99 protein-coding genes and 2 pseudogenes are annotated in these 98,921 nt (G+C 65.5%); 42 read left to right on the forward strand and 59 right to left on the reverse strand.

The features are described from left to right. Nucleotides 1-52 precede the first annotated feature (52 nt). The 12 genes from A9513_RS36580 to A9513_RS22490 all read right to left on the reverse strand — a co-directional run bounded on the left by A9513_RS36580 (nt 53) and on the right by A9513_RS22490 (nt 9,243). Entirely contained in the window at nt 53-181 is a 129-nt protein-coding gene (locus tag A9513_RS36580; protein ID WP_255302882.1) for a hypothetical protein, read from the reverse strand. Then, entirely contained in the window at nt 169-681 is a 513-nt protein-coding gene (locus A9513_RS35150; protein ID WP_083196196.1) for a DUF3304 domain-containing protein, read from the reverse strand. The genes A9513_RS36580 and A9513_RS35150 overlap by 13 nt, the downstream gene beginning before the upstream one ends. Nucleotides 682-853: 172 nt before the next feature. Next, nucleotides 854-1,381 (reverse strand): DUF3304 domain-containing protein, encoded by a 528-nt coding sequence (locus A9513_RS35155; RefSeq protein WP_083196190.1) that lies wholly within the window; start codon nt 1,379-1,381, stop codon nt 854-856. Next, the gene (locus A9513_RS35700) at nt 1,378-1,590 is read right to left on the reverse strand and encodes a hypothetical protein (RefSeq protein WP_141678486.1); all 213 of its coding nucleotides are present in this window, start codon (nt 1,588-1,590) and stop codon (nt 1,378-1,380) included. Before A9513_RS35700 ends, A9513_RS35155 begins: the two co-directional genes overlap by 4 nt. Nucleotides 1,591-1,760: 170 nt before the next feature. Then, entirely contained in the window at nt 1,761-2,357 is a 597-nt protein-coding gene (locus tag A9513_RS22460) for a helix-turn-helix domain-containing protein (RefSeq protein WP_089285735.1), read from the reverse strand. 35 nt (nt 2,358-2,392) lie between these two features. Then, entirely contained in the window at nt 2,393-2,554 is a 162-nt protein-coding gene (locus A9513_RS36185; protein WP_089285704.1) for a hypothetical protein, read from the reverse strand. A gap of 105 nt (nt 2,555-2,659) precedes the next feature. After that, nucleotides 2,660-3,406, reverse strand: coding sequence for a UTRA domain-containing protein (locus A9513_RS22465; protein WP_065085623.1), 747 nt, complete (start codon nt 3,404-3,406; stop codon nt 2,660-2,662). 8 nt (nt 3,407-3,414) lie between these two features. Beyond that, on the reverse strand, nt 3,415-4,008 hold the full coding sequence (gene pnuC, locus A9513_RS22470) for a nicotinamide riboside transporter PnuC (RefSeq protein WP_065085624.1): 594 nt from the start codon (nt 4,006-4,008) through the stop codon (nt 3,415-3,417). 11 nt (nt 4,009-4,019) lie between these two features. Next, nucleotides 4,020-6,191, reverse strand: a complete 2,172-nt coding sequence (locus A9513_RS22475) for a TonB-dependent siderophore receptor (RefSeq protein ID WP_065085625.1) — start codon at nt 6,189-6,191, stop codon at nt 4,020-4,022. 112 nt (nt 6,192-6,303) lie between these two features. Continuing rightward, nucleotides 6,304-7,179, reverse strand: a complete 876-nt coding sequence (locus A9513_RS22480) for a sulfurtransferase (protein ID WP_065085626.1) — start codon at nt 7,177-7,179, stop codon at nt 6,304-6,306. A gap of 1 nt (nt 7,180) precedes the next feature. After that, the gene (locus A9513_RS22485) at nt 7,181-8,326 is read right to left on the reverse strand and encodes a phosphotransferase enzyme family protein (RefSeq protein WP_065085627.1); all 1,146 of its coding nucleotides are present in this window, start codon (nt 8,324-8,326) and stop codon (nt 7,181-7,183) included. Then, on the reverse strand, nt 8,323-9,243 hold the full coding sequence (locus tag A9513_RS22490) for an ABC transporter substrate-binding protein (RefSeq protein ID WP_037010902.1): 921 nt from the start codon (nt 9,241-9,243) through the stop codon (nt 8,323-8,325). Before A9513_RS22490 ends, A9513_RS22485 begins: the two co-directional genes overlap by 4 nt. Nucleotides 9,244-9,531: 288 nt before the next feature. Between A9513_RS22490 and A9513_RS22495 the strand changes: the two genes are divergently transcribed. Then, a complete protein-coding gene (locus A9513_RS22495; protein ID WP_037010904.1) occupies nt 9,532-10,158 on the forward strand; it encodes a methylthioribulose 1-phosphate dehydratase in 627 nt (208 codons plus the stop codon). Here the strand turns inward: A9513_RS22495 and A9513_RS22500 are convergent. Together A9513_RS22500 and A9513_RS22505 are read right to left on the reverse strand one after the other, a co-directional pair. Continuing rightward, nucleotides 10,155-11,624 carry a sensor domain-containing diguanylate cyclase gene (locus tag A9513_RS22500; protein ID WP_037010906.1) on the reverse strand — a complete coding sequence of 490 codons (1,470 nt, stop codon included), beginning with the start codon at nt 11,622-11,624 and terminating at the stop codon, nt 10,155-10,157. The genes A9513_RS22495 and A9513_RS22500 overlap by 4 nt on opposite strands. 199 nt (nt 11,625-11,823) lie before the next feature. Further along, the gene (locus A9513_RS22505) at nt 11,824-13,746 is read right to left on the reverse strand and encodes an alkyl/aryl-sulfatase (protein ID WP_065085673.1); all 1,923 of its coding nucleotides are present in this window, start codon (nt 13,744-13,746) and stop codon (nt 11,824-11,826) included. A 798-nt stretch (nt 13,747-14,544) separates the two neighbouring features. On the opposite strand from A9513_RS22505, the gene A9513_RS22515 reads away from it, so the two are divergent. Continuing rightward, the gene (locus tag A9513_RS22515) at nt 14,545-15,432 is read left to right on the forward strand and encodes a LysR substrate-binding domain-containing protein (protein WP_024763748.1); all 888 of its coding nucleotides are present in this window, start codon (nt 14,545-14,547) and stop codon (nt 15,430-15,432) included. Between the two features lie 218 nt (nt 15,433-15,650). Then, nucleotides 15,651-16,766, forward strand: a complete 1,116-nt coding sequence (aguA, locus tag A9513_RS22520; protein ID WP_065085630.1) for an agmatine deiminase — start codon at nt 15,651-15,653, stop codon at nt 16,764-16,766. A gap of 67 nt (nt 16,767-16,833) precedes the next feature. Here aguA and A9513_RS22525 read toward each other — a convergent pair whose 3' ends face one another. After that, complete coding sequence (locus tag A9513_RS22525; RefSeq protein ID WP_065085631.1) at nt 16,834-18,015, reverse strand: GGDEF domain-containing protein; 1,182 nt, start codon at nt 18,013-18,015, stop codon at nt 16,834-16,836. Nucleotides 18,016-18,231: 216 nt separating this feature from the next. On the opposite strand from A9513_RS22525, the gene A9513_RS22530 reads away from it, so the two are divergent. Both A9513_RS22530 and hemN read left to right on the forward strand, forming a co-directional pair. Further along, on the forward strand, nt 18,232-18,495 hold the full coding sequence (locus A9513_RS22530) for a hypothetical protein (protein WP_065085632.1): 264 nt from the start codon (nt 18,232-18,234) through the stop codon (nt 18,493-18,495). Between the two features lie 155 nt (nt 18,496-18,650). Further along, a complete protein-coding gene (gene hemN, locus A9513_RS22535; RefSeq protein ID WP_065085633.1) occupies nt 18,651-20,048 on the forward strand; it encodes an oxygen-independent coproporphyrinogen III oxidase in 1,398 nt (465 codons plus the stop codon). Between the two features lie 62 nt (nt 20,049-20,110). Here the strand turns inward: hemN and A9513_RS22540 are convergent, their stop codons facing one another. Continuing rightward, entirely contained in the window at nt 20,111-21,628 is a 1,518-nt protein-coding gene (locus A9513_RS22540) for a hypothetical protein (protein ID WP_065085634.1), read from the reverse strand. 235 nt (nt 21,629-21,863) lie between these two features. Next, the gene (locus A9513_RS22545; RefSeq protein WP_065085635.1) at nt 21,864-22,640 is read right to left on the reverse strand and encodes a helix-turn-helix domain-containing protein; all 777 of its coding nucleotides are present in this window, start codon (nt 22,638-22,640) and stop codon (nt 21,864-21,866) included. A gap of 143 nt (nt 22,641-22,783) precedes the next feature. Here A9513_RS22545 and A9513_RS22550 point away from each other — a divergent pair, with 143 nt between their 5' ends. Then, nucleotides 22,784-23,137: a VOC family protein gene (locus A9513_RS22550; RefSeq protein ID WP_065085636.1), complete on the forward strand. Its 354-nt coding sequence runs from the start codon at nt 22,784-22,786 to the stop codon at nt 23,135-23,137. Here the strand turns inward: A9513_RS22550 and A9513_RS22555 are convergent. Beyond that, on the reverse strand, nt 23,107-23,997 hold the full coding sequence (locus tag A9513_RS22555) for a LysR family transcriptional regulator (protein ID WP_065085637.1): 891 nt from the start codon (nt 23,995-23,997) through the stop codon (nt 23,107-23,109). The two genes, A9513_RS22550 and A9513_RS22555, sit on opposite strands and share 31 nt — an antisense overlap. A 140-nt stretch (nt 23,998-24,137) precedes the next feature. On the opposite strand from A9513_RS22555, the gene A9513_RS22560 reads away from it, so the two are divergent. Both A9513_RS22560 and A9513_RS22565 read left to right on the forward strand, forming a co-directional pair. Continuing rightward, nucleotides 24,138-25,670: an MFS transporter gene (locus A9513_RS22560; protein ID WP_038803647.1), complete on the forward strand. Its 1,533-nt coding sequence runs from the start codon at nt 24,138-24,140 to the stop codon at nt 25,668-25,670. A 153-nt stretch (nt 25,671-25,823) separates the two neighbouring features. After that, on the forward strand, nt 25,824-26,078 hold the full coding sequence (locus A9513_RS22565) for a hypothetical protein (protein WP_024763757.1): 255 nt from the start codon (nt 25,824-25,826) through the stop codon (nt 26,076-26,078). A gap of 29 nt (nt 26,079-26,107) precedes the next feature. Here A9513_RS22565 and A9513_RS22570 read toward each other — a convergent pair whose 3' ends face one another. Then, a complete protein-coding gene (locus tag A9513_RS22570) occupies nt 26,108-26,689 on the reverse strand; it encodes a sugar O-acetyltransferase (protein WP_065085638.1) in 582 nt (193 codons plus the stop codon). A 199-nt stretch (nt 26,690-26,888) separates the two neighbouring features. Between A9513_RS22570 and A9513_RS22575 the strand changes: the two genes are divergently transcribed. The 7 genes from A9513_RS22575 to A9513_RS22605 all read left to right on the forward strand — a co-directional run bounded on the left by A9513_RS22575 (nt 26,889) and on the right by A9513_RS22605 (nt 34,084). Continuing rightward, nucleotides 26,889-27,746: a MurR/RpiR family transcriptional regulator gene (locus A9513_RS22575; RefSeq protein ID WP_024763759.1), complete on the forward strand. Its 858-nt coding sequence runs from the start codon at nt 26,889-26,891 to the stop codon at nt 27,744-27,746. A 2-nt stretch (nt 27,747-27,748) separates the two neighbouring features. Then, nucleotides 27,749-28,390 (forward strand): isochorismatase family cysteine hydrolase, encoded by a 642-nt coding sequence (locus A9513_RS22580; RefSeq protein WP_065085639.1) that lies wholly within the window; start codon nt 27,749-27,751, stop codon nt 28,388-28,390. Between the two features lie 15 nt (nt 28,391-28,405). Then, entirely contained in the window at nt 28,406-29,746 is a 1,341-nt protein-coding gene (locus A9513_RS22585; protein WP_065085640.1) for a glutamine synthetase family protein, read from the forward strand. Next, a complete protein-coding gene (locus A9513_RS22590) occupies nt 29,730-30,473 on the forward strand; it encodes an N-formylglutamate amidohydrolase (protein WP_065085641.1) in 744 nt (247 codons plus the stop codon). Before A9513_RS22585 ends, A9513_RS22590 begins: the two co-directional genes overlap by 17 nt. 256 nt (nt 30,474-30,729) lie before the next feature. Then, nucleotides 30,730-32,073, forward strand: coding sequence for an APC family permease (locus tag A9513_RS22595; RefSeq protein ID WP_054908579.1), 1,344 nt, complete (start codon nt 30,730-30,732; stop codon nt 32,071-32,073). A 156-nt stretch (nt 32,074-32,229) separates the two neighbouring features. Next, nucleotides 32,230-32,712 carry an Lrp/AsnC family transcriptional regulator gene (locus tag A9513_RS22600; protein WP_024763763.1) on the forward strand — a complete coding sequence of 161 codons (483 nt, stop codon included), beginning with the start codon at nt 32,230-32,232 and terminating at the stop codon, nt 32,710-32,712. A gap of 310 nt (nt 32,713-33,022) precedes the next feature. Beyond that, on the forward strand, nt 33,023-34,084 hold the full coding sequence (locus A9513_RS22605) for an ornithine cyclodeaminase (RefSeq protein WP_065085642.1): 1,062 nt from the start codon (nt 33,023-33,025) through the stop codon (nt 34,082-34,084). 3 nt (nt 34,085-34,087) lie between these two features. Here the strand turns inward: A9513_RS22605 and A9513_RS22610 are convergent, their stop codons facing one another. Then, entirely contained in the window at nt 34,088-35,026 is a 939-nt protein-coding gene (locus A9513_RS22610) for a LysR substrate-binding domain-containing protein (protein WP_037011581.1), read from the reverse strand. Nucleotides 35,027-35,156: 130 nt separating this feature from the next. Here A9513_RS22610 and A9513_RS22615 point away from each other — a divergent pair, with 130 nt between their 5' ends. Continuing rightward, nucleotides 35,157-36,740 carry a peptidase M20 gene (locus A9513_RS22615; RefSeq protein WP_065085643.1) on the forward strand — a complete coding sequence of 528 codons (1,584 nt, stop codon included), beginning with the start codon at nt 35,157-35,159 and terminating at the stop codon, nt 36,738-36,740. Between the two features lie 168 nt (nt 36,741-36,908). Here the strand turns inward: A9513_RS22615 and A9513_RS22620 are convergent, their stop codons facing one another. The 5 genes from A9513_RS22620 to A9513_RS22640 form a co-directional block, all read right to left on the reverse strand. After that, nucleotides 36,909-37,124 carry a hypothetical protein gene (locus A9513_RS22620; protein WP_024763766.1) on the reverse strand — a complete coding sequence of 72 codons (216 nt, stop codon included), beginning with the start codon at nt 37,122-37,124 and terminating at the stop codon, nt 36,909-36,911. Between the two features lie 14 nt (nt 37,125-37,138). Continuing rightward, nucleotides 37,139-39,175, reverse strand: a complete 2,037-nt coding sequence (locus A9513_RS22625) for a pyridoxamine 5'-phosphate oxidase family protein (protein ID WP_065085644.1) — start codon at nt 39,173-39,175, stop codon at nt 37,139-37,141. Between the two features lie 52 nt (nt 39,176-39,227). After that, entirely contained in the window at nt 39,228-39,851 is a 624-nt protein-coding gene (locus A9513_RS22630; protein WP_037011579.1) for a glutathione S-transferase family protein, read from the reverse strand. Nucleotides 39,852-40,153: 302 nt separating this feature from the next. Further along, nucleotides 40,154-41,056 carry a LysR family transcriptional regulator gene (locus tag A9513_RS22635; RefSeq protein WP_065085645.1) on the reverse strand — a complete coding sequence of 301 codons (903 nt, stop codon included), beginning with the start codon at nt 41,054-41,056 and terminating at the stop codon, nt 40,154-40,156. After that, nucleotides 41,053-41,964 carry a LysR family transcriptional regulator gene (locus A9513_RS22640; RefSeq protein WP_024763770.1) on the reverse strand — a complete coding sequence of 304 codons (912 nt, stop codon included), beginning with the start codon at nt 41,962-41,964 and terminating at the stop codon, nt 41,053-41,055. The genes A9513_RS22635 and A9513_RS22640 overlap by 4 nt, the downstream gene beginning before the upstream one ends. A 190-nt stretch (nt 41,965-42,154) precedes the next feature. On the opposite strand from A9513_RS22640, the gene A9513_RS22645 reads away from it, so the two are divergent. Beyond that, on the forward strand, nt 42,155-43,039 hold the full coding sequence (locus A9513_RS22645) for a DMT family transporter (protein ID WP_024763771.1): 885 nt from the start codon (nt 42,155-42,157) through the stop codon (nt 43,037-43,039). 90 nt (nt 43,040-43,129) lie between these two features. On the opposite strand, the gene A9513_RS36190 is transcribed toward A9513_RS22645, so the two are convergent. After that, nucleotides 43,130-43,300, reverse strand: coding sequence for a hypothetical protein (locus A9513_RS36190; RefSeq protein ID WP_164488274.1), 171 nt, complete (start codon nt 43,298-43,300; stop codon nt 43,130-43,132). A 282-nt stretch (nt 43,301-43,582) separates the two neighbouring features. Here A9513_RS36190 and A9513_RS22650 point away from each other — a divergent pair, with 282 nt between their 5' ends. After that, nucleotides 43,583-43,792, forward strand: a complete 210-nt coding sequence (locus tag A9513_RS22650) for a cold-shock protein (protein WP_024763772.1) — start codon at nt 43,583-43,585, stop codon at nt 43,790-43,792. Between the two features lie 82 nt (nt 43,793-43,874). Here the strand turns inward: A9513_RS22650 and A9513_RS22655 are convergent, their stop codons facing one another. Next, entirely contained in the window at nt 43,875-44,264 is a 390-nt protein-coding gene (locus A9513_RS22655; protein WP_065085646.1) for a response regulator, read from the reverse strand. A gap of 306 nt (nt 44,265-44,570) precedes the next feature. Between A9513_RS22655 and A9513_RS22660 the strand changes: the two genes are divergently transcribed. Both A9513_RS22660 and A9513_RS22665 read left to right on the forward strand, forming a co-directional pair. Next, nucleotides 44,571-45,188: a LysE family transporter gene (locus A9513_RS22660; RefSeq protein ID WP_065085647.1), complete on the forward strand. Its 618-nt coding sequence runs from the start codon at nt 44,571-44,573 to the stop codon at nt 45,186-45,188. Nucleotides 45,189-45,320: 132 nt separating this feature from the next. Next, a complete protein-coding gene (locus tag A9513_RS22665; RefSeq protein WP_205345871.1) occupies nt 45,321-46,274 on the forward strand; it encodes a Dyp-type peroxidase in 954 nt (317 codons plus the stop codon). A gap of 4 nt (nt 46,275-46,278) precedes the next feature. Here A9513_RS22665 and A9513_RS22670 read toward each other — a convergent pair whose 3' ends face one another. Further along, complete coding sequence (locus A9513_RS22670) at nt 46,279-47,184, reverse strand: LysR family transcriptional regulator (protein WP_065085648.1); 906 nt, start codon at nt 47,182-47,184, stop codon at nt 46,279-46,281. 175 nt (nt 47,185-47,359) lie between these two features. On the opposite strand from A9513_RS22670, the gene A9513_RS22675 reads away from it, so the two are divergent. Both A9513_RS22675 and A9513_RS22680 read left to right on the forward strand, forming a co-directional pair. Next, nucleotides 47,360-48,109 carry an SDR family NAD(P)-dependent oxidoreductase gene (locus A9513_RS22675; protein WP_054908885.1) on the forward strand — a complete coding sequence of 250 codons (750 nt, stop codon included), beginning with the start codon at nt 47,360-47,362 and terminating at the stop codon, nt 48,107-48,109. A 118-nt stretch (nt 48,110-48,227) separates the two neighbouring features. Further along, a complete protein-coding gene (locus tag A9513_RS22680; protein WP_024763777.1) occupies nt 48,228-48,986 on the forward strand; it encodes a class I SAM-dependent methyltransferase in 759 nt (252 codons plus the stop codon). A 28-nt stretch (nt 48,987-49,014) separates the two neighbouring features. On the opposite strand, the gene A9513_RS22685 is transcribed toward A9513_RS22680, so the two are convergent. Continuing rightward, complete coding sequence (locus A9513_RS22685) at nt 49,015-49,986, reverse strand: DMT family transporter (protein ID WP_065085649.1); 972 nt, start codon at nt 49,984-49,986, stop codon at nt 49,015-49,017. A 105-nt stretch (nt 49,987-50,091) separates the two neighbouring features. Here A9513_RS22685 and A9513_RS22690 point away from each other — a divergent pair, with 105 nt between their 5' ends. Together A9513_RS22690 and A9513_RS22695 are read left to right on the forward strand one after the other, a co-directional pair. After that, nucleotides 50,092-50,991: a LysR family transcriptional regulator gene (locus tag A9513_RS22690; RefSeq protein ID WP_024763789.1), complete on the forward strand. Its 900-nt coding sequence runs from the start codon at nt 50,092-50,094 to the stop codon at nt 50,989-50,991. A gap of 206 nt (nt 50,992-51,197) precedes the next feature. Then, nucleotides 51,198-52,124, forward strand: a complete 927-nt coding sequence (locus tag A9513_RS22695) for a cation diffusion facilitator family transporter (RefSeq protein WP_024763790.1) — start codon at nt 51,198-51,200, stop codon at nt 52,122-52,124. 46 nt (nt 52,125-52,170) lie between these two features. On the opposite strand, the gene A9513_RS22700 is transcribed toward A9513_RS22695, so the two are convergent. From A9513_RS22700 to A9513_RS22735, 8 genes are all read right to left on the reverse strand, one after another. Further along, on the reverse strand, nt 52,171-52,647 hold the full coding sequence (locus A9513_RS22700; RefSeq protein WP_024763791.1) for a hypothetical protein: 477 nt from the start codon (nt 52,645-52,647) through the stop codon (nt 52,171-52,173). Nucleotides 52,648-52,759: 112 nt separating this feature from the next. After that, the gene (locus tag A9513_RS22705) at nt 52,760-53,278 is read right to left on the reverse strand and encodes a hypothetical protein (protein ID WP_024763792.1); all 519 of its coding nucleotides are present in this window, start codon (nt 53,276-53,278) and stop codon (nt 52,760-52,762) included. A 94-nt stretch (nt 53,279-53,372) separates the two neighbouring features. Further along, complete coding sequence (locus A9513_RS22710; protein ID WP_024763793.1) at nt 53,373-53,672, reverse strand: hypothetical protein; 300 nt, start codon at nt 53,670-53,672, stop codon at nt 53,373-53,375. Between the two features lie 34 nt (nt 53,673-53,706). Continuing rightward, nucleotides 53,707-54,102, reverse strand: a complete 396-nt coding sequence (locus tag A9513_RS22715; RefSeq protein WP_024763794.1) for a hypothetical protein — start codon at nt 54,100-54,102, stop codon at nt 53,707-53,709. After that, entirely contained in the window at nt 54,099-54,686 is a 588-nt protein-coding gene (locus tag A9513_RS22720; RefSeq protein WP_037008977.1) for a hypothetical protein, read from the reverse strand. Before A9513_RS22720 ends, A9513_RS22715 begins: the two co-directional genes overlap by 4 nt. A gap of 225 nt (nt 54,687-54,911) precedes the next feature. Beyond that, nucleotides 54,912-55,820, reverse strand: a complete 909-nt coding sequence (locus A9513_RS22725; protein ID WP_024763796.1) for an alpha/beta fold hydrolase — start codon at nt 55,818-55,820, stop codon at nt 54,912-54,914. Nucleotides 55,821-56,192: 372 nt separating this feature from the next. Further along, nucleotides 56,193-57,035, reverse strand: coding sequence for a diheme cytochrome c (locus tag A9513_RS22730; RefSeq protein ID WP_065085650.1), 843 nt, complete (start codon nt 57,033-57,035; stop codon nt 56,193-56,195). A gap of 14 nt (nt 57,036-57,049) precedes the next feature. After that, complete coding sequence (locus A9513_RS22735) at nt 57,050-57,463, reverse strand: DUF1924 domain-containing protein (RefSeq protein ID WP_037008981.1); 414 nt, start codon at nt 57,461-57,463, stop codon at nt 57,050-57,052. A gap of 137 nt (nt 57,464-57,600) precedes the next feature. On the opposite strand from A9513_RS22735, the gene A9513_RS22740 reads away from it, so the two are divergent. The 4 genes and pseudogenes from A9513_RS22740 to A9513_RS36585 all read left to right on the forward strand — a co-directional run bounded on the left by A9513_RS22740 (nt 57,601) and on the right by A9513_RS36585 (nt 61,306). Continuing rightward, nucleotides 57,601-59,112: a 2Fe-2S iron-sulfur cluster-binding protein gene (locus tag A9513_RS22740; RefSeq protein ID WP_065085651.1), complete on the forward strand. Its 1,512-nt coding sequence runs from the start codon at nt 57,601-57,603 to the stop codon at nt 59,110-59,112. A gap of 143 nt (nt 59,113-59,255) precedes the next feature. Beyond that, nucleotides 59,256-60,037 (forward strand): annotated as a pseudogene (locus A9513_RS22745) (GlxA family transcriptional regulator); the annotation flags it as partial. Nucleotides 60,038-60,156: 119 nt separating this feature from the next. Next, entirely contained in the window at nt 60,157-61,080 is a 924-nt protein-coding gene (locus A9513_RS22750; protein WP_065085652.1) for a glyoxylate/hydroxypyruvate reductase A, read from the forward strand. A gap of 100 nt (nt 61,081-61,180) precedes the next feature. After that, complete coding sequence (locus A9513_RS36585; RefSeq protein ID WP_255302883.1) at nt 61,181-61,306, forward strand: hypothetical protein; 126 nt, start codon at nt 61,181-61,183, stop codon at nt 61,304-61,306. 3 nt (nt 61,307-61,309) lie between these two features. On the opposite strand, the gene A9513_RS22755 is transcribed toward A9513_RS36585, so the two are convergent. Next, nucleotides 61,310-62,152 (reverse strand): LysR family transcriptional regulator, encoded by an 843-nt coding sequence (locus tag A9513_RS22755; protein WP_065085653.1) that lies wholly within the window; start codon nt 62,150-62,152, stop codon nt 61,310-61,312. 106 nt (nt 62,153-62,258) lie between these two features. Between A9513_RS22755 and A9513_RS22760 the strand changes: the two genes are divergently transcribed. Then, complete coding sequence (locus tag A9513_RS22760) at nt 62,259-62,750, forward strand: DinB family protein (protein WP_065085654.1); 492 nt, start codon at nt 62,259-62,261, stop codon at nt 62,748-62,750. A 36-nt stretch (nt 62,751-62,786) separates the two neighbouring features. Here the strand turns inward: A9513_RS22760 and A9513_RS22765 are convergent, their stop codons facing one another. Further along, nucleotides 62,787-63,998 (reverse strand): MFS transporter, encoded by a 1,212-nt coding sequence (locus tag A9513_RS22765; protein ID WP_065085655.1) that lies wholly within the window; start codon nt 63,996-63,998, stop codon nt 62,787-62,789. A gap of 277 nt (nt 63,999-64,275) precedes the next feature. Between A9513_RS22765 and A9513_RS22770 the strand changes: the two genes are divergently transcribed. Then, entirely contained in the window at nt 64,276-64,668 is a 393-nt protein-coding gene (locus A9513_RS22770; RefSeq protein ID WP_024763804.1) for a GFA family protein, read from the forward strand. A gap of 138 nt (nt 64,669-64,806) precedes the next feature. Then, nucleotides 64,807-66,729, forward strand: a complete 1,923-nt coding sequence (locus tag A9513_RS22775) for a tyrosine-protein phosphatase (protein WP_065085656.1) — start codon at nt 64,807-64,809, stop codon at nt 66,727-66,729. Nucleotides 66,730-66,859: 130 nt separating this feature from the next. On the opposite strand, the gene A9513_RS22780 is transcribed toward A9513_RS22775, so the two are convergent. After that, nucleotides 66,860-67,849 (reverse strand): AraC family transcriptional regulator, encoded by a 990-nt coding sequence (locus tag A9513_RS22780; protein ID WP_065085657.1) that lies wholly within the window; start codon nt 67,847-67,849, stop codon nt 66,860-66,862. Between the two features lie 104 nt (nt 67,850-67,953). Then, nucleotides 67,954-69,462: a winged helix-turn-helix domain-containing tetratricopeptide repeat protein gene (locus tag A9513_RS22785; protein ID WP_038803650.1), complete on the reverse strand. Its 1,509-nt coding sequence runs from the start codon at nt 69,460-69,462 to the stop codon at nt 67,954-67,956. A 105-nt stretch (nt 69,463-69,567) separates the two neighbouring features. Here A9513_RS22785 and A9513_RS22790 point away from each other — a divergent pair, with 105 nt between their 5' ends. Continuing rightward, nucleotides 69,568-69,783, forward strand: a complete 216-nt coding sequence (locus tag A9513_RS22790; protein WP_024763807.1) for a DUF1127 domain-containing protein — start codon at nt 69,568-69,570, stop codon at nt 69,781-69,783. Nucleotides 69,784-69,786: 3 nt separating this feature from the next. Here the strand turns inward: A9513_RS22790 and A9513_RS22795 are convergent, their stop codons facing one another. Beyond that, nucleotides 69,787-70,272: a GFA family protein gene (locus A9513_RS22795; RefSeq protein WP_024763808.1), complete on the reverse strand. Its 486-nt coding sequence runs from the start codon at nt 70,270-70,272 to the stop codon at nt 69,787-69,789. A gap of 130 nt (nt 70,273-70,402) precedes the next feature. Here A9513_RS22795 and A9513_RS22800 point away from each other — a divergent pair, with 130 nt between their 5' ends. Next, entirely contained in the window at nt 70,403-71,302 is a 900-nt protein-coding gene (locus tag A9513_RS22800) for a LysR family transcriptional regulator (RefSeq protein ID WP_037008992.1), read from the forward strand. A 3-nt stretch (nt 71,303-71,305) separates the two neighbouring features. On the opposite strand, the gene A9513_RS22805 is transcribed toward A9513_RS22800, so the two are convergent. The 3 genes from A9513_RS22805 to A9513_RS22815 form a co-directional block, all read right to left on the reverse strand. After that, on the reverse strand, nt 71,306-72,487 hold the full coding sequence (locus A9513_RS22805; protein WP_065085658.1) for an iron-containing alcohol dehydrogenase: 1,182 nt from the start codon (nt 72,485-72,487) through the stop codon (nt 71,306-71,308). 117 nt (nt 72,488-72,604) lie between these two features. Continuing rightward, nucleotides 72,605-74,110 carry an APC family permease gene (locus A9513_RS22810; protein ID WP_065085659.1) on the reverse strand — a complete coding sequence of 502 codons (1,506 nt, stop codon included), beginning with the start codon at nt 74,108-74,110 and terminating at the stop codon, nt 72,605-72,607. Between the two features lie 390 nt (nt 74,111-74,500). Then, complete coding sequence (locus tag A9513_RS22815; RefSeq protein WP_024763811.1) at nt 74,501-74,716, reverse strand: hypothetical protein; 216 nt, start codon at nt 74,714-74,716, stop codon at nt 74,501-74,503. Nucleotides 74,717-74,797: 81 nt separating this feature from the next. Between A9513_RS22815 and A9513_RS36195 the strand changes: the two genes are divergently transcribed. Then, nucleotides 74,798-74,962 (forward strand): hypothetical protein, encoded by a 165-nt coding sequence (locus tag A9513_RS36195; protein WP_159457336.1) that lies wholly within the window; start codon nt 74,798-74,800, stop codon nt 74,960-74,962. A gap of 465 nt (nt 74,963-75,427) precedes the next feature. Here A9513_RS36195 and A9513_RS22820 read toward each other — a convergent pair whose 3' ends face one another. Beyond that, nucleotides 75,428-75,763, reverse strand: coding sequence for a hypothetical protein (locus tag A9513_RS22820; protein WP_037008997.1), 336 nt, complete (start codon nt 75,761-75,763; stop codon nt 75,428-75,430). 116 nt (nt 75,764-75,879) lie between these two features. Here A9513_RS22820 and A9513_RS22825 point away from each other — a divergent pair, with 116 nt between their 5' ends. Beyond that, entirely contained in the window at nt 75,880-76,524 is a 645-nt protein-coding gene (locus tag A9513_RS22825) for a TetR/AcrR family transcriptional regulator (protein ID WP_243779852.1), read from the forward strand. Between the two features lie 13 nt (nt 76,525-76,537). Here A9513_RS22825 and A9513_RS22830 read toward each other — a convergent pair whose 3' ends face one another. The 7 genes from A9513_RS22830 to A9513_RS22860 form a co-directional block, all read right to left on the reverse strand. Beyond that, nucleotides 76,538-76,852, reverse strand: coding sequence for an AzlD domain-containing protein (locus A9513_RS22830; protein ID WP_024763816.1), 315 nt, complete (start codon nt 76,850-76,852; stop codon nt 76,538-76,540). Then, the gene (locus tag A9513_RS22835) at nt 76,849-77,547 is read right to left on the reverse strand and encodes an AzlC family ABC transporter permease (RefSeq protein WP_065085661.1); all 699 of its coding nucleotides are present in this window, start codon (nt 77,545-77,547) and stop codon (nt 76,849-76,851) included. Before A9513_RS22835 ends, A9513_RS22830 begins: the two co-directional genes overlap by 4 nt. An 81-nt stretch (nt 77,548-77,628) precedes the next feature. Then, nucleotides 77,629-80,013: a response regulator gene (locus tag A9513_RS22840; RefSeq protein ID WP_065085662.1), complete on the reverse strand. Its 2,385-nt coding sequence runs from the start codon at nt 80,011-80,013 to the stop codon at nt 77,629-77,631. A gap of 10 nt (nt 80,014-80,023) precedes the next feature. Further along, nucleotides 80,024-80,485, reverse strand: coding sequence for a response regulator (locus A9513_RS22845; RefSeq protein ID WP_024763819.1), 462 nt, complete (start codon nt 80,483-80,485; stop codon nt 80,024-80,026). Nucleotides 80,486-80,503: 18 nt separating this feature from the next. Beyond that, the gene (locus A9513_RS22850) at nt 80,504-82,723 is read right to left on the reverse strand and encodes an ATP-binding protein (protein WP_037006885.1); all 2,220 of its coding nucleotides are present in this window, start codon (nt 82,721-82,723) and stop codon (nt 80,504-80,506) included. A 211-nt stretch (nt 82,724-82,934) separates the two neighbouring features. Beyond that, nucleotides 82,935-83,951: a DNA topoisomerase IB gene (locus A9513_RS22855; protein ID WP_083196194.1), complete on the reverse strand. Its 1,017-nt coding sequence runs from the start codon at nt 83,949-83,951 to the stop codon at nt 82,935-82,937. Nucleotides 83,952-84,039: 88 nt separating this feature from the next. After that, nucleotides 84,040-85,272, reverse strand: coding sequence for an oxygenase MpaB family protein (locus tag A9513_RS22860; RefSeq protein ID WP_065085664.1), 1,233 nt, complete (start codon nt 85,270-85,272; stop codon nt 84,040-84,042). A 114-nt stretch (nt 85,273-85,386) separates the two neighbouring features. Between A9513_RS22860 and A9513_RS22865 the strand changes: the two genes are divergently transcribed. Beyond that, a complete protein-coding gene (locus A9513_RS22865; RefSeq protein ID WP_024763822.1) occupies nt 85,387-85,995 on the forward strand; it encodes a TetR/AcrR family transcriptional regulator in 609 nt (202 codons plus the stop codon). A 106-nt stretch (nt 85,996-86,101) separates the two neighbouring features. On the opposite strand, the gene A9513_RS22870 is transcribed toward A9513_RS22865, so the two are convergent. Beyond that, on the reverse strand, nt 86,102-87,304 hold the full coding sequence (locus A9513_RS22870; RefSeq protein ID WP_065085665.1) for an NAD(P)/FAD-dependent oxidoreductase: 1,203 nt from the start codon (nt 87,302-87,304) through the stop codon (nt 86,102-86,104). Nucleotides 87,305-87,625: 321 nt separating this feature from the next. Here A9513_RS22870 and A9513_RS22875 point away from each other — a divergent pair, with 321 nt between their 5' ends. Beyond that, the gene (locus tag A9513_RS22875; RefSeq protein ID WP_024763824.1) at nt 87,626-88,147 is read left to right on the forward strand and encodes an Rrf2 family transcriptional regulator; all 522 of its coding nucleotides are present in this window, start codon (nt 87,626-87,628) and stop codon (nt 88,145-88,147) included. On the opposite strand, the gene A9513_RS22880 is transcribed toward A9513_RS22875, so the two are convergent. Continuing rightward, nucleotides 88,144-88,770, reverse strand: coding sequence for a cell wall hydrolase (locus A9513_RS22880; RefSeq protein WP_065085666.1), 627 nt, complete (start codon nt 88,768-88,770; stop codon nt 88,144-88,146). The genes A9513_RS22875 and A9513_RS22880 overlap by 4 nt on opposite strands. Nucleotides 88,771-88,942: 172 nt before the next feature. Next, nucleotides 88,943-89,764, reverse strand: a complete 822-nt coding sequence (locus A9513_RS22885; RefSeq protein ID WP_065085667.1) for an alpha/beta fold hydrolase — start codon at nt 89,762-89,764, stop codon at nt 88,943-88,945. A 422-nt stretch (nt 89,765-90,186) separates the two neighbouring features. Between A9513_RS22885 and A9513_RS22890 the strand changes: the two genes are divergently transcribed. Beyond that, the gene (locus tag A9513_RS22890) at nt 90,187-90,891 is read left to right on the forward strand and encodes an MgtC/SapB family protein (RefSeq protein WP_065085668.1); all 705 of its coding nucleotides are present in this window, start codon (nt 90,187-90,189) and stop codon (nt 90,889-90,891) included. A gap of 117 nt (nt 90,892-91,008) precedes the next feature. On the opposite strand, the gene A9513_RS22895 is transcribed toward A9513_RS22890, so the two are convergent. From A9513_RS22895 to A9513_RS22905, 3 genes are all read right to left on the reverse strand, one after another. Next, nucleotides 91,009-92,094: an MBL fold metallo-hydrolase gene (locus tag A9513_RS22895; RefSeq protein WP_065085669.1), complete on the reverse strand. Its 1,086-nt coding sequence runs from the start codon at nt 92,092-92,094 to the stop codon at nt 91,009-91,011. A 217-nt stretch (nt 92,095-92,311) separates the two neighbouring features. Further along, nucleotides 92,312-93,454 (reverse strand): class C beta-lactamase, encoded by a 1,143-nt coding sequence (ampC, locus tag A9513_RS22900; RefSeq protein WP_065085670.1) that lies wholly within the window; start codon nt 93,452-93,454, stop codon nt 92,312-92,314. Between the two features lie 96 nt (nt 93,455-93,550). Next, nucleotides 93,551-93,991, reverse strand: a complete 441-nt coding sequence (locus A9513_RS22905; RefSeq protein WP_024763830.1) for a hypothetical protein — start codon at nt 93,989-93,991, stop codon at nt 93,551-93,553. Nucleotides 93,992-94,197: 206 nt separating this feature from the next. Here A9513_RS22905 and A9513_RS22910 point away from each other — a divergent pair, with 206 nt between their 5' ends. From A9513_RS22910 to A9513_RS22920, 4 genes and pseudogenes are all read left to right on the forward strand, one after another. Beyond that, complete coding sequence (locus A9513_RS22910) at nt 94,198-95,214, forward strand: RNA methyltransferase (RefSeq protein WP_065085671.1); 1,017 nt, start codon at nt 94,198-94,200, stop codon at nt 95,212-95,214. A gap of 375 nt (nt 95,215-95,589) precedes the next feature. Then, the gene (locus tag A9513_RS22915; RefSeq protein WP_065085672.1) at nt 95,590-96,477 is read left to right on the forward strand and encodes a hypothetical protein; all 888 of its coding nucleotides are present in this window, start codon (nt 95,590-95,592) and stop codon (nt 96,475-96,477) included. 530 nt (nt 96,478-97,007) lie between these two features. Next, nucleotides 97,008-97,121 (forward strand): annotated as a pseudogene (locus A9513_RS36785) (ESPR domain-containing protein); the annotation flags it as partial. Nucleotides 97,122-97,127: 6 nt separating this feature from the next. Next, on the forward strand, nt 97,128-98,921 hold a 1,794-nt coding region (locus A9513_RS22920), incomplete at its 3' end, for a hypothetical protein (protein ID WP_255302884.1).

A 98,921-nucleotide genomic window follows, 5' to 3' on the forward strand; every position in this document is an offset into this window, starting at 1 on the left:
CCCGATTGAGGTCATGACAGAGGTAGTGGCGTTGCAGCATGATGCACCTGCTTCAATCCAGTAACCGTGTTGCACTCAGCTTCTGCAACCGCCCCACCAATTTTTCGGTAGGCAAACGCCCCGCCATGGGAAATACTGGCGGAACCCACACCTTGTCTTTCACTTTTTTTACTTCGGACATACGGCAGGCTCCTTCATTTGATCTGGCTCCTGTATTGGGTAATTAGGGCTCCACGTCACCCAGCAGGAAGTTGTCACCTTGACCTGATTGCAAACTAGGAAGTGCACCTTGAGGTCACAGGACTCTGTACCGGGCCATTCTGGAATATCAACGGTTTCGTTGTAGTGCCTATAGTTTTTTTTATGCTCAGCCATAAAAGCCCTAAACTCATCGGAACCAAGTGGCGGAGCATCTGCATATGGATCAGGATCAACCTCCCACTCGATATGTGCTTTCAATCCAGGCCGCCATTTGACCGGCATCACGATGCAACAAGAGCGCCCGCCCCCACCATCTGCCCCATAGCCATTCACCTTCAGCCAGTTGATGCCATGGGTGGTATGGTTGATGGCCTGTATATTTCCAGCGGCCGTTTCATTGTCATTATCGGCCGAAGAGCAGGCCGCCAGGGCTAGACTTGTCAAGCCCAACCACAAGCGCATCACTAGCGTTATTCTCATATCCTTCACCGCAAGCTCCTTGGTTTAACCGGGGATAGCAGACAGAAACCACCTTCACACCGAAGTGACTTTTCTCTGTTATCCGAAATCAGCCGTGGATCGGTAGGCAAACGCCCAGCCACGGGAAATACCGGCGGCACCCAGACCTTGTCCACTTACTTCTTTTCTTTTTTTACTTCGGACATACGGCTGGCTCCTTCATTTGATCTGGCTCCTGTATTGGGTAATTAGGGCTCCACGTCACCCAGCAGGAAGTTGTCACCTTGACCTGATTGCAAACYAGGAAGTGCACCTTGAGATCACAGGACTCTGTGCCTGGCCATTCAGGGATATCAACGGTTTCGCTGTAGCGCTTGTAATTAGCCCTATGTTTTTCCATCGCCGCTCGATAGCCTTCAGTATCTGTAGGCCACTTGGAATAACCATACGGTTCAGGATCAACCTCCCACTCGATATGCGCTTTCAAACCCGGCCGCCATTTGACCGGCATGACGATGCAACAAGAACGCCCGCCACCACCATCAGCCCCATAGCCATTGACTTTTAGCCAGTTGATGCCATGGGTGGTGTGGTTGATGGCCTGTATATTTCCAGCGGCCGTTTCATTCTTGCTATCCGCCGCAGAGCAGCCGATTAATGCAATGGTCAGTAGAAACCATAACCATGGTCTTAGCAGGTTCCTTTTGAAACCCTTCTTCATGGCAGATTCCTTAGTTTGTTAAATTGCCGAAAAGGAAGATGCTTTCTGTTTTTATTTGCCAGGTAAGCTGTTTCTGCCGAGATAGGCTTGTTTTCTTTTTTCGCTTTTATGGAGTAAGCAAACGCCAAGCCCATAAATAGATGATTGGCGTTAATAGGACCAAGGTCGGGGCGGGAGTCGTTGAGAACACGACGGGATTGGTTGGGCATTTGAGGGAGTCCGTTCCGCGTGAGCGCACATCCCAGCAGCATTTCCCCAGGCTTGTCATTCAGATCAGTCTGGATTAGTTGTCTGATCGGGCGTCAGAAAGACTTGCACGGATTGGTCAAGCAAAGAAAAAGGGGCGCCTGAGGCGCCCCTTTTTTGGTCTGCGTTGGCGTCAGTCCAACCGCTCCGCATAGGTCGTCACCAGATACGCCACTGCCTCGCTATCCGCCGGATTCCGGTAGCTGTGCGGCTGGTCGGCGTAGAACAGGATGGAGTCGCCGGTGCCGAGGAGGAAGCGTTCTTCGTTGACGCTGATTTCCAGCACGCCCTGGGCGACTACCAGGTTTTCCTGGGTGCCCGGCGCATGGCCGGTGGAGTGTTCGATGGCCAGGCCCTTGAGGCGCAGTTCGTAGAATTCCACCTGGCGCGAGACGTCGAAGGGGAACAGTGCGCGGCTGACGAAGGCGCCGTCGCCGCTGACCAGGCGTTTGCTGTCGCGCGCGGGCAGCACGGCCACGCCGTCGAAGGCGCGGTCGTCGAGGAAGGCGGCAACCGAGACTTTCAGGCCCTGGGCGATCTTGCACAGTACCTTGATCGACGGGACGCTGCGGCCGGACTCGATCTGCGCGAGCATGGTGCGGCTCACGCCGCAAAGGCGGGCCAGACCATCGAGGGAGAGGTTGCGCTTGGCGCGCAGGCGCAGCAGGTTGCTGGCGACCCGCTCGCCGATGGGGTCTTCGGTGGTGCCGGGCGTGGCGTCGAACTCCACGGCCGGCAGCTCCGTGGAAAGCGACAGGCCCACGATCAGGCCTCGCGGCGGCCGCTGTCGCGGCTCTGCTGGACGATCTGCAAGGCGTCGTAGCCGGCCCGTTGGGCATACAGCATCCACATCAGCTCGGCCTGGCGGCGTGCCTGACGGCGCGTGCGGTGGCGGGCGAGGTCGATGATGTTGTCGGTGCGGTCCATGGCGGCTCCAGAAGGCTTTGGGACAAGCCGTTAGTGGTGAGTTGGAGCTAGCCTAGCGTTGATCCTGTTAGAACCAGAAATACTGAATTAGCATTTGTTAATTACTTATTCGGCTATAAGCGGTCGTGACGGAAAATCCGCCTGGACCGCCACGGACACCGCATCCGGCCGCCAGAATTCCTGGTCGAATTCCACCAGCAGGCCGTCCTCGGCGTAGTTCAGGCGTTCCAGCACCAGGTTGCTGGCGCCGGAGGCCAGTTGCAGCAGTTCGGCGTGATCGTCGTTGACCGTGCCCAGGCGCAGGTTCAGCGTGCAGCGCGTCTGCACCTTGCCGAAGCGCTCGCGCAGCAAGGTGGTCAGCGAGCGGTCCAGGCGCGTGTCGAGCAGGTCGGGACACCAGCTGGCGAGCAGGGTGTTGATCTCCACCAGCACCGGGCGGCCGTCGATCAGCCGGCGGCGGTGCAGGCGGAAGACGGGCTCGTCCGGCGAGGGGAGGTTCATCCGCGCGGCCAGCCAGGCGCCGGCGCGGCGGCGTTCGGCGCTCAGGCATTCGGTCATCGGCTCACGGCCTTGCAGGCGCACGTAGTCCATGAAGCTGACCAGCCGCGTCGGGTCGTAGTCGATGCGTGGCGGGCTGAGGTACCAGCCACGGCGGTTCTCGCGGTAGATCAGACCCTCGGTTTCCAGCTGTTGCAGGGCCTGGCGCAGGGTCACGCGGGTGCATTCGAAGCGCTCGGCGAGGTCGCGCTCGGGCGGCAGCTTCTGCCCGGCGAGGAAGCGCCCCTGGGCGATGTCCGCGGCCAACTGGTCGCGGATACGCGCGTAGTGCGGCGGGATGGCCTGGTAGAGCATGGCGGTCCTCAGGAGTTGCCGGCCAGTGCCGGAGCGCTGGGCGGTTCGTCATGCAGCTCGCGTTGCCAGGCCAGCAGGCCGTAGATCGCCAGCACCACGAAGCCGGCGTAGAGCCCGGCGGTGAGGTACAGCGCCTTGTACAGGAAGACCCCGGTGTAGAGCACGTCGAGGATGATCCACAGCCACCAGCTGGCGACGTATTTGCGCGCCGCCCAGAAGCTCGCCACCAGGCTGAAGGCGGTCAGCGCGGCGTCCATCCAGGGCAGGGCGGCGTCGGTGTGGGTGTGCATCGCCCAGCCCAGGGCGAAGGCGCCCACGGCACCGGCCAGGCAGCTGGTGATAGCGGTGGAGGGGGGCAGGCGTTCGACGCGCACCTTGCCGTGGTCGCTGCCACCCTTGCTCCACTGCCACCAGCCGTAGAACTGCAGGACCACGAAGACCAGTTGCAGGAGCATGTCGGAGTAGAGCTTCACGCTGAAGAAGATCCAGGCGTAGAGCAGCACCGCCACCACGTTCACCGGCCAGCACCAGCGGATGCGCCTTGCGGTGAGCCAGACCCCGAGCACGTTGACGATCACCGCGACGATTTCCAGAGTAGACATTCGCGCTTACCTCAGAAGTTGACGCTCGCCGTCAGGCGAGCCGTGCGCGGCGCACCCTGGAACAGGTAGCCGTCGCCGAAATATTCACCGACATCGCGCCAGTAGCGCTTGTCGAACAGGTTGTCGACGCTCAGCCGCAGCACGGTCGGGTAGTCGCCGATGCGGGTGCTGAAGCGTGCGCCGGCGTCATACACGGTGTAGCCGCCGACTTCTACTGCGCCATCGCGGTCAGCATATTTGGCGCCGCTGTAGCGCGCCGCGCCCAGCAGCGAAAGCCCCGGCACTTCGGCCAGCGCGTAGTCCGCCTGCAGGCTCGCGCGCAGGCGCGGGACATTGATCGCCTGGTGGCCTTCGTAATCGTCCGTGCCGCTGTTCACCACCCGCGAACGGATCGCCGCGAGGCTGCCGCTCAATTGCAGCGCGGAGGTTACCCGGCCACTGGCGGACAACTCCAGCCCGCTGTTCTTCTGCTGGCCTTGCTGCACGTAGGTGAAGCTGCCGTCGCCGTTGGGCCGGGCGAACTGGTAGGCCTGGTGGATCTGGAACAGCGCGGCGCTCCAGTCGAAGCCGGCCAGCTCCTGCTTGATGCCCAATTCCACCTGGCGCGAGGAGGTGGGCGCCAGGGTGTCGCCGGCGTTGCTGGCAAACCAGGGTGCCTCGCCGCCCAGGGACAGGCCCTTGCTGTAGCTGCCGTAGATGGAGATGTCCGCACGCGGCTTGAAGATCACCGCGCCGTTGGGCAGGAACTCCGCGCGGCGGGTATGCCGGGTGGTGTCGCCCTCGCTGTCGAAGGTGCGCTCGTCCAGGCGCACTTGGCGCCCGCCCAGCACGACCTGCCATTGGTCATTGAAGGAGAGGCGGTCGCTGGCGAACAGGCCGTACTGGCGGCTGTCGAGGTGGCGGTAGCTGTGGCCGGGCTCGCCGTCGAAAGGCTCCACGGCGCCGATGCCGGTATAGATGTTGCCGGTGCCGACCCACTCGTTGAGCTCCGGGCGGCTGTCCAGCACACGGCGGAAGGCCGAGGTGCCGACAGTCAGCTCGTGGCGCAGCCAGCCGGTGGCAAACTGGCCGTGCAGGGCGGCTTCCAGTTCGTCGTTGCGGCGGGTGTCGTCGGGGCTGCGGAAGTCGTAGAGGTCGTAGTCGCCTTCGGGGCTGAAGTAGTTCGGCACGGCGGAATCGGCGCAGCTGGCCGCGCCGTAGCAGCCCCAGGGGAAGGCGCTGTAGTCGTCGATCACCACCTTGCTGCGCGAGGCGCTGAGGGTGCCGGTCCAGGCGTCGTCGAAGCGGTACTCGAAGCGCGTATTGAGGTTCAGCGATTCGATGCGCACCGGGTCGGCCCAGCTCTGGTAGCCGATGCGGTCGTGCGGGTCGATGTCGTGGGGCAGCTGCGCACCGCCGAGCAACTGGTAGCCGGGTGCCGAGGGCTGGCGACGGTTCTGGTATTCGGCGTCGAATTGCCAGAGGGCGTTGGGCGAGAGGTTCCAGTCCAGTGCCAGGGAGGCGAAGTCGCGCTGGCCGTCGGTGTGATCGATATAGGAGCGCAGGTCGTCGTGGGCGAGGTTGACCCGCACGCCGACGGTCTGCTCGCTATCCAGCCAGGCGCCGACGTCGGTGGCGACGTAGCGGCCACCCTCATCGTCGGTGCCCAGCGTCACCGAGCGCACGTCCTGCGGGCGCTTGGTGACGTAGTTGATCACCCCGCCGGGCTCGGACACGCCGCTCTGAAGGCCGGACAAGCCCTTGAGCACTTCGACCTGCTCCTTGTTCTCCAGCGCCACGTTCTGCTCGCCGGTGATGGTGCGGCCGTTGATCTTGTAGCTGCTGGCGGCGTTGAGCGAGTAGCCGCGGATCTCGAAGTTCTCGTAGTAGCCCACCGGTGCGTAGGCCTCGCCGGTGGAGGCGTCGTTCTTCAGCACATCGCTGAGCAGGCGTGCCTGCTGGTCCTTGAGCAGCGCCTGGTTGAACACCGAGATGGAGGCGGGCGTATCGAGCAACGGTGCCTCGCCGAAGCCGCCGACCGACGCGCGGCCGCTGGCGTAGCTCTCGGTGTCGTGGCCGATCACCGTCACGGTGTCCAGGGTCGTGGCGTCTTCGGCGTGGCCGGGGCCGCTGGCCAGCAGCACGGCCAGGGTCAGCAGGCTGAGGGGAAATCGCGTGCGCGCTGGGCGCGGCAGGTACTGCATGGAACGCTCCTGAAAATCGCCGGGGCGTGCGCCGGGAATGCACGGGGCCGAGCCCCTCCCGTGCGAAACGGATGGCCTTGGATATGAAACGTGAGTGCCCGCGAACGGGCGGTCAGGCCGGAGCTGCTCCGGTGGTCAATGGCAGCGAGGGCTCTGCGGCCCACTCCTGCAGCGAGCCGTCGTAGATCGCGACCCGTGTTTCCCCGGCGAGCGTCAGCGCCAGGGCGAGGGCGGCGGCGGAGATGCCCCCGCCGCAGTACAGCAGCAAGGGTGGTTCGACCTGGTGCAGCCCGGCGAGCGCTTCCCTCAGCGCCGCGCCGCGCCGGTAGCGGCCGTCGTCGTCGAACAGGCTGCGCGCGGGCAGGTTGCTGCTGCCGGGGATGTGCCCACGGCGCGCGTAACGGGTGACGGCGCTGCCGTCGAAGAGGGCGGCGGACAGGGCGCAGACCAGTGTGCCAGGAGACTCTCCCGCGACGACTTTCTCGACGTCGTGGCGGTCGATCCAGAAGCCGTCCCGGTACTGCGCCGGGGCCGACAGCGTCCCGTTTCCCGTCTGGGAAGATTCGCCTTGCTCCAGCGAATATCCGGCGGCGATCCAGGCGCGTAGTCCCCCATCCAGCACGGCTGCATCAATGCCCAGGCTGCGCAACATCCACCACAGGCGCGCAGCCCAGAAACCGTCGCTGCGGTCATAGATCACCACCAGCGAGTCGTCGCCGACCCCGAGTGCCTGCAGGGCGTCCTGCGCCACTTGTGGATCGGGCAGGGCGAAGCTGCAGGAGGCTTGCGGATCGGCCAGCTCGTCCAGCAGGTCGGCATGGCGTGCGCCGCGGATGTGCCCGGCGAGCCAGCCGTCGTGGCCGCTCTTTACGCGGTAGTCGCCATCGAATTCGGGGGCCGCCAGTTCCACGCTGGCGTCCAGCAGGCACAGGCGAGGGTTGTCCAGCGCGGCGGCCAGCCAGTGCGCGGTGACCAGCGGTTCGCTCATCTCATTTCACCTTCGCGGCCAGTTGGCGGATATGGTTCTGCAAGCGCTGGCCTTCGGCGTCGAGGAACCAGCGGGTATGGCCGATCAGGTAGTTGTCGTAGGCCAGCGAAGCGCTCTCGGCCGAGCCGAGGATGCCGTGGAAGTAGATGACCTCGGACAGCGCGAAATCCGCGTGCACCAGCGGCAGCAGCGCGGCAAGGGCGAGCAGGTCATCGCGACCGAGCGGGCGCACGCTGGCGTAGCCCTGCAGCAGGGCGTCCAGTGCATCGAGGTCGGCGACGGCGGCGCGGCCCTGGTCCAGCTCCAGCCAGGGCACCAGATTGCGCTCGATGGCGGTGGCCAGGTCGAACAGCGCGAAGCTGCGGTCGCTCAGGCCGAAATCCAGCACCGAGACCACCTGCGCCTGCGGGCTATCCTCGCTCCACAACAGGTTGGAGGCATGCCAGTCGTTATGCGTCCAGAGTGCCGGCTGGCGTTGCAGGTAGGGCAGTAGTTCCCGTTGCCGCGGAAGGTGCAGTTCGCTGAACGTTTCCCTCCAGGGGCGTGCTTGCAGGTACTCGGCGAGGGCGGGTGCCTGGGCGAAGGTCGCTTCGATGGCGGCCAACGGGTCCGGCGCGCCGAACAGGTTGAGGTTGCTGACCAGTACGCTGGCGCTGCGCGAAGGCGCATTGAAACCTTCCGCAGCGCGGTGCAGTTTCGCCAGTGCGGCGCCGGCCGCAAAGGCGTGGGCATTGTGCTGGAACGGCGTCCAGGACAATGCGTCGCGGTACAGGTCGAGGCCTTCCGCCTTCTGGTGGACTTCATAGGTCCAGCCGTCCCGTTCGATGGCGCTGCGGCCGTGGCTATCCCGCAATACCTGCGCGACCGGCGCGCCGTGGCGGGCCAGGTGATCGAGGAGCGCGTGCTCCTCCTCAAGCCAGTCAGCCGTGCGCACGCTCGGGTGATGGCGCTTGACGAACAGCGGGCCGTTGGCGGTTTCCACCAATGCGGCGGCGGAGAACGGCCGCGGGCTGTGCCAGGTCAGGCGGACTTCGCCACCGGCCTGCGGGAAGTCTTGCAGCAGGGCGGCGACCTCCGCTTCGGTCAGCGCCGGCCAGTCGGCTTCCACCGGTTCCAGGCCCATGCCGTGGCTCAGGCGTTTCGTCATGCTGGGGTCTCCACTTGCCAGGCATTGCTGGTGGCGCCGCGCCAGACTTCCGGGTCGCGCAGCACGCCGTATTCATGCAGCCACTGGGCGTAGGGCTGCAGCAGTTCTTCGCGCTGTTCGCCCCAGTGGCCCTGATGCAGCCAGCTGGGCGCGATGCGCCGCAGGGATTCTGCCAGCATTGCGTGGGGAAAGTAGGGAATGGTGCGTTCGTAGACTGGTAATGCGGCCTCTGGCTCCGCTGCTGCGGCGAGAAAACCGCGTGCGGTGACAGCGAGGAAACGCCGCGCGATGTCGGGGTTGGCATCGAGCCAGTCCTCGCGCGCGCCCAGCAGATAGCTGTGGTAGGGCGGGGCGCCGATCTCGTCCACCGGCAGCACCACGCGGCGCTCATCGGCGATGGGGCTTGGCAGCAGCGCTTCCCAGGCCCAGTAGCCGCCGAAGCTGGCATCGGCCAGGCCGGCGTCCAGATCTTCGGGGCGCAGCTCGCGAAAGCCGGCGTCCACCAGTTCCACCGCATCGGGGTCGCCGCCGTCCTGGCTCACCAGGTGGCGCACCATGGCCAGGCCGCGCGGCGTCGGGTTGAGCGCCAGGCGCTTGCCCTGCAGGTCACGGGGGCGACGGATGCCGCTGTCGGTGAGGGTCTGTATCGATTCCAGGCCGCGATGGTTGATCGCCGCCACGCCGATCAGTGGCTGGCCGAGTTCACGGCGCACCAGCAGGCGATTGCTGGGGAACACGCCGAACGCGGCGGCGCCGCGCATCAGGTGGTCGAGGGTGTCGCCGTGGTAGGGGTCGTGCACCACCAGTTCCACGTCCAGCCCCGCCTCGAGGTACCAGCCGCGTTCGCGGGCGAGGTAGAAGCCGGCCGAATTGGGCCAGGGGTGGAAGTATTCGAGCATGACCCTCAGGGCGAACATGAAGCCTTTCTCCAAAACGGCCAGCGGCCGATGACTGCGATGGGGCGTATTGCAAGGCAGAACAATTGGTATATACCAATATGAATTTCACAGGTTTTTATAACCTTAGCGAATAATAACTCCCTGGCAGCGGGCGGCGAGCAGATAGCTGTGCGCCAAGTGCCGTCGCGGCGATGGATCGCTCTGGCGCGGGCGTGCGCGAGTTATGACCTCATGCGATTAAGGTATTTCTAGCTGCAGGTGAGCATGGCTAGAGTGGCGGCCTCTTCCAACAGCACCGGCGTTCGCATGACCCACACCCGCCAGCAACTCACCCGGCAGATCATCGACGCCGGCCGCTTCCTCTACGGTCGTGGCTGGTCGCCGGCCACCAGCAGCAATTACTCGGCGCGCCTGGCCGCCGACCGTGCGCTGCTGACCGTTTCGGGCAAGCACAAGGGCCAGCTCGGCGAGGACGATGTGCTGGAGACCGATCTGGACGGCAACAGTCTCGAACCGGGCAAGAAGCCCTCGGCGGAAACCCTGCTGCACACGCAGCTCTATGCCTGGCGCCCGGAGATCGGCGCGGTGCTGCACACCCACTCGGTGAACGCCACCGTGCTGTCGCGCCTGACCGCGGGCGACCGCCTGGAGCTGGAAGACTACGAATTGCAGAAGGCCTTTTCCGGGGTTACCACCCACGAAGGCCGAGTCATCGTGCCCATCTTCGACAACGACCAGGACATCGCCCGCCTGGCGGCCAAGGTGCAACCCTGGCTGGATGCGCACCCGGATTGCCCCGGCTACCTGATTCGCGGGCATGGCCTGTACACCTGGGGCGCACGCATGAGCGATGCGCTGCGCCAGGTGGAGGCGTTCGAGTTCCTGTTCGAGTGCGAGCTGAAGGTGCTGAGCCTGCGTGGCGCCCGCAGCTAGGAGGATTCGACCTCGACTGGGCGGAAGCCCACCACACGGTTGCGCCCGCCATTCTTTGCCTGGTACAGCGCGCTGTCGGCAGATTGCAGCAGTTCGGCCCAGTTGACCGGGCTGAAGCGCGAGGTGCTGGCGACGCCGATGCTCAGGGTGAGTACTCCCAGCGGGCCGTGCTCGTGCAAAACGGCGAGCTCCTGCAGGCTGGCGCGGATGTGTTCGGCCAGCGCCAACGCGTCGGCTTCGTCGCTGTCGCCCAGCAATATGACGAACTCCTCACCACCGAAGCGCGCCGCGCAATCGCTCGGGCGCCGGGTCCACTCGGCGATCACCTGGGCCACGGTCCTGAGCGCCGCATCGCCGGCGGGGTGGCCGTAGTGGTCGTTGTAGGCCTTGAACTTGTCGATATCCATGAGCATTACCGACAGTGCCGCACCGCTGCGCTGGTAACGCGACCACTCGTGGCCGGCGCGCAGGTCGAAGGCGCGGCGGTTGTTCAGCCCGGTCAGCGGATCGGTGCTGGCCGCCATCTGCAACTCGGCTTCCTTGCGGTCGCGCTGGCGCATCTGGCGCAGGGCGATCAGTGCCAGGCCGATCACCGTGCCATCCAGCGCGAGACCCAGCAGGGCGATCAATCCGCCGCGCCAGTACCAGTCCTCGTAGATTTCCGCCGACGGCAGGGCGACGCTGAACACCAGTGGGTAGCCTTCCACCGGGCGGAAGTCATGCCAGCGTGTTTCGCCGTCGCTACCGACATCGAAGAAGGTTTCCTCGCCGCTGGCCAGGTAGCGTTCGAAGGCTCCGGCCAGTGTTCCGGCAGGCGGCGAATCGGGCCAGCGCGCCAGCAGGGTGCCGTCGCGCATGTGCAGGCTGACGGTGCCGCCTTCGCCCAGGTTCAGCCCGCTGAACAGTTCGCGGAAGTAGTTCAGCTCCAGGTTGGCGCCGACCACTCCGGCGAAGCTGCCGTCCTCGCGCTCCAGTCGGCGGCTCAGTGCGATGCTGCTGCGGGCGTTGCTGGAGTAGGGAATGTAAGGGTGGCCGATGTACAGCTGGTTGCCTTTGGCCTCGCGCTGCGCCTGGAAGTATTCGCGCCCGGAGAGATCGATGCGCTCCGGAATCTCCTTGCCGAAATTGAAGGTGGCCACGCCCTGGGCGTTGGTGATGAATACCGAGCCCATGCCATGGGTCGGTGCGGTGTAGTCCTTGAGCAGCGACTCGCGCACTTCGCCGGAGAGCGCACGCACTTCGGGCTGGGCATGGGCGTGGACCACTGCCATCAAAGTCATGTCGTAGAGGTCGAGGTTGCGCTGGATGTCGCGCTGCACCAGCAGGGCGATGTTATGGCCATTGGCACTGGCGACTTCCAGCGCATCGTGGCGCATCTCCAGGATGGCCCAGAGCGACAGGGCGCTGATGGCGGCCGTCAGGCCCAGGCTACTGGCCAGGAGGGTGCTGGAGCGGTGGATCGGCATGCCGGTATCCATACGAAGGCGCAAGAAGAGGGGCCGCGCCGCAGCGCGTGCCTCAAGGCATATAGCAGCTAACGGGCGGATTGTCCGGCGGTAGCGGATCGGTTTGTGTCGCCGGATCAGCGCGATGGCCCAGTCCTGCAGGTTTGGCCATGGAAGAAAGGCCAGCGGGGTTGCCGCTGGCCTGTGGGTTACCGCCAGGTCACGGCGTGACGATGTTGAACCAGAAGTCGAAGCTGTCCATGTAGCCCATCAGCTCGTCCAGCTTGCCCTGGTCGCCCTGCACCTTGAGCTCGCCCGAGCCTTCCGCGTCCTTCAGCGTGGTCTGCTTGAGCATCAGCTTGTTCAGGGTGTCGCGGGTCAGGGTGATGGTGGCGTCGGCATCTTTCGCCTGCGCGCCTTCGGTGTGATTGAGCACGCCGTTGACCATTTCCAGGGTGTACTTCTGCTTCAGGTCGGTAAAGTCGAAGTTGAGGGTGATGTGCTTGTCCGCGACTTCAGGCCCCTTCAGGCGCATGGCCAGGTAGTCGAAGAACAGGTCCAGATCCATCGCCTTGACGGTATCGGGGCTGGCGGTGTCCGGGGTCGGCAGCTTCTGTACGCCGTTGCGCAACTCCTGCGCGCCGGTCAGGTAGAAGTTGCGCCATGGGCCGCTCTCGGCCTGGTAGCCGAGCTGTTCCAGTGCATCGGCCTGCAGGTTCTTCGCCGCCTGGTTGTTCGGGTCGGCGAAGACCACGTGGTTGACCACCTCGGCCACCCAGCGGAAGTCACCCTTGTCGTAGTAGTCCTTGGCCTTCTTCAGCACGGCGTCGGCGCCGCCCATCATGTCGACGTAGCGCTTGGCTTCCTCTTCGGGCGGCAGTTCCCAAAGGGTGGCGGGGTTGCCGATGAACCAGCCCAGGTAGAGCACGTAGGTGGCCTTGACGTTGTGGTTCAGCGAGCCGTAGTAGCCGCGGTTGGAGAAGCGATCGGCGATGCCCTTGGGCAGTTTCACCTGCTCGGCGATCTCGGTCATGGTCAGGCCCTTGTTGGCCAGGCGCAGGGTCTCGTCGTTGATGTAGCGGTACATGTCGCGCTGCGAGGAAAGCTGATCGCGCACTTCCTTGTTGCCCCAGATCGGCCAGTGGTGCATGGCGTACATCACCTGGACGTCGTCGCCCCACATCTTCAGCGCCTCGTTGAGGTACTTGGACCAGGGCAGCGGCTCACGGATCTTCGCGCCGCGCAGTGAGTAGGTGTTGTGCAGGGTGTGGGTGGAGTCCTCGGCGGTGTTGAGGGCCTTCTTCTCCTTGATGTAGTACATCATCTCGGCCGGCGCCTCGCTGCCCGGCGCGTAGAGGAACTCGTAGGTGAGGCCGTCGATGACGCGCTTCTCGCCGGTCTTGGAGATGATGTCGGTCGGCGGGATCAGGGTCACGGTGCCGGCCGAGGTGGTGGTGCCCAGGCCGGCGCCGAGCTGGCCGGTTTCGCTGGGCGGCAGCAGGTTGCCGTACATGTAGCTGGCGCGGCGGCTCATCGCGGTGCCGGCCATGACGTTCTCCGCCACGGCGTGTTCGAGGAAGCCCAGCGGCGCGTAGATCTTCACCTTGCCGGCCTTCACATCCTTCTCGTCGACCACGCCGCGCACGCCGCCGTAGTGGTCGACGTGGCTGTGGGTGTAGATCACCGCGACCACTGGTTTTTTCGGCCGGTGCGCGTAGTAGAGGTCGAGCGCTGCCTTGGCGGTCTCGCTGGAGATCAGCGGGTCGAAGATGGTGATGCCGCTCTTGCCTTCGACGATGGTCATGTTCGACAGGTCGTAGTTGCGCACCTGGTAGATGCCGTCGGTGACTTCGAACAGGCCGGAGATGTTGATCAGCTGCGATTGCCGCCACAGGCTGGGGTTGGTGGTGGCCGGCGCGGCTTCGCCTTCCTTGATGAAGTTGTACTTGGCCGGGTCCCAGATCATGTTGCCCTTTTCGCCTTTGATCGGCTCGGTGGGCAGGGGCGCGATGAATCCCTTGTGAGCCAGTTCGAACGAGGTCTTGTCGTTGAACGGCAGCTCCTGGAGCAACGCGTCATTGGCGGCTTTGGTGGCATCGGTAGCCGGTTTCGGCTGTTCGGCGGCCCAGGCCTGGGTGGTCATGGAAATGGCCGCCGCCAACAAGAACGATGAGCTGAATTTCCACAGCCTGGCAGCTCCCTGGCCATCCATTGCATTCGAAGATTGCGCGATCAGTTTCATTTCAAGCTCCTTCTTGCTTGATGCGCTGTACCCTTCGAGGTAACTGCCAGCGAGTTTTGGGTGTTCACTGCATCGGGTTTCGGGGCCTCATGTGCGCTGCATAGGGGGGCCAGGTCGCTCATCAGCATGCCGGGGCGTTGGCAAGGCACGCGCCTTCACGCCTGGCCTGGTCCATCCAGATGCCGGTCGCGGCGACCGTGCCGGAAATAGGATACAAAGTGATGTCGCAATACTGGCGCGGTCGATCCTCTTTGCGCCTGGTACGCATGCTGTCATCGAGCATCCCCTGCCGGTCCCTGACGGGCATTCACCGCCTGCGGGCAGTTGAATGGCATTCGTTGCGAATCCGGCCTGGAGACAGCTGGCCCTAGTCCCGTGCAGGATCCGTGGGTGCAGATGAGCCTAGATTGCGATACGGGATATGCAACCGGGTTTTTGCTGCGAGACGCGATCAATGTGCCCTGCACGACACAACAGCGGGCACGAAGCGTATCCAATCTGCATGTTGCAACGGGCTGCGGTCGCGGCGTTGACGCCGTTTCGCGGAATGCAGTGAGCTTTCACAGAGTGGCGGCCGTCATGAATTGAATCACTCCTGCCGCGGGTGGCGTTTCGCGAGGTGTCGGCAGGATCTGCCTTGCATCTGGCCCGGCGTGTCGGTCAGCATGCCGGCCGCCTTTTCGAAAAGATGCTCCGCCCATGCGCCGCCTGCCTTCGCTTACCGCCCTGCGTACCTTCGAGTCCGCTGCCCGCCACGCGCACTTCGGCCGCGCCGCCGCCGAACTGTGTGTCACCGACAGTGCGGTCAGCCACCAGATTCGCCAGCTGGAAGAGCAACTGGGGGCGACGCTGTTCGAGCGCCGGGGTCGCCAGGTGCAGCCCACTCCCCAGGCGCGACGCCTGCTGCACAGCCTGCAACAGGCCTTCGAGCTGATCGGCACGGCGTGCGACGAGCTGCGCGATCCCGGGTCCCAGGCCCAGCTGCATGTGGCGGTGACGGTCGAGCTGGCGCAGAAGTGGCTGGTGGGCAGGCTGGCGGATTTCGCCGAACGCTACCCGGAGATCGTCCTGCACCTGCACGAACAGCCGCTGGAGGCAGCGGGGCCAGCCGCGGAGATCGACCTGGCGATCACCTACGGTACCGGCCCGGCAGACGCGAGCAGCTATTTCGTGCGGCCGTTGCCGACCCTGCAGTTCTTCCCGGTGTGCAGCCCCAGCCTGTTCAACCAGTCGCCGCTTAAGCATCCGCGTGACCTGGCGCGGCATTGCCTGCTGCACGACGATCAGGACGGCAAATCCTGGACTGCCTGGCTGACCACCCATGCCAGCGACATCCGCCCCAGCCGGCACGTCTACCTCGGCCACGCCGGGCTGACCATGGAGGCGGCGGTGCGCGGGCAGGGCGTGGCCATCGGCGACAACCTCACCAGCGCCGAGGACCTGGCCAGCGGCCGGCTGGTCCGGCCCTTCGCCGCGCAGATCACCTCCCTGGGGCAGTACGCCCTGGTCTGCGAGCGTTTGCGTCTGGAAAAGCCGGCGGTGGCGGACTTCATCGAGTGGTTTACCGATCAACTGGTTGATAGCTGATGCGGGTGGGGATCGCGTAGGGGCGGACGCTGTCTGCGATTCGGCGTGAAGCGTGGCCGTTCGCGGACGGAGTCCACTCCCACGTCGCATGGAAATTCATCGTTTGTGGAGATGAATGATGAATCCAGTTCAGGTATTCCGCGAAATTCATCAATGGTGTCCGCCGTTCCGGGCCGGCAACCTTGGGCCATTCCCCTCCCTGACTCCGGAGCGTCACGATGTCCCGTACCCACTCGACAATGCCCAAGGCAGACGGCTTCCGCCTGCCCGGTGAATTCGAACCCAAGGCCCGCTGCTGGCTGGGCTGGCCGGAGCGGCCGGACGTCTGGCGCAACGGCGGCAAGCCGGCGCAGAAGATCTGGGTCGAGGTGGTGACGGCCATCGCCAGCAGCGAGCCGGTCACCGTCTGCGCTTCCGCCGCGCAATACGCCAACGCCCGGCGCATGCTGCCCGAGCAGGTGCGGGTGGTGGAAATGACCTGCAACGACACCTGGTTCCGCGACAGCGGTCCGGCCTTCCTGGTGAATGACGAAACCGGCGAGATGCGTGGCGTGGACTTCCAGTTCAACGCCTACGGTGGTCTCGACGGCGGCCTCTACTACCCCTGGGACAAGGACGACCAGATCGCGCAGAAGATCCTCGAGATCGAAGGCTTCGACCGTTATCGCGCGTCGATCATCGCCGAGATGGGCAGCATCCGCAGTGACGGTCAGGGCACCCTGCTGACCACCGAGCAGTGCTTGCTCAACCGCAACCGCAATGCCCACCTGGGCAAGGAGGAAGTCACCCGCCGTCTCTGCGACTACCTCGGCGCCGAGCAGGTGATCTGGCTGCCCCGTGGCTGCAAGTTCGACGAAACCGACGGCCACGTCGACGATCTTGCCTGCTTCGTGCGGCCCGGCGTGGTGGTGATGCAGTGGACCGACGACCGCGACGACCCGCAATGGGAGATTTATCAGGAGGCCTACGACGTGCTGCGCAGTGCGCGCGATGCCCGCGGCAATGCGCTGGAGGTGCACAAGCTGCCGCAGCCGCGGGTGCTGGAGTGGACCGCTGCCGAAGCCGAGGGGCTGGACCAGGTCGATGGCAGTTTTGATCGCCAGGAAGGCACGAAGATCTGCGCCTCCTATATCAACTTCTATACCGGCAATTCCGCCATCGTCATGCCGTTCTTCAATGACCCCAACGACCGCAGTGCCCAGGGCGTGCTGGCCGAGCTGTTCCCGGAGAAGCGTGTGATCGGCATCGACAACTCGCGGGAAATCCTCCTGGGCGGCGGCAACATCGGCTGCATCACCATGCCCCAGTACGCGGCGCCGGCGCGTCGCAGCTGAGTCGTTTCAGGGGAACGCCACAGTGCTTGCGCAGCTGTGGCGCTAGGGGCTCATCCTGCTCCGCAGATCAGCCCAGCCGCAGCGGATCGCCGCCAGCCAAGGTGCGGTCCATCAGGCGGATGCTGTCGCGGCCGCCGCGCTTGGATTCATAGAGCGCGGCGTCGCCTTGCTCGATCAGCGCGGCGAGGCTGGCCGGCGGCTGGTCGAACAGGTTGGCGCCGATGCTCAGGGTGACCGCCTGGGGCGTGGCAAAATTCTGCGTGGCAGTGGCCTGGAACTGCTCGCGCAGCTTGTTGGCCAGCGCCATGGCCTGCTCGCCGCCGACATTGCTCAGCAGAATGACGAACTCGTCGCCACCCAGGCGCGCCGCCACGGCCCGCTCGGGGAGTGCCGCGCGGATCATCTCGCTGAGCGCCACCAGCAGGCGGTCGCCGGCGGTGTGCCCGTGCAGGTCGTTGACCTGCTTGAAGTTGTCGATGTCGATCAGCAGTAGCGCGCCGGGGCGTTCGGGGGAGATTTCCTCGAACACGCGGGGCGCGCGCATTTCCAGGGCACGGCGGTTGTACAGGGCGGTCAGCGGGTCACGCGCGGCGAGGCGGGCGATGCGCTTTTCGCGGCGGTAGCGTTCGGTGCCGGTCATCGACAGGGCGATCAGCATGATCGCCATGGCGCCCTCGACCAGGGAGATCTGGATGATCTCGCCACGGAAGGCGGCGAGGTCGATCAGCGTGCCGGGGATGATCACGGTCGCGCCCTTGGCCAGGTAGAAGGCGCCATGCACCAGCATCACGTAGCGCAACTGCACCGCGCCCACGCTCAGGGACTTGCCGTGGGGCCGCAACAGGTAGCTGGCGCGCAGGGAGAGCAGGGCGACCAGCCAGGAGTTGGCCAGCAGCATGAGCTTGGACCACAGCGGGCCGCCATCGGGCAGCGCCAGCAGCGCTATCCAGGTCAGTGGGACAAGCAGCCAGCCCCGTGACAGCCGTGCCTCGGTGAACTTCGCCACCCCGCTGAGGAAGAACCAGTGCGCCAGCACCAGCAGACCGTTGGCGAACCAGATGCCGACCAGCAGATAGCCGCTCATGCGCAGCAGCGCGAGGGTGGAACCGAGGGTGATGGTGGCGAAACCTGCGCTCCAGTAGAGCAGCGAGCGTTCGCGCACGCTGCGCCATTCGATGGCCAGATACAGCGCTGCGGCCGCCGCTAGGGCGACCGAAATAGTCAACATGGTGGGTGGATCGAGCGCCATTTCCTGAACCGTACTGCACTTGCGGTAAAAAACGTGATTGTAAGCGCCCTTGCTGGTTCTCCGGTACGTCGGCCGGGTGCTTCCGGTCGGGTTTGCAACCGTTCTGTCGCGTCTGGAAAGCGCTTCTTCCGCTTTTGTCGGATTGCCGAAGCGGCTACTGGCCATCAGACTGTGCGGATTCGTGAGTATTCGCTGTGGGGCTGGAGGCCCGAAGCCATGGAAAAGCCGCCACGCCGGCGCTGGAGTCCGCTCTGGTTCCTGATCGTCGCCGCCAGCTACCTGATTGCGATCCTGTTCACCGTGGCCCTGGCGGGGCTGGGATGGATCCTCTTCTCCGGCGGGCTGGACATGACGGTGGTGAAGGAGCGCCGCTACCTGCTGCTGGGCAGTGGCGGGTTGATGCTGGTGGTGTCGGCCTACATCCTGCTGATGTCGATTCCCACGAGTTTCCTCTCGACCATCCGCCGCGACGGCTCCTGATTCTGCGCCAGCGGTCGGATACTGGCGTGAGATTGCTGCGATATGCCTGACTGGATGGAAGTCTTGATCCTGCGCAGGGAGCGCTCCCGCGGGCAGGTATAAGGTTGCCGCGCGACTCGCAGCGTCAGACTGCCAGCGCCTCAGGAGCCCGTGTCATGCCCGAATCGATGAGTTTCAACCGCGCGCTGGTGGAGAAGTACGACCGTCCCGGCCCGCGCTATACCTCCTATCCCACCGCGCCGCAGTTCCATGGCGCCTTCGCCGCCGACGACTACCGGGCGGCCGCCCAGCGCAGCAACCAGCGCGGCAACGAGGGGGCGGCCAAGCCGCTCTCGGTGTACATCCACATCCCGTTCTGCAAGAGCCTCTGCTACTACTGCGCCTGCAACAAGATCATCACCCAGAAGACCCACCGCGCCGTGGAGTACCTGGAGTACCTCAAGCGCGAGATCGCCCTGCAGGCGGCGCTGTTCGACGGGTCGCGCAAGCTCACCCAGCTGCATCTGGGCGGCGGTACGCCGACCTACCTGACCAGCGAGCAGCTGGGCGAGGTAATGGACAGCCTGCGCGAGCATTTCAACCTCGACGAGAGCGATGCCCACGAGTTCTCCATCGAAGTCGACCCGCGCACCATCAGCCGCGAACGCATCGCCGAGCTGCGCGCCCAGGGCTTCAACCGCCTGAGTTTCGGCGTGCAGGATTTCGACGAGCAGGTGCAGCAGGCGGTCAACCGCGTACAGAGCGAGCAGCAGGTCTTCGACCTGGTACAGGCGGCCCGCGAGGCGCGTTTCAAGTCGGTGTCGGTGGACCTGATCTACGGCCTGCCGCTGCAAACGGTGGAGAGTTTCGACACCACGCTGAGCAAGATCATCGCCCTGCGCCCGGACCGCATCGCCGCCTACAGCTATGCCCATCTCCCGGAGCGGGTGCGCGCGCAACGGCTGATCCGCCGCGAGGACATGCCGCCACCCGAGCGCAAGCTGGAGTTGCTGGAACTGACCATCCAGCGGCTGACCGAGGCGGGCTACGTCTATATCGGCATGGACCACTTTGCCCTGCCGGACGACGAGCTCACGGTCGCACGCAACAACGGCACCCTGCAGCGCAACTTCCAGGGTTACTCGACCCACGCCGACTGTGACCTCATCGCCCTGGGCGTGTCGTCCATCAGCAAGGTCGGCGATACCTACGGGCAGAACGTGAAGGAGCTGTCGCAGTATTACGCGCGGCTCGACCAGGGCCTGCTGCCGGTGCACAAGGGCTACCGCCTGACTGACGACGACTGCCTGCGCCGCGAGGTGATCAGCGCGCTGATGTGCCACGGCAGGGTGGATTACGCGCCGCTGGAGGAGAGCCATGGCATTCGTTTTGACGAGTACTTCGAAGGCGCGTTGCGGCAGTTGCAGGAGCAGGTTGGCGACGGCCTGGTCGAACTGCACGACGATGCGCTGGTGCTGCTGCCCCAGGGGCAACTGATGATGCGCAGCGTGGCCATGGCCTTCGATGCCTACCTGGGCGGTGGGCAGCAGGCGCGCTTCTCGCGCACCATCTGACTCATCCGCCCGTTCGCTGCAGCTGTTCCGCCAGGCGGCGGAACAGTGGGCGTGACGGGAAGCTAGGGCTGAGCGCCGGCTGCTGCATCCTTCTTGTAGGTGAGCTGGACCAGGTCCATCGGGACGTCGTAGTACCAGATCATCTGCACCGAATCGCCGGAGGTGCGGAGCAGGGCGATGCGATCTCCCTGGGGGACCACCTGCAGCCTCGGAGGCCGCGAGTTCCCGGTGTCATAGAGTCGGTTGTAGCCCGGTAGGCGGTCGGCGAGCCGGCGGGTATTGAGCGGGGTGCCGTCGCCCGCCAGGAACAGCAGGCCTCCCTCGGAAGTCCAGGCTGCGAATCGGTCAGCCTGCTCGTCGTAAGCGAGGGCATTAATGTCTATATTGTCCAGCGAGCGGAAGTCCTGCCAGCGCCCCTCGTCGACAGCGTAGCGGTACAGGTAGCCCTCGCCGCCCAGCGAAGCGAGGACCACCAGGTGGCGCTTGCTGTCGTAGGTCACGTCCGTGGGCCACGACAGGCGCGGAAAATTGTCGGGCAGCTCCAGCGGCGTCACCTTGCCGGTGGCCGGCTCCACGATCTCGAAAGCGTGGCTGGCGATCCGGTAGATACGCCCGTCCCCGGGCACCAGAATGGCGCCCGGCGAGGCCAGGGGGGCTGGTGGCGCGGTGCCGACGGGGCCTCCGAGAGACCAGGGAACCTTGGCGAAAGTCTTGTCGCTGAGCTGGAACTCCATGCTCTTCAGCGGCGCCTGGGGTTGCTCGCCCTGCAGGGTGAGATCGCTCTGCGGCGGATCCGGCTGATCGATGACGACCCGTTCGGGCAGTGAATACTGTCCGCGGAACGCGTCGACCTTTTCCACGCCGAACAGCGATTTCAAACCCTTCAGCAGGGCGACAAAGGTGCCACTGTCCTTTTCGTAGCTATAGGGAAGTTTGGTCTGGTACACCGGAGCGGTCAGTGGCGTTTCCACTCGGGGGCGATCGTAGCCCGACACGAGAATCGCCCTGACCTGCGTAGCCTCGCTGGCACTGACCTGCCACACGATCCTTTCGTAACTGGCGAGAACCAGCAGCACCGACTTGCCGGGGCGGTCGATGCTGACCTGAACCGCCGTGCCCTGGCGCGCCTTGCCTTCCGCCTCGTAGCCTGAAACCACCATCACTTCGGCGCCTTCGGCCAGGCTGGCCGGCGGCCGTGCGCTGCTCATGGGGGCCGGCGGCCGCACGTCCAGGCTGGCCGCTGCAATCGCCGCAGGCGGATTGCGGATCGGCTCCGCGGGTTTCACCTCCCGCTGGCTCAGCAGCACGCGGTTCAGGCGCAGCTCCTGGAAGAGCAGGGAGCCCAGCAGCGCTGTCGAGATGGCCAGCAGGACGCACGTCGCCAGCAGTGTCCAATGCCAGACATCCAGCCGGCTGCTTGCCGCGGCAGGGTTGACGGGCGCCTGCGCCGGGGGCGAGTCGGCCAGTCGCCGGGCTGCTTCGACCTTGGCGTAGATGGCCCCGCACTGGGGGCAGGCATCGCTGGGCAGTGCATCGTTGAACTGATGCTGATGCCCGCACTTCAGGCAGGTTCGTTCCATCGCACATCCTTGTGTTCGAGGTGGGGGCCGCTAGCGTGGTGTCATCCCCTGGACGCCATGCCGGGCGGCTGGCGCACTGAGCATAGCGTGCCGGGCCGCGTCCAGTGTCTCAGTCGGCACGGGTATCCGATCTATCCAGCGCGCCGCCGGCGAATCCTCCCTTGCCGCATGAGCCGCCCCACGGATGACTCCGATCTGCCCCCCCAGCGGCGCGGGGGCAGTCGCGCCGGCGCTCCTAGGCGCTGTCCGCGGCGGCCTGGTAACTGCTGGGCGCCACCCCAAGGCTGCGGCGGAACATGCTGGAAAAGGCACTCGGGCTGTCGTAGCCCAGCTCCAGGGCCACGCGCGTAACCGGCGTACCCGCGGAGAGGCGGGTGACGGCGGCGAGCAGGCAGGCCTGTTGGCGCCAGGCGCCGAAGGGGAGGCCCGTCTGCTGGCGGAACAGGCGGCTGAAGGTGCGCGTGCTGCAGTGCAGTTCGGCGGCCCAGGCGTCCGCCGTAACGCCAATGTGCGGCGCCCGCAGGAAGTCGCGGCACAGCTCTGCCAGGCGCGGGTGAGCCGGCAGCGGGGCGAACAGCGGCAGGCTCGGAGCCTGGCGCAGCTCATGCAGCAGCAGGCGCAGGAGGTCGCCATCGCGGCCATCCTCGTCGTGCAGCGCCGGCACCTCGACACTGGCCAGCAGCAGCTCGTGCAGCAGCGGCGAAACGGTCAGCGCCTGGCACAGCAGCGTGTCGCGCACCGGCACCCGCGGCTCGATGTACAGGCTGCGGGTGCTGACCCCGCGCATCAGCACCCGGTGGCGCTTGCCGGCGGGAATCCACACACCGCTGTAGGGCGGGATTACCCAGGCGCCGTCCTCGGTCTCCACCTCCATCAGGCCGCTCATGCCATAGAGGAACTGCGCGCGCCGATGGGAGTGCGGCTGGAGCAGGGTGCCAAGCGGGTAGTCGGTACCGATGGCGAGTACGGCGCGGTCGACATCGTCGACGCTGGCGAGGGGAATGTTGAGCATGGTGACGGGCTTGGCTGGGTTGCGATGATTATTCGTCAATCCGCGCAAAATGGCCAACGACGCTGCGGCTGACTGGCGCAACCTGCTCTGCATAATGGAGTTTGCCGTAGGATCAGGCGGTCATGACTTGCCAGGAGGCGACTATGGGTATCCGTGGAAACGACCGTCAGATCGACAACATCGAGTTCAACGTCAGCGATATCGGGCGCAGCAAGGCCTTCTACGGCAGCGCCTTCGGCTGGATCTTCACCGACTACGGCCCGACCTACAGCGAATTCAGCGACGGACGTCTCACCGGCGGCTTCACCAGCGGTGAGCCGGTGCGCCCCGGCGGCCCGCTGGTCATTCTCTACGCCGATGACCTGGTGCAGGCCCAGGCCCGCCTGGAGGCCGCCGGCGCCACCATCAGCCGCGCCACGTTTGCGTTCCCTGGTGGCCGGCGCTTCCATTTCATCGACCCGGACGGCTACGAGCTGGCGGTCTGGTCGGCGGACTGAGCCCGGACCTGCTCGATGTAGCGTCGGGCCACTGGTGATTTCTCGAAACGCCGGTGCAGCAGCGACAACCACGAGCGAGGCTGGCAATCGGCGAGAGCGCGGTAGTTGACTCGTGGCAGCTGCACGCGGCGCACCACCGACTCGGGGACGATGGCGATGCCGCGGCCGAGCGAGACCAGCGCAATCACCGCGACCAGGCTGCCGGGCTGCTGGCCGAGGCGCGGAGAGAAGCCGCCGGCGCTGGCGACCTCCAGGGTGCCGGAGATCTGTTCGGGCAGGATGAAGGTTTCGTCGCTCAGGCGGGCGGCGCGAAGCTCCGGCAGTTCGTTGAGGCGCGAGGCGGCGGGCAGGGCGAGGACGAAGCTTTCCTCCAGCAGCGCGACGGATTCCAGCTCCTCTGGCAGGTTCATCGGCGAGCGCACGTAGGCGAGGTCGAGGGCCCCGTCGTGTAGTTGCGCAGGCAATTGCGCCATGGGCGCTTCGCTGATGTCGAGATCCACGCCCGGCGAGGTACGGGTGAACTGCTCGACATGCCGCTGCAGTACGCCGGAATAGGCCGCCGAGGCCACGTAGCCCACGCGCAGATGCCCGGTTTCACCCCGGCCGGCGCGCTGCGCGCCGCGTTGCGCCGCATCGAACTGGAGCACCGCCAGTTCGGCTTCACCCAGCAGCGCCTCGCCCGCAGCGGTCAGGCGCACCTCGCGTTGGCTGCGCTGGAACAGCAGCACGCCCAGTTCCTTCTCCATGTCCTGGATCTGTCGGCTGAGGGTTGGCGGGGCGATGCCCAGCTGTTCGGCCGCACGGGTGAAGTGGCCGTGGCGGGCGACACTGAGGAAGTAGCGGAAATGGCGGATTTCCATGTTCGTTAGTCGCAGGCTAATGACGAAGGCCGCCATGGCTAACAAGCCCGGCGCGCGTGGGCGTTACCGTGGGGCAACACTACAAGGCCGCAAGCGTCAGAGCAAAGAACGGCTGCGCGGCCGCCGCCGGAAGCCTTGCCATGTCTGAACGTCCCTCCGCTCGCTTCACCCTGCTGACCGCCTCGGCAGTGTGCTCGCTGATCATCCTCGACACCAACATCGTTGCCGTCTCGCTGCCCAGTATCGCCCGCGACCTGTCGGGTTCTTTTGCCGACATCGAGTGGGTGGTCAGCGCCTACCTGCTGGCCTTCGCCGCCTGCCTGCTGCCGGCCGGCAGCCTGGCCGACCGCTTCGGTCGGCGGCGCATGCTGCTGCTCGGGCTGGTGCTGTTCGGCGCGGCCTCGCTGGCCTGCGGGGCCGCGCCGAGCCTGCTGCTCCTGGACATTGCCCGTGCCGCCAAGGGCGTTGGCGCGGCCCTGTTGCTGACGTCGGCGCTGGCCGCCATCGGCCACCGCTTCCACGAGCCCGAAGAGCGCCTGCGGGCCTGGGCCTTCTGGGGTGCGTGCATGGGCGCCACCATCACCTTTGCGCCGCTGCTGGGCGGGGTGATCTCCGCCACCCTGGGCTGGCGCTGGATCTTCTACCTGAACCTGCCGCTGGTAGCGCTGCTCGGGGGCATGGCGCTGCGCAGCATCGAGGAATCCAGCGACAGCGCCGCCGCGCGCCTCGACCCGCTCGGTAGCCTGACCTTTGCCGGTGGCCTGGGTTACCTGATCTGGGCGTTGATCGACGCCAATCGCGTCGGTTGGGACAGCCCGCCGACCCTCGCGCGTCTGCTGCTCAGCGCCGGCCTGCTGGGCCTGTTCGTGATGGTGGAGCGCAGCCAGGCGCGGCCGATGATCGATCTGCGGCTGATGCGCAGCGGGCGCTTCATCGGCGCCTTGCTCGGCATGTTCGCCTACGCCGCCTGCGCCCAGGTGATGATGACGCTGCTGCCGCTGTACCTGCAGAACGGCCTGCAGTTCTCCGCTGTCGCGGCCGGTGCCGGGATGCTGCCCTTCGCCGTCGCCATGCTGCTGACCCCGCGCCTGGGCATGCGCCTGAACAGCCGCTTCAGTCCGGCGCAGGTCTTCGCCCTGGGCCTGCTGCTGGTCGGCGCGGGCAACCTGCTTTGCGCACTGGCGGCCGGGCAGGGGGAGTACTTGCCGTTCGCCCTGGCCAGCCTGGTGCTGGGGGCCGGCGCCGGGCTGCTCAACGGCGATACGCAGAAGAACATCATGGCCTGCGTGCCCCGTGAGCGCACCGGCATGGCCTCGGGCCTGAGCACCACGACGCGCTTCGCCGCCATCGTGCTGGCCATCGGCATTCTCGGTGGCGTGCTGTCCGCACGCAGCGCCCAACTGCTGCGAGATGTACTGGAAACGGCGGCGCCCGCGCAACTGGACAAGGCCGCCGAGATGGCGACCCGTGCAGCGGCTGGCGACTTCAGCGCCGCGCTTTCGGTGGTTGACCCGGCACTGCGCGACGCGTTGGCACCTGCTGTGCGCCAGGCCTTCATCGGCGGGTTCGAGAGTGTGCTGCTGGTGACAGGTATAGCGGCGCTGGTGTTTGCCGTGATGGTTGGCACGTTGCTCGGTCGGCCGATGCCGGTCCACGAGCCGGTGTCCGCTTGAAACGGCCGTTTGTCCGCTGGCGGGCAGGAGGGCGGTGGTTGCCGGAACTGTGGTTCGCCCGGCCAGGTCAGGAATCAGGGAGAGTGCGCGTTGTGCGCCTCGTCTCCGCCACTCAGCGCAGAACGGGCCATCCGCGGCCAAGGGGAGAACCGCATGCAGCAGTCAGTCGAGCCGGAATTCATGGCACCCAGTGAATACCTGACTTCCACGGGCGTCGCCGTGTTGATGTCGCCGCGCTACATTGCCCCCGGCAAGGTGGGCGAAGTGCTGCTGTCGTTGGCGAAGGTTCCCGCTGGCGTCTCGCCGCTGGACGTGGTGGTCGGCCCGTGGGAATCCCACGAAGAGGCGTTCCAGGCGTCCCACGATGCGGCAGAGCGCTGGGTCGAGCGCCTCGACCACGACGCCTGAGGGAGCGCTGCGCACCCTGGCCGTAGCCGTCAGCGGTAGCGCTGGCGGTCGACCTCGGTGATCGGGCGAATCACGCGCGCCGGATTGCCGGCCGCCAGCACGCCTTCGGGAATGTCGCGCACCACCACGGCGCCAGCGCCGATCACGCTGTTCGCGCCGATGCTCACTCCGGGCAGGATGTTCACCCCCGCGCCGATCCACACGTTGTCGCCAATGCTCACCGGGTGCGCGTACTCCAGGCCCTGGTTGCGCCGCTCGGCGTCCAGCGGGTGGCCGGCGGTGTAGATGCCGACGTTGGGCGCAATGAACACGTCATTGCCGATGCTGACCTTCGCGCCATCGAGGATCACCAGGTTGACGTTGGCGTAGAAGCGCGCGCCGATCTCGATGTTGAAGCCGTAGTCGCAGTGCAATGGGCCTTCGATGACGAAGCCTTCGCCAATGCTGCCAAACAGCCCTGTGAGAATCGCCTCGCGACGCTCGCGGTCATCCGGGTGGCTGTGGTTGAAGTCGAAGAGTTTCGCCTTGGCCTCGGCACGCTGGCGTAGCACCTGCGAGTCGTGATTGGCGTCGTAGAGTAACCCGGCGGCAGCTTTTTCCAGCTCGTTCATCAAGGTTGATTCCTGGCGGCTTTGAAGGCGTTCGACGTCCTGGCGAACGCAGCGGTTCCCTTTGCGGAAAATGGCAGGCGCGGCTCTGCGTCGAGCAGTCGAAGGGCGTGTCCAGATTTGGTAGTGAATACTACAGAAAATAGATATTGAAAGTTTCTGGAGCGCATTATACAAATTAGCCACAACAAGAGGCGCCCCCATGCTCACACTCAAAGACCGCCTGAACACCCCGGAAGTCGAACTCACCAAGGCCGAGCGCAAAGTCCTGCGCGCCTTGCTCGACGACTACCCGCGCAGCGGCCTCGGACCGATGTCGCGCCTCGCGCGCCAGGCCGGCGTCAGCGATCCGAGCATCCTGCGGCTGGTGAAGAAGCTCGGCTTCAGTGGCTACAGCGACTTCCAGAATGCCCTGATGGCCGAGGTGGATGACCGCCTGCGTTCACCGCGCACCCTGCTCGCCGGGCGCCGCGAAGGCATGAGCCGCGATGACGTCTGGTCCAATTACCTGAGCGATGCCGGCGAAGGCATCCAGCGCACCCTGGCCCTGACCCAGGCCGACGACGTGCGCCTGCTCGCTGACTGGCTGCTCGATCCCAAGCTGCGCGTCTTCTGCCACGGCGGGCGCTTCAGCCGCTTCGTCGCCGGCTACCTGGTGGCGCACCTGCGCATGCTGCGCAGCGGCTGCCTGCTGCTGGACGACGGCGCCGCGCTGCCCGACCAGTTGGGCGATATCGACCGCCAGGCGCTGGTGGTGGTGTTCGACTACCGCCGCTACCAGGCCCAGGCGCTGGGCGTGACCCGTGCGGCCAAGGCCCGCGGCGCGCGGGTGGTGCTGTTCACCGACATCTACGACTCGCCGTTGCGCGAGTTCGCCGACCTGATCATCAGCGCCCCGGTGGAGTCCCCGTCGCCCTTCGACACCCTGGTGCCGACCATGGCCCAGGTCGAAGCGCTGATCGCCAGCCTGGTAGCGCGCATGGACGGCCAGCTCGACGAACGCCTGGAAGGCATCGACCACCTGAGAGCTGCCTTCGGCAGCCACATCCTTGAGGAATGACCGTGTTCAGCTTGCCCCACCACTCGCCCCGTGACCTGCCGTTCACCCCCGGCCAGACCGCCATCCTGTTCGTCGACATGCAGAACGCCTGGGTCATTCCCGGCCGCGATGCCCATGTCGATCCGCAGACGCACCGCTACTTCTACGACCGCGTCGAGGCGAGCGTGATACCCAACCAGCAGCGCCTGCTGGCGGCCATGCGTGAGGTCGGCGGGGAAGTGCTGCACACCATCATCGAAAGCCTCACCGCCGATGGCCGCGACCGCTCGCTGGACCACAAGCTCTCCGACATGCACCTGCCCAAGGGCAGCCCGGACGCCCAGGTGATCGATGCCCTGGCGCCGCGGGAAAACGAGATCGTCCTGCCGAAGACATCCTCGGGCGTCTTCAACTCCACCGCCATCGACTACGTGCTGCGCAACCTGAACACCCGTCACCTGATCATCTGCGGCGTGGTCACCGACCAGTGTGTGGACATGGCCGTGCGCGACGCCGCCGACCGGGGCTACCTCGTCACCCTGGTGGAAGACGCCTGCGCCACCCACACCGCCGAACGCCACCAGGCCTGCCTGGAAGCGATCAAGGGTTACTGCTGGATCGCCGACACCGACAGCGTGCTGGCCCGCATCGCCGCGCTGGCCTGAGGCCGGGAGAACGTCATGAGTCAGAACAATAACAATCCCGCTCCGATGCGCCTGACCAGCTTCGTCACCACCGACCTCTGCGGCATCACCCGCGGCCGCTCGCTTCCCGAATCGGAAGTCGCCGAGCAACTGGCCACCGGCTGTGGCTGGGTGCCCGCCAACAGCGCGCTGACGCCGCAGGACATCATTGCCGACGACAACCCCTGGGGCAGCCATGGCGACCTGCGCCTGCTGCCCGACCCGAGCAGCCGGGTGCGCCTGGAAAACGGCCCCGATTCCCAGGCCGCGCCGCTGGATTACCTGCACGGCGACCTGGTGACGACCACTGGCGCGCCGTGGCCGGTCTGCCCGCGTACGCTGCTGCGCGACGAGATCGCCCGCTACCGCGAACTGGGCCTGCAGGTCACCGCCGCCTTCGAACACGAATTCAACCTGCTCGGCCTGCCGGACGAGCGTGCCGCCGCCTTCTCCCTGCAGGCGCAGCGGCAGACCGGCAACTTCGGCGGCTGGCTGATGAGCGCGCTGGAGCAGATCGGCGCCGAGCCGGAAATGTTCCTGCCCGAGTACGGCCGCAACCAGTACGAGGTCACCTGCCGGCCGACCCAGGGCGTTGCTGCTGCGGACCGCGCGGTGAACGTCCGCGAAGTCACCCGCGAGATCGCCCGCCAGTTCGGCTGGCGCAGCAGCTTCACGCCGCTGCTGGCGCCCGGCGCCGTGACCAACGGTGTGCACCTGCACCTGAGCCTGCAACGCCTGGATGGCACTCCGGTGTTCTACGACGAGGCCGCGCCGACCAACCTGTCCACGCTCGCCGAACACTGGGCCGCCGGCGTGCTGCGCCACCTGCCGGCACTGTGCGCGCTGACCGCGCCGACGGCGGTGTCCTACCTTCGGCTGAAACCGCACCACTGGAGCGCCGCCTACGCCTGCCTGGGCCTGCGCAACCGCGAAGCGGCGCTGCGCATCTGCCCGGTGGTGGAGATTGGCGGCAAGTCCAAGGCGCGCCAGTTCAACCTGGAATTCCGCCCCATGGACGCCACCGCCAGCCCGCACCTGGCCATGGCCGCGGTGCTGATCGCCGGGCGCCTGGGCCTGCAGCAGGAACTGCCGCTGTCGGCGGTCACCGATGTCGACCCGCACAGCCTCAGCGATGCGCAGCGCGAGGAGCTGGGCATCAAGTCCCTGCCCGGTTCGCTGGAGGAGGCCCAGCGCCTACTGCTGGCCGATAGCGAACTCTGCGCCCAGCTGCCGCCGGCCCTGCTGCAGACCTATGTCGCCATGAAGCGCCAGGAACTGGCCCTGACCCGCGAACTCAGCGAAGAACAACTCTGTGAATCCTATGCAAAGTTCTACTGAATCCGGCCTTTACCGGCGTCCGCCGTTCGAGATCGTCAACCCGCAGGGCAAGAGCCCGGTGCTGCTGGTCTGCGAACACGCCAGCCGCTACATCCCCGAGGAGCTGGCGCAACTGGGCCTGGACGACACGGCGGCCGCCGAGCACATCGCCTGGGACATCGGCGCGCTGGACCTGGCCCGCGAGCTGTCAGCGCGCCTGGACGCCACGCTGCTGGTGGCCAACTACTCGCGCCTGCTGATCGACCTCAACCGGCCGCTGTCCGCTCCGGATGCGATTCCCGAGCACAGCGAGATCTACCCGATTCCCGGCAACTGCAACCTGAGCGCAGCGGCCCGGCAGGAGAGGGTGGCGCGCCTGTTCGAGCCGTTCCACCAGCAACTGACCGCGCTGCTCGACGAGCGCCTGGCCGCTGGCCGGCCGACTCGTCTGGTGGGCGTGCACAGCTTCACCCCGAGCTATCGCGGCGAGCCTCGCCCGTGGGTCGCCGGGGTGCTCTACGCCAAGGCCGAAGCCTATGCCCGGCGCATGGTGGCGGGGCTGCGGGCGAGCGGCGAAGAGATCGGCGCCAACCAACCCTATGTGATCGACCCGCTGGAGGACATGACCGTCCCGGTACATGGCGACGAGCGTGGCGTGGATGCCGTGCTGATCGAAATCCGCAATGACGGACTGCGGACCCCGCAAGGGGTGGAAGCCTGGGCAGTACGCCTGGCTCCCTGGCTCTGAGAGCCTGTTTACGACCTGCTGCGCGTCGGCCGCAGGGCGTTGAAAAGCGCCCTCAGATGCTCATTTACGGCTCGTAAACTCCGCTCTTCGGGCGCTTTTCGCCTACTACGGCTCTAGCTCGCGAGGTCGTAAGCAGGCTCTGAGGACCCCAACCCGGCCGGCCCCGTTCGACTGGCCGGGCAGGTTCTGAAAACAACAACAATTCAGCGCATGAGCGCCGAACCCTAAAAGCTGCCGTTCCCAGAGGAAGTGCCCCGTGGCTATCGAACAGTTCGGATACAAGCAACAACTCCGCCGCAGCCTGACGCTCGGCGACCTGGTGATCTACGGGATGATCTTCATGATCCCGATCGCGCCCTTCGGCGTTTACGGCTGGGTCCACGCGGACGCCCACGGCATGGTGCCGATGGCCTACCTGGTGGGCATGGTGGCGATGCTCTTCACCGCGCTGAGCTATGGCGCGATGTCCCGCGCGTTTCCTATCGCCGGCTCGGTGTACTCCTACGCCCAGCGCGGCATCCACCCCAACGTCGGCTTCATCGCCGGCTGGGTCCTGCTGCTGGACTACCTGCTGATCCCGCCGTTGCTCTACGTGTTCAGCGCGCTGGCGCTGAACCACCTGTTCCCGGCGATTCCCAAGCTGGTGTTCATGCTGATATTCCTGGTATCCGCCACGCTCATCAACCTGCGCGGCATCACTCTGGCGGCGCGCTTCAACCTGCTGTTCCTGATCGCCGAACTGGTGGTCCTGGCGATCTTCCTGGTCGTTGGCTACCAGGCGCTGCAGGGTGGCATGGGCAATGGCCGGCTGACGCTTGAGCCGCTGCTGCAACCGGAGCATTTCAACCTCGGCCTGGTGATGAAGGCGGTGTCCATCGCGGTGCTGTCGTTCCTCGGTTTCGACGCGATTTCCACTCTCGCCGAAGAGGTCAAGGGCGACCCGGCCAAGCAGATCGGCCGCGCCTCGCTGATCGCGCTGTTCGTCATGGGCGCCATCTTCATCGTACAGACCTGGCTGGCCACCGACCTTGCCGCCGGCATGACCTTCAAGTCGGCGGACACCGCCTTCTACGAGATCGCCGAAGCGGCCGGCGGTAGTTGGCTGTCCACGCTGACCGCAGTGGCCACTGCGCTGGCCTGGGGCGTGACCGTCTCCATCACTTCGCAGGCTGCGGTTTCCCGTCTGCTGTACTCCATGGCCCGCGACGGCAAGCTGCCGCGCGTGCTGGCCAAGGTGCATCCGAAGTACCAGACCCCGCACATCAGCCTGTACCTGGTGGGTGTGTTGTCGCTGGGCATCGGCATCTACTTCCTCGACTCGCCGGACGTGCTCACCTCGCTGGTCAACTTCGGCGCGCTGACCGGCTTCTGCCTGCTGCACATCGCGGTGATCAACCACTACTTCATCCGCCAGAAGAGCGGCCGGGTGCTGCGCCACCTGGTGTTCCCGCTGGTGGGGCTGGTGATCATCGCCTACGTGCTGTTCAGCATGAGCCGTGAAGCGCAGGAGCTGGGGGTGGGCTGGATCGCCATCGGCCTGGTGTACCTCGCGGTGCTCAGCCGACGTGGCAACGGCAGCGAGCTGGCGCGGGAAATCTGACCGGGTGCGCCGTGCTGTCGCAGACGGCACGGCGCACTTTGACAGACGGCGGGGCGTGCCCCATAAAGATCCGGGTCGGTGGCGGACAGTGTTTCCACCGACTGCTTTCGCCGGGGCAGGGAAGCCGGCACGACTGACGAATCATCGCGAAGCATCATGAGCAGGAAAGATCAGGACAGCCCCTTCACCCTGGACCGCATCGACGAGGAGATCATCCGCATCCTCCGTCACCAGGGCCGCATCACCTACGGCAAGCTGTCCGCCCTCGTGCACCTCACCCCGCGCCCCTGCCAGGAGCGCGTCCGCAAGCTGGAACGACACGGCATCATCCGTGGCTACGGCGCGGTCATCGACGAGCAGAAGATTTCCGCCGGGCTCTCGCTGCTGGTACTGGTCGCACTCTCGAACCAGAGCGGCCGCAGCGCCCAGAAGGCCTTCGAGGCCCGCGTCATCGCTTGCCCGGAAGTGCTGCACTGCCAGCTGATCAGCGGGACCTTCGACTACAGCGTGCGCATGCGCTGCCGGGACATGGAGCACTACCGCGCGCTGACCGAAACCTGGCTGAACGACGAGAGCCTGCACATCGACAAGCTGGTTGCCCATCCCGAGCTGACGACCATCAAGGAATCCGCCAGCTAGCCTTTCGACGCCCCATTCGGCGGCGCCAGTTCCTTGGGTTTCCCGCCTGCAATATCGGCCTGTCGAGGGCTGCTATAAGCACAGCCGAATCGGCTGTTGCCGCTCGCCAATACAGCCGGATCGGCCGGCGCGGGCCCGTATTACAGCCGGGATTTCACCACGGCGAGTGGGAAAATCGTCTTGCCCCTCTCTGACGTGCAGACCTGTTCCAGGGCCTCTGCGACCTTGTTGTGCCCGCTGTTCGAGACACGGCGGAGGCGGGCTGCAGTCCAATCAGAAGACGCCAATCACAACAATCGGAGGTCCCACCATGACCCGCTTCGTCGACGTCCCCACGATGTCCCAACTGGTCCAGCAGATCGGTGTCGCCCGCTTCATCGGCGAACTCGCCGACACCATCGCTCAGGACTTCGTGCGCTGGGAGTCCTTCGACAAATCCGCCCGCGTCGCCAACCATTCCGAGATCGGTGTCATCGAACTGATGCCGGTGTCCGACACCGCCCGCTATGCCTTCAAGTACGTCAACGGCCACCCGCAGAACACCCAGCGCGGGCTGTTCACCGTCATGGCCTTCGGCGTGCTGGCCGATGTCGAGACAGGCTATCCGGTGCTGCTCTCCGAACTCACCGTGGCCACCGCGCTGCGCACCTGCGCTACCTCGCTGATGGCTGCCCGCGCCCTGGCGCGTCCGGACTCGCGACGCATGGCGCTGATCGGCAACGGCGCGCAGAGCGAGTTCCAGGCGCTCGCCTTCCACCACCACCTGTGCATCGAGGAAATCGCCGTCTACGACATCGATCCGCAGGCCACTGAAAAACTGATCCGCAACCTCTCGGAATTCCCCAACCTGAAGATCATCCGCGCCGGTTCCACCGCCGAAGCGGTGCGCGGCGCCGACATCGTCACCACGGTGACCGCCGACAAGGCCTACGCGACCATCCTCACCCCGGAAATGATCGAGCCGGGCATGCACATCAATGGCGTGGGTGGTGACTGCCCGGGCAAGACCGAGCTGCATGCCGACGTCCTGCGCGCCGGCAAGGTGTTCGTCGAGTACGAGCCGCAATCGCGCGTCGAGGGCGAGATCCAGCAGATGCCGGCGGACTTCCCGGTAACCGATCTGTGGCGGGTACTGGCCGGCCAGGTCGGCGGGCGTGACAGCGCCGAGCAGGTGACCATCTTCGACTCGGTCGGCTTCGCGCTCGAAGACTACTCGGCACTGCGCTACGTGAACGAACAGGCCAGCCGCCTGGACCTCGGCGAGCGCATCGACCTGGTGCCGTGGAGCGAGGACGAGGACAACGATCCCAAGGACCTGTTCCGCTACACCCGCTCCGGCAAGGCGCGCAAAGGGCTGCGCCGCATCGCCTGACGCTCAGCGCGCTTCTTCGGGAATCGCCAGCGGCGGGCGGCTGAGGTCGCTGGCGTTCTGCGTGGTGGCGGCGACACGGGCCTTGAGCCATTGGCTGAAGGCCTTCACCACCGGGCGCTCGGCCTTCACCGGGTCGGTCACCAGGAAATAGCCGCGGCTGGACTGGATGGTGATGTCGAACGGGCGCACCAGCAGGCCGCGCGCCAGGGCATCGCCACTGAGCAGGTTGTCGCCGATGGCCACGCCCTGGGCTGCAATGCAGGCGGCGATGGTGCAGGGCGCGTCGGCGAACAGCACGCCGGAGCGGTGGTCGATGGCACTCGCGCCCACGGCGCCCAGCCACAGGCGCCAATCGGCGAAATCGTTCATGTGCAGCAGCGTGTAGTGGGCCAGGTCCGCCGGCTGCGTGAGGCCGCCGCGCGAGTGGATCAGGCGCGGGCTGCACACCGGGAAGAAGTGCAGGGCGACCAGTTGCTCCACGGTCTGGTTCGGCCAGTCGCCGCTGCCGTAGGCGATGAACAGGTCGGCATCGCTGGCGCTGGTGTCCTGCGGCACGCGCGGCGTCACCACGTGCAACTGCACCTGCGGGTATTGCGCGAGGAAATCCCCCAGGTGCTGGCATAGCCAGTAGGTGGCGAAGCCGGGGTTGCAACTCACGCACAGCGGCCCGCTGACCTGCTGCTCGTCGAAGCTGCTGCCGGCCAGCTGCACCTCCGCGAGGATGCGCTGCACGTCGCGCGCATACCTCTCGCCCCGATAGGTCAGGCGGATGCCGCGCCCGGTGCGCTCGGTCAGGGCGAAGCCCAGGCGTTCCTCCAGCGTGGCGATGCGGTGGCTGACCGCGCTGCGGGTGAGGTTCAGCTCCGTGGCGGCGGCGGACACGCTGCCCAGCCGGGCCACGGCATCCAGCGCGCGCAGGGCGGTCATCGAAGGAAAGTGCATGGGCGGTCCAATTCTCGACTGGTGAAACTATCCCGACATGGGGTGGCGAAATCCTGCGCTTGTTGCAAATTCCGCTTCACCAATACTAGGCCACACGACAACAACAACAGGCAACGATGAGGAAGCCGCCATGTCGAAATTCAAGGCCTACGTCCAGCAGTGGATCGACGAGCACCGCCAGCAGCTGTCCGACTGGCACCAGGTGATCTGGCATTTCGCCGAGCCGGCCTTCCGCGAGTACAAGTCCTGCGCCTGGTACGTGGAATTGCTGCGCCGCGAAGGCTTCACGGTGGAAGAGGGCAGTGGCGGCATGCCCACCGCCTTCGTCGCCACCTTCAGCAACGGCGAAGGGCCCATCCTCGCCACCTATGCCGAATACGACGCGGTGCCGGGCAACTGCCAGGCGGCGGCGACCAAGCCGATGCCGCGCGAGGGCCTGTCGAAATACGCGCCCGGCCATACCGACCCGCATTCCGCGCTGGGCATCAGCGCCCTGGGCGGCGTGCTGGCGGCCAAGGCGGCGATGCTGGAATTCGGCATCGCCGGCACCATCAGGTTCTTCGGCGAGCCGGCGGAAAAGCTGCGCGCCTCCAAGCCCGTGCACGCCGCCAAGGGCTACTACGACGACCTCGACGCCGCCGTCAGCTTCCACCCCACCTACATGCTGCCGCTGAACAACACCACCACCTGGGACACGCACTGCGGCATCGCTTACTCGTACATCTACACCTTCACCTGCGAAGACCCGCAGAACTGGATTGCCGCCGACCGCTACAGCCCGATCCCGCAGAACCACCTCGCGGCTCGCGCGCCGGGCGCCAACGATGCGCTGGTGCACTTCTACACGCTGAACGAAAGCCTGCGCCGCTCGACGCTGCCGTTTACCGGGCTGTGGAGCTTCAACGAGGCCATCCTCACCGCCGGCCAGGCCACCGCCGACAACCTGCCGCCGCACATCTCGCAGATCCAGTACCTGCTGCGTTGCGACTCCATCGAGCAGGCCGAGACCATCTCCACGGTGATGGACAACAACGCCGCCGCCGCGGCCATGGCCACCGGCTGCCAATGGAAGAAGACCTGGGTCTGCAAATCCCGTGGCGGGTTGGCCAACCACGCACTGGCGCAGGCTTGCTACGACAACCTCGCCGCCATCGGCGCGCCGACCTGGGGCGAAAAGGCCATCGCCGTGGCGCGGGAAATCCAGGCGAACCTCGGCCTCGACCCCATGGACGAGCCCTTCCTGCCGGCCACCCAGGCGCTGATCGAGCCGCAGGAATGCGAGCGGCAGATGCGCCTGCAGATGCCGGCGTGGCAGAAGTACCTGACCTCCGACGATTACCCCGAATACACCTGGCACTGCCCGACCGTGCGCCTCTACGTGGCCCGGCCGATGCTCAGCGCACCCGTGGGCTTCACCTATCCGGACTGGGTATCCAACGCCCTGGGCGGCATCCGCGAGACCATCGACCCGATGATCGACGTGGCGTCGAAGACCATCGGCAGCACACTGATCGAGCTGTTCACCGATGCCGATCTGCTGGCCGAGGCGACCCGCGAGTTCAACCAGCGTACCGGCGGCGGCATCGGTGGCGAGCAGTGGCAGGCGCCGTTGCTGCCGAAGGACTTCAAGGTCCCGCACCGCTTCCGCTGGCCGGAATACATCCGCACGGTGCGCGGCGAGGAGTGGTGGATTCCGGCGCGGGAGGACGAGTGATCCATGGCTTCCCGTGCTTCGTCGTGATTGGGTCGCAGCCGTGGCGCAACGGCGTTGTACCGACCCAATCCGTGCCTGGGCCTTTCCCTCACCCCAGCCCTCCCCCAGTGGGAGAGGGCTGAGCCGAGCGCGAAGCAATGGGGCAGGGGACAGGTTTGTGAATGGCGCCTACAAGGCGCGCTTGAACCAGCGCACCAGTGCTGCGCCGATCTCCACGGTGCGCGAGCGTGAAGGGCAACCCGGCGTCGAGATCAATTGCGGCAGGAGGAAGCCAACCTCGGCTTCATTCGGACCGCAGAGCACCGGGGCCGGTGCTTCGACGAACTCTTCGTCCCAGCGCGGGAAGCGTTGGCTTGCGCTGTCGTATGCATGCCGTGCGTTCATGGTCGAATCCCTCCCTAAAGGTCCAGCACCAGCGGTTGCACGCCGCTCTCGTCCTGCGCCGGGATGGCGCAGCAGATCAGTACGCTGCCGGCTTCGGGCAGCTCCGCCGGCGGGTTGGGGTAGTGCACCAGGCCGCTGACGACCTTGGTCCGGCAGGTGCCGCAGGAGCCGCCGCGGCAGCTGAAGTCGGGTGACAAACCGCGAGCTTCGGCCAGCTCCAGCAGCGTGCCGCTCTCGGGTTTCCAGCGTGCTTCCTTGGCCGAGCCGGCGAAGTACACGGGCACTGGCTCGGTAGCGGTGGGCGGCTGCACCAGCGCCGGCGCCAGACCGTCGCCCTGGCGCTTGAGCGTCGATGGGCCGAAGGTTTCGGCGTGGATGCGTGCGTCGGCAATATTCAGTCCGCGCAGGCCGTCGTAGATCGCCTGGGTGAATTCGCCGGGGCCGCAGACATAGAAGTCGTAATCGTCCAGTGGCAGCCGGGCCTTGATCGCCGCGATGTCCAGCCGGCCGGTCTGCTCGAAATCGCGTCCGGGCAGTGCTTCTGGCTCAGGACGACTGAGCGCGCGATGGACCTGCAACTGCTGGGCGCGTTGGCGGAGCTCGGTGATTTCATGCTGGAACGGCAATTGGCGCAGGCTGCGCGCGGACTGGAACAGATGAATGCTCCGGGTCGACGCGGCCACCGATTCGCGCAGCATCGACAGCAGTGGGGTGATGCCCACGCCCGCGCCGATCAGCACGACCGGCCGCGCGGTGTCGTTTTTCAGCGTGAAACTGCCCATGGGCGCGCGGACCTGCAGGCTATCGCCCACCTGCAGTTGTTCGTGCAGGTGGCGGGACGCCGGGCCCTGGGCCTTCACGCTGATGCGCAGCTCGCCGTCCGACGGCGCGCTGGACAGGCTGTAGGTGCGAATCAGTGCCTGCTCGCCGATTGCCAGGCGTACGGGCAGATGCTGGCCTGGCGCGAAACTCACGGCGGTGCCGGCCGGCGGTTGCAGGTAGAAGGAGCGGATGTCCTCGCTCTCCTGCTCCACGCGCAGCACCTGCCAGTCCTGCCATTGCTGGCGCTGCTCGCGTTCCTGCAGTTTGGCGTCGGCCTCGGCCCAGGTGCCGGTCATCAGGCTGGTGGGCGAGTATTCGCGCAAGCTCCAGCGCAGCGCCAGGGCGCTGCGGCGCAGGACAGCGTGCTGCACATCCAGGGTCCACAGGCGTTCGGCGCCTTCGAAGGCGGCGAGCAACGGGCTGTCGAAAAGAATCTCAGTGCAGCCATGGACTTGCAGTACGTCGCCGCTGGCGAAGTCTACGAACAGCAGCCCTGCTTGCGGATTGGCCTGCAGGTTGCCCAGGGTGTTGAAGTGCAGGTTGCCGGCATAATCGGGGATGACCAGGCGATTGCCGTCGACCTTGACGAAGCCGGGACGCCCACCACGGTGGGAGACGTCCACCGAGCGCTCGCCATCCTCGTGCTGCACGTAACTGGCGACGAAGAAGGTGTCGGCGTCGCGGATGATTGCCGCCAATTCCTCGTTCAGCGCGGCGAAGTCCTCGCGCGGGGCACGCTGGTTGTAGCGCTGCTCGTCGCGGCTCCACTCGCGTTTCTGGATGTACTGCGGGCAGTTGCCGAAAGAGTGCTCCACGGCCACGGTCAGCAGTCCACCCTCGGCTTCGCGGAGGACGCCATTCATGCGGTTGCGCCGCCGGGTGTGCAGCTCGATGCCCAGCAGGCCGACGGCGCTACCGGCTTGCAGGCCGCTGGCGGCGGGGTCCTGATGGTCGGCCACGCTGTCCAGCAGCAGGCTTTTCGGGTCGGGGGAGGTTATGAAACCTTCCGCGCCTTCGAGCAGGGTCGCCCAGGGCCGGCCCTGCTGATCCACGGCGCCGACGATGATGAAGGGCAACTGGTGGTAGAACTCGCGGTGCTGGTCGGGCATGTAGTCGCGGATGACCTTCTGGCCATGGACCTCCATGCGGTCGGCCACGCCGACGCGTTCCTGGATCGCCTTCTCGCCGGCGTGCCACGGGGAGCTACGGTGTTTGGGCAACTGGAACATGACGAGCACCTCGCAGTAGGCGCCGCCGGGTCGCCCGGCGGCGGGGGTTGCATCAGGCTTGCAGGCCGATGGCGGTGCGCTGCATCGGCACGAAGCCGGGCAGGGCTTCCACGCGAGCCAGCCAGGCGCGCAGGCTCGGGTACTCCTGCAGGGAGACGTTGCCCTCCGGTGCATGGGAAATGTAGGAGTAATTGGCGACGTCGGCGATGGTCGCTTCGTTGCCGGCCAGGAAAGGCTTCTTCGCCAGCTCGCCCTCCATCACCTGGAACAGGGCATGGGCGCGGGTAGCGACTTCCTCGGCGTTGAATTTTGCACCGAACACGGTGATCAGCCGTGCCGCAGCGGGACCGAAGGCGACCTGCCCGGCGGCCACCGACAACCAGCGCTGCACGCGGGCGGCGCCTTGCGGGTCTTCCGGCAGCCAGCGGCCGTTGCCGTATTTCTTCGCCAGGTAGACCAGAATGGCGTTGGAGTCGGCGACGATCACGCCTTCGTCATCGATCACCGGCACCTGGCCGAAGCTGTTCAGGGCGAGGAAGTCCGGGTGCTTGTGTGCGCCCTTGGCGAGGTCGACGTCGATCAGTTCGGCGGGCAGTTGCAGCAGCGAGAGCATCAGCTCGGCGCGGTGCGCGTGGCCGGACAGCGGGTGGCGGAAGAGCTTGATGGTGTGGGACATGACGGTGACTCCGTTGGCTTGAGTGGGTAGGCAGCGCGAGTCGGTCCATGGTGGGTTGCTCGAGCTGATGGGTGAATGCTGCGCTCGATGGCCGGCGCGCAGAATCCCCAGTACGGGCAATCCAGCGTTTCAGAATGCGGAAGAATGGGGCGCAGGGTTGCCAGCGGGCGCAGCCGTTCCCAAGCCTGCAGCGGGGAGCGCCAACAAGCTCGCTCTTACAGAGAAGCTGCGCAGGAGCGAGCTTGCTCGCGAACTGCCCTGAGCTCAGAAGAGGGATGGGGCGCTTCTGGATACGGCGTGCCTCACCCGCGCAACGCGGGATGCGCACGCAAACGCGGCACCACGAAATCGAGGAAGGTGCGCACGCGCGCCGCGGCACGACGGCCTTCGCGGTAGATCAGCTGCACCGGCAACCCTGGCGCTGCATAGTCCTGCAAGACCACCTGCAGGCGCCCATCGCTGAGGTCGGCATGGGCCTCGTGGCTCATGCAGCGGGTCAGTCCGAGGCCCAGTCCGGCGGCGCGGATTGCCGCATGGGTGGTGCTGCACGCCAGGCGCGGGGTCAGGCGCACCGAACGCGGGGCGTCCTGGTGGCGGAAGCGCCACTCGCTGACCGCACCCTGGCCGCCGGCAACGATGATGCGATGCGCCTTGAGGTCCTCCGGTGCTTGCGGTACGCCATGGCGGGCCAGGTACTCGGGCGATGCGCAGATCACCGGCCGCACCGTGCCCACCGGCAGGGCGAAGCCGGAAGAGTCGGGCAGGGCGCCAATGACCAGAGCGACGTCGATGCCATCTTCCAACAGGCGCGGCAGGTCTTCGCGGTGTCGGCTGAGCAGCCGCACCTCGGGAAAGGCGGCCAGGTAGTCCAGGGCGATGGGCGCGAAAATCCGGTCGGCCATCAGCAGCGGCAGGCAAAGGTTCAACTGCCCGGCCGGGTGCGCCTGCAGTCCGCTGAGCGAGCCTTCAGCCTCCTCGATACCTTGCAGAATCTGCCTGCAACTGGCGGCGAAGGCCTCGCCGCTGGGGCTCAGTTCGGCTCCGCGCGGACCACGCAGCAGCAGCTCGCAGTGCAGACGCGATTCCAATCCGGCTACCAGGCGCATCACCGTGGCGGGGGACAGCTGCAGCCGCCGCGCGCCCGCGGCAAGGCTACCGGAGCGCGCCACGGCGTCGAATGCCTGCATTTCCCGGAAGCGGTTCACGGCTTGGCAGCTTGCAGGTAGGGGTCGGCGCGCAGGCGCTCGGCGCAGTGACTGACGAAGCTGCGCACCTTCGCCGGTAGCCGGGCGCCATCCTGGTAGAGCAGGTGGATCGGCAGCGGCGCCGTGGAAAAGTCGGCCAGAACGATTTCCAGCTCGCCGCGCGCGGCGGCTTCGGCCGCCTGGTACGACAGAACGCGGGTGAAGCCGCCGCCCAGGCGCGCGGCATGGAGAGCCGCGTTGTTCGAACTGACCACGAAGCGCGACGGCGGGCGCAGGGTCAGCGGGCCCTCCGGGGTGATGAACTGCCAGTCGGTGAGCAGCACGCTGGTGGCGGCCATCACCACCGGCGCATCGAGCAATTCATTGGGGTGCTGCGGACGACCGTAGCGGTCGAGGAACGAGGGGGCGGCACAGATCACCGGGCGGATTTCACCGACCTTGAGCGCCGTCAGGCTGCCCTCGGGCAACTGGCCAATGCGCACGGCGACATCGATGCCCTCGTCGAGCATGTTCACCACGCGGTCCACCAGCAGTGCGTTGACCGTCACCTCGGCATGGGCCTCCAGGTAGCTGGCGATCAGCGGGATCAGGTACAGCTCGCCGAACAGTACCGGGGCGGTCACCGTGAGGTTGCCGCGCGGGCGCAAGGCGCTGCCGGAGGCCAGCTCCTCGGCATCCTCCAGTTCCTGCAGGATGCGCCGGCAGTCCTCGACATAGCGCTGGCCGGCCTCGGTCAGCCGCACGCTGCGCGTACTGCGGGCCAGCAGCAGGGTGCCCAGGCGCTGCTCCAGCGCGGCGATGGCGCGGGTCACGCTGGGCGGCGAAAGGCCCAGTTGCCGGGCGCCGGCGGCAAGGCTGCCGGCTTCGGCAACGGCCAGCAGCACTGTCATTTCCTGAAACCTGTCCATGGATCACCGTTGTCGCCTTGAGCGGGTCGCCAGACTGTAGAGGGAAGCCGCGCGGGATTGAAGTGCCGGTGGCCTGCGGGCGACATCGGCGTGCTTGCCAGCGCCGCCTGGCTTGACCGCGCCCCGGCCGCTCCGGCACAAGCGCTGGAGGCGCCCGCAGCGAGGCGCCACCGCCTGCGAGCCTTCCCCCATGACCAGCAAGACCACGGCCACTGCGCTGGCCGCTACCAGCAACCCGCGCCTGGGTATCGGCCTGTGCCTGCTGTCGATGCTCATCTTTGCCTGTCAGGACGGCATCACCAAGGTGCTCGTCCGCCACCTGCCGGTGAGCGAGCTGGTGATGGTGCGTTACTGGGTTTTCGTACTGTTCGCGCTCATCGTCTGCCGTTCGCAGGGCGGCGTGCGCCAGGCTGCCCGCAGCGCCAGCCCCTGGCAGCAGGTGGTGCGCGCGTTGCTGGGGGTGGGCGAGATCGCGCTGTTCGGCCTGGCCCTGCGCTACCTCGGTTTGGCCGAGACCCACGCGCTCTATGCGGTCTTCCCACTGATGACGCTGGGCCTGGCGCGGTTGCTGCTCGGCGAGCGGCTGGTCGGCCGGCAATGGCTGGCGGCGGCTGTCGGGTTCGGCGGCACGCTGCTGATCCTGCGTCCCGGCATGGGCGTGTTCGAGCCCGCGGCGCTGATTCCGCTGGCGGCGGCGCTGACCTTTGCCTTCTTCAACATCCTCTCGCGGCGCATCAGCCAGACCGATTCCTTCGCCACCACCACGCTGTACATGGCGGTTGCCGGCGCGCTGTCGGTAAGCGCGGTTGGCCTGCCGGCCTGGGTCACGCCAACGCCTCACGAAGCCATGCTGATGTCGATCGTCGCCGTCTCCGGGGTTGTCGCGCAGTTGCTGCTGATCCAGGCGCTGAAGTACGCCCAGGCCTCGACGCTGCAGCCGTTCAACTACTCGCTGCTGGCCTTCGCCACGCTGATCGGGCTCATCGTCTTCGGCGAGGTGCCGAGCGCCTGGACGATCACCGGTGCACTGCTGATCCTGCTCGCGGGGTTGTTCTCGATCAGGCCGGCGGCCTAGTCCCAAGGTGGCGGGCCAGCCCGAACCTGGCGCACAAATGACAAGGCCGTATCGAGGGATACGGCCTTTTCTGTGCTGCCCGCGGGTCAATCAGGCGTCGGGCTTCCTGGGCTTGGCGAGGGTGAATTCGGCGCGCTTGTAGGGCTCGGTCCGGCCATGCTTGCCCGCAGGGATTTCCTGGATCTCGCCGCCTTTTGAAAGAAATGCTGAAATTTTCTTATCCAGCTCCGATCGTTTGCTTTTCGTCTCTGACTCGGACATTCGGTCACCTGAGGTGATGAGCCACCTGGCTGGCGGCTAGCGGACACTATACCCACCTCGACCGATGAATACCGACCGCCCGGCCGATTTAAGCATTTTCATGCGAAATCGCTACTTATTCCCTGCCAGATCTGTATGCTGGGCCTCTGCCTGCTCGGTTTAGCGGCACCGTCCGATGTTTTGTCTTCTTGATTCTCCATCTCTGCGGCCCCCTCTTCACTTCGCATACAGTCACGCCAGGCATGTCGCATGGCCTGATTTCCTTTTGATTGGAGATTCATCATGGCAACTCGCCAAACCGGTACCGTTAAATGGTTCAACGCCGAGAAGGGCTTCGGCTTCATCACCCCGGAAAGCGGCGCGGACGTCTTCGTCCACTTCCGTGCCATCGAAGGCACCGGCTATAAGTCGCTCGACGAAGGCCAGGTCGTGACCTTCAACGTCACTGCCGGCGCCAAAGGCCCGCAGGCCGAGCAAGTGCAAGTGATCTGACCGGTCGTTCGCTGAAAAAGCCCCGCTGATGCGGGGCTTTTTTGTTTCTGCTGCCCGGTGCGCTGCGCTGGCCGCTGCCGATTCAATGGCGTGTTCCCAGCGCTTCGTCGATGAGGCCGGTCAGCGTCGGAAGGTCGAATGGCTTGTCCAGGAAGTGGCAGGCGGGATAGTCGTCGCTCCATGCGCCACCGGACATGATGATGATCGGAATGGCGGGAAACCGTCGGGCGACCTGCCGCGCCAGTTCGGCGCCATCGATGCTGCCGGGCATGGAGATATCGGTCAGCAGCAATGCCAGTTGCCCGGGGTTGCCGTTGATCCAGGCGAGCCCGTCGTCGGCATTGCCCAGGACCACGGCCTCGATGCCGTGATCCTCCATGGCCAAGCCGAGCATCCTGGCCAGGTTCGAATCGTCATCGAGAATGAGCACATAGCCGGGGGGAGCGGAGGGTGGGCTTCCGAGCTTGTCCATGCGATCTCTTCCTGCGTGGGTGTGCTGCTGCGATAGAGGGTTCTGCCGGGAATGCGTTCAGATTACCTGAGCAGAAGATTGGGCCGCCGACCGAAGGCTCTGCGGCGGTCAGCGCGGAGGCTGGCATCGGACCCGAATCGGTCGCGCGCCCCGGCGCATGTGCAAACTCGGCATCCCCGAACCAGAGCAGCCCCGCACACGATCGCTGTCAGATCGTTGCGTACCGGAGATAGAGAGGACCAACCCGTGGGAACGGGTGATAAACTCGGCGTTCAACCCAGTCCTGACCTGCCAGGAGCCTTCCCGATGTTCGGAGTGACCGATTACGGCGCCTTCCTGATCGCCTTCGTGGTGCTCCTGGCCATTCCCGGTCCCGGCAACTTCGCCTTGATCACAGCGACTGGCAAGGGCGGCGTGAGGGCAGGGTTGGCGGCCACCTGCGGGGTGATCCTGGGCGACCAGGTGCTGCTGTGGATGGCGGTGGCGGGCGTGGCGACGCTGCTTGCCGCCTACCCATCGGCCTTCCAGGCGGTACAGTGGCTGGGGGCGGGCTACCTGGCCTGGCTGGGCCTGCGCATGCTGATGAGCAAGCCCGGGGCCGCTTCGCGGCAGAGCCGCATGGACAACGGTCACTACCTGCGCCAGACCACGCTGATCACCTTGCTCAACCCGAAGGCCATCGTGTTCTACATGGCCTTCCTGCCGTTGTTCATCGACCCGGTGAAGCATCAGGGGCTGGTGACCTTCGCCTTCATGGCAGTGACGGTTGCGGTAGTGACCTTCCTCTATGGGCTGGTAGCCGTGCTGCTGACCCATCGGCTGGCCGAGCGCATGCGCGCGAATCCGCGTGTCGCCAATCTGCTGGAGCGGCTGGCGGGGGCGTGCCTGCTCGGTTTCGGCATCAAGCTGGCGGCGATGCGCTAAGCCGCAGCGGAGCATCCGCTGTCCCGAAGGGAGGGCTCGAAAGACCGGCCCTTCGTCATGCGCCGCCCGCATTGTCAGCGAGGTAGGCGACCTGCTTTGATAACCCCATCTTCCCAACCCTGATGGCGGCGAATGGAAACCATGCTCAACGAATCCCCCGTACCCCAGACAGTCGACAGCCCGATCACCCGCAGCGCGATCTTCCTCGTTGCGACGTTGACGCCAGGTAAGGACTGGAGCCCGGTTCGAGCCCTCTGCGAGGACGTGGCGGCGCTGGTGCGCTCGGTCAGCAAGCGCGTGCCGGCGGGCAACCTGTCCTGCGTGGTGGGCTTTGGTTCGGCGGCCTGGGATGCACTGTTCGGCACCCCGCGTCCGGCGTCCCTGCATGCCTTCCGCCAGATCGGCACAGGCGAGCGAGTCGCCGTCTCCACGCCGGGCGATCTGTTGCTGCACATCCGCGCCGAGCAGATGGACCTCTGTTTCGAATTGGCGTCGCAACTGGTCGCGCGCCTGGGCGATGCGATCACGGTGGTCGATGAAGTCCAGGGTTTTCGCTATTTCGACATGCGCAGCATCATCGGTTTCGTCGATGGCACCGAGAACCCGGAAGGGCGCGAGATTCCGCACTTCACCCTGATCGGCGAGGAAGACGCGGCGTTCGCCGGCGGCAGCTACGTCCTGGTGCAGAAGTACCTGCATGACATGGCCGGCTGGAACCAGCTTCCCACTGAAACCCAGGAGCGCATCATCGGCCGCACCAAGCTGGCCGATATCGAACTGGGCGACGACGTGAAACCGAGCTGCTCGCACAGTTCGCTGACCACCCTGGAGAAGGACGGCCAGGAAGTGAAGATCCTGCGCGACAACATGCCGTTCGGCAGGCCCGGGGCAGGGGAGTTCGGCACCTACTTCATTGGTTACGCCCGCTCGCCGGCGCCGGTGGAGGAAATGCTGGAGAACATGTTCATCGGCCGCCCGGCCGGCAACTACGATCGCCTGCTGGACTACAGCAAGGCGGTGACGGGCAGCCTGTTCTTCGTGCCCTCGGCCGACCTGCTCGAAGCGCTGGCAGACAGGGCGCCCTGAGCGCTCAACCGGCAACCCGCGCCGGGAAGCACTCCACCAGCCAGTCGATGAACACTCGCAAACGGTGGGTGACGTAGCGATTCTGCGGGTAGACGACGTGGAAGGGGTAGGGCGGTGGGCGCCATTCATCGAGGATTTCCACCAGCGTGCCGTCGCGCAGGGCGGCGCCGGCGGCGTAGGAGAAGGTCTGGATGATGCCCAGGCCGGCGACGCAGGCAGCCAGGTGCGCGTTGCTTTCATTGACGCCGATGCGGTACTCGATTTTCAGCTCGCTGCGTTCGCCATCGCGCTCGAAGCGGAAGGGCACCGCGCGACCATTCTGCGGGGACAGGTAGCTGACCAGCCGGTGGCCGTTGCGCAGTTCCTCGGGGTAGGCGGGGATGCCGTTGTGGCGCAGGTATTCGGGCGAGGCGCAAGTAACCATGGTCGCCTGGCCGATGCCGCGCGCCACCAGCGACGAGGCGTCCAGCGCGCCGCCGCGGATTACGCAGTCGACGTTGTCGCCGATCAGGTCCACCGAGCGGTCGGACACGCCCAGATCGATGCGTATGTCCGGGTAGCGCGCCAGGAAGTCCGGCAGCAGCGGTATCAGTACGTCCCGCGCGGTCGAGCCGCCGACATCAATGCGCAGATGGCCGCGTGGCTTGCTGCGGGCAATGTTGAAGGACGAGTCGATGTCTTCCAGGTCACGCAATACGCGGCTGGCCTTGGCGTAGTAGTCCTGGCCTTCGGGCGTCACCATGACGCGTCTTGTGGTGCGTTGCAGCAGGCGGACGCCCAGGTGCGCCTCCAGCTCCTGAACCAGCTTGCTCAGGGTGGCGTTGGGCATGTCCAGCGAGTCGGCGGCGCGGGTGAAGTTGCCGGCTTCCACCACGCGGGCGAAGGCACGGATGGCCTGGAGCTGGTCCATGGGAACTCCTCTGAGGGGATCGCCTGATTATCCATGGGCATGGATAGTCATTCCATTGTATGCGCTTTTTCCATCAATGGCCGGGCCCTAGAGTAGCGCCATGCCTCACCGCAAAGCCGCGCCAGATGCCGGCCAGGAGGCAGAACCCTCAACTCGCAAAGCTCAGGAGCTCATCATGAACAAGTCCCTCACTGGTAAAGTTGCACTGGTCACCGGCGGCAGCACCGGCATCGGCCTCGGCGCCGCACAGGAACTCGCCGCGCAAGGCGCCCGCGTCTTCATCACCGGCCGCCGCCAGGCCGAACTGGACGCTGCCGTCGAAGCCATCGGCCCGGCCGCCACGGCCATTCGTGCCGACGCCTCGGTGCTCGCCGATCTCGATGCGGTGTACGCACAGATCGCGAAAGCTGCCGGCCGACTGGATATCCTCTTTGCCAACGCCGGCGGCGGCGACATGCTCCCGCTGGGCGCGATCACCGAGGAACACTTCGACCGAATCTTCGGCACCAACGTGCGCGGCGTGCTGTTCACCGTGCAGAAGGCATTGCCGCTGCTGGTCGATGGCGCGTCGGTGATCCTCACCTCGTCCACCACCTCGATCCAGGGCACTGCCAACTTCAGCGTGTACAGTGCGAGCAAGGCCGCCGTGCGCAACTTCGCCCGCTCCTGGGCGCTGGATCTGAAGGACCGGGGCATTCGCGTCAATGTCGTCAGCCCCGGCCCGGTCCGCACTCCCGGCCTCGGCGACCTGGTGCCCGAGGAAGCGCGCCAGGGCCTGTTCGATGCGCTGGCCAGCCAGGTACCGCTGGGCCGGCTGGGCGAACCTCGCGAAATTGGCAAGGCAGTGGCCTTCCTGGCTTCGGAGTCGGCCAGCTTCATCAACGGCATCGAACTGTTCGTCGATGGCGGCATGGCACAGGTCTGACCATGCCATGGGCCGGGCAGGGCGTGCGTCCTGCTGCGGCCTGTGTGGCTCTGGTGTGCTGGCCCGTTTGCCCTTTACAGTCGCGGCAAGCCAGTTTTCAAGAGAGGAGCCGCCAGCCATGAATGACACGTCAACCGACCTGCGAAACTGGTTCGACCAGGGCGGCCAGGCCTACGCGCGCTTCCGCCCCGAGTACCCGGCGGAGCTTGCCTCCTGCCTGGCCTCGCTGGCTCCCGACCGGGCGCTGGCAGTCGACGTGGGTTGCGGTAGCGGCCAGCTGACCCGGCAATTGGCCGAGCATTTCAGTTCGGTTGTCGGCTTCGATCCCAGCGCGGAGCAGATTGCCCATGCCGCGCCCCGCGCGAACCTGAGCTACGCCTGCGCCCAGGCCGAAGAACTCCCGCTGGCCGACCGCAGCGCCAGCCTGATCACGGCGGCACAGGCCGCGCACTGGTTCGACCTGCCCAAGTTCTACGCCGAGGTCCGGCGAATCGCCGAGCCCGACGCGGTCCTGGCGCTGATCAGCTACGGCGTGCTGCACCTGGACGGCGATCCGGGCAAGCGCTTCGAGACTTTCTACTGGCAGGAGATCGGCCCCTACTGGCCCGCCGAGCGCAAGCTGGTGGACAGCGGCTACGCGACCCTTGATTTCCCCTTCGCCGAGTTTCCGGGGCCGGAGATCGCCATCCGCCTGGAATGGACCCTCCACGAGTTCCTCGGCTACGTCTCCACCTGGTCGGCAGTGCGCAGCGCCCGGGAAGCCGGGCGCGAAGACCTGCTGCAGCACTTCGCCGCCGACCTGGCCGAGCGCTGGGGCGACCCTGCCGCGCGGCTTGCGGTCAGATGGCCGATCAACATGAGGATTGGCCGCGTCTGAGTTCATAGACGCTCTTCCAGGATCGAACTCAACCGGCGTTACTGCATTCCTCAGCCGGCTGCTTCGGCGCCACCTGAGTGGGTGCCTTGGCTCCGGACAACCGCGATACCCCGAACAACACCAGTGCCAGGCCGACCAGTTGGTAGATCGAGATCGCCTCGCCCAGCAGCGCCCAGGAGGCGAACACGGTGAGGACCGGCCCCAGGTTGCCGAACGCCGCCGCGTGGGTGGCACCCATGCGCTGGATGGCCAGCGCCATCCAGTAGATCGGCAGCACGGTGGAGATCAGTGCCATCAGGGCGCCGTAGAGCCACACCGAGCCTGGCAGGGTTGCCAACTGCTGCGCGTCGCCGGTCACCGCGTAGTGCCCCAGCACCATCACCGACGAGGCGATGCCGGCCAGCGCGGCCAGGCGCATCGAGCCGACACGCTGGATCACCGCGGCGGTGCCGATGTAGTACACCGCGTAGGTCACGGCGCTGGCGAAGACCCAGATGGCGCCCAGCAGGATCTGCCCGCCGCTGCCCTCCACCTTGATGTCGTGCACCAGCGCTATGCCCAGGCCGAGGTAGCACAGGGCCATGGCTGCGAGGGTGCGTGAGCTCGGGCGTTCGCGGGTCATTGCCATCTGCAGCAGCAGGACCAGCGTCGGGTAGGTGAACAGGATCAGCCGCTCCAGGCCTGCGCTGATGTATTCCAGGCCGTAGAAGTCGAACAGGCTCGACAGGTAATAGCCGACCAGCCCGAGCAGCAGGATGCGTACACCGTCGGGCAGCGAGAGCCGCGCCTGTTGCGGCCCCCGGCTGAACCACAGCAGCCAGAGGAACAGCGGCAGCGCCAGGCCCATGCGGATGGCCAGCACCGTGATCGCATCCACGGGCGCGGCCGCATAGGAGAGCTTGACGAAAACCGCCTTGAGGCTGAAGCCGGTGGCGGACAGCACGGCGAAGAACACGCCATTGTGCAGGCTGCGCTGGTACAGGGAAGTCAGATTGTTCATGTCGGCGGGAACGCAGGGCAGGGGAAAGGCATTATTCTATGGAGAAGGCTGGGCCGCTAGAATGCTGGATTGGCGAAGATTGCTTTCATCCATGGAGAACGCAAAGTGCATTTCGATCTTGCCGATCTGCGCCTGATTGCCGCCATCGCCAGCACCGGCAGCCTGAGCAAGGCAGCGGCCTCGGTGCCCGTGGCGGTCTCGGCGGCGAGCAACCGCCTGCGCCAGTTCGAAGAGCGCTGCGGGCTTGCCCTGTTCGCCCGGCACAGCGACGGCATGACGTTGACGCCGACCGGTCGCCTGGTGCTGGAGGCCAGCCAGCGCGTGCTGAAGGAGGCGCGGCAGCTCAAGGACACTCTGCAGGAACTGGGCGGTGAACGGCGCATCACCTTGCGCCTGGCGGCGTCCACCGTCGCCAACAGCACCTTCCTGCCCACTGCGCTGGGGCCCTTCCTGGCGGATTATCCGGAGGTGGACCTGCAACTGATCGAGCAGAACAGCAAGGACGTGTTGCTCGCGGTGCGGGACGGCTCGATCGATATCGGCGTGTATGACGGCAACCTGCCCACCGCGGACCTGCTGTCGCTGCCGTTCCGCAATGACAAGCTGGTGCTGCTGGTGCCGCGGGACCACCCGCTGGCCAGCCAGCACCTGCCCAGCCTGCGCGACGCGTTGAGCTTTCCCTTCGTCTGCCTGCCGGCCGAGCGCGCCATGCAACGCTTCGTCGAGGCGATGGCGGTACGCAATGCGCTGCCGCTCAAGGTACGCGTGCGCGCGCCGAGCTTCGATGCCATCGCCCAGCTGGTCGCCCAGCGAGTGGGCGTGGCCATGTTGCCGGAGGCTGCCGCGACGCGGCTGGCGCAGGAATTGCCGACGACGCTGGTGGCCCTCGCGGATCCCTGGGCTACCCGTGAGTTGCGCCTTTGCGTTGCCGACTGGGATGCCCTGTCCTCCCACGCCCGGCAATTGGTGACCTACCTGATGAATGAGGGGGCAACGCCGCCCTAGGTCGGGGCTGCTGCTCTGGAGGAAATGGCGGTACCGGAGGGGCTGGTGGTGCCGACCCCTTGCGACCTTGCATGGACACATTGCCGGGGCGCCAATGGCCGTGGCCAGGCCCCTGGCGTATAGTCGCGCCCCCCAGCGAAACCGCCAGGGCCGGCCAGGCCGGCTTCCGGCGACGCAACCATCGAGGCGCGAGGAGCACGCCAGCAATGAAAACAGAACAGGGCATCCTGCGGCTTTCCATCATCGTGACCGTGCTGTTGGCCGGTTTCGGTATTGTCGTCGGCCTGCTTTCGGGATCCTTTTCCATCGTCTTCGATGGTGTCTACTCGCTGGCCGATGCCAGCATGAGCGGCCTGGCGCTGATGGTGGCGACACTGATCCGCCGCCACACCACCGAGGGCGACGCCAGCCGGCGCCTGGCCGAACGCTTCAACATGGGCTTCTGGCACCTGGAGCCGATGGTGCTGGCACTCAACGGCACGCTGCTCTCCGGCGTGACGCTGTATGCGCTGATCAACGCCATCGGCAGGCTGCTCAGCGGCGGCCATGCGCTGGAGTTCGGCTTCGCCATTCTTTATGCGGCGGTCGCCACCCTGGTCTGCTTCGCCCTGGCGGCGGTGCAGTTCCGCGCCAACCGGCGCATCGGCTCGGACTTCGTGGCCCTCGATGCCAAGTCCTGGGTGATGTCCGGCAGCATTTCCCTGGCCTTGCTGATCGCCTTCCTGGTCGGCGACCTGGCGACCGTGAGCGGCTACGCGCAGATCGGCCCGTATGTCGACCCGGCGGTGCTGGCGCTGATCTGCCTGGTGATCCTGCCGATTCCGTTCCTGACCATTCGCCAGGCGCTCAAGGACATCCTGCTGGTCACCCCGCCGGAGCTGAAGCAGCACGTCGACGAGGTGGCCGCGCAGATCGTCGCGCAGCACGGCTTCCTGGCGTACCAGGCCTATGTCGCCAAGGTCGGGCGGGCACAGCAGATCGAGCTGTACTTCATCGTCCCGCCGGGCTGGCCGGCGCAGACCCTCGACGAGTGGGACCGACTGCGTGACGAGATCGGCGCGGCCATCGGCGGCGAGGGCCCGAACCGCTGGCTGACCATCGCCTTCACCACCGACCCGCTCTGGACCCGCTGAGCCTGACCGGGCTGCGCGAGCGCGCCAGCCCGTTGGTTTGCCGGCCTCAGGCCGTGGTATTCACCGACGTGCCGCTGGTGCCGCTGCCGGACTCGGTCAGCGCTTGCGAATAGGCGGCGGTAGCCGCCGCCACCGCCGCCGAGGCGGACGACACGCGCGCCTGTGCAGCCTGGGCGGCGATCTGCTGGGCCTGCTGTTCTTCCTCGGTCCGGCCGCCGCCCTGGCTGGCCTTGGCAAGCTCCTGCTCGGCTTCTTCCAGTTCCTTCTGCGCCTGCTCCATGGCTTGCTTGAGTTTTTCCAGGGTGGTGTCGGAGCTGCTGTCCGAGCCGCTGCTTGCCGCGGCGCCACCGGCACCTGCCGCTCCGCCCGCGCCTTGTGCAGAAGCACTTGCCGAAGTCTGGCCGGTGCTGGTGGTGTCAGTGGTGGTGCTGTCTTCGCCGCTCGCCGCAACGGTCGAGGCGGAGGAAGTCGAGGCAGTGGAATAGCGAACGTTGGTGGCGCTGACGGCGCTGATGGTGGTCATGGCGAGGCTTCCGCTGAGGATGGTTATCCGACAGTGGCGGCCGCAGCACAGCGAAATTTAGCGTGGCTTGTTATCGACTTGGTATCAGGCCTGGTACGACCTTGCGGCGGTGTCAGTGCTGTTCCACCAGCCGAGGCGTCTGCGAGCCTTCCAGGGACAGGTGGATCACGCCGGCGCGGCTGGGGAAGTTCGGCGAATCGTCGTCGGTGTTTTCCATCACCGGGATATCGATCAGCGTGCGCTGGCCTGTGGGGTCGCTGACCAGCCTGGCATTGAGTGCCTCGATCGAGCGCCAGCCACCGCCGCCGATCTGCATGGCATCCAGCAGGCTGTAGTGCTCCTGGCCTTCCTCGTTCGGGGTGGAGGCAAAGACCGCGAGGTACTGGTTGTAGTTGTTACCCATGTCGAAGCCTTCGACGGTGAATACCGCCAGGGTCAGCTCGCTGCCGTTGCCGGCCTTCAGGGTCTGCACCCGGGTGGCCTCGGGGTAGCCAGTGGCGAAGCTGTCCTTGTACAGCTCGACCAGGCGGCCGACCTGTTCTTCCAGGGGCTTGGGAACAGGCGCCTGCTCGGCGGCGTGGGAGACGGCGCAGGCCAGCAACAGGCTGGCGGGCAACAGGTGCAATTTCATCGCAGAAACATCCGTGTGACGGTTGGAGCGCGGGGGCCGGCCGGCATCGAGGATGCCGACCTTCGCAGGAGCACAGGCTGAGGGTGAAAGCCGTTCAGTTCTTGGGCACCCAGTCCCCGATCTGCGAGCAGGAGTAGGTGTTGGAATAGTCGTAGTAGCGCTGCATCGGCGCGCTGCTTTCATAGCTGCCGCACTGGTAGACCGACGTGCCTTTCTGCAGGATCAGGAAGTGGATCTGGGTGACTCGCCCCGGCGCCACGTAGGCCGCCTTCACTTCATAGCCGCTGCGCAGCAACTCCGTCACCTTGACCTCTTCGGCAGAAGCCTGCGAGCTGATGGTCAAGAGACCGAGCAACGGAAATGCCGCTTTCGCCAGGTAGTTCATGCTTGGCATGGTTTCGTCTCCTCCTTGATGAGGAAGCCTGGGCTCAGGCTTCCGGCCTCAGCGCGATGCCGCCGCAATTGCCGCGGGTCAGCAGGTAGTCCACCTGCCGGGCGCGATTGATGGCGACACGGATTTCACAACTGGCGGAGTGGACCACGTCGCCCCAGTACTCGGTATGCACCAGTTGGCCGTTCTGCGGGCCGGTGTAGGTGCCGAGCGCTTCACGCGAGACGTAGGAAGTATCGCGGCGGTAGATCAGCACGACCCAGTCGTTCTCCGGCGCAAGGCCAATATCGCTGGGTGCACCGAAGTGGTCGATGGCATCGCCGGCCGGGCGGCCCTTCCAGTAGCTGCGGGCCTGCGCTTCGGGCAGGGTGGGAATGGCGGAGCAGCCGCCGAGCAGGATGGCGATCATCCCGAGTGCCAGTAGACCTTTCATTGCACACCCTCCTTGGCCGGTGCGTTCTTGACCGGCATCTGCTCGAAGCCCTTGTCGACCATCTGCAGGATCAGGTTCTTGGCGTGCTCACGGTTCTGCAGTTGGAACAGGCCTGGGGCGGCCGAGACCAGCTGCGTCATGGGCATCTTGCCCAGCGGGTACATCTTCTGCTCGACGTGGGCATCCGGCTTGCAGAGGAAGTCGCGGCTCTGGGCGATCCACGCCTCAGGCTTCTTCTGCCATTCCTTAGAGACCTTCTTCGGGCGGATGTCGTTGTAGAATTTGTCGTAGTTCTGCGCGCCGTTGAGGCGCACGCGATTCTTCGCGCAGTCGACCTCGACGTCATAAGCGGTAAAGGTCGGCTTGGCGCCTTCCTCGTAGAACTGATAGACGCCCAGCGAGCGCACGCCGTTCTTGCGGTCGTAGATGTTGGCGGGGTCGCCATCAATGACGAAGATTTCGTTCTTGTAGAGGCTGCCCTGCTGGTGAATCAGCCAGAAATCGCCAGAGGGACCTTCCGCTTGCGCGGCGAGCGGGCTGCAAAGCAGCAGGGCAGGCAGCCAGGGCCTGAGGGGCTTGAACATGAGCGGACATTCCTTTGCCGTTGTGTTCGCCGGGGCACAGCGCACCCCGGCGAAAGAAGGGTAGGAATCTAGTGGCGCAGTAGGGGAGGGTCAACCTTCCTATCGGATTTCTGTGACGAGCGGCAGCGAACTTTCTTTGTTGGCCATGCGCTGATGGGGAAGGCTTGGGGCCGCTGAAACGTCCGGCATCAGGCGCTTGATGCCGGGCCCTTCATGGCGTGGATCTCAAGGCGAAATGAATTGGCGAATGGCCTGGATCGTCGGGGCTGGCGCCTCTTCCATCAGCCAGTGCCCGGCGCCCGGCACCACCACTTCGGTGACGTTGTCGGCGGCATTGCGCATGACGATGGCCTCGTTGGCACCGAAGGATTTTTCACCGCCGACGGCGAGCACCGGCATCGTCAGCCGCGTCTTGTTCGACGCCTCGTTGTCCACCGCGTCCTGGCGAATGCTGCGGAACTGGGCAAAGGCGGCATGCATCGCGCCGGGACGGGCGTAGAGCTTGGCATAGTGCTGGCGGGTCGCTTCGTCCACCTTGTGCGGATCGCCGGCGAACTCGTTCCAGAAACGGTCCAGGTAAATGCGCTCGCGCCCTGCCACCAGCCGTTCCATATCGGGGCCGCCGAAGTCGAAGTGCCAGAGCATCGGCGAGCGGACGATCTCATTCCACGGCGCGATGCCGGGGACGGGAGCGTCCATCACCACCAGGCGCTCGGTTCGCTGCGGATAACGCGCCGCATAGGCATAGGCCACCATGGTGCCGATGTCATGGCCGATGACCACCGAGTGCTCGATGCCCAGTGACGCCAGCACCGCCCGCACATCTGCGGCCTGGGTCTTCTTCTCGTAGCCGCTGGCCGGAATCGACGACAAGCCCATGCCACGAAGGTCCGGCACGACGACGGTGTGGTCCTTGGCCAGGTCCGTGGCCAGCGGCGCCCACATGTCGCCGGTGTCGCCGAACCCGTGCAGCAGTACGACCGCCGGCCCGCTTCCGCCGACGCGCACATGGATGGTCGCACCCTCTACGGGGATCTCCTGGGTATGAAAGGAGGAAGGGAAGGCGGCTATCCCCGCCTGGGCCGGAGCGCTCAAAGTCACCAACAGGGACGCGGTCAGCAGGGTACGGATCATCGTGATCTCTCCAGGAGTGTCGACTGGAGGAGCGTAGTTCGGTTTGCGATGGACACACGGACCGGCACAGCGCTCCGCTGTCACTCAAGGTGCAGCCCCTCAACGGGGAGATCGTTGTGCGCTGACACATTCGCCGTTTTCACGGCTGTTACGACCGTGGCCATGGAACACCGGAGCCGGGCAGAAGAAGCGTCCGTGCCGAGCTGAATCGAGCAATCGGGCCGCGGCCTGACCGCAGGCGTCCGCTTCTCACGGGCAGCTTTTGCTCAGGAGCGGACTTCTGCATTACTGACAATTTGCTCAGTCAGCCTACTGGCCCTCTGCGCCGCTTAGGCTTGTATTGCAGAGCTCTTTCCGAGTTGCAGGCGGGCACTAGCGCGTCGATTTTTCTATTACCGGAGGCATCGGGTTCTCTTGGCGGGACTCCAGAATCATGCAGTTCCTAGGAACGAGTCCCGTATTGCTCGAACCACTGAAGGAGCAGGTCCATGTTCCGTCGGCGGCCTGCGTCCAGACAATCAGGGTTGCGGGCTCACCAGGGGTACCCGGCGAAGTGTCGCAATGGATATTGGAGGTGAGGCTAGTGACCCTGCAGCTATTGCTGGCTCCAGAACCTTTGGCAGTAGCCGCGAGAGGCGCGTAATGGTCCGCAGGCTGCAGCTTCTGCTGTATGAGATTGGCAACTTCGGCGCTCTGGGCCTGCGCTTTTGGAATCTTCACCCGATCCTCATCGAAGTCCCCTTTCTCGGCGTCACGATGACAGGCGGAACAATTCGCCGCGCTACCGATGTTAGGGCGCTTGAAGGTCGAAGCGCTGATGTCGTCGTGCTTTTTCAGGAACCACCGCGTTTCCGTGATGCGTGGTGGGTTGCCTGGACTTCCGCCTTCCACCGGAAGCCGGTTGGCCATTGAAGCCTGGAGGAGGAAGTCGAGAATGACTTTCTCCGTGTCTGGATCAAGGCTCGCATCGCTGCCGTAGTGGTTGCTCAGGTCACTCATCTGAACCCTCCAGGCGTCCGGCGGCAGTAACCCGGGCGAATAGGCCAGATGGCAGGCCGAACACTCTTCGCGCCAAGGCTGTGGAGCGGCTGCAGAAACAGCCAGCTGTTTGGGCCGCTTATACCCTCCGTGCTTGTTCCCTCCGTGGTCTTCAGCATTGCAGCCAGCCACATTCAGCGTGGCAACGAACATCAGTAGCAGTCCCTTTCTGTTCATGCGCGTCGCTCCGGCTATTTCAGGTTGCTGATCCAGGAAACGAAATCGCCCTTTTCTTGGGCACTGCATTCACGTCCGAATACGTCGTTGCAGTTTCGCCGGAACCACTTTTCCACCTTCTTCGCATCGGTGAAGCGAGCGGGTGTAACACTCGGCGCCAATGGCTCGATCTTGCGGAAAGTCAGCGTTTTTCCCGGTTGTAGCGGGTCCTGTCCGTGGCAAGTGGTGCAACTCATGTTCTTGCCGTCGCGAAGTTCTTCGCGGAAGTAGAGAGCCTTGCCGCGTTCGCCGGAAAAGCCGGTGAAATTCGGCTCCTGCTGGCGTGCCTGGGCGGCGTAACTGTCGAGCAATGCAGCCGGATCGGCGGCCAGAGCCAGAGCGGAAAAAAACGAACAGAAGATGCTGGTGATCAATGTGGACTGGCGCATGGGTACTCCCCCTGAATTTTCCATACAAAATCTATGGTCTTTTTCTTAATTCAAGCTGAAATACCGTGCTAGAGCGGTTCATCGATAGTTAAGGATGCCCGCCTACAACCCTTCAAGGTTTAGAAAGGGGGCATGACATGAACGCGTACAACCGGTTTCGTCTCTATCACTGGTCGCTTGCGGCGTTTTTCGTGGGGGCGTACCTCAGCGGCGAACGTGCTGAGACTTTGCATGTGTGGTTGGGCTATGGGCTTATCGCCCTGCTGTGTGTCCGTCTGCTGGCAGCGCTTGGCTCGGCAAATGGTTTTCCCCGGCTGCTCGTCTCTCGACGTATCACTGCAACTGCGAAACTCCGCATAGGGAAGGGCCTGACTGCGGCCCTGCTGGCTATGCTGGCGGCGTGCGCGGCGTTGGGTTGGCTGATGATCGATAATGTGGACTTCATCAATTCGAGCGCAGCGCTGGAGCTTTCGGACGCCTGGAGGCTAAGTGTTCTGGATGCTGAAAAACTTCCCGGCGACCCAGCAGAAAGCCATGAGCTTCTTGCCAACCTGACGTTAGGGCTGGTCGTTGCCCACTTGGGCTTCCTCCTGCTATTTGCCCGCAAGCCTGCTTGGACGATGCTCACGGCACGCCGCACGACGAAGGCGCCCAGTGATCAGATCGCGCTACGGGTTCGGGCTGTCCAGGTTGAAACCGCAGATAGCCGCTCCTTCGAACTGGTCCCAGCCAGTGCAGGCCGATCGCTGCCGGGCTATCGACCGGGCCAGTACCTTCAGATCCAGGTGCCCTGTGACGAGCTGCCATTGTGGCGGTGCTACTCGCTATCCAGCACACCAGGGCTGGACGATTGCCTGCGGATCACTGTGAAGCGGGTTCCAGGTGGCCGGGCTTCCAACTGGCTCCTGGACGGACAGAGGGTGGGCATGACTTTTCGGGCGAAGGCGCCCATGGGCGGTTTCGTTTGCCCCAGCAGAGCAGGGAGTGTCCTGCTGATAGCGGCAGGCAGCGGCATTACCCCGGTGTATTCGATACTGCGTGACCTGCTGAAAAATGGGAGTGGCCGTGTTCGACTGGTCTACCTGAATCAGTCTCCGGCCTCCACCATTTTTGCTGCCCCACTGTTAGCCCTGCAGAACCAGTACACAGGGCGATTTACCTTGCAGAACCGCTACACCGACGAGCGCGGCCGGGCAGGAAGGCAGGAACTGTTGCAGCTCCTGGCTCCATGGTCGGATGAAGAAGTATTCATCTGTGGCGGCGCCGACTTCATGGACCTGGCCACCGAATGCCTCCAGGAACTCGGGGCTCCGCCTCATCGAATCCACAGCGAGAGCTTCAGTGGCCACTGCCAGGTGCTCCCACCAGCGGGTGAGGTGACACATGGCATCCAGGTCGAACTGAATGGGCAGTCTCTCCAGGCCGACGGTCATGCGGGTGAAGTATTGTTGGAAAGCCTGGAGCGCGCAGGCCTCCATCCGCCCAGTGGATGTCGTACTGGCCTGTGCGGAGCATGCCGTTGCAGAGTCGAGGACGGCGCGGTGCACATGCGCAATAACGACGTATTGAACGATGCTGAGATCAGGCGGGGCTGGACCTTGGCGTGCCAGGCGGAGGTCCGTGGAGATTCGGTTCGGGTGCGGTTTTGATTACCCAATGGGAGGCACCGTTCATCCCGTGGGTGATGTGGAGGTGATGGTGTCCGCAGTGGGGGAACGGCTCCTTGCCAGGGGCCGCTTTCGGCCCGAAACAGATATGCGCGCTCCGATTGATGCGTCTGGCGGTGAAGGAGATGGTGATCTGTCCGGCGGCGGGGCTGGAAGGCAGTTACCTGGACATGGATCTGCTGTTGGTTTGCGGCGGCCTGCGCACGCCGCTCAAGGACACGCCCGGCCTCAGCCGACTGCTGCAGCTCGCCGACGAGCGCGGTATCGCTCTGGCTGGCCTGTGGAATGGCGCCTGGTTCCTCGGCAAGGCTGGCCTGCTGGATGGGCACCAATGCGCTGTGCACCCGGAAAATCGCGCTTCGTTGACAGAGGTTGCGCGCAACAGCGTGCTCACCGCCGAGAGCTATATCCTCGACCGCAATCGCCTCACCGCGGCAGCCCGACCGGTGCCTTCAACCTGATGCTGGAGTGGATCCACAACCTGCACGGGCGCGAGCTGGTGGAGGACATCGTCGATATCCTCGTCTTCGAGCAATCGCGTGACCGCCGCACCCGCCCGGCACTGCACGAGAAGATGGCCCAGCCGCTGCGCGACGTGCTCAACCTGATGAGCGCGAACATCGAGGAGCCGCTGAGCACGGATCAGCTTTCCGAGTGCGTAGGGCGTTCCAAGCGCCAGCTGGAGCGCCTGTTCACGGAGCCGCTGGGCAACTCGCCGGTGCGCCATTACCTGGAGCTGCGCATCACGGAAAGCCGCCGCCTGCTGCAGCATTCGGACCTGTCGCTGGTGGAGGTGGCGTTGGCCTGCGGCTTCGTTTCGCCCAGCCATTTCAGCAAGTGCCACACCTCGTTCTTCGGCCATTCGCCGTCGAAGGAAATGCGCTTCGGTTGCGTGCGTTCCGCCAAGTCACGCAGGCGCCCGACGAGTCAGTCTGCGTGCCCGCAGTGCCTTGTCGATGGTGTTCCTCGCGCAGGTCGGCTGGTTAACTGGCCGGACGTGCAGAGAACAAGAGTGAGGAACAGGACGTGATCTTTCTTTACAACGCCGAACCCGAACACGCGGAAAAATGGCGGGCCCTGCTGGCCGCCCAGGTGCCGGACCTGGAGTTCGTCGAGGGCTTCGACGCGGTCGACCCGGCGCGTGTCACCTACCTGCTGACCTGGAAGGCAGTCGCCGATATCGAGCGTTACACCAGCCTGCGCGTGCTGTTCGCGGCCGGCGCCGGGGTGGACCAGTTCGACCTGGCGAAGATTCCCCCATCGGTGGCGCTGGTGCGTATGGTCGACGAGTCCCTGGCGGACATCATGGCCGAGTTCGTGGTGATGTCCGCGCTGGCGCTGCATCGCGAGATGCCGGCCTACCGCGCCGCGCAGGCGGCGCAGGTGTGGGAGCCGCTGAGCATCCTCCCGGCCTCGACCAGCCGGGTCGGCGTGATGGGCCTCGGCCAGTTGGGCCAGGCATGCCTGGCCCAACTGCGTCACCTGAAGTTCCAGCTGCTGGGCTGGAACCGTTCAGCCCGCGAACTGGACGGCGTGAAGACCTACACCGGCCCCGGGGAGCTGGCGAGCTTCCTCTCCCAGTGCGACATCCTGGTCAACCTGTTGCCGCTGACCGACAGCACCCGCGGCATCCTCAACCGCGAGACGCTGGCGCAACTGCCCAGGGGCGCCGGACTGATCAACGTCGGCCGCGGCGAACATGTGGTGGAGGCCGACCTGGTCGCGGCACTGGACGCGGGGCAGGTCGGCGCGGCGATTCTCGACGTATTCCAGCAGGAGCCGCTGCCCGAAGGGCATCCGCTGTGGTCGCACGCGCGGGTGTGGGTCACTCCGCACATCGCCAGCACCATGCAGGTGGAAGGCGGCGCGGCGGTGGTGGCGAAGAACATCCTGCGGGATCTGCAAGGCAGCGAATTGCTGCACACCGTGGATCGCCAGGCGGGCTACTGAGGCGTTTCGCTTATCGCTGAAATAGCCGGCGTGCGCTGTTTGCCGTGGGCGGCACTTTCGATACTGGCGGCTCCCAACCGTCATTCAGGAAGTGCCGTTCATGGACCAGGAACCGCTGCAAGCTCGTGACTTCGCCTTTATCCACTTCGCTGCCGTCGCCCTCTGCGGCTCGCTGACCGTCGCCCTGGCGCTGTTCCTGGCGCGGCTGGGCGTGCTCCTGCACTGAGGCTCAGGCAGTGATGGCCTGGCTCAGTGCGCCGATCAGCGCGCGTGTCTGGGCGTCGCGATGGGCGCAATAGAGCACCACGTCGCGGGGTGGCAACTCAGGCAGGCCGAAGCGCTCGCGCACATCGACGCAGCCCGCCGGCGCCATGCGCTCGACCATGGCGCCAATGCCGATACCGGCCGACACCGCTGCACCGATGGCCAGAATTCCCGAGCCGACGAAGGCTTCGCGCCAGTTGCGGTTCTGCCCCTGCAGCGCGCTGCTGACCATGCTGCGCATGCCGCAGGGCGCCGGCTGGATCGCCAGTGGCAGTGGTGCGCCATCGTCCAGTTCGAACGACTCGGCGGCCATCCAGCCGAAGCGTTCGCTGCCGATCACCTCGCCGTCCTGGCGGCGGTTGTCGTGGCGCAGGATCAGTGCGATATCCAGCGCGCCTTCCTCGTAGCTCTCCAGCATCTGCCGCGAAGTACCCAGGCTGAAGGCCACGATCACCTCCGGATCGGTTTGCGCCAGACGCTGGAGCCAGTGGCTCAGGTCCGCCCCGAGGATGTGATGGCTTACGCCGATGCGCAGGGTACGGCGCGGCGCGTCGAAGCAGCGCAAGGTGTCGTCGTAGCTCTGCAGCAGGCGGCGGGCGCTGGCAATGAACACCGAGCCCTGGGCGGACAGGGTGACGCGGCGCGGTGTGCGCTCCAGCAGGGCGCGGCCGAGGGATTCTTCCAGGCGCTTGATCTTCAGGCTGATCGCCGCCTGGGTGGTGCCGGCGACCTCCGCGGCGCGGGTGAAGCTCTTCAGGTCGGCGACCAGCAGGAAGGCGCGGATGGCTTCTATATCGGGGGTTTTCATGGCAGCGAATCGTCCTTGGGGCTATCGCCAGTCTGGCAGCTGGGCCGGCACAACCCAAGCCCCGGATGCGCTACAGTGCCGCCTTCGCCACTGACGAGGAATCGCGATGCTGACCCAGGCCTTCGCCTACAAGTGCTGGTCGGACCTTCGGGCGCTGGACGCCATCGCCCAGATCGACGCCGTGCGCTTCCCCGAGGAGCATGCCTTCGCGCTCCAGCAACTCAACCACATGGCCATCGTCGAGGACCTGTTCCGCGCACGGCTGAAGGGCGAAGCGGACGCGCACCCGGCCACCAATACCCAGGTGGTACCCGGTTACGACGAGCTGCGCGAGCGCCTGCTGACCTCCGGCCAGTGGTACGTCGAGCAGCTCGCCGCGCTGACCCCGGAGCAGGGGCGCGAAGTCATTCGCTTCCGCTTCACCGACGGCCGTAGCGGCAGCCTGACCTGCGAGGAGATCTTCTTCCACATCCTCAACCACGCGACCTACCACCGCGGCTCCATCGCCCGCGCGCTGGACCAGGCCGGCGTGGCGCACCCGGCTGACACCTACACGGTGTTCGTGCACGCGACCGAACCGGAGCGCCGGAAGGGCTGATCCAGCCGGCGCACCTGGTTCGCCAGGCTTGGTGCCTCAGGCTTTTTTGGTGGATGGCAGCAGGATAGTGATGCAGCCCATCAGCGGCAGGAACGAGCACAGCGTGTAGACGTACTCGATGCCGTGGATGTCGGCCAGGTGACCGAGGAACGCCGCGCCGATGCCACCGAAGCCGAACATCAGGCCGAAGAACACACCGGCGATCATGCCGACGTTGCCCGGTACCAGTTCCTGGGCGTAGACCACGATGGCGGAGAAGGCCGACGCGAGAATGAAGCCGATCACCAGGCTCAGCACGCTGGTCCAGAACAGGTCGACGTAGGGCAGCGCCAGGGTGAAGGGCGCGACGCCGAGGATGGAGAACCAGATCACCGCCTTGCGGCCGATGCGGTCGCCCACTGGGCCGCCGAAGAAGGTGCCGGCGGCCACCGCGCCGAGGAAGCCGAACAGGTAGAGCTGCGAGCTGGCCACCGAGAGGTCGAACTTCTCGATCAGGTAGAAGGTGTAGTAGCTGGTGAAGCTGGCCATGTAGAAGTACTTGGAGAACACCAGCAGCGCCAGTACCACCAGCGAAGCGCTCACCCGGCCCTTGGACAGACCATGGGTAGCCACGCCGCCGGCCTTTAGCTTGAACAGACTTAGGTGGTTGCGGTACCAGCGGCTCAGGCCCCAGAGCACGCCGACGAGGAACACCGCGAACAAGCCGAAGTACGCCACGTGGCCCTGGCCGTACGGAATGATGATGGCTGCGGCCAGCAAGGGGCCGAAGGCGCTGCCGGCGTTGCCGCCGACCTGGAAGGTGGACTGCGCCAGCCCGTAGCGCCCGCCGGAGGCCAGCCGCGCGATGCGCGAGGTTTCCGGGTGGAAGGTCGAGGAGCCGATGCCCACCAGCGCCGACGCCAGCAGGATGGCGTGGAAGCTGCCAACGAAGGCCAGCATGAGGATGCCGATCAGCGTGCAGACGCTGCCCAGCGGCGCCAGCCAGGGCTTGGGGTGGCGGTCGGTGTGGTAGCCGACCCAGGGTTGCAGCAGCGAGGCAGTCAGCTGGAAGGTCAGGGTGATCAGGCCGACCTGGGTGAAGCTCAGGCCATAGTTGGCCTTGAGCACCGGATAGATCGACGGCAGCACGGCCTGGATCAGGTCGTTGGTCAGGTGGGCGAGGGCGCAGGCGCCGATCACGCGCATCACCAGCGGGCTGGCCTGGCTGGCCACGGTCGGCGTGGCCAGGGGGGAAGCAGTGGTAGACATGGGACTCCGGGGCAGCAAGGTAGGGCGCGCGGGCGGGGCGCCGGGTTCTTCGAATTGGGTGGTCTATGCTAGGCGCGCTGCTGGAAGCTGTCTCACGCGATCCGGACGACGAATATCGCGAAACGGCCAAATCGGTCGGCGGCGACCATCCTCGAGCACTGCCGCGCGTCGGTTGGCAGGACCGTATACCGGCCTGAAAAGGTCAACAGGCGACACCCTTCTCTGCAGCTAGGTCAGGCGAGGGGAAACCCCGCTCAGTTCCATGAGGAGGTGCAATATGGGCAAGATCACTGGCGGTTGCCTGTGCGGCAACCTGCGTATCGAAGCCATCGAGCAACCTTACCGGGTAGGCATCTGTCATTGCCTGGACTGCCGCAAGCACCATGGTGCGCTGTTCAATGCCTCGGCGATCTTCCCCGAAGATGCCGTGCGCATCGACGGCGAAGCGCGGGAATACGCCGGGCGTGTTTTCTGCCCACGCTGCGGTTCATCGGTATTCGGCCGCAGTCCCGGCGAGATCGAGGTGGCCCTTGGCGCGCTGGATGCGCCGGACCAGTTCCAGCCCACCTATGAGCTGTGGACCTGCCGCCGCGAAGCCTGGCTGCCGGACTTCGCGATGCGTCACCGTTATGAGCGCGACCGCGAGTCATCCGACCGGCACGAAGACTAGAAAAGCGCCGCTCACGGACAGAAAACGCAGCCCACGGACCAAACGCGCGCCCATTTTTCATGGGCGCCGACTTGTCACATTCGAGCCCCGAAGGCCCCCGATAGTAGCCCCGCCAACCAAGCTCAAAGAGGCTACACCGTGTTCCATCGTGCTCTGCTTTCCCTGTCCTTGCTCAGCCTGTCCATCGCCTGCGCCAATGCGGCCGAGACCAACCGCCTGGATACCCCGCGCCTGGCCGGCATCGACAACTTCCGCGACATCGCCGGCACCACCACCGCATACACCACGCTCCACGACGGCGTGATGCGCTCGGGCGTGTTCTACCGCTCCAACGCACTGACCCCCAGGGGCACCGACCTGGCGGTGCTGAACAGCCTGGGCATCGGCAACGTCTACGACCTGCGCACGCCCGTCGAGGCGGCTGCCACGCCGGACACCCTGCCGGCCGGGGCGGTTTACCAGAACATCGACATCATCGGCAGCACCACCTCGGGCGCCAACATTACCAATATCTCCTTCACCAGCGCGGCCCAGGCCGTGGCCATGATGGAGGAAACCAACCGCGCCTTCGTCAGCGACGCCGGCATGCGCAGCCAGTTCACCGTGCTCTTCAACGAACTGGCCGGCGCCGACGGTGCCGCGCTGTTCCACTGCACCGCCGGCAAGGACCGCACCGGCTGGACCGCCGCCGTGCTGCTGAGCATCGCCGGGGTGGACAGCCAGACCATCATGGAAAACTACCTGGCCACCAACGACTACACTGCCGCCCGCATCAAGGCGACCCTGGCGATGATTCCGGCCAGCATGGCGGCCATCTACGCGCCGCTGATCGGCGTGCAGGCCAGCTACCTGCAGGCGGGCCTGGACGAAGTCACCGCCCGGTACGGCAGCATGGACAACTACCTCAAGGAGGGCCTCGGCCTGTCCCAGGAAACCCTCTACGTGTTGCGCGGCAAGATGGTCTACTACAACAGCCTGCCGGGCACTCTTGGCCTTTCGGGCAACGCCGCCGCGGGCGCGCAGCTGCTGACCCAACTGCAGAACAGCAGCCTCTCCGGTGCCTACACCGCGTACAACTACTACCTGCAGTCGGCCATCGATGCCGGCACGCTCGGTGGTGTGGAGTCCACCGTCGGCGGCCAGGTGCACGCCGACGCAGCCAGCTACCTGCTGCGCCAGGATGCGCTGATCGACCGCGCTGCCGCGCCCTACGCCAGCGGCGTCGACCTGAAGACCGGGCAGACCCGCCTGTGGACCACGGCGCTGGCCGGCTATCAGGGCAACTCCGCGACCTCCAACGCCGAAAGCAGCAACGAACACACCCAGGGCCTGATGGTCGGCGTCACCCAGCGCTTTTCCGAGCAGCTCAGTGGCAATGCGGGCTTCGGCTACAGCAAGGGCCGCGTCGGGGGGAGCGGCGGTGATGTCGACACCGACCTGACCTTTGTCCGTGGCGGTGCGCGCCTCGCCCTCGATGGCCTGGATCAGGGCCTGTTCGTCGACGCCGACTTGAGCCATGGCTGGCTCGACTACGACAGCAAGCGCGATATCGGTGGCGGCCTGGGCAAAGCCAAGGGCGACACCAGCGGCAACCTGAGCGGCGCCAGCGTCGCGCTGGGCTACCGCACGGCGGTGTCCACCGTGACCCTGGAGCCGAGCATCGGTCTGCGCTACAGCCACCTGGACCTGGATGGCTTCCAGGAAAAGGGCAGTGGGCTGGCGCTGGGCGTCAACGATATCAGCGAGAACCGCCGCAGCGTCTACGCCAACCTCAAGGCCTCGTTCGCCCCGGTGGCCCTGGGCAGTGGCTGGCAGCTGGTGCCGGGCCTGGAGGTCGGCTACGACCACGCGCTGGGCGACTACAAGGTCGATAGCGAAGGCCACCTGCTGGGCCTGGACATTTCCCAGCGTGCCGCCTTCGACAACCGTGACCAGTTCAGCGGCGCGTTCAGCCTGACCGCCAGCCAGGGCGACTTCAGCGTCGGCGCCGAAGTCGGCGCACTGGGCGGCAGCGGCAGCCACGGCGCCAGTGGCAGCCTGAAGGCCAGCTACCAGTTCTGATCGGTCCCGCATTGCACTTACGGCCCGTCGCGAAGTTCGCGGCGGGTCGTTTTGCAGTCAGGAGTAGGGCGTTATCCGCCACTGCGGCGGATAACCCGTTCCGGGTTATGCGCCCCACGAACGGGTGAACTCAGGCGCCAATCGGCAGGCCCTTGCGCAGGTCTGCCGGGCTCATGCCGTAGGCGCTCTGGAAGTACTGGCAGAAGCGCCCGACGTTGCTGAAGCCCAGGGCCAGGGAAATCTCGCTGACCGATTGCGAACCGTCCTGCTGCAGCGCGTCGTAGGCGCGCTGCAGGCGCACCTCGCGCTGGTAGGCGACGATGGAGCTGCCGACGAAGCGGCGGAAGCCTTCCTGCAGGGCGCGCAGGCTGACGTTGGTCAGCTCGGCCAGGTCGCTGCCGCTGATCAGGGCGTCCGGATGCTCCTGGATGTAGTCCATGGCCAGTTTCACGTGGCGCGGCGCGATCTGCGGCGCAGGGCGCCTGAGCGCGTTGCTGTAGTTGTGCGGCCAGATTTCCAGCACCGAATCCACCAGCATTTCCTGCAGGCGTGCCGGCATCAGCGCGCTGGAATTGATCAGCAGGTCGAACTCGTTGCCGGTGGCCATGGCGACGATCGCCTTGATGCCCTGGAAGGCCTCGTTGCGCAGGTCGACCCGCGGCTGGAAGCGCACCTTGTGGCTGATCGGCCGGCCCAGCAGCGTTGCCAGCCGGCGCGCGAACAGCGAGCGGCGCACCGACAGGCCGTGGTGTGCGTGGCCATCGATGAAACCGACCGAACGCACCGAGGCCTTCTCGATGGCGAGGCCGACGCGCGGTGTACCGATGGTTTCGTCGGACTGGTTGAAGACCACGCGCCCGGCGCTGGGAAAGATGAAGGTGATCTCGTCGTCGAGGTCCGGCATCTCGGTCAGCAGGTCGCCGCGAAAGCTCAGGCGGCGGAAGCTCAAGCCTTCGTAGCGGCCATAGACGCCGCCGATGGCGATGGGCTTTTCGGGCCGCGGCATCCCCGAATAGAGGCTGCCGAACATCCGCGTGTACAGCTCGCCGAAATCGTCGGCGGTCATGTTCTCGGAACGGATCAGGAACTGCTTGCGGGAGGTGCTCGTGTCTACCGTCATGGTCCGTCATCTGGCGCTGGCGACGAGCGCACCGCCGGAGTTCGGCGGGCGATACATGAGCGCCCATGCTGAACGGCGCAGATGACAATTGCGTGATGGGCTGCCTACTCCGGTAGCCTGGCCAGGCGGAAGCCTTCGACGAAATGTTCGCGCACTGCCGCGTCACGCAGGGGTTCGGTCTCTACCCAGTGGCGGATGGTGAAGCTTGGATTGCCCACCAGGAAGAATTCGGTTTCCGCGCGGGCCTCGTCCAACCGGCCAAGTTGCGCAAGGCTGGCGGCGAGGAAGCGCCGCGAGCTGCTGCGGTAGGTTTCGTCGCGGCGCAGGGTCTGGATGGCGCCCTGGTAATCGCGCGCGGCGTACTGTGCCTGGCCGAGGGTCAGGTAGTACCAGCCGGCGGGGAAGGGGTTGAGGCGAAAGGCCCGGCGGATGTGCTCCAGGCCTTCGTCGATACGCCCGGCCAGTACCGTGACGTCGGACAGCGCCGCCCAGGCGTCCGCATCGTTCGGGTCGAGCTCGATGGCGTGCTGGAACTCCCGGTCGGCTTCGGCGTACTGCCGTTCGTACGTCAGCAGGTAGGCCAGGCTCCAGCGGCAGCCGGCGTCATTGGGGTCGATGGCCACGGCCTCGCGCGCCCGCTGCAGTGCCGCGCCGCGCTCAGCCTGGGTGGGGCCGCCGCTGTGTATCCAGCCCATCCAGTGATTCATCGCCAGCCAGCGGCGCGCCTCGGCGTACTGCGGATCGAGGGCGATGGCGCGGCTGAGCATCAGGTGTGCTTCGCGCGCGGCCAGCGGTGAGTCGTCCATCAGCTGGCGGGCGCGCACGCACAGTTCGTAGGCCTCGATGTTCCTCGGGCGATTGCGCGGCAGGGGCGTGCGCAGATGGCCGAGCAGGGCCTGGACGATGTGCCCGGCGACTTCGTCCTGCACGGCGAAGACGGCCGCCAGTTCGCGGTCGAAGCGTTCCGCCCAGAGTTGCTCGCCACTGAGCGCATCCACCAGCTGGGCGTTGATCCGCACGCGGGCATCGGCGCGGCGCGCGCTGCCCTGGAGCAGGTAGCGCACGCCCAGTTGGCGGGCGATCTCGCGCACGTCCATGGCCTTGCCCTTGTAGGCGAACGCCGAAGTGCGAGCGATCACGAACAGGCCGGAAGCCCTCGACAGTTCGGTGGTCAGATCCTCGGTCAGGCCGTCGACGAAATAGTCCTGCTCGGCATCGGGGCTGCCGTTGACGAAGGGCAGCACGGCAATCGAAGGCTCATCCGGCAACGCCAGCGGAGCACGCGACGCCTCGGCCAGGGGTTCCACGCTTGCGCTGAAGCGGTAGCCGACGCGGGGCACCGTGGTGATCCAGGAGCTGCCGTCGGGGGCCTCGCCCAGCACCTTGCGCAACTGGGCGATCTGCACCGTGAGGTTGCCTTCCTCGACCACCAGGCCCGGCCAGGCGGCGTCCATCAGCTCGGCCTTGCCGAGGATTTCACCCGGCCGCTGGAGCAGGGCGCTCAGCAGGTTCAGCGCACGGAATCCGACGGCCACGGGAACGTCGTTGCGCTTGAGCGTGCCACGGGTGCCATCGAGCACGAAGGGGCCGAAAGCCAGACGCGATTGCTGCATGCCGCCCCCTTTGCAAGTTTTTGGAAGTGTTTGGCGTCACTTAAGGACGGCTTGCCGGGTGCTCTCCATGCTTGACCCATGAGGTCCGAGTCCATGGAGGCTGTCATGAACGATACTCCCCGTCTGCTGCTGTCGGAAGCTCCGTCCGGGCACTTCGGCCCGTCGGCCGTGCCCGAACTGCTGGCGCTCTGGCAGGCCCGCGCCCGGCTTCGCCAGCAACTTGCCGTGATGGCCAGGGCCAATCCGCACCTGATCGAGGACATCGGCCTGACGCGGCGCCAGGTGGCGACGGAGATCGCCAAGCCGTTCTGGCGGGCGTGACCCTTACTTTTCCAGGCCCAGCCGTTGGTGCCATTGGGCGATGGACTCCTGCGGGTAATCGTCGAATTGCAGGTCATGGGGCGTGGCCTGCACTTCGACCCAACTGGCCTTCGAGCGCAGCAGCAGGTGGGTGTGTTCGGGGGGCACGGGCAGCGGGGTGTCGATGGCGGAGGCGAAGGGGTGGATCAGCTCCGGCCATCGCGCGTCGTACAGCCACAGGCCGCTGCCGCACAGGCTGCAGAAGTGCCGTTCGGCGCCACTGGTACGCGTGCGCTGACCTTCCTCACGGAGCTTCGCGTGGTAGATGCTGATGTGCTTGCGCCCGCGCACCCTGAGGCTGGCGGCCTCGCCGCCGAGGTTGATCGCGTAGCCACCACCGCCCTGGGTCTTGCGGCAGATCGAACAGTAGCAGCGCTGGTAAGGGTAGGGATGGGCGCTGTGCAGGCTGAAGTGCACGGCGCCGCAGTGGCAGGAACCTTCGAGCAGCATGGCTTCTCTCCATCGGGGCTACCTGAGCAGGGACTCGCGGGCGCGCCAGGGATTCCATCGGATCGCTCCAGCGGGACTGGCCGTGCCCCGTGCAGTAGACTAGCCGCCCGCCCAGCGACGGACGCTGCCCATGCTCAGGAATTTCACCGACCTCGATCTGCGCCTGCTGCGCATCTTCGCCTCCGTGGTGAGGTGCGGCGGCTTCACCGCGGCGCAGGCCGAGCTGAACATGAGCCAGTCGAACATCAGCATGCACATCGGCAGCCTGGAGAAGCGCCTGGGCTATCGGCTGTGCGAACGCGGCAAGGGCGGCTTCCGCCTGACCGCGAAAGGGCAGCGGATTCTCGAAGCGTCCCAGGCGATGTTCGATGCCATCGGCCTGTTCCGCGACCAGGCGCAGGCGCTCTCGGGCAAGCTGGTGGGCGAGCTGTACCTGGGGCTGGCGGACAACGTCACGACCCTGCCGCAGGCGCGCTTCGACGAGACCCTGGCGGCCTTCCACGGTCGCGAGCAGGACGTGCAGCTGAACCTCTACGTGAATTCGCCCACCGAGTTGGAGCTGGCGGTGATCGACGGCCAGCTGGACCTGGCGATTTCCTACTTCAGCCGCGCGCGCCCGACCCTGGATTACCTGCCGCTGTACACGGAAGAGATCGGCGTGTTCTGCGGCGAGCGCCACCCGCTGTTCGCGGCGCACGAGCCGACACTGGAGCAGATCGCCGAGTACAACTGGGTGCGCCATGGCTTCCTGCCGGCGGACCAGGAATTGCCGTTCCGCCCCGAACGCAGCAGCGCCACCGCGCATCACATGGAGGCGGTGGCGCATTCGGTGCTGGCCGGCACGCACCTGGGCTACCTGCCGACCCACTACGCGAACATCTGGGTCGAGCGCGGGCGGATGAAGCCGCTGCTGCCGGAGCAGCTCTGCTACGAGGTGACGCACAGCATGATCACCTACGCCGGGCGGCCGCGCAGCGAGGCCGCCCGTGCCTTCATCGAGGACCTGCTGAGCGTGCACGGCCTCGGCTAGCCCTCAGGCGAGCACGCCGTTGACCGCGTTGAGGTAGATGCGCGAGTAGTCCTCGGCCTGCAGCGGCAGGGCGTTGGTGTCGGAGGAGGAGATATCCGCCACCGCCTGTTCGCCGATCCAGAGCGCGTCCTCGCCGTCCAGGCCCAGTTCCCTGAGCGTATGCGGAATGCCCACCGCCGAACGCAGTTCCAGCACCCAGCCCAGCAGGCCTTCGAAGCTCGCTTCCGGCAGTTCCAGGTAGCGCGCCAGACGCGTGGCGTCGGCTTCGATGGCCGGGCGGTTGGCCACCAGCAGGTACGGCAGCAGCACGGCGTTGAGCAGGCCGTGGTGCTTGTGGTGCTTGGCGCCCAGTGGGTGGGCCAGCGCGTGCACGCCGCCGAGTCCCTTCTGGAAGGCCACTGCCGCACTGGCCGAAGCCACCAGCATGCCTTCGCGCGCGGCGAGGTCGGTGCCGTTGCGCACGGCGCGTTGCAGGTGTTCCTTCACCAGGCGCACGCCTTCGATGGCTACGCCGGCGGACATCGGGTGGTAGAGCGGCGAGAACAGCGACTCCAGGTGATGGGTCAGGGCGTCCATGCCGGTGGCGGCGGTGAGCGACTTCGGCAGGCCGACGGTCAGTACCGGGTCGAGAATCACCGAGCGGGCCAGCAGCTCGCGGTGGCCGACGACTATCTTGATGCCGCGCGCGGTATCGGTCAGCACGGCCTCGCGGCCCAGTTCGGAGCCGGTGCCGGCGGTAGTGGGAATGGCGATCAGCGGCGGCAGGTCGAGGGCGGGGTGGTCGCCCAGGGTCGGGTAGCGCTCGATCAGTTGCGACCATTCGAAGTTGTGCAGGCCGTTCGCATCGCGGCTGAGCAGGGCGATACCCTTGGCTGCATCCAGCGCGCTGCCGCCGCCCAGGGCGATCAGCGAATCGTGGCCGCCTTCGGCCAGAACGCCGGCGCCAGCGCTGACTTCTTCCAGCGCGGGGTTGCTGGAGAAACCGTGGAACAGCGCGTAGTCCATGCCGGCCGCTTCCAGGCGGCGCCGCACTTCGTGCAGCGGCGGCAGTTCGAGCATGCCGGGGTCGGTGACCAGCAGCGGCTTGAGCATGCCGGCCAGGCGGCAGCGCTCGGCCAGTTGATCGAGGGCGCCGACGCCGCAGAGGATTTCCGTGGGGTAGTTCCAGTAGTTCAGGGTGGACATGACAAGCTCCGGATTTCAGGCATGGCCTGCCCGTGCCGGCTCGTGCAAAGCCAGCGGCGGGAGGAAGTGGGAAACAGGGCGCCGGACAGGCCCGGCGCCAGGCGTTCAGGTGAGCGCTCAGCCGACGGCGCGGCCGGCGAAGCTCAGGCTGGTGGCGATGCGGCGGTGCGGTTTGGCGATGAACAGGTAGGCCAGGCCGAACAGGGCGAGGGCGGAGAACACCACGACCACCGCCCAGACCTGGAACCAGGGCGCGCCGGGCGGGGCGAGCATCTCCCGCGGCCAGGCCACGTTGATCGCCTCGAACACCAGCCAGACCACGGCGATGGCGTTGACCAGCAGGCCCTTGCGGCCGAGTTTCAGTGCACCCTTGTCCGGGTTCCAGCGTCCGGTCAGGCGTGCATACAGCGCGCTGGCGGCGACGATCAGGAAGACGAAGAAGAAGCCGCCGCTGCCGAAGGCGATCAGCGTGCCGACCGCCGTGGCATTCAGCCCCAGGGCCAGGCCCAGGCTGGCCAGCAGGGTGCTGCAGACCATCGCGGCCATCGGTACCTTGCGCTTGTCGACGCGGCGCAGCAGGGCGGAACCGGGAAGGATTTCATCGCGGGCCATGCCGAAGATGGCGCGGCCGATGTAGGTCTGCACCGAGACCACGCAGGCGACGAAGGCGACCAGCACGATGGCCACGAACGGCCGCTCGGCCCAGGCACCGAAAGCGTCCACCACGGCCGGGGTTACCGGGTCGATGACCTGCCCGCTGACCACGGCGGCCGGGTCCTTGTACGACAGGGTGACGGCGAAGGCGGTGAGCATCACCGTCAGCCCGACCACCAGCATCGAACGCAGGATGGCGCGGGGCGTGGAGACGCGGGCGTCGGTGGTTTCCTCGGAAATCTGCGAGCAGGCATCGAAGCCGAGGAAGGCCCAGCCGCCCACCGCCAGTGCTGTCAGGAAGCCGCTCCAGTAGGTGCCGCCGGAGACTTCCAGGGCATTGAGGCTGCTGAACAGCATCTCGAAGGAGTGGTTGCGGAAGAACAGCAGCAACAGCACGCCGATGCCGATGGAGGCGATGGCCTCGGCGAAGATGCCGGCGTTGACGAAGTACTTCAGCGGGTTGATGCCCAGCAGGTTGACCGCCAACCCAAGGGCCAGCAGCGCCGCGCCGCAGAGTACCTGCGCATTGGCGGACGGCGGTTCGCCGGTCACCAGCAGGCCGAGCCAGAAGCCGCCCAGGTAGGCGACGGTGGTCAGCGAGGCGAGGGCGGAGGCGAGGTAGAGGAAGCCGGTGAACCAGGCCGCGCGGTCGCCGATCAGTCGCCGCACCCACTGGTAGCAGCCGCCAGCCAGCGGGAACTGCGAGGACAGCTCGGCGTACACCAGTGCCACGGTCAGTTGCAGGAGCAGGCACAGGGGCACGACCCATACCCAGGACGGCCCGACGCTCATGGCGCCCAGGGACATCACCGAGTAGATGCCGACGACCGGGGAAATGGTGGCGAAACCGACGGAGAACGACGACCACAGGTTCAACCCGCGGTCCAGCTCCTGGCGGTAGCCGTGGCTGGCGAGCAGGCTTTCGTCGCCGTTGCTGGTAGCGACGGCAGGGCTGCGAAGGTCAGACATGCCGGCCTCCGGGGTTCAGGGAATAGGGGGATTCACGGCCAGGCATGACGGGGCGCATGGGAGATCCTCGGGGCAGTTGGAGTTGTTATCGAGAACCCGCGTCTCTAAAGGACGGCTGAGTAGCTGGCGCTGTCAGTGCAGCGCGTGGCCAGAGTAGGGCGCTGCCGCATCAGGAAAAATTCATATTTGATTGCACTGACATCAGCTGTTGCTGATGTTTTGTGCGAAGTATACCGGTAGGAGCGGGTCGCTTCTCCAGGAGGGTGGTGGGCCGCAATCGCGCGCACGGCGCATTCCCGCAGGGCGGCATAAGGGACAGGCAGGGTGGGATGCAGAGGGAGTGGGGCGCGGGAACCGGGAGCGACAGCGCGCTCCCGGTGTGAAGCGGTATCAGCAGTGCTTGTCCTGCTCGGCCTTTTTCTCGACGCCCGGCTGGGCGTTCTGAGCGGTCTGCTGTCCGGCGTCGGTCTTGTCGTGCGTGGCCTGCAGAGCCTGGTAGTTGGCCTGGGTCAGACGGTTGGTCATCAGGGCGGATTCTTCGGCCATGGACGCCTGGCTGGCGAGCAGGGCGGCAAGGGTCAGGGTACTGGCAGTGAGCAGTTTCATTGGAATGTTCTCGGTAAGGAGGTGCAGTGGGGTGATGCTCGCGAGTGACCACAGTCTAGTGAGCAGCCGCAGGAGGGACCCATGAAGAAAACTGGTATGAATGATCGAATCGCTCGAGGGACGGGTTTGATGCCAATTTCCGCCGAGGCGGGAACTGGCATCAAACCCTTGATCCACCTGGCCTCGGGCTTGGTCGCGGAAACTCCGCCGTGGGTCATGAACTGGTCGACACTGAAGTTCTGCTAATGAGTCCATGCAGGCAGGCTGATAAATGGCGGCTTGCCCGGGGCCTTGATGTGGACCTACGCCTGGAGGTCGGACGGGTAATTGCACGCTGACCCGCTGGCAGTTCCATACCGCGTATGCGTGTGCCGCCAGCAGCGCCTGCGGGGCGATTTCGAAGGCGGTCCCGGGACCCGGCCGGCATCCGCTCCGCTGTACTGGACGATGGGGTGGTGGGTCTTGCCGCTGGTGGCCAAGCAAGGCAGTGCCGGTGATTTCCTTCCCGCCCTGGCGGAAACCCACCAGCGCGCCTCGGTGCGCTCGAACAGGGTTGTCGCCGCCTAGCAGGCGGCCATCTCCGGTTCGGTCAGCCTCGGCGCGGCGATGGCTTGCTTGGCGTACCTGGCGGTTTATATGTCCTTTCTTCTGAACGGCAGGCTGATCGCAATACCTGTTTCAAAATAGCGATGCCGGAATTCAAGCGGCGTTTCAGCAGCAGGACATGGCGCAGGCGATGAAGGCGGTGGTCAGGGTGGTGATGCTCAGGCCTACCAGGAACAGGGTGTCGGCGACGCGTTCCAGACGGTGATTGCGCTGCAGCTTGCGGGTCCGCAGGCCGAAATAGGCGGTGAGGGTGGTCGCCAGGTAGATCACCGTGTTCAGCGCGAGCATGTCCTGGCCGATCAGGTCGACGCGATGCTGGCCGACGATGATGCGCAGGATGCCCACCACTGTCAGGCACACGCCGACCATGGCGCCGGACGCGGCGAAGATGTGCACGCAGATGTCGTCGTCCAGCGGGGCGGTGTGGCTCTTGTGGCTCATGGCGGGTCTCCTGCGCCGGCCGCTGCGGTTCATCCGCTCGACTTGCCGGCCTCGATGTGGCTGCCATGATAGGTAGGACGCGACGCTTGCTGTACTCGCTTTCCCGGTGGCCCCAGGTGAACCGAAAAACAGCGGAAAATCATCCAGATAACCGCCGCCTGCCGCGGCAGGCGCGGGCGCTGGAGAAGGTCGAGCTCATATTGGAGGCGTCGCGGCGCATCCTGGAGCGCCGCGGCCTGGAGGGGTTCACCACCAACCATGTGGCGGAGTTGGCGGGGGTCAGCGTCGGCTCGCTCTACCAGTACTTCCCCAACAAGGAGCGGATCCTCGACGAGCTGGCCCGGCGCGAACTGGCAGCGTTGGCTACCGGCATCATGGGCGCGCTCACCGGCCGCCCGCCGGAGGCGCCCGGCGAGCGCATCCGCGCAGTGATTCACGCCGCCGTCAGCGCCTATGGCGGGCGCACCGGCGCGCACAAGGCGTTGATGCACTACCTGATGACGCGCGGCGGCGGCAGCCCGCTGCCCGCCTTGCGCGGCAGCGTCATGACCCACCTGGTGACCCATGGCCTGGTCGACCACGACCAGCAGCTGCGCAAGCTCGACGAGGCCGAGGTGTTCGTCCTCGCCCATGCCGTGGGCGGTGTCCTGCGTGCCCTGCTGGACGACCCCGGCGCCCTGATCCCTGGACGGCGGGAGGGCATCGAGGAAGCGCTGGTGCAGTTGGTGCTGGCGTACTACGGGCGGGGCGCGGCGGGCTGAAGCCCGGCGTCGGTCACAGCCACCAGCGCAGCAGGTAGAACGCGCCCATGCTGAGGATCACGCTGAGCAGCACGTTGCGCGTCCACAGCACCAGCGCCACGGCGACCACGGCGCCGAGCAGGTAGGGGTTGTCCAGGCGCAGGTTCAACTGATGTTCGGGCAGGAACACGATCGGCCCGCAGATCGCAGTGAGCATGCCCGGCACGGCGAAGCCGAGGAACTGCCGCACGTTGCTGCTCAGGCGGATCGGCAGGCGCGGTTCGAGGAATACGTAGCGGTTGAAGAACACGATCAGGCCCATGCCGAAAATCACTGCCCAGACCATCATGCGCGCCCCCCCGAGAGTTTCTGGCAGACAAAGCCGGCGAGCATGCCCGCCAGCCCGGAAAGCACCAGTGCCGAGCCGACCTGCCAGTAGCTGAACAGCACCGAACAGAACAGCGAGACGGCGACGCATACCAGGGTGGGGATGTTCTTCACCACCGGCGCGATCAGCGCGACAAAGGTGGCGGCGATGGAGAAGTCCAGGCCCAGGTGTTCCAGACCGGGAATGCTGGTGCCCACCAGCACGCCGGCGAGGGTGAAGAGGTTCCAGGCGATGTAGAACGTCAGCCCCACGCCCAGGGCGTACCAGCGGTTGAAGGTCTGGCGGTCGTGGCCGCTGGTGAGGGCGAAGAATTCATCGGTGAGCAGGAAGCCCAGGCCGGCGCGCCAGCGTCCCGGCAGGCCGGAGAGCACCGGGCGCAGGGTCATTCCGTAGAGCAGGTGCTGCGAGGTCAGCAGCAGGGTGGTGATCATGATCGAGAAGAACCCGGCGCCGCCCTTGAGCATGCCGATGGCCACCAGTTGCGCAGCACCGGCGAAGACGATGGCGGACAGGCCCTGGCCATGCAGTGGCGAAAGCCCGGCGTCGATGGCCAGGGAGCCGGCGAGCAGCCCCCAGGGCAGGACCGCGAGCGACAGCGGCATGATGTCGATGGCGCCCTTGAGGAAGGCACGTGAAGGAAGCTGATCTTGGGACATGAGCGTTTCTTGCAGGCCGATAAGTGCCTTCAGCGTCGCAGAGAAGCCTGGTGCTTGGCTTGAACAATCTTGCTGTCGAATTCAGCCGATGCCCAGCAGTTCGCCAAGGGACCGGGCCAGCTCCTCGTGATGTACCGGCTTCTGAATCACCAGGCTGCCGGGCAGCTCCAGCCCTTGCAGTTCGGCGTAGCCGGTGAGAAACACCACCGGCAGGTAGGGGAAACGCTCGCGGGCAATCTTCGCCATCTGCGCACCGTTGAGTTCGGGCATGGCGAAGTCGGTGAGCAGCAGGTCGACGTGTTCGTCGAGCATCTCCAGAGCCTGCTGCCCGCTGTTGGCCTGACGCACCCGGTAGCCGTAGAGGCGCAGGGCGTCGCCGAGCAGTTCGCGCACCAGGTCGTCGTCGTCCACCAGCAGGATATTGCGGTCGTGGCCGCTATCGGTGAGGTCGCCGCTGGGGTCACGCACGCTGTCGTCAGCCGCTTGCGCACGTTCCACGGCCGGCAGGTAGACGTTCACCTGGGTTCCGCGCCCCGGCTCGCTGTCGATGTGCACACCGCCGCCGGACTGCTTGGCGAAGCCGAACACCTGCGCCAGCCCCAGTCCCGAACCCTTGCCGATGTCCTTGGTGGTGAAGAAGGGTTCGAACACTTTGCCCAGCACTTCCTCGTCCATGCCGCAGCCGGTGTCGCGGATTGACAACACCACGTAGTCCCCCGGTTCGGGATGCTCCGGGCGGCTGGGTCTGTGGCTGATGTGCATGTTGTGAGCGGAAAGGATCAACTGGCCGCCGGCCGGCATGGCGTCGCGGGCGTTGATCGCCAGGTTGAGGATGATCATCTCTGTCTGGGTCGGATCGGTCAGCGCCTGCCACAGGCCATCGGTGAGTTCCAGGCGCACCGAGATATTGCCGCCCAGGGAGCGGGCCAGCAGCTCTTCCAGGCCGCTCAGGGTGTCGTTGAGGTTCAGCGGCACTGGTTCCAGACGCTGCCGGCGGGAGAAGGCGAGCATCTGCGCGGTCAGCTTGGCGCCGCGCTCGCCGGCCTCGCGGATGTGCTGCAAGCGTTTGCCGGCCTTTTCGTAATCGCCCTTCGCCAGGTCGCGCTCGAGGAAGGTGGAGCCGCTGAGGATCACCGTCAGCAGGTTGTTGAAGTCGTGGGCGACACCGGCGGTGAGCTGGCCTACCGCCTCCAGCCGTTGCATCTGCTGCAGCGCCGCCTCGATTCGTTCGCGCTCGGCGATCTGCTCGCGCAGCCGGGCATTGGCTTCGGCCAGATCCAGCGCAGCCTCGCGCTCGCTGGTAATGTCGCGGGCGACCACGTAAAGCAGGGTGTCTTCGGGTACCACCACCCAGGAAAGCCAGCGCTGCTTGCCGCTGGCGTGGCGTATGCGGCCATCGAAGCGCGCCCTGGTACCACCGTGGGCGAGGGCGGCCAACTCGGTGAGGAAGGCGTCCTGGTCCTGCTCGGGCAGCAGCTGCAACAGCGACATGCGCGAGAGCATCTGGCGCTGGAAGCCCAGGGTGTGTTCCCAGGCCGGGTTCAGGGCGACCGGGGTGAGGTCGCTGTTGAGCACGGCGAGCAGGTCCTGGGAAAGATCCCATGATCGGTCGCGCTCGCGGGTGCGGCGCTCGACTCGTTCGCCAAGCATTTCGTTGAGCTGTTCCAGGGCCTGGGTAGCCTTGCGTTGCTGGTGGATGTCCTGCAGCACGCCGGAGAAACGAACACAGCGGTCATCGACGAATCGCGCCTGCCCATTGCTCAGCAGCCAGCGCGGTTCCAGCCCGTCGGGCTGTTCGATGCGGAATTCCACGCGGTAGCGACCATTACCCCGCGGGTCCATGGCGCGCTCGACGCCTTCGCGCACCCGCTCCACATCTTCGGGATGGATGCCGTTGTAGAACACATCCATGGTCATTTCGGTGTCCGGCAGCAGGCCGAACAGCGTCTTGCAGCGTTCGTCCCAGAGCAGCAGGCCGTCCTCCGGACGCAGGTCCCAGGTGCCCATGCCGGCGGCGTCGATGGCGATGCGCGCGCGCGCCTCGACGTCCGCCAGCGCCTCTTCGGCGCGACGTCGACGCTGTCGCTCCTGGACTTCGGTGAGGGCGCGGCGCACTGCCTTGGGCAGCAGCGATAGGTTCTTTTTCAGCACGTAGTCGGTGGCGCCGAGGCGGATCATCTCCACCGCGTGTTCCTCACCATAGATGCCCGAGAGGAAAATGAACGGGGTATCAGGCACCAGGCGCTGGGCGATGGCCAGCACGTGGGTGCCGGAGGAACCGGGCAGCACACAGTCGCAGAGAATCAGGTCGAAGCTGCCCTCGTGCAGGGCATGTTCGACTCCGTTGTGATCGAAGACATGCCGAGCGTCGATCTTCATGCCGCTGCGCTCCAGGCGTAGCAGGGTCAGCTCGGCATCCATGGCGCTGTCTTCGACGACCAGCAGTTTCAGCGGAACTTCGGACATCACCGCTCCGTCACGGGTTGCGTCTACGATTCAGACGCAACGATCCGGGCGGAGGTTCATTGAGAACGGCCCAGAAAATCCCCAGATCGGAAATCGCGGTGACGAATTCCTTGAACTCCACCGGCTTCACCACGTAGGCGTTGACGCCCAATTCGTAGGCACGTTGCAGGTCCGGCTCCTCCCGCGAGGAGGTCAGCATCACTGTGGGGATGCTGCGCAGCTCGGGGGTGTCGCGCACCACCTTGAGCACTTCCAGACCGTCCACCTTGGGCAGCTTGAGGTCCAGCAGCAGCACCGCTGGATTGCCATCGGCACGCTCGGCGTGGGCTCCTCGTCGCAGCAGGTAGTCCAACGCGTCGGCGCCATCGCGCATGACGATGACTTCGTTGGCCAGTTGGCTGCGTTCCAGCGCAACCAGCGTCAGCTCCAGGTCCCTGGGATTATCTTCCACCAAGAGAATGGGTTTGAGCATGATACGTATGGCTTTCCTTCAGTGGGGCTGTGGGTGGCGGGGCAGGGCGAAGTGGAATGTCGCGCCCTGGTTGATAACTCCTTCGGCCCAGACGCGGCCGTCGTGGCGCTCGATAATGCGCCTCACGCTGGCCAGGCCGATGCCGGTGCCTTCGAATTCTTCCATGCGGTGCAGGCGCTGGAACACTCCGAACAGCTTGTTGGCGTAAGCCATATCGAAGCCCACACCGTTGTCACGGATGAAAATCTCGGTTTCGTCCCGCGTCTGTTTCGCGCCGATTTCGATGCGGGCCGGCTCGCGGCCGCGGGTGTACTTGATGGCGTTGGCGATCAGGTTGCGCAGCGCAAGATTGATGAACGCCGGATCACCGATCAGTTTCGGCAGCGTCTCCAGCTTCCAGTCGATCTGGCGGCCGACGTAGTCGGGCTCCATTTCCGTGCGGATGGTTTCTACCAGCGCGTTGAGGTCCACCTCGGACAGGCGGAGCGCCGAGCGGCCCATCTGCGAAAAACTCAGCAGGTTGTCCACCAGGGTGCCGGCGAAGCGCGCGGCATCCTCGATGTGCTGGAGGAAGCGACGGCCGCGCTCGCTCAGCGCCTCTCCCTCGATTTCGCCCAGCAGCTCGGCGTAGCCGGCAATGTGCCGCAGCGGCGCGCGCAGGTCATGGGAAACGCTGTAGGAGAAGGCTTCCAGCTCCTTGTTGGAGCGGCGCAGTTCCCCCGCCAGTTGGGCCAGTTCTTCGGCCTTGCGCAGCACGATGCCCAGTACCGAGGTACGAAGCTCCACCACGGCGTCGACGATCAGCGGCTCCCAGGGGGCGGAGAAACCGCGTACTTCCTCGCGCCAGCGCTCGAAACTATGGCGTGGATTCAACTGGCCCTGGGCGTCGATCTCCTTCGCTGGGCGTCCGGCCCAATTTACCGTGCGCGCTTGTTCCGGGCGGAACCAGACCAGGTAGTGCGAGTGAATCTGTGAAATTGCCACGGCCAGCACGCCGCCGGCATGCTGGGCGAGTTCAGGCAGTTCGTCGATGTCGCGCTTCACGTTGTCGGTCTGGAACACCACCTCGCCGCCACGCTTGGCCAGCCAGTGAATCAGCGCGTTGACCTGCGCGGCTGGCGGGGTGACGCCAAGCAGATCGATCCGCTCGGCGGACACGATCGCTGCGCCGGTGGCCGCGGCGAACTCCAGCATTACTGCGGGCAGCTCCAGCAGGCCGCCGCTGATGCTGTCGTGGTCGGCCATTGCGGAAAGCATCTGCACGATGCGTTGGCGCAGATCGAGCAATCGACGGGTATTTGAATGGGATTCGCGGGACTCGATCTGCAACGACAGCACGCTGCTGAGCAACTCGCAGGCGGTGCGCGTCTGGAAACCGACGGCGCGCGGCTCGCGGTGGTGGCAGGAAATCAGCCCCCAGAGGCGGCCATCGACGACGATGGAGAGCGACATGGAAGCCAGCGTGCCCATGTTGCGCATGTACTGAAGGTGCACGGGCGAGACGCTGCGCAGGGCGGCGAAGCTCATGTCCAGCGGGCGCCCGGTGCGGGGATTGTCGACCGGTACAAGTGGCGAAGCCTGGTAGTTGGCGTCTTCGATGACCCGGATGCGGTTGACCCGGTACAGCTCACGGGCCTGGCGGGGGATGTCGGAGGCCGGGAAGCACAATCCCAGGTACTGCGGATAGCCGGGGTCGGCCGCCTCGGCGATGACCAGCCCATTGCCTTCCGCATCGAAGCGGTAGGCCTTGACCCGGCCGAACCCGGTAATGCGCTTGACCTCCTGCACCGAGCGTTGCAACAGCTCATCGATGCTGTTGGCGTTGTGCAGGCCGGCCACGAAGGCGCGCACCAATGGATAGAAATCGACGTTGGACGGGTTCCCGGGACGCTCCTGGTGCGGCGCGAATTCGGCAATCAGGACCTGATCGTGGCGGTGCACCATCACCGAGGTGGGCTCACCGGCGCCTGGGCTGTGTCGCAGCCTGACGTCGCCGATGTGGAAAGGGAATATTTCGCTGTCGGGCAGGCGCTTGAGGTGTTCGCGCAGGTCGAAGTCATCGGCCAGCAGTGCGGCGAAGTCGCGGCCCAGCAAGTCACTGGCGGGCAGGCCGAGCCAGCGCTGGGCGTTCTCGCTGGCCTGGAGGATACGCAGGTCGGATTCATCCAGTACCAGCAGGAATCCCTGCGGCTGGATGCTGCCGGGCAGTTGGATCGGCTCCTGGGCGCAGCGCTCCATGGCTTGTTCGAGGGCGGTCTCTGCGGCGGGCAAGGTTAGGCACTCCGTTGGGGACCGACTCTGTGAGCCGGAAGTTGGTTGCGGGAATACTCTGTTGGTCCCGTATGAAAGTTTTTCAGTTTGGCCGTATTAGACGCTTTTCGCACTAATGGCCGAGGGCCATTTGTCTAGGCTTTTCCGCTTCGGCAGTCTTCGCGACGCCATGAGCAGCTCAGTCGGACTGGAGAAAAGCCAGCAGGGTAGCTTCCTCGGCGCTGAGGTTCTTGCGCTTGCGCGCCTTCGCTAATCCGCTCAGTTCGCCAGCAAGAAAGGCCTGTATCACCCGCGGATGCACGTAGCATTTGCGGCAGATCGCCGGAGTGTTGCCCAGTTCGTCGGCCACCTGCTGGATGATCGACTTGAGCTGGCGGTTGGCGCTCTTCTCGTCTTCCCAGTGGGTCCTGCGGCAGTGCTCAAGGGCCAGGGTGGTGCCAGCCCAGGTGCGGTAGTCCTTGGCGGTGAACTCCTCACCGGCGTGCTCGCGCAGGTAGGCGTTGATGTCGCGGGAGTCGATCATGTGCCGCTGGTGGTCTGCGTCCAGGTACTGGAACAGCTGTTGCCCGGGCAGCTCAAGGCAACGCCGGAGGATGCGCGCCAGGCGCGGGTGTTCGATGTCCACGCTGTGGCGGATGCCGCTCTTGCCACGAAAGGCGAAGCGAATGCGCGTGCCCTGGACTTCGACATGGCGGTTGTTCAGCGTCGTGAGGCCGAAGGAGCGATTTTCCTTGCGGTAGCGTTCGTTGCCGATGCGGATCAAGGTGCGATCGAGCAGTTCGACCACGGTCGCCATGACCTTTTCCGCTCCCAGGCCGGGCAGCGCCAGGTCCCGTTCTATACGCCTGCGCAGCGCTGGCAGGCTTTCCCCGAAGCGCAGCAGGCGCTCGTACTTGGCGCTGTCGCGGACCTCGGTCCAGCGCGGGTGGTAACGGTACTGCTTGCGCCCGCGCACGTCGCGGCCGGTTGCCTGCAGGTGGCCGAGCGGGTCGATGCAGATCCACACATCGATATAGGCTGGCGGAATCGCCAGGCGGTCGATCCGCTCGATCTCTGTTTCGACGCGAATGCGTTCGCCGCCCGGGTCGAAGTAGGCGAAGCGCCCGCGCAGGCGACGCCGGCTGATGCCCGGCAGGCTGTCGTCGACGTAGTGCAGGTCGGGGGGCAGGTCCAGCAGCTCCGGCGGTGTGCTCATGGCGGCTCCTCGAGGTCTCTTCGGTAATGGATCGCGAAAGGGCATCGGGAGTGCGGTTTTTTTTCATCCGCCGGCGGGATGGCCAAGCTCAGGAGTGCCGATCCTCGACGGCCAGAGGCACGGGCGAGATCAGCCTGGGGTCGCTACCGCCAAACAGGGTGCGCAGGTAATCCTCCTGGATTCGCAGGCCGCGGCGCACCAGCCAGTTGCGACCGCCCGGTACGACGCGCAGCAGACAGTGGCCAAGGAAGCGGGGCGGGGCCGTAAGCAACGGGTACCAAGGCAGGCTGCCGCGGGGCAGGCCGAGTGCGCGTCGCCCCTGGTCGTCGATGAAGGTGCTGGCGATGCTCAGGTGGATCGCCCGGTTCAGGCGCCCGCGCAACCAGGGGAAGTTGGCGTAGTGGCGCTGCAGGGGTTCGTCCACCAGCGCGCAGCCGAGCATGCGGCTGCTCTCGTCCGGCGGTGCCTGGGACAGCAGGTTGTGGTAGAGCGCGCGTATCGCGTCGTTCTCGCTGGCGCACAGCCAGCGCTCCTCGACGCCCATCAACCAGGCGATGTAGCGCCAGAGGTGGCTGATGGCTTCGCGCTCCCGCTGGCTCAGGACTACGCCCAGCATGCGCTGGCCGATCAGGAAGATCGCCGAGAAGGCCAGATAGGTCGCCTGCATGTCTCCCTGGTTGATGGGCAGGCCATGGTGAGCGAAGTCCCATTGCTCCAGGCGCGACACCCGACGTCGCACCAATGCATGCACCAGCCGTACGTGCAGCGTGCTGCGGTAGCCCGCTGCGCCGCGCGCCATGCCCCTTGGGCGGGTGCAGTCGATCCACCATTTGGTGGTCTCGGCGATACGCCGCTGCGGGCCTTTTTCCAGCGCGCCGGTGAGTACCAGGGTACGGTTGATCGCGGAGGCCTGGTATCCGGCCAGCAAGCCAAGGTCGCGCAGCACGCGCATACCGGTCAGCCCGGAAATTCCGCAGGCGCGGGCGCCCTCGTCGAGGCGCTGCGGGTCGACCCAGGCGGGCGGTGTTTCGACACGGGCGAAGAAGGTTCTCAGTGCCTCGGGTGCGTCGGGGATGGCGGCAATGCCCTGGTGCAGCGCCTGTTCATACAACCGCATGCTCTTGCCGAGGCCGACTTCGAACATCCACTCCAGCAGCGCATCCATGGGAGCATCGCCTACCGTGAGGGACGCGCCGATGGCCTTCCAGGTCGCGGTATCCGGCTCGCTAGGGCCCTTGAGGAAGCGCTTGACCGGCGCAGCGGTGCGCCGAGCGCGCTGCAGGTCAGCGCCGTGACGGGTAGGCAGGTCAGTTGCGCACATCGATTCATACCTTGGTTTGGTTGCCGGGAGGATTCGTCGAGTTACGCTATTGCGAGTATTTGCTCGCATTCAACTCGCATTCAACTCGCATCCGACTCGCATCGGGGGATAGGCATGAGGAAGCAACCCAAGCAGCAGCGCGCCAGCGAGATGGTCGCGGTGCTGCTCGAGGCCGCTGCACTGGAGATCGGCGAGCACGGCCTGGATGGCCTGACCACGAACCACGTCGCGCGTCGAGCCGGGGTGAGCGTCGGCTCGCTTTACCAGTACTTCGCGAACAAGGAAATGATCGTCGAGGCCCTGCTCATGCAGCGCGCCGGCACGCTGATGAAGGTGGTGCACGAGCGCGTGACGCCGCTACTGGGCGCGGACATCGGCAGCGTCACCCGTGCGGTGCTGGAGGGCATCTTCCAGCAGGTGGAGGGAGATTCGGCGCAGTGCGAGCTGCTGCGGCATTGGCACCGGCTCAATTCCGCGCCGGTGTTCCATGCCCTGGAGCAGCAGATGATGGAGGTGTGCCGGCAGTACCTGATTCGGCACTTCGACGATTACCGCATCGACAACCTGCCGGCGGTGCTCTTCGTGGTGATCAACTCCGTGCAGTACACCTGCGCGCGTTACCTGAGCGATGCGCAGCCGCTGCTGGGGCGCGAGGAAGTGATCGATACCCTGGCGCGGATGGTTGAAGCCCTGTGCCTGCCGCGCGCTGTGCGGCATCCGTAGGGACGGCTGTCTTCTCCCGGCGAGCCTGCGCATGCAAGGAGTGAGGCAGGGTCCGCCCGTAAAAAAGCCCGGAAGACTCGCGCCAACCGGGGCTTTTCTCAACCGATCAGGCCACGACCGGGATCATCGGATCGGCCGCTGCCAGCGCGGTGGCTCGATCAGCGGCCGGAGGGTAGATCCACACGGTGTTGATCTCGGTCTTGATCTTCTTGCCTTCCTCGCGCAGGAAACGCACCTGGCGGTCCCAGCCTTCGGTGAACAATGCGCCCCAGGCGCCCAGGTCCAGGCAGGTCACGTACTTCTCCTGGCTGTAGGGGATGGGGGCTACGCCCAGCAGGTCGGCGGCAGCGTTGTTGCCGGCCGAGCGGCCCAGGGAGATGGCATGCTGGCAGGTCATCAGCGCGTAGTTGCCGGCGTCGTCCACGGCGGCATAGGCCACGTCGCCCGTGGCGAAAACCGCATCCTGGCCGATCACCTGGAGGTTACGATCCACATGCAGGCGGCCCTGGCGGTCACGTTCGCCGGCAACCTGTTCAGTCAGCGAACTGGCGCGCACGCCGGCGGTCCAGATCACGGTCTTCGCCTCGATGCGTTCGCCGTTGGAAAGAGTGACGCCGCTGTCGTCGATGGATTCCACCGAGGCCTTCAGGCGCCATTCCACGCCCAGTTCGGCGGAGGCTTCGGCCACCACGGATTGCGACGTGACGCCCAGCGCACCGCCGATCTCGGCGCCGCGATCGACCACGACCACCCGTACCTTGGCGTCCGCGCCCAGAACTTCACGCAGGCGCGCGGGCATTTCGGTGGCGGTCTCGATGCCGGTGAAGCCGCCTCCGGCAACGACCACGGTGTTGCGCGCTGCAGATTCCGGCAGTTGGTTCAGCGAGCGGATATGCGTCTCAAGGCGCATGGCCTGGTCGATGTCGTCGACGTCGAAGGCGTGTTCGATGCCCGGCAGGGCGGGGCGAGCAACCTTGCTGCCGCTGGCGAGGATCAGGCGGTCGAAGCCCAGGGTGGCGATCTCACCGCTGGCATCTCGGTAATCCAGTTGGCGCCCGTCGACGTCGATCTGCTCGGCGCTGCCCTGGATGAAGGTCACGCCCACGGCGCCGAACAGGTCGCCCAGCGGCGCGGCCATCTGGTGCACGTTCGGCTCGTAGAAGCGCGGGCGGATGCGCAGTTCGGCCTGCGGGGCGAGCACAGCGACTTCGACGTCGCCGCGCTGGTGCAGATCGAGCAGGCGCGTGGCGCTCAGGGCGCTCCACATACCCGCGAAACCGGTGCCGACGATCAGGATGCGTTGTTTCATGGTCTCTCCGACGAAAGGATGAATTCAGGTTGTAGGGTTCCCGAGTGCCCGACATCGGAGCGGTTTGCTTCCCGGCTTGCCTCGGATAACTGCGACTATATTTGTCGTAGTTATCCGAGGCAATTGTTTTTTTCCCAAACTCCGACCGTTCGTCACCCCTACGGCGGAGGCGGTAGTCCTGCTTCTGTTTGTTCTCTGCACGCTTGGAAGTACTGCAAGCAGGGCTCGGCGGGTTACAATCCCCCTGGTTGCATGCTTAAGTGCTGGTCGGGTGCAGGCTGTAGTTTGATATTTGTGCGACTAAATTAGTCGGAGTTTGTGATGGCTTTATACAGTGCAGGGGTGGAGTACGGCATTCACTGCCTGCTCTTTCTGACGGATGAGAAGGGCGACAGCCGTGACTCCAGCGTGCGAGCGCTGGCGGAGCTGCAGGGTGTGCCCCAGGAATTGCTGGCCAAGGTCTTCACCAAACTGGCCAAGGCTGGGCTGGTAGCAGCCACCGAAGGCGTGCGCGGTGGTTTCCGCCTGGCGCGGCCGGCGGACGAAATCACCGTGCTGGACATCGTCAGGGCCATCGATGGCGACAAGCAGATCTTCGAGTGCCGCGACATCCGCGGCCGCTGCGCGGTGTTCGAAGGTTCGCCGCCGGAATGGGCGACCTGCGGTACCTGCTCGATCCACGCCGTCATGCTGACCGCGCAGAAACGCATGGAAGAGGCGCTGGCCCAGCACACCGTGCTCGATCTCGCACGCCGCGTCGGGCGCAAGGCCCCGCCGGAGTTCGGCGAGGCCCTGGTGCGCTGGATGGATGCCCAGCGCGACGGCAGCAATGCCGTCAGCTAACGCGCATCGCCGCCGCGCGGCTTGTAGAAGACGAACTCGTCTGTCTCGGCCGTGCGGATGTATTCCTTCGTCCAGGACGGCGAGACGTGGCGGTCGTGGAAGTACATCGCGCCGCGCGTACGATCGCCCAGTTGCTGGTTCAGCGCCTTGCGGGCGATTTCCTTGGCGATGTCGTAGCGGTTCTTCTCCTCCACCTGGTCGGAGCGGCCGTCGCACCACCAGGAGAACTGGCAGTGTTTCTGCTCCTGGCCCTGCTTGACCACGCCGCACACGGTGTCGGGGAAGCCACCGTGGCCCATGCGGTTGAGCACCACATTGGCCACCGCCTCCATGTCGGCGCGGCCGCCGCCCTTGGCTTCCCAGTAGAGGGTCCGCGACAGGCAGACGACGGCGTCGTCCAGCGGCGCCTTGCCGGCGGGGTCGACGGCTTTCACTTCGGCCTTGGTGATGGGTGCTGCGGTGGTCACCGCGGTAGCGGGGTGGGCGACCTGTTGTTCCAGGACTTCGCCCTTGGTCACGGCGGCCTGGGCTTTCTCATCGGTGGATGTGCCCAGCTCAGCGGCGATGGAAGAGGGTGCCCAGAGCGCGAGCAATAACAGCGGAAGAAAATGAAGGCGGCACATGATCGAACCTACCTGCGCGACAAAGCCAGTCTGGCCGTTGCGCAGGGCCCTTCCGGCACCTGCGCGACGGCGCCCTTGAGGCTGCTCCCTGGGAAAAGAAAGCGAAGCGACGGCGCCTGGTCGTTGTGACCGCCCTGCACGAACCCGGATTCAATTTTTCAGCCAGACGGTATTACCTGCGCCCCACGACTGACGGGGCCTGGGGCACATGGCGCTGGAAAAACTCGGCCACCGCCTGCAGCACGGCAGGTTGCTGTTCGCGGTGCGGAACATGTCCGCAATCGGGCAGCAGCCTGAGCATCGTCGGTACGCCCGGTATCGAGGTGAGACGCTGCGGGTGGGCGGCCGAGCCGTACTCGTCCTGCTCGCCATGCAGGCTGAGGGTCGGGCACTTTACCTGCGCCAGTTCGGCGTCCAGGTTCCAGTCGCTGAAGTCGTCCGACAGCCAGGTGTCGACCCAGGCGCGCAGCACCCAGAAAGCCTTGTCGCCATGGTACTTCTGCAGGCGTTGCAACTGCCCCTCACGGGCGAATTCCACTTCCGCGGCGCGGATGCCGTCGCGGGTCCGGTGCTCGACGAAGGCCTGCGCCGACTCGGTGATCAGCGCCACGCAGGTTTGCGGATGCCGTGCCACGCACGTCACGGCCATGGCGCCGCCAACGCTATGGCCGAACACCACGCAGCGCTCGAAACCGAAGTGCTGCTGCAGCAGAGGGAAGACGGTGCGTGCTTCCTCGTCGATGAAGTCCAGGGGCAGGGCGCCGGGGTAGCGTTCTGAGCGACCGAAACCGAGGCGGTCATAGGCGATGACCGGGCGGCCGGTGGCGCCTGCGAGGCTTTCCGGGAAATCGCGCCACAAGGTGACGCAGCCGAGCGAATCATGCAGCAGCAGGATCGGCTCGCCAGTGTTCCCGGCGGGTGTCCAGGCCTGGGCGAACAGTTGGCCTTTCTCGCTGCTGATCCAGTGCTCGCGGGTGACGATGGCGGACGGCATGACGTGTTCCTGATCGTGGCAGGGACGCATGGTAGGGCCCTGGCCCGTTCGATGCCAACCATGGGTCCAGGCACTAAGGAAACCTTAAGGCTGCCCGGGGATGATGACGACTCGCGGCCGGGGCTGTCCCGGGCAGTGCTCACACCGGGCCCGGTCGCTTTTTTTGAATCAATAGAGGAGTCCTGCCTTGGACACTTGCCCTGGTCGATTGCGACAGGTCTGAACAGCGAGCCGTCCGGCAGAACCCTGCCACTGTCTCGCTGCGTTGCGGACAGTGGCGATACGCATCCCGCCGCGGGATGACGTCTCACCATTCCCCTGCGGGGCCAACCGGCCCTTCGCTCCCTCGCAATCCACCACCCGAATGCGCGCCGGCATCGCCCGGCGCATGGAGCGGCCGAGCGCCGCAAACGAGGTGGAACATGGATTGGAAAATCTTCCTGCTGCGGGTTGCCGCGGCACTCATCCTGGGCGCCCTGATCGGCGCCGAACGCCAGCTGCGCCAGCGCCTGACCGGCCTGCGCACCAATGCGCTGGTCAGCACCGGTGCCTGTCTCTTCGTGCTGATGACCCAGGCGATGCCGGGGCTCTCGGCCGACGCTCCGCGCATCGCCGCTTATGTGGTGTCCGGCATCGGCTTCCTCGGCGGCGGCGTGATCATGCGCGATGGCCTGAACGTGCGCGGCCTCAACACTGCTGCCACGCTCTGGTGCACCGCCGCCATCGGTGTGCTGTGCAGCATGGGGCTGTTGCTCGAAGCCGCGCTGGGCAGCGTGGTGGTGCTCTGCGCCAACATCCTGCTGCGCGACATCGCCCTGCGCCTGAATCACCAGGACGTGCTGCCGGCCAGTGAAGCGGAGCAGCGCTACGGGGTCGCGATCATCTGCCGCGCCGAAGACGAGATCCAGGTGCGCAGCCTGATGCTGCACAGCCTGGACAGCAGCGAACTGCGCCTGCAATCGCTGCACAGCGAGGATCAGCCCAACCCGGCGAAACTGGAAGTGCGCGCCGAGTTGCTCGGCGGCCATGGCGCCGCCGGACAGCTGGAACGCATGGTCAGCCGCATCAGCCTGGAGAAGGGCGTCAGCTCGGTGCGCTGGCAGCTGTTCGAGCTGGCCAGTGATTGAGTATGCGAGCACTCATGGCTTTTCGTAGGGGCGAGCAAGCTCGCTCCTACAAATGCAGACTTCACCCCGCGCGTAGGAGCGGATTCGGTTCGCGATTGGCGTCAGGCTACTGTGGTTTCATCCTTCGCGGGCGGCACGACAACCACAGCGCGGCGCCGGTGCGCGGGCCTCCTCTGCCACTACGCCGCGCCACCAGCGCTCACCGCTATGCGGTACTTCGATGGCGATACGCTCGCCCATCATCGGCGTGGTGACGGGCAGGCCGCGTTCACCGGCGATTTCCAGCACGCGCTCGAAGGGTTCGTACCAGGCATGCATGGCCAGGTCGAAAGTGCCGTTGTGGATTGGCAGCAGCCAGCGGCCGTTGAGGTCCTGGTGCGCCTGCACAGTCTGTTGCGGGTGCATGTGCACGTAAGGCCAGTGCTCGTTGTAGGCACCGGTTTCCATCAGCGTCAGGTCGAAGCGGCCGAAGCGCCGGCCGATTTCGGCGAAGCCGTCGAAGTAGCCGGTGTCGCCGCTGAAGAAGATGCGCAGGCTGTCGTCCTCGATCACCCAGGAACACCACAGGGTGCGGTTGCCGTCGCGTACACCGCGGCCGGAGAAGTGCTGCGCCGGGGTAGCGGTCAGGCACAGGCCGTCCACCGTGGTGCTCTGCCACCAGTCCAGTTGGCGGATCTTCTCAGCTGGTACGCCCCAGTCGAGCAGGCAGTCGCCCACGCCCAGCGGGGTGAGGAAGACCTCCGCGCGCTCGGCCAGCACGGCGATGGTCGCGCGGTCGAGGTGATCGTAGTGGTCGTGGGAGAGGATCACGCCGCGGATCGGCGGCAGGTCCCGCAGGGCAATCGGCGGTGCGTGGAAGCGCTTGGGCCCGGCGAAGCTGAAGGGCGACGCGCGCTCGGAGAACACCGGGTCGGTCAGCCACCAGCCGCCGCGCAACTTGAGCAGGAGGGTGGAGTGGCCGAGGCGATACAGGCTACGGTCAGGCGCTGAGTCCAGCTCGACCGGAGTCAGCGCGCGCACGGGCACTGGAGCGCGCGGCACGGTGTTCTTCGGTTTGTTGAACAGTACATCCCAGAGCACCCTCGCGCTGGGCTCGGGCATGTCGGCCGGGCGAGGGGTGAGGTTGTGGAAGCGACCTCCGCGCGATTGCGCGGAGTGGTCGTAGTTGCCGATGGGCGCGCGTTGCAGTGAGAGGCGGGGCAAGGCACTGATCCTCTGGAGGCGGAGTCTGTCAGGACAGCACGCTACAGGGTCCGCCGCCAGGGATCATTACCGGCATTTTGATTCAGAACATCACCGGCATCGATACAAGCCGCGCGCCTCGGGAGAGGCCCTGCTGGAGCGAGCTTGCTCGCGAACCGCTGGGCGCCGGAGCTGCCGGGAGACATCGCGGCCAAGGTTCGTTGCCACAGCAAGCGCGTCAATCCAGCTTCGAGAGGATGTCCCAGGCCAGCTTCACCCGCGCCTCGTTGGGGTAGTTGCGGTTGGCGAGGATGACGATGCCACGCTGCTTCGACGGGACGAAGGCGACGTAGGCACCGAAGCCGCCGGTGGCGCCGGTCTTGTTCACCCAGACGTCCTGCTGCGGCGGCAGCGGCTTGCGCAGAGCCTTCACCGGCTGGCTCTCCAGCACCATCGAAGGGCCGTTGTATTGCTGTAGTTCGGCGAGCTTGGGGGGATAGGCATACTGCTCCCAGACCAGGTCCTGGGTCATCGGGCCGACCTGGTAATAGCCGGTGCGGGTGGCATCCACCGCCGCCTGCAACTTGGCACCGAGCTTGACCTCGCCCAGTTGCACCTGGACGAAACGCAGCAGGTCACGGCTGCTGGATTTCACCCCGTAGGCCTCATCGGCGATCTGGTCGGGGTTCACCCGCACGGGCTGGTCGTCCTTGTCGTAGCCCTGGGCATAGACACCCTGGCGCGTCACGGGCACGTCGATATGGGTATTGCTCAGCCCCAGCGGGGCGAAGACATTGCGCTGCATCGCGGTCTTGAACGGCACATCGAGGGCGCGCGCGGTGGCGATGCCGAGCAGGCCGATACTGGGGTTGGCGTACGTCCGCTGGGTGTTGGCGGGGTACTGCGGCTGCCAGGTCCTGTAGTAGTCGGTGAGCTGTTGGGGGGTCTTCACCTCGTCGGGCAGTTGCAGTGGGAAACCACCGGTGACGTGGGTGGCGAGTTGGATCAGCGTTACCTTGTCCAGGGCGCTGCCGCGCAGTTCCTTCAGATAATGCGTCGGGCTGTCCTGCAGCTTGAGCTTGCCGCTGGCCTCGGCGAAACCGGCAAGGGTGGCGGTGAACGTCTTGCTCACCGAGCCGATCTCGAACAGCGTATCGCTGCTCACCGGCTGCTTGCTCTGCTTCGACGCCACGCCGAAATTGTAGAAATGCTGCTCGCCATGGTTGGTGACGCCAATGGCCAGGCCGGCGATGTTCTGTTCGCGCATGACCTGCTGGGCGAGCTTGTTCACCTTCGCATCGAAGTCCGGCGGGGTGGCTTGGGCGAGGTTGGAGAATGCGAGTGCGATGAGGCTGAGCGCGAGGGGAGCGGTCCGGCGCATGAAGACGTCCTGTTGCGGTGTAGAAGGACTGAACCTAGCACCACCTGCTCCGTCGCTCCAGCGGTAGGCGGGGCACGATGCCCCGCCCGGCGTCCATCAACGAATGTTGTTGATGCTGCCTTTGTTGCCGGTGACCTTGACGTCCACCTTCTTGAAGATGAAGTAATCCTGCACGTTCACTTCGTAGCGCGGTGCGACGATCAGATCGGAACCGGAGCTCTTCACGGCCTTGTAAGCGGCAGCGGCCTTGACCGAGGAAACCGGGTCGAAGGCAGCCAGGCTCATGCCCGAACCGCTCTCGGCGCCGTAGGTGACGCCATCGGCGTACTGGCTGTCGCCGCCGAACTTGATGAAGCCGAACAGGATGTTGACCTGGGACTGGCCACTGATCGGGCCGCCGACGGCAACGTCTGCCTTCAGGTCGGTCTTGACGGCACCGGCGATCGGGGCGATCGGCTGGCTGACGTTGTAGCTGGTGCAGCCGGTGGCAAGTGCGGCGACCGAGACGAGTGCGGCGGCGCTCAGGAACTTCTTCATGCTTACTCCTTGTATGCAAATGCCCCTTTTTGCATTGGATTGGGGGCGGCGGCACTGTAGGGCCCCGATGAACGGTTGCTGAATAAGACGAATCTCAAAGGAAGATGCACGTGATTGTCACAGCAAGGCGTCTAGGACGGATATTTCCGCGCCTTCGACCGGCAGCGCTACGCCGAGCCGGCAGCGGGTGGTAGGATTCGCGCCCCATGCGAATATCCGACCTCGACCAACGCCTTGCCGACCTTGGCGCGCTGCCCCTGCATCGCGCCCGGATGCTGCGTGCCTGGCTTCAGGGCAAGGCGCTGGATGCCGGCACCAAGCGGCAGGCGACCGAGGACTTCCTGCCGCTGAGCGTGCGCAACGGCGTGGCGCAGATTGCCGCCGAGCTGGATGCATTGGCGACCATCCAGTCGCGCCACCCGGGCGGCGACAACTCCGAGCGTCTGCTGGTACGCCTGGCCGATGGGCAGATGGTGGAAAGCGTGCTGCTGCCGCGCGGCGGCGTTTGCGTGTCGACCCAGGTCGGTTGTGCCGTGGGCTGCCGCTTCTGCATGACCGGCAAGAGCGGCCTGCTGCGCCAGCTATCCACCAGCGAGATCGTTGCCCAACTGGTGCTCGCGCGGCGTGTGCGGCCAGTGAAGAGGGTGGTGTTCATGGGCATGGGCGAGCCGGCGCACAACCTCGACAATGTGCTGGAGGCCATCGACCGCCTCGGCACCGACGGCGGTATTGGCCACAAGAACCTGGTGTTTTCCACCGTCGGCGACCCGCGCGTGTTCGAGCGCCTCCCGCAGCAGCGGATCAAGCCGGCGCTGGCGCTCTCGCTGCACACCAGCAATGCGGCGTTGCGCGAGCACCTGCTGCCGCGTGCGCCGAAGATTACCCCCGACGAACTGGTGGAGCTGGGCGAGGCCTACGCTCGCGCCACGGACTATCCGATCCAGTACCAGTGGACGTTGCTCAAGGGTATCAATGACAGTCAGGAAGAACTCGACGGTATCCTGCGCCTGCTCAAGGGCAAGTTCGGCGTGCTCAATCTCATCCCGTTCAACGCTTTGGAGGGCGACCTGTATCAGCGACCGGGTAGCGAACGTATCGTCGAAATGGTCCGCTACCTGCACAGCCGTGGCGTGCTGACCAAGGTGCGCAACAGCGCCGGGCAGGATGTTGATGGTGGCTGCGGGCAACTGCGTGCACGCGCCCAGATCATCACCCGCCGATAGCGCCGCTCAGCCTTGAGAAAACCCTTGTACTTCGGGATCGTTTATTCATGGGGCTGCACATAGCGCCGAGTAGCATCACTTCACCTTGAGGCGAGTGTCTGGGGTGTCACGATTGTGCTCACAGTTCCGGGGTGGGAGTTCGCAGGGGGATGAATTTTCGAGAGCAGGTTCTCGTAGGTTTTTAATTGATCAACCAAAGCGCCCGAGACTTATTCGTAGGAAATACTTCGATGGATTTCTATTCTTAATAGGAAATATCCTACATGAGTTGTGGGATTTTATGACCGAGAACGAGTGGGTAAATTCCTAGTATCACCAGGTCATTCTCTGAAGACTTTCAATATCGGAGAGCCACTCTTTCTAACTGGTGCTGCTATGAACTCAAAATCCCTCGTTTTCTCGGCGGTATTGCTCACTCTGGCTGGCTGCGGCCCGCATGAAGGCTCCGGGGCTGGGCCGTCCGCCCATTCGGTCAGCATGCCCGCACTGCCGGTCATTCAGGAGGCGGTGCGCTCCCTGTATCCCACCTTCAATGGCCGAAGCGTTCCCGCCCTTGTCCATCAATTGTGCTCCTTGGCCAATGGTGGCGTTACCGCGGAGCAGAACAGTGCCCAGTTGCGAAAGCTGGGGATCGACCCGACTTCGGTGCCGCATCAGGGGAATGACGCTCTGGCTCTACTGGTCAACGGCAATACGGCTGCTCAGGCTGCGGCCTGTGCCGCCTATCATGCGGTTTCCGCACTGACCCCTGTTGCCCCCGAGGACTTCATGCGGCCCCATGAGATGACGCCACAGGCTGCTCGGAGCGTCGCTGATGCCAGGAAAGTTGCAGGTGAGGAGACAAGGAAAAGTGAAGTGAAGGCGGATTCATCCGTCACACTCGATAGCGTCGCACTGGGCAGACTGATGGATTTGCGGATTGCGCAAAGCCGCGCCAATGCGGACGTCTTTGCACTCATCGCTGGGCGTCTGGCTGCCACGCCGGGCCTGACCGAGAGTGATTACCGGAGCAGTGCTGCCAAACTGTTCGCGGAGCTGGCACCGCGCTATCTGAACGATCTGAAACAGCATATTCCGCCCGCGAGTACCCGGTATCGCCTGGATCGCCTGACTAGCGATCAGTTCTCCTTCAGCTCCGACACCGGCCTGCGTTACGACGTGTCAAAAAGGGAGGGGGTGGTGTTGAAACGCTACGGCCAGCTCTGGCTCGGCCGGGGAGTGATACTTGGCAAGAACTATTATCTTTCGACGACGTTACCCTGATTGATACCAGCCGCTCTTCCCCGTGCAGTGGCCCCGTCGCTCGGGGGGGAGCAGGTCTTATCGCCAGGACTGTCCCACCCTGTGGGACAGTCCTGGCGTTTTCCTTTCTGTTTTCTGTGCGCGCTCGAGCCTTCGCCGGCGACTCGCCTGGGCTGGTTCAGGCTGCCGCTTTTTTACCCGCGAGAGGGGGCACTTCCGCACGCCGGGTAGTAGATGCAGGCAGTACTTTATCTGACTCGGCTACGAAGCGGCAGCCAGTAGGTTCCAACTCCAGTCTGTAGGAGAAATCATCATGATGAGATATCTCCTATTTCTATAAGTGACGATTCAAACGAATCGGCCAGATTTATGTTCTGGTCGTTTATTACGTATTCCGTGCTTCATGCGGAAATGGTCTTAGGAATCATCCTACCTAAGTAATGGGATTATCTGAGTTCATAGGAATTTGCCTCTCCATAACATGCGCTCATCCCGTCTCTTTTCGATTTTTAAACGAGACGATTCCTACGTTTGGCATGAGGGATATTCTTATGAATCGCGTATATCGCAGTATCTGGTGTGAAAAAACAGGGACCTATGTCGCGGCTGCGGAGACGGCCAAAAGTCGGACCAAGACAGGGCGCATCGGTGGTCTGATCGCTGCTGCCCTCATGAGCGTATTCGGCTTCCTGCCCGAGGCGTTTGCGGGAGCGTCGTTCTCCGACACGGGGGCAGCGGTCAACGGCAACAACGGTTCTCGGGCTGCCGGTTCGAGTGGTGGCTGGGGGGCGCAAGCCAACTACCAGGGCCTGGCGATGACGCCTGACGGCGACTGCCAGGACCTCACCGCTACCTACACGACCGGTCCTGGGGCGCTGGGCAACATGAGCAGTCTGTTCAGCAGCCTGGCTCCGCAATACTCAACCACAGTCGATTATGGCTCGCAGGCCAACAAAGGCACGGGATACGTCAACTGGGGCTCGAGCCAGTTCATCGGCGGCACCGGCAACATTGGCAACAACGCCGGCGGTACCGCGGTCAATAACGGATCGACCCTGGCATACGGGTACAACTCCACGGCTATCGGTTGTGCCGTCCGCGCCTATGGCTTCGGCTCCACCGCAATGGGCTTTGGCTCCATGGCGCAGGATTCCGGCGGCATCGCCATGGGCATCTACTCCTCGTCCAAGGGCAACGGCTCGATCGCCATGGGTACCCTGGCTAACGCGGTGGCCGACCATGCGATTGCGCTGGGCTATGGCACCAATGCCTCGGGCGTGGATAGCCTGGCGCTGGGTACTTCCGCCAGCGCAACAGCCGCCAGCAGCCTGGCACTGGGTACTTCCGCCGTCGCCACGGCGGGCAACTCGGTTGCCTTGGGTGCCAACTCCAGCACCACTGCGAACCTTGCCGCTGCCGGTTACAACCCGGGAATCGCCACCTTGTCGGGTGTGGCTTCCGCCACCAACGGCGAAGTGTCCATCGGCGCATCCACCCAGGAGCGCCGCTTGACCAACCTGGCAGCTGGCTCGCAGGCAACCGACGCAGTCAACGTCAGCCAATTGCAGTCGGAAGACGCCAAGGTGGAGAACCTCGCCGCGACAGCCGCATCGGCTCTGAGCACTACCGTGGGCACCAACGGTGCGATCACTGCGCCGAGTTACCTGCTGGCCAAGACCAATACCATTGGCGGAACCAGTGGCGCCGCGACCAATGTGGGAGCGGGCTTTGACAAGGTGGATGGTGCTCTGGGCAAGCTGGATGGTCGTGTGACCCAGAACGCCACGGATAGTGCTGCCAATGCTGTATCGATCGCCGGGCTGGATACCCGCGTCACGCAAAATACCGCCGATATCTCTAGCAATGCGACTTCGATCGCTAGCCTGGGCGGCCGCATGACCACGGCAGAAGGCAATATCACCAGCCTCGACGGCCGCATGAACAACGTCGAGGGCGACATCACCAGCATYACCACCAACCTCAGCAGCGGCACCATCGGCATGGTCCAGCAGTCCGCTGCCGGTGAAAACCTSACSGTRGGCAAGGACAGCGATGGCGCCGCCGTCGACTTCCTCGGCACYGCCGGCGCKCGCAAGCTGATCAACGTGGCCGATGGCACCSTGGCCGCCGACAGCCAGGAAGCCGTGAATGGCGGCCAGCTGTTCAGCACCAACCAGGACGTGGCGCAGAATACTGCGGACATCGCTGGCAATACTGCAGCGATCACCGGCTTGGATGGTCGTGTCACCGGCATCGACAGCCGCGTGACCAACGTCGAAGGCAGCGTAACCAACCTCGACGGCCGCATGAACAACGTCGAGGGCGACATCACCAGCATCACCACCAACCTCAGCAGCGGCACCATCGGCATGGTCCAGCAGTCCGCYGCCGGTGAAAACCTSACYGTGGGCAAGGACAGCGATGGCGCCGCCGTCGACTTCCTCGGCACTGCCGGCGCGCGCAAG

It is taken from the genome of Pseudomonas sp. AU12215 (genome assembly GCF_001675465.2).
Taxonomy (GTDB): domain Bacteria; phylum Pseudomonadota; class Gammaproteobacteria; order Pseudomonadales; family Pseudomonadaceae; genus Pseudomonas; species Pseudomonas nitroreducens.

Excerpts from the sequence above, each read along its gene's own strand:
- A9513_RS22615 (WP_065085643.1), top strand. The coding sequence starts at position 35,157 with ATGTCGAAATTCAAGGCCTACGTCCAGCAGTGGATCGACGAGCACCGC.
- A9513_RS22910 (WP_065085671.1), top strand. The coding sequence starts at position 94,198 with ATGCGAATATCCGACCTCGACCAACGCCTTGCCGACCTTGGCGCGCTG.
- A9513_RS22465 (WP_065085623.1), bottom strand. The coding sequence starts at position 3,406 with ATGCTCTACCAGGCCATCCCGCCGCACTACGCGCGTATCCGCGACCAG.
- A9513_RS22810 (WP_065085659.1), bottom strand. The coding sequence starts at position 74,110 with ATGTCTGACCTTCGCAGCCCTGCCGTCGCTACCAGCAACGGCGACGAA.
- A9513_RS22730 (WP_065085650.1), bottom strand. The coding sequence starts at position 57,035 with ATGAACAGAAAGGGACTGCTACTGATGTTCGTTGCCACGCTGAATGTG.
- A9513_RS22545 (WP_065085635.1), bottom strand. The coding sequence starts at position 22,640 with ATGCTCAACATTCCCCTCGCCAGCGTCGACGATGTCGACCGCGCCGTA.
- A9513_RS22780 (WP_065085657.1), bottom strand. The coding sequence starts at position 67,849 with ATGACGGTAGACACGAGCACCTCCCGCAAGCAGTTCCTGATCCGTTCC.
- A9513_RS22840 (WP_065085662.1), bottom strand. The coding sequence starts at position 80,013 with ATGTCCGAAGTTCCGCTGAAACTGCTGGTCGTCGAAGACAGCGCCATG.
- A9513_RS22480 (WP_065085626.1), bottom strand. The coding sequence starts at position 7,179 with ATGAGCGAACCGCTGGTCACCGCGCACTGGCTGGCCGCCGCGCTGGAC.
- A9513_RS36185 (WP_089285704.1), bottom strand. The coding sequence starts at position 2,554 with ATGGACCGCACCGACAACATCATCGACCTCGCCCGCCACCGCACGCGC.
- A9513_RS22515 (WP_024763748.1), top strand. The coding sequence starts at position 14,545 with ATGCGCCGCCTGCCTTCGCTTACCGCCCTGCGTACCTTCGAGTCCGCT.
- A9513_RS22705 (WP_024763792.1), bottom strand. The coding sequence starts at position 53,278 with ATGAAATTGCACCTGTTGCCCGCCAGCCTGTTGCTGGCCTGCGCCGTC.
- A9513_RS22660 (WP_065085647.1), top strand. The coding sequence starts at position 44,571 with ATGTTCGGAGTGACCGATTACGGCGCCTTCCTGATCGCCTTCGTGGTG.
- A9513_RS22565 (WP_024763757.1), top strand. The coding sequence starts at position 25,824 with ATGCAGCAGTCAGTCGAGCCGGAATTCATGGCACCCAGTGAATACCTG.
- A9513_RS22820 (WP_037008997.1), bottom strand. The coding sequence starts at position 75,763 with ATGAGCCACAAGAGCCACACCGCCCCGCTGGACGACGACATCTGCGTG.
- A9513_RS22540 (WP_065085634.1), bottom strand. The coding sequence starts at position 21,628 with ATGGAACGAACCTGCCTGAAGTGCGGGCATCAGCATCAGTTCAACGAT.
- A9513_RS22785 (WP_038803650.1), bottom strand. The coding sequence starts at position 69,462 with ATGCAGCAATCGCGTCTGGCTTTCGGCCCCTTCGTGCTCGATGGCACC.
- A9513_RS22505 (WP_065085673.1), bottom strand. The coding sequence starts at position 13,746 with ATGACCACCCAGGCCTGGGCCGCCGAACAGCCGAAACCGGCTACCGAT.
- A9513_RS22865 (WP_024763822.1), top strand. The coding sequence starts at position 85,387 with ATGAGGAAGCAACCCAAGCAGCAGCGCGCCAGCGAGATGGTCGCGGTG.
- A9513_RS22685 (WP_065085649.1), bottom strand. The coding sequence starts at position 49,986 with ATGAACAATCTGACTTCCCTGTACCAGCGCAGCCTGCACAATGGCGTG.
- A9513_RS22800 (WP_037008992.1), top strand. The coding sequence starts at position 70,403 with ATGCTCAGGAATTTCACCGACCTCGATCTGCGCCTGCTGCGCATCTTC.
- A9513_RS22830 (WP_024763816.1), bottom strand. The coding sequence starts at position 76,852 with ATGATGGTCTGGGCAGTGATTTTCGGCATGGGCCTGATCGTGTTCTTC.
- A9513_RS22525 (WP_065085631.1), bottom strand. The coding sequence starts at position 18,015 with ATGGCGCTCGATCCACCCACCATGTTGACTATTTCGGTCGCCCTAGCG.
- A9513_RS22760 (WP_065085654.1), top strand. The coding sequence starts at position 62,259 with ATGCTGACCCAGGCCTTCGCCTACAAGTGCTGGTCGGACCTTCGGGCG.
- A9513_RS22765 (WP_065085655.1), bottom strand. The coding sequence starts at position 63,998 with ATGTCTACCACTGCTTCCCCCCTGGCCACGCCGACCGTGGCCAGCCAG.
- A9513_RS22655 (WP_065085646.1), bottom strand. The coding sequence starts at position 44,264 with ATGGACAAGCTCGGAAGCCCACCCTCCGCTCCCCCCGGCTATGTGCTC.
- A9513_RS22805 (WP_065085658.1), bottom strand. The coding sequence starts at position 72,487 with ATGTCCACCCTGAACTACTGGAACTACCCCACGGAAATCCTCTGCGGC.
- A9513_RS22570 (WP_065085638.1), bottom strand. The coding sequence starts at position 26,689 with ATGAACGAGCTGGAAAAAGCTGCCGCCGGGTTACTCTACGACGCCAAT.
- A9513_RS22495 (WP_037010904.1), top strand. The coding sequence starts at position 9,532 with ATGACCCACACCCGCCAGCAACTCACCCGGCAGATCATCGACGCCGGC.
- A9513_RS22680 (WP_024763777.1), top strand. The coding sequence starts at position 48,228 with ATGAATGACACGTCAACCGACCTGCGAAACTGGTTCGACCAGGGCGGC.
- A9513_RS22630 (WP_037011579.1), bottom strand. The coding sequence starts at position 39,851 with ATGTCCCACACCATCAAGCTCTTCCGCCACCCGCTGTCCGGCCACGCG.
- A9513_RS22870 (WP_065085665.1), bottom strand. The coding sequence starts at position 87,304 with ATGAAACAACGCATCCTGATCGTCGGCACCGGTTTCGCGGGTATGTGG.
- hemN (WP_065085633.1), top strand. The coding sequence starts at position 18,651 with ATGCCCGAATCGATGAGTTTCAACCGCGCGCTGGTGGAGAAGTACGAC.
- A9513_RS22610 (WP_037011581.1), bottom strand. The coding sequence starts at position 35,026 with ATGCACTTTCCTTCGATGACCGCCCTGCGCGCGCTGGATGCCGTGGCC.
- A9513_RS22575 (WP_024763759.1), top strand. The coding sequence starts at position 26,889 with ATGCTCACACTCAAAGACCGCCTGAACACCCCGGAAGTCGAACTCACC.
- A9513_RS22625 (WP_065085644.1), bottom strand. The coding sequence starts at position 39,175 with ATGTTCCAGTTGCCCAAACACCGTAGCTCCCCGTGGCACGCCGGCGAG.
- pnuC (WP_065085624.1), bottom strand. The coding sequence starts at position 4,008 with ATGTCTACTCTGGAAATCGTCGCGGTGATCGTCAACGTGCTCGGGGTC.
- A9513_RS22905 (WP_024763830.1), bottom strand. The coding sequence starts at position 93,991 with ATGAAGAAGTTCCTGAGCGCCGCCGCACTCGTCTCGGTCGCCGCACTT.
- A9513_RS22725 (WP_024763796.1), bottom strand. The coding sequence starts at position 55,820 with ATGATCCGTACCCTGCTGACCGCGTCCCTGTTGGTGACTTTGAGCGCT.
- A9513_RS22665 (WP_205345871.1), top strand. The coding sequence starts at position 45,321 with ATGGAAACCATGCTCAACGAATCCCCCGTACCCCAGACAGTCGACAGC.
- A9513_RS22720 (WP_037008977.1), bottom strand. The coding sequence starts at position 54,686 with ATGTTCAAGCCCCTCAGGCCCTGGCTGCCTGCCCTGCTGCTTTGCAGC.
- A9513_RS22755 (WP_065085653.1), bottom strand. The coding sequence starts at position 62,152 with ATGAAAACCCCCGATATAGAAGCCATCCGCGCCTTCCTGCTGGTCGCC.
- A9513_RS35150 (WP_083196196.1), bottom strand. The coding sequence starts at position 681 with ATGAGAATAACGCTAGTGATGCGCTTGTGGTTGGGCTTGACAAGTCTA.
- A9513_RS22550 (WP_065085636.1), top strand. The coding sequence starts at position 22,784 with ATGGGTATCCGTGGAAACGACCGTCAGATCGACAACATCGAGTTCAAC.
- A9513_RS22585 (WP_065085640.1), top strand. The coding sequence starts at position 28,406 with ATGAGTCAGAACAATAACAATCCCGCTCCGATGCGCCTGACCAGCTTC.
- A9513_RS36195 (WP_159457336.1), top strand. The coding sequence starts at position 74,798 with ATGAAGAAAACTGGTATGAATGATCGAATCGCTCGAGGGACGGGTTTG.
- A9513_RS22490 (WP_037010902.1), bottom strand. The coding sequence starts at position 9,243 with ATGTTCGCCCTGAGGGTCATGCTCGAATACTTCCACCCCTGGCCCAAT.
- A9513_RS22475 (WP_065085625.1), bottom strand. The coding sequence starts at position 6,191 with ATGCAGTACCTGCCGCGCCCAGCGCGCACGCGATTTCCCCTCAGCCTG.
- A9513_RS22640 (WP_024763770.1), bottom strand. The coding sequence starts at position 41,964 with ATGGACAGGTTTCAGGAAATGACAGTGCTGCTGGCCGTTGCCGAAGCC.
- A9513_RS22815 (WP_024763811.1), bottom strand. The coding sequence starts at position 74,716 with ATGAAACTGCTCACTGCCAGTACCCTGACCCTTGCCGCCCTGCTCGCC.
- A9513_RS22845 (WP_024763819.1), bottom strand. The coding sequence starts at position 80,485 with ATGCTCAAACCCATTCTCTTGGTGGAAGATAATCCCAGGGACCTGGAG.
- A9513_RS22715 (WP_024763794.1), bottom strand. The coding sequence starts at position 54,102 with ATGAAAGGTCTACTGGCACTCGGGATGATCGCCATCCTGCTCGGCGGC.
- A9513_RS35700 (WP_141678486.1), bottom strand. The coding sequence starts at position 1,590 with ATGCCCAACCAATCCCGTCGTGTTCTCAACGACTCCCGCCCCGACCTT.
- A9513_RS22875 (WP_024763824.1), top strand. The coding sequence starts at position 87,626 with ATGGCTTTATACAGTGCAGGGGTGGAGTACGGCATTCACTGCCTGCTC.
- A9513_RS22675 (WP_054908885.1), top strand. The coding sequence starts at position 47,360 with ATGAACAAGTCCCTCACTGGTAAAGTTGCACTGGTCACCGGCGGCAGC.
- A9513_RS22560 (WP_038803647.1), top strand. The coding sequence starts at position 24,138 with ATGTCTGAACGTCCCTCCGCTCGCTTCACCCTGCTGACCGCCTCGGCA.
- A9513_RS22695 (WP_024763790.1), top strand. The coding sequence starts at position 51,198 with ATGAAAACAGAACAGGGCATCCTGCGGCTTTCCATCATCGTGACCGTG.
- A9513_RS22605 (WP_065085642.1), top strand. The coding sequence starts at position 33,023 with ATGACCCGCTTCGTCGACGTCCCCACGATGTCCCAACTGGTCCAGCAG.
- A9513_RS22790 (WP_024763807.1), top strand. The coding sequence starts at position 69,568 with ATGAACGATACTCCCCGTCTGCTGCTGTCGGAAGCTCCGTCCGGGCAC.
- A9513_RS22710 (WP_024763793.1), bottom strand. The coding sequence starts at position 53,672 with ATGCCAAGCATGAACTACCTGGCGAAAGCGGCATTTCCGTTGCTCGGT.
- A9513_RS22555 (WP_065085637.1), bottom strand. The coding sequence starts at position 23,997 with ATGGAAATCCGCCATTTCCGCTACTTCCTCAGTGTCGCCCGCCACGGC.
- A9513_RS22835 (WP_065085661.1), bottom strand. The coding sequence starts at position 77,547 with ATGTCCCAAGATCAGCTTCCTTCACGTGCCTTCCTCAAGGGCGCCATC.
- A9513_RS22620 (WP_024763766.1), bottom strand. The coding sequence starts at position 37,124 with ATGAACGCACGGCATGCATACGACAGCGCAAGCCAACGCTTCCCGCGC.
- A9513_RS22645 (WP_024763771.1), top strand. The coding sequence starts at position 42,155 with ATGACCAGCAAGACCACGGCCACTGCGCTGGCCGCTACCAGCAACCCG.
- A9513_RS22485 (WP_065085627.1), bottom strand. The coding sequence starts at position 8,326 with ATGACGAAACGCCTGAGCCACGGCATGGGCCTGGAACCGGTGGAAGCC.
- A9513_RS22530 (WP_065085632.1), top strand. The coding sequence starts at position 18,232 with ATGGAAAAGCCGCCACGCCGGCGCTGGAGTCCGCTCTGGTTCCTGATC.
- A9513_RS22735 (WP_037008981.1), bottom strand. The coding sequence starts at position 57,463 with ATGCGCCAGTCCACATTGATCACCAGCATCTTCTGTTCGTTTTTTTCC.
- aguA (WP_065085630.1), top strand. The coding sequence starts at position 15,651 with ATGTCCCGTACCCACTCGACAATGCCCAAGGCAGACGGCTTCCGCCTG.
- A9513_RS36190 (WP_164488274.1), bottom strand. The coding sequence starts at position 43,300 with ATGTCCGAGTCAGAGACGAAAAGCAAACGATCGGAGCTGGATAAGAAA.
- A9513_RS36580 (WP_255302882.1), bottom strand. The coding sequence starts at position 181 with ATGTCCGAAGTAAAAAAAGTGAAAGACAAGGTGTGGGTTCCGCCAGTA.
- A9513_RS22670 (WP_065085648.1), bottom strand. The coding sequence starts at position 47,184 with ATGGACCAGCTCCAGGCCATCCGTGCCTTCGCCCGCGTGGTGGAAGCC.
- A9513_RS22890 (WP_065085668.1), top strand. The coding sequence starts at position 90,187 with ATGGATTGGAAAATCTTCCTGCTGCGGGTTGCCGCGGCACTCATCCTG.
- A9513_RS36585 (WP_255302883.1), top strand. The coding sequence starts at position 61,181 with ATGGACCAGGAACCGCTGCAAGCTCGTGACTTCGCCTTTATCCACTTC.
- A9513_RS22795 (WP_024763808.1), bottom strand. The coding sequence starts at position 70,272 with ATGCTGCTCGAAGGTTCCTGCCACTGCGGCGCCGTGCACTTCAGCCTG.
- A9513_RS22850 (WP_037006885.1), bottom strand. The coding sequence starts at position 82,723 with ATGGAGCGCTGCGCCCAGGAGCCGATCCAACTGCCCGGCAGCATCCAG.
- A9513_RS22915 (WP_065085672.1), top strand. The coding sequence starts at position 95,590 with ATGAACTCAAAATCCCTCGTTTTCTCGGCGGTATTGCTCACTCTGGCT.
- A9513_RS22860 (WP_065085664.1), bottom strand. The coding sequence starts at position 85,272 with ATGTGCGCAACTGACCTGCCTACCCGTCACGGCGCTGACCTGCAGCGC.
- A9513_RS22500 (WP_037010906.1), bottom strand. The coding sequence starts at position 11,624 with ATGCCGATCCACCGCTCCAGCACCCTCCTGGCCAGTAGCCTGGGCCTG.
- A9513_RS22855 (WP_083196194.1), bottom strand. The coding sequence starts at position 83,951 with ATGAGCACACCGCCGGAGCTGCTGGACCTGCCCCCCGACCTGCACTAC.
- A9513_RS22885 (WP_065085667.1), bottom strand. The coding sequence starts at position 89,764 with ATGCCGTCCGCCATCGTCACCCGCGAGCACTGGATCAGCAGCGAGAAA.
- A9513_RS22700 (WP_024763791.1), bottom strand. The coding sequence starts at position 52,647 with ATGACCACCATCAGCGCCGTCAGCGCCACCAACGTTCGCTATTCCACT.
- A9513_RS22600 (WP_024763763.1), top strand. The coding sequence starts at position 32,230 with ATGAGCAGGAAAGATCAGGACAGCCCCTTCACCCTGGACCGCATCGAC.
- A9513_RS22770 (WP_024763804.1), top strand. The coding sequence starts at position 64,276 with ATGGGCAAGATCACTGGCGGTTGCCTGTGCGGCAACCTGCGTATCGAA.
- A9513_RS22650 (WP_024763772.1), top strand. The coding sequence starts at position 43,583 with ATGGCAACTCGCCAAACCGGTACCGTTAAATGGTTCAACGCCGAGAAG.
- ampC (WP_065085670.1), bottom strand. The coding sequence starts at position 93,454 with ATGCGCCGGACCGCTCCCCTCGCGCTCAGCCTCATCGCACTCGCATTC.
- A9513_RS22590 (WP_065085641.1), top strand. The coding sequence starts at position 29,730 with ATGCAAAGTTCTACTGAATCCGGCCTTTACCGGCGTCCGCCGTTCGAG.
- A9513_RS22740 (WP_065085651.1), top strand. The coding sequence starts at position 57,601 with ATGAACGCGTACAACCGGTTTCGTCTCTATCACTGGTCGCTTGCGGCG.
- A9513_RS22880 (WP_065085666.1), bottom strand. The coding sequence starts at position 88,770 with ATGTGCCGCCTTCATTTTCTTCCGCTGTTATTGCTCGCGCTCTGGGCA.